We start from the raw sequence: 115,343 nt of genomic DNA on the forward strand, positions 1-115,343 counted from the left end.
CCCGATACCGGTCATTGTTGTTCAGCACATGCCGCCGGGCTTTACAAAACCTCTTGCGGATCGCTTCAACAACCTCTGCGAGTTGGATATTTCCGAAGCTCAGGACGGAGACATACTGAAAGCCGGTACAGCTTACGTGGCTCCGGCCGGATTCCAGACGATTCTGGAACGCAAAGCAGACGGAAGCATACAGCTGAGAATTCGCTCCGATCTGGCGCCGAATGCCTTGTACAAGCCTTCAATCGATGTGCTGCTGACTTCGGCCGCTCCATTATTCGGAGACAGGTTGATTACGGCCATTTTGACCGGAATGGGAGTGGACGGAACGGCAGGATGCCGCGACGTCAAAAATCTTAAAGGACGGGTGATCGCCGAAGCGGAAGAAAGCTGCGTCGTTTACGGTATGCCCAAATCGGTATTTGAAGCGGGTCTAACCGATCGGCAGGTGACTCTTTCGCAAATTTATGCCAATTTGGTCGATCTAGCTTTCGAATAACTGCTGCCTTCCCTATAATAGAGACAAGAGTCAAGATGAGGAGGCTGCGTCAGATGTTCCATAATCAGACCGAACAGTACGTCGTTTTTAGAATCGAAGGGGAAGAGTATGGGCTGCCGATCGAGAATGTGCTTCAGATCGTAACCGTACCGGAAGAAGTTCCGGTGTCGGACTATTATTCCGCCGTAAGGGGAATGATGAAGGTTCGCGGAAAAATCATGCCGATATTCGATGTCAGATTCGCTTTTGGTTTCGACGAAGCCGTTCCCGATCCGAAACAGAGAATATTGGTTACGGAATTGGGACGCCTGACAGTAGGATTGATCGTGGATGAAGTAACCGAAGTGCTTAAGGTCGGAACCGAAGCTCCTCTGATTGCGGATGGCCGGAGCCGGGGGAAGAAGAAAGGGAGCTTTTTTACCGGTATGTATAAGACAGAAGATCGAATTGTAATGCTATTTGATCTTCAGGAAATGTTGGAAGAGGAAGGTCTTGACGTTGGTTAAAGCACACAAATACCCCCGCATCCTTGAATTAACAAGACTGCGGGGGGTTATTCGTTATAATCAGTATTCAATTTTATTCGTTCCTCCTGGTGATGAATCCAATCCACATGCTTGACATGGCGAACAATTTTCTTGTGTTTCCAGTCTTGCCGATTGGCGTATGCTTCACAGCTTTCGTCAATCGTTTAGCGGTTTGTTTCCTTAATTTTTTCTTGCCCGGGTCCTGCATCCGTACTCCGTCTTATCGGAGCTAGCTGCATATTCGCAGCAGTGCCATGTCGTTTTGCATATGGGGGTGAGTTCCCGCATACATCGATCCCACGAAAAGTGTTTTCACGGACACCTTCCCTCAGTGTGAATCGTTACAGTATGCTTCGCTTTCGCTATTGCATTGGAATCCTGCTCCTTTCTACGCAAGGTCTAATCCTGCTCGAAACGGCTTCTTCCTCTGAACAATAGTTTCCCTTTGGTTTGACACCCTGAGTCTCCGCATGAGGCGTCTTCTGGATCTTCTTGTCCAGTGTGCGAAAACTACGGTCTGCCTGCCTAACCTATTGCATTGGAATCATGCTCCTCTCTTGCAAGGTTTGTTTCCCCGCTCGAATTCGCTTTTTCCTTCTACAATGGTCTTTTTCAATGTTTCACCTTCACTTTTTCAATTTTACCATGATACTTCTTTTCGATAATGCTTTTTTACCAAAATACTTTTTTCCATAATGCTTCTTTACCATAACGCCTTTAATACCTTTTAATGGGTGACTCTGAGTTTCCCACATACCTGATTCCACAGAAAGTGCTGTCACGAACGCTTTCTGAACGTGAAACCACTCAGTATGCTTCGCTGACCCGTTTCATCGGAATCTCCTCCTTGTTGCGGAACTCGTTCCGCTGTCGGCGTTTTCCGGTTATCCAAGGTTCAATCTTCTGAGTTCCCCGCGTATCCTCGATCTCACGAAAAACGTTGTCACATCCGTTTTTCATGCGTGAAAATCGGTCATTGATACGCTTCGCTTACCTGTTTCATCGGAATCCTGCTCCCTTCGAACAATGATAAGATACGAACATCTTCATTCATTTTCATTCGAGCGGTCTTCAATCTTCCGAGTTGACAGCTTACCTTTTTCTTTTCAATGGTCTACGGTGAGTAATTGAGTTCCCGCATACCTCGTACTCCGAAAGACGTTTTCACGTTCGTCTTTCATCAAATAAGAGCCCGGCCGATATGCTTCGCTTACCCTAGTCCATTGGACTTGTCCCTCCTTTACGGATGATGGAAAGTCTATAGAGTGGCACCTGCGGCTGCTTTTGTGTGAAGCTTTGAAGCATCGCTGGTGTTGTTAATATATTAACCTCAGCCTTAGAAAAGTAAAACGTCTGTAAAATCTTCTCGAAGTTTGTAAAACGAGCTGTGGTGAACTTAGCTCATTCGATCTTCATCAGACGTGGAATTACCCTTTATTTTTCGTTATTCCTCGATTTCGGGAGCAAGTGAGGTCTATATTCGCTGTGAAATTGGGTAATAAGCGACAAAGGAGGCGGAAAAGAAATGGCTATGTTAAAAACGATCAAAAACAGTATCAGCGACTCAAAGGAAGCGATGGACGGAATTAAACAATCCATGAACAGCGTCAAGGAAGAAGTAGATACGCTAAAGGGGAATTTGGCACAGGTTCAGGAACAGATGAAAGAAAAGCCAGCTAAATTTAAAGCTTCGCTTTCCTATCTGAAGCTTGGAATTGCAGATGCAAAATCGACCGTAGAAGAAACCAAACAAGGAGTATCGGAAGTGAAAGACGCAGGCAAGGATAGAGAGCCGGCTGGTTCCCTGATTGCAGGTGCAGAATTCATCCGCGAACCCCACGGTTTCAAATTGAAGCGCGCAGGTGAGAACATTGGCGAAATCACTTATGCCGAGGGACCGGACCCAGACATTTGGATGGCCAATCATACGTATGTGGAACCCGATTATCGGGGAGGCAGTGTAGCCAAACTTCTACTTGACCGCCTGGTTGAAGAAGCGCGCATGGAAGGCAAACAAATTTTCCCGGTCTGTTCGTATGTACGGGCCCAATTCAAAAGGGATCCTGACTATCGCGATGTATGGCACGAATATTGAACAGCGGCATACTGCGGACCGAAACGACAAAAAGTCGTCTTGGTCCGCACTTTTTTTTGTTAAGGAAATCAGTTATTCTTAGTATAGAAACATTTGTGAACAAGAAAATTTTTCGTAAGTCGTATTAGGCGCATCGTTTGATATTCAATAAAAGAGTTCGTGCGAAGCGCGGCGGCAGAATGTCCGCCGCGTCGTTTTTTAGGCACGTCCCAAGGAGAGAAGAAACCCGATGACCGCAACTATTTTAGAACGGCTGCGAAACGAAAGCGCACCTTATCACGATCGTGTGGAATCCAATCCTTACGCTTCAGCCATTATGGATGGAACAATCAGTCTGGAAGCCTACAGACGTTATCTGGAACTGTTCTATGGATTTATTATGCCGCTCGAAAGAAAAGCCGAAGCTTCACCGGCATTAGCCGCTTCCAGATATGATCTTGAAACCAGAAGGAAAACGCCTATGCTGGAAAAGGATTTGAGCGAATTAGGCATGTCTTCTGAAGAAATAAACGGGCTTCCGCTTTGCGAAGAACTGCCTGATCTGTCGAGTCCTGAAAAACTTCTCGGCTGCTTTTACGTCATTGAAGGATCAACAATGGGTGGTCAAATGATTACCAAAAAGCTGTCTCAAACTTTGCAGATGAATCCGGAAAGTGGCCTTGCCTACTTCAACGCATATGGTTCGGATACGCGTACCCGCTGGTCTTCTTTCCGAGAGCGGCTTATGGAAGCCGGTACAGGCGAAGCGCAGCAGGACGAAATGACCAAATCGGCCATTTCGACTTTTGAAATGCTGGAACGCTGGCTTGAATCGGAATCAATTCGTTAATTTCATACTTTAAAACTATAATATAGGAGGAATTCTACCCAGTTATGCCCAATACCAACTTGACTTCCGAAAATGAGGCCTTGAATCGTTCGCTGGTTACCAGCGGTGATTACGTTACGGACGAGCCGATCGACTTAACGAACTGCGAAAAAGAACCCATCCATATTCCCGGGATGATTCAACCTAACGGAGTGCTTCTGGCAGCGCGGAGAACCCCAACCGGAAAAATTGTTCAATGCAGTCGTAACACCGACAGCTTTCTTGGCCGCACGCCGGAAGAACTTCTCGGCACCCCACTTGCCGATCTGATCGGCAGCGAGGTGATGATGGATCTCGTCAAACGGGATCTGAATGCTGCTGCTTCCTCCGACCTTCAATATTTGAAAATTCAAATCGAAGTGGACGGGATGCCTGTACATTTCACAGCCGTTGCTCATGAAAGTGAAGGACTGCTTATTCTGGAGCTTGAATACGAATCTGAAGAAAAGGACAGTGAAGACGACTTTCGTTGGATTCGTACTTTCTTTGTGAAGCTTAAGCAAAGCGCCAATCGGTATACGGCCAGTCAAATGGCAGCCGAACAAGTCAAGGAAATTCTCGGGTATGACCGAGTAATGATCTATGAATTCGACAAAGAATGGAACGGCAAAGTGATTGCGGAAGCGAAAGAGGCGAATTTGGAAGCGTTTCTCGGTCACCATTATCCGGCATCCGATATTCCCAAGCAGGCACGCGAACTGTATCTGCGCAACTGGTTAAGAACAATTGTGGATGTCGATTATACGCCGGTCGAGATCATTCCGACGGTTCAGCCGCTGACCGGTAGACCTCTCAATCTCAGCTTGTCTGTGCTGCGCAGTGTCTCGCCTATGCATATTGAATATTTAAAAAATATGGGCGTTTGCGCAACCGTGACGATTTCACTGATTCATGACGGCAAGCTGTGGGGCATGATTACCTGCCACCATTACTCGCCGAAATACGTCTCGCACCGGATTCGCAATCTATGCAACTTCCTCGGCGCATTCTTCTCCAACGAGCTGTATCAGCGTCAGCAGCTTGACAATTATCAGTCCGAGCTGCGACTGCGGAGCGAAGCGTCGAAAATTGCCAAGATCTTTACAGGCAACTCCAGTCCGTTTCATGTGACGGAAGAGCTGTATGCGTCCGAAGAACGTCTGCTGCAGATGATGAGCGCGTCCGGAGCTGCTGTCAGCTATAACGATAAGCTGCTGCTTCTGGGAGATACTCCCACGCCTCAACAAGTACGTGAACTGGCCGGATGGATGAGCGGTAAGGTACACAATTATACGTATCAGACGTCGAGATTGAGTCTAGAATTCCCGGCTGCCGCAGCATATAAAGAGAAGGCTTCCGGCGCCCTGTACGTCGCCATGTCTCCGGGTCAACAAAACTATATGATCTGGTTCAGGCCGGAGATCCTGCAGTTCGTGGATTGGGCCGGCGATCCGGCCAAAGCGGTTATTCAGGAAGACGACGGTATTCGTTTGTCTCCGCGCAAATCGTTCGAGAAATGGCGTGAAGTCGTTCAGTCGACCGCGCTGGATTGGAAGCCGGAAGAGTTGAACGCCGTATTTGAACTTCGTGCGGTCGTTGATACTCAGACTAAAAATGAGCTGCAGCGGGCGGAAGAGCAGGCGCTGCAAAACTCGCGTATGCTGCGACAGAATGAACAGCGCTATTTGCAGCTTATGGAGTTTTCTCCGGTCGCTTTCTTGACCATTACGGATCGGCGTATTGTATACTGCAACGAACAAGCGGCGAAGCTGCTGGGAGAAACCGACAAGGAAGAGCTGCTTCATCGGGATGTCCTCCCGTTCATTTTGGAAGAATCGCGTGAGCCGATGCGCAAGCTCCTGCAGCAGTTGGAGAGCGACGCATCTGCATTCGTGTCCGGAAACCAGGCGTTCTTAAGCGTCAAATGCGAGCCGCTTCAGCTTGATGTTACTTTGGCCGCCGTATCGCACAGCGGTCGCCCTTCCGTTATGCTGATTGCACGGAAAATGGCCGAAACGGATGAGCAGCGGACGGAGTATACAAGTATTACCGATCAGCTCAGCAATTATATGGCGACCGATCCGCTTACCGATCTTCCAAACCGGAGAAGCTTTGAAGAGCTTCTTGAAGAGGACTGGATGAGGGCTGCAGACTCCGGCGGGGCACCAATTGCTCTACTCGAAATCGATATCGACGATTTCCGTGCCTACAACGCGGTACATGGCCTGCAGGGCGGAGATTTGTGCATCCAAAACGTTGCACAGGTATTAGATCTGTTCGGACGCCAGTATAAAGCGAAAGTATCCCGAATGGGCGGAGGTACGTTTATGCTGCGTATGGACGGCGAACATGCCGGCCGGGCCAAAGAGTTGGCTGAACAGCTTCGCCAAGGCATTCTTGGACTGCAGATGAGCCGCGACGAAGGAGTGGAAGGCGAAGATTACGTTACGGTTAGTATCGGCGGAGCCGTTATGCAGCCGGGCCCGGATTGCCGTTTTACCCACTTCATTGCCCAGGCTGACCGGGCGCTGATGAAAGCGAAACGCGAAGGGAAAAATCGCGTCGTCTTTATGGAATAAATTTTATATGAAATGAATAGCTGTAACATGGATCTTTAGGGTTACGGCAAGGATCTTGATTAAATAGCGAATACGGAGATTCTATTCAAAAAAGCCTTCTGGCATTTGCCGGAAGGCTTTTCGTTTTCAAAGCTATAATAATCTCGAGGTTACAGCGACAGCGGAATTTCCTTGACCCCGCGGACAATCATGCCGGGCCGCCATTCAAGTTTGCCGGCGTCTTCGCGCAGACGAATATTCGGGAAGCGGCGCAGCAGCGTGTTGACGGCAATTTCCCCTTCCAGCCGGGCGAGCGGAGCGCCGAGGCACATATGAATACCGTGGCCGAAGGCCAGATGTCGGCTGCGCTCGCGGGTAATATCAAACAGATCCGGGTCGTCAAACTGACTGCCATCCCGATCGGCGGAATCCAGCGCGACGACGACCAAGTCGCCGCGTTTCATGGAATGCCCCCTGAATTCCAGATCTTCGCCGGCCCATCTGGAGGTGCTGAACTCTACCGGTCCGTTGTAACGCAGCATTTCTTCGATCGCCCCTTTGATCAAGTCCGGATTATCGCGCAGCATGTGCAGCTGTTCAGGATGCTGCAGCAGCGAAATGATACCATTGCCAATCAGATTGACCGTTGTCTCGTGTCCGGCAATGATCAGCAGTGAAACGACTCCGTAAATTTCCTGTTCCGACAGCCGTTCGCCGGCTTCTTCAGCAGCGATCAGTTGGCTGATCAGGTCGTCACCGGGCTCGCGCCGAACTTTCTCGAACCAAGTACCAAGATAAGCCGTGAATTCCTGCATATGCTGATATACCTCGGAGCTGCCTTCAGAGTTTGAAGCTCCGATAATGGAGTTTGACCAAATGCGGAATTTGTCTTGATCCGAAGTAGGCACGCCGAGTATTTCACTGATCACAATAATCGGAAGGGGAAACGCATAGTCATCGATCAGTTCGATATGTTCGCGTCCTTCCACAGCATCCAGCAGTTTGTCGGCAATCTGCTGAATGTGTTCGCGCATACCTTCAATCAGCTTGGGCGTAAAGGCTTGTTGAACAAGCCCTCGCAGTCTGCGGTGATCCGGCGGATCAGAAAACAGCATGTTGCTCGTAAAAATGCTTTGCCCTGTGCTTCCGTAAATTTTGGTCATATCTTTGATAAATCGATTGTCTTTCAATACTTCGACAGCGTCCTCGTATCGGGTAATCATCCAGCCGAATTGACCATCGGGAAACATCAGTTTGGCAATCGGCTCTTCTTCTCTCAATCGGGCATAGACCGGATAAGGATTCTGACTGAATTCCCGTGTGAACAGGGCATTTTTTGGAGATTCGTTTGCGCTCAAGCGAAAAGCTCCTCTCAAATTCAAATAGAGACTCTATTTACCATTTATTCAACCAGAGGACAATTGAAACAGCCGCAGTGCGCGTTGCTCGTCCGAAAGAGGAAGTTGTATACTGAAGAAGTGAGTTTATCAAAAATAAATAGCATGACCGTAAGCCTCGTTAAAGGCTTCGCCATGCGGTATGGAGGGCAATCATGACGGAAGCTTTCGTATTTAAACTGATGGACAGAGCACAGGCCAGTATTCTGAAGTATTTGGAAGATGTACCGGAAGAAGCAAGAAAAACGATTCCGGAAGGATTCAACAACAATCTTCACTGGCAGTTAGGTCATATTCTGGCGATCAGCGACCGTGTCGTGAACACTTTCTCCGGACGAGAGTTGGTTTTCCCCGAGACCTATGCAGTCTATTTTGCAGCGAGAACCAAGCCGGCCGAATGGCAGGGCGAGCCGCCGGCGTGGGACGAACTGATCGGTGAACTGGAGCAGCTGCCGGCGCGGTTCCGTGAAGCTTATGCCGATAAGTTGGACGAGCCGCTCGCCAACCTAGACAATTTTGCTAAAGCGGAAACGCTCGGCGATCTGTTGACATTAAACGTGGCACATATGAATCAGCATATGGGAATCATCAATGCTTTGACGCGTATTACACGCCGTTAAGCTGCCTGCTGCTTCTGCAGGACCCCCGACCAAAAAGGAGAGATTTCGTATGAAAACATCCAAAGCCCTTCTGACAGCGCTCAGCGTGGCTGCTATTCCGGCTGCCGCTGTCGTCGCAGGAAGCTTTTATTTCTACAAATTGGCTGTGGCGCGTGCACCCAAAAATTTTCTGGATTCCGATCCCGGTCTGCAGCCGAACCCTGATGTGCAGACCGAAACGACTTCCAGCCGCGAATGGTGGGACACTCGGGACTTTGAAGATCGAACTCTGCTCTCGGGAGACGGCTTGAAGCTGCATGCCTATTATTTGCCGGCCAAGCGGCAGACGGCACAAACGGCTATTCTTGCCCACGGATATTCCGGGGATGCTTCGATCATGAGCGGAGTAGCCAAGTTCTATCACGAAGATCTCGGCATGAATATCCTGTTACCCGATGCGAGGGGACATGGACGCAGTGAAGGGACTTATATCGGCTATGGTTGGCCTGAGCGCATCGACTATCTGGGCTGGATTCGGCAGATCATTGCACAGGACGGAGCACAAGCCGAAATTGTGCTGCACGGCATTTCGATGGGAGGAGCGACCGTCATGATGACGAGCGGGGAAGATCTTCCTCCGCACGTCAAAGCAATCGTCGAAGACTGCGGTTACACGTCGGTCCGCGATGAATTAGCCTACCAGATGAAGCGGATGTACCGAATTCCTACTTTCCCAATGCTTCCGGCAACCGAGGCATTGACTCGAGTCAAAGCCGGATACTCGTTTACAGAAGCTTCTGCGCTTAATCAAGTGCGCCGCTGCCGGACACCTATGCTGTTTGTCCACGGATCGAACGACGAATTCGTGCCGACATCAATGGTGCACGAGCTGTATGCAGCCTGCCCTGCGGACAAAGAACTGCTGATTGTCGAAGGAGCAGGGCACGGCGATTCGTTTTTGGTCAACAAACCGCTGTATACGCGTAAAGTCAGCGAATTTTTGAGCAATCGTTTGACCTCTGCGGCTGCTGCCGATTGAGGGAATTTCCGTGATTTTGTACAAGCTGATCTTGTTCAGACGATTTTTTACAGGATCGGATCCATACAGTCAAGTTCGAATTCATACAGCCAAGTAAGAAAGCTTTTTTCCGTTCTCGAACGGGAAAAAGCTTTTTTTATGTAAATATTAAAATTTGGGACATATGTCCTTCACGGCTTGCGTCTCTCTGTACGTATAATAGAAAAAGAATTCGGCGAAGCTTTTTTGAAAAGAAATGCCGAAACAGGAAACGGAGGCAAAGACAGTGTTTAGAGGCATATTATTTGCTTTTATAGGCGGCGCTTGCATTACACTGCAAGGTGTTGCCAACTCCCGGATCAGTCACGATATTGGGACTTGGCAGGCGGCGACGGTTACGCAGTTTACGGGCTTCATTATGGCGCTGCTGATCTATTTATTCGTGCGGGACGGCGATCTTGGCGGATTTCGCAAAGTCAAACCGCTGTATTTGGCAGGCGGCGCATTCGGTGCGGTGATCATTTATACCGAGGTAACCGCCATTCAGACGATCGGTGTAACTTTTACCATCTCGGCGCTGCTGATTGCTCAGCTCTGCGTCACGTTCATGATTGATGCTTTCGGTTGGTTCGGCAGAACCAAGAGCAAAATGGGTGCTCCGCAGCTGATCGGGCTGGTAATGATGATCGGCGGCGTGCTGATTATGAAACTATAAACCGTATGAAAAGGCAGATGGAAGCTGGTTCTGCAGATTAGACGGACAAAACGATAGTTGAAGCGAAGGAGCCTTGCGGGATGAGAGAAATCAAGGAACACGATTTGCTGGAAGCCTACTTGTCGCAGCATGGGCTGGAGACCATATTTCATGAACCGCTGCGTCCGCATCTCTCCTTGTATGCCTTCGATCCGGGGGAAGAATTGTGCACGCAAGGCGCACAGGCGGACATGCTGTATGTACTTGTAAAAGGCAAAATCAAAATTTATACGACGTCGCCGGAAGGGCGTACGCTGGTCATTTCGTTCAAGAATCCGCCGGAAGTTGTTGGAGATATTGAGTACCTTCGGGATTTGAACATTATCAATACGGTAGAAGCGGTCTCACCCGTCACGGTAATCGGAATTTCCGGCAAAATGCTGAAGCGCTGGGGAGAAGATCATGCGCCGCTGCTTCGGTTTATGCTGGATATTATTACAAAAAAATTCTATATCAAATCGGACTTCCTCAGTTTTAATCTCATGTATCCGGTGGAAGTTCGGTTGGCGAGTTATCTGCTGTCCGTATGCTATGACGAGAGCGACGCAGGTTTTGAAGGGCGGCTATCCGTATCGGAGCTGACCGACACGGCGAATCTGATCGGTACAAGCTATCGACACCTGAACCGCGTGATCCGCAAGCTGTCGGAAGAAGGAATGGTCGAACGGAGCGGGGGCTATTTGCATGTACGGGATCGCACACATCTTGAGCAGCTGGCCGGCAGGAATTTGTATGAGCATTGAAAGAGATTCGAAAGATTTTAAAAATGAAAATCGAACAATGAGGAGGGAATAACATGGCGTTGGGATTGCTGCTGGCAGCTTTTGCGGGGGCGATGGTCGCTCTGCAAACGATATTCAACAACCGTACCGATGTGCATATGGGTTCCTGGGCGACAACAACTTGGGTGCTCGGAATGGGATTTCTGGCTTCGCTGGTCTGCAGTTTGATCTTTGAAGGAGGACGTACGTTTAACCTTCAACATATGCAGCCCTGGTACTGGTTCAGCGGATTGATCGGCGTAGGTGTCGTCATTTGTCTAGTGTTGGGCGTCAAAATTTTGGGTCCTACGTTTTCCGTTTCGATTACGCTGACCGCCCAATTGGGCTTTGCCCTGCTGTTCGATTCGATGGGCTGGCTGGGACTTGAGAAGGTGCCGATGAACTGGAAGCAGTTGGCCGGCGTTGCAGTCATCATCGGCGGTATCTACGTCTTCAAGTTTGGCGGGAAAAAGAAGCAGGAAGAAGTACAGCAGCCTTCTTCTGCACTGAAGAAATCACTGCAGCAATAAGGGCGGCGTGCATGTATGCAGGCGTGCATCAATTGAGGGGAGATACTACTATGAACAATGGAAAAAGTTTGGGAATTAACGAATCGCAGAATGGGCTGCAGCGAAAAACACAAAATCCGCCTTCGTTCCTGATCGACAAAGTGGCCTGGATTCTGGTCCGGGATGGCAAAGTGCTTAACGTGCGTTCCACAGGAAAAAGCACCTATTATTTCCCTGGAGGCAAGCGGGAGCCGGGAGAAAGCGATATTGAAACGCTGGCACGCGAGATCGAAGAAGAGCTAAGCGTTCGAATCAAGCGAGAGACGGCCAAGCCATTCGGCGTTTTTGAAGCCCAGGCCGATGGCAAAGAAGCCGGCGTGCGCGTCCGCATGGTCGGTTATACGGCCGAATACGAAGGAGAACTGCTGCCTGCGGCGGAGATCGAGGAGATCGCTTGGCTGGACAACAGCGATCGGGAACGCATTTCGGAAGCCAGTCGCTTGGTATTCGATGTGATCTACGGCAAAGAGCTTTCCGAAAATCGGTAATTTGGAGATTCGGTACGTCAATAATTAAGTGTTTCACTAATTAGATATTTTGGTGATTTTGTTCTCAGTTGGCATGGAAGAGCTGACGAAGAAGCAGATCAAGCGGCGGCCCCTGGGTCAGCCGCTTTTGGCATCTTTAGAGGCTCATAAACCGATGGGGTCTTGCCTTGTCCGGTCATTCCTGTGTATGCTCGATAGAGCGAAGCAAGCATAAAAGACATACAGAGATCGAGGAGGCGTCGAAGGAGTGGAAATTAGAGAGATACGTACTGAAGACAACGCAGCCATCGAGCGCGTCATCCGGGAATGCCTGATCGAGTTCGGAGGCAACCGTGAAGGATTGGCATGGGCAGATCCCGGCCTGAGCGATCTGTACCACGAATACAATGCTCGCGAGGGTGAAAAACCGTATCATAATCGGGCTTATTGGGTCGTACTGGACGGTGGGCGGATTATTGGCGGCTGCGGTATTGCCCCTTACGCGGGTTCGACCGAAGTATGCGAGCTGCAGAAAATGTACTTGTATGGAGAAGCCCGCGGAACGGGAATAGCCGGACGACTGCTTCGCATCGCGCTCGATTTTGCGAAGAAGCATTACCAGAGATGCTATCTGGAGACACTGAGCAGCATGCATGCGGCCAACCGATTTTATCGTAAAAACGGCTTTGTAGAGCTGGATGGGCCGTTGGAGGGATCCGAGCATTTTGCCTGTGATGCCTGGTATATCAAAGATCTGAATGACGATTCGCCCAAAAAGGAGAAACGTTCCTGGAGAGCCGAAAAGCTTGGTTCCATGGGCTCGTCCATCTTCTCCGAAGCAGCGGGATGGAGAGAAGAAGCGGAAAGATCCGGCAAGGACATTATCAATCTCGGAATCGGCGCGCCCGACGAAGCCCCTTCGGCAGCAATTCGAGGAAAGCTGAGCGAAGCGGTCCTGCGCGAGAGTGCCTATAAATATCCCGGTACCCGGGGAACGGCAGAGTTCCGTGGACGCTGTTCCGATTGGATGAGACATCGCTTCGGCGCTGAGATTGACCCGAATACGGAAATCCTGCCGCTGCTCGGTTCGCAGGACGGCTTGGCGCATCTGGCACAGGCGATCTGCAATCCCGGAGACTTGGCTATTCTGCCGAATCCCGGCTATCCAATCTATGCTGGATCGTTGGCTATTGCCGGTGTAACGCCCTGGCTGCTGCCGCTGCGGGAAGAAAATGATTTTCTCCCCGACCTGGATGCCGTTCCGGACGAAGTATGGGAGCAGGCGGTATTTATTCTGCTGAATTTCCCTGGTAATCCGATCGCGGCGCTGACCGATTATCCTTTTCTCGAGAAACTGGTGACATTGGCGAAGAAATGGAACGTGCTGATTGTCCATGACCTCGCTTATTCAGAAATGGGCTTCGACGGTTATCGCCCGCTCAGCATATTTGAAATACCGGGTGCCCTCGATACAGCGGTCGAACTGCATTCATTTTCCAAGAGCTTCAACATGGCAGGCTGCCGTATCGGATTTATGGCCGGAAACGCCGAAGCGGTCGGCGCGCTGCGCGAACTGAAGGGACATATCGACTTTGGGGCGTTCGAGCCGATACAAGAGACCGCTGTATTCGCTCTGGAACAGGCAATGGCGGCTCCTGATGGCGACCGAGGAGTTGCACCGATCTACGAGCGAAGACGTGACGTTTTTGTCGAAGCGCTGGCCGAAGAAGGCTGGCAGGTGCGCAAGCCGGGCGCGACCATGTTTGTCTGGGCACGTCTGCCTGAGAAGCTGCTGATGGACGACTCATGGTCGTCGAAGGCGTTCTCGAGAGAACTTATGCTGAGCGAAGGTATTGGCTCTATTCCAGGCTGCGCTTTCGGAAGCGAGGGGGAAGGCTACGTCCGCTTTTCGCTCGTCCGGGATGAAGCAGCGCTGCGCGAAGCCGCTCGGCGAATTGGAAGATTTGTTCGAGGGATGGTCTCAATCAATACTTCCGGATCTGTTGGTCAGTCCGGCTAACTCATTTTGTTTTCAACGAAAAAAGAAGAGAAAAAGAGAAAATGAAAAAAAGCTCGATGCCTAAGTACGCGCGGCATTGAGCTTTTTTTGCTTGAATTAAGGTGCGTACATAAACGACGAAACGGCTTTGTCTTCGCTAATCTTCCTCCGCACTTCCTTCGCTATGCCCTTTCACAGCTTTGCTCAGTGCTGCTCCTTTCCGCTGCGAAATTCGCTCGGAGTCATACCGCATTTTTCGCGAAACAGCCGGTAAAAGTATTTCATATCCTCGATTCCCACTTCACGAGCGACTTCTTGAATGCTCCAATTGGTACTTTGCAGCAGCTCACAGCTCTGGCGAATACGAATTTCCTGCAGCATGCGTATAAAGGTAAGACCCGTTTCCGCTTTGAACTTCCGTTGGAGATGACGTGGGCTGATCAAAGCCTGGGCAGCCAGTTCTTCGAACGACAGCGGAGACTTGTAGCAGGCTGTCAGATGATCGATTGTCCAGCGTACAGGATCGGCTGCAGGACTGCCGGAATATGCAGGCTGAAGGGGATCGTCCGAAAGATGGGCTGCACGCCGAATTCGCTCCAGCAGATCGATAAGTATAATAAACAATTTGTAGCGGTAGCCGGTCGGCTTATGCCGAAGATTAAGTTCCAATGCATGAAGAACCCGGCCCAGTTCATACGATTGATCCCGAACGGAGAGACATCGGTCGAGACCAAGAAACAGGCGGCTCAGTTCCTCAAGTTCTCCGAAGAGCGGATGATCGCTGCCCGTAGACTTCAACAGATTTTGTTCAAAAATGCAGTTGATCAACCGCAGATTGGAATCGTGGGTATCCGCAGCCTGGAAGCAGTGCTCTTCACCCGCAGGAATGAAGAAGAGATCTCCTCCGCATACCGGCAAAGTACCTTCGTTAAGGATCAGCTCTCCATTCCCATGCAGCACATAAATGATCTCACAAAAAGAATGGGCATGTTTCGGATATTTTTCTAGCACATCAACAGACTCCAGGTGCATGGACAGTCCGTTTTCAAATGCATAATCAATATAAAACGGTTTTTTTTCGTGATTCAAAATGTTCCTCCTTTTTAATGTGTGGGTCGCAATTGCCCAAGGAAAGGCGGGTTTTCCCGTATTTTTAAGAAGATATATTCGTTAAAATTTGAAAGAAATCAGCCAGAGGAGGCACAATTATGACTCAATTTCAAACAACACTGCCAAAAGAATGTAAGGCTTATCTGCTGCGCAGAGGAGACGGTGAACGCTATGTCTTCGGACGCCAAGTCGCTACCATTATTGCCGATGCCGTAAGCAGCGGCGGGGTCTTCGAACTCGCAACGATTGCCGGGGGCAAAGGCGAACAGTTCCCTGTTCACCTGCATGAGAACACATACGAATCGATCCTTGTACTCGAGGGTCGCGTGGAACTGATGCTCGACGGAGATTACTACTTGCTGACAGCCGGCGACTATGCACATATTCCGCCGGGCACGAAGCATGCTTACCGTCTGATGGGACATCGTAACGCCTTCGCTTCCTATACGGTTCCGGGCGGGGTCTCGAACATGTACCGCACGATCGGCGATGCCTACAGTTTTGTAGAACCGCCGGCAGAAGCTCATCCGAATTTCGATGACGGACATCTGGAGCGGGCAGCCCGTACGGCCGACGTTCGATTCACCGGCGAGCAAGTAGAATGGGGAACTGCAATCGCTGCTGATCATGCGAATAACCCGGGCACGGCAGCTCCTTACGTAATTGAAAACGGAGAAGGCGAACGTCTGCTGACAGGCGATCAGCTTCACCGCCTTGTCGCTTCACAGAAAAACACGAACGGCGATTACATCTTTATTCTGTCGGACGGACCGAAAGGTGACCCGATCGTCGAGCATTATCACGAGCATCACACAGAGACATTCTTCTGTCTGCAGGGGCAGATGACGATGTGGGCGAACGGCGAAGAGATCGTTCTGTTCCCAGGCGACTTCCTTCACGTACCGCCAGGAACGGTTCACGCTTACCGGCTGGACACCCATTATACCAAAGTCGCCGGCCTGCTGGCATCCGGGTTGTTCGAGCCGTTCTTCCGTACGCTCGGCGAGCCTTACGAACATTACACCTTCCCTGCAGTTCCGGGACCGCTTCGCATGGATCGCGTTATGGCGAATATGGCAAATCTCGATCTTAACGTGGTAGCCAAATCTCCTCTTGACCGGAAGTAGGGAAGCTGCATGAACACCGCAACAGCCAAAAACAACTCGGGATCGTTCGCCCTGATCGGGGTGCTCGCTTTCGCTATGGTCATTTCCGTCATGAACTCGACCATGTTCAACGTCGCCCTGCCGGTGCTGCGCCAGGAATTTGAACTTTCCTCATCGCAGGTCAGCTGGGTCGTGACGGCTTATATTATCGTCTATGCAATCGGATCGGTTACTTACGGCAAGCTTGCCGATAAATTTGGTCTTAAAAATCTGATTACGTTCGGATTGATTTGTTTTGCCGTCGGATCGCTTGTTGGTATGTTCGCAACCGGATTCGGGATGATTATTGCGGGACGTGTTTTTCAATCGATTGGCGCATCGGTCATCCCGGCTTCTTCGATGCTGATCCCAATTCGCTACGTTTCTACCGAACAGCGGGGCAGAGCACTGGGCATCACTTCGGCGGGTATGGCGCTCGGCACTGCGATCGGCCCGATTGTTGCCGGATTTCTGCTCGGTTTTGCCAGCTGGCGCTTTCTGTTCGCGATCTCGCTGCTTGTGCTGATCGCTCTTCCGTTCTTCCGCAGGTATCTGAAGACGGAACCTTCCATTCCTGGTAAAGCGGATCTTCCCGGCGGCGTTCTGCTGGCCGCAACGATCGCTCTGCTGCTGCTGTCTATCACGGGACGCAGCTGGGGATATGCCGCAGCGACACTGGCTGCGTTCCTGCTGTTCGTCTGGCGCATTCGCCGAGCCAATCAGCCATTCGTTGATCCCGGCATTTTCCGGATCGGTAAATACACGATGGGTCTGATCATTGGCTGTATGGTACTGACACTGAATCTGTGCGTGCCTTACTTGATTCCTCAACTGCTCAGCTCGGTGAACGGACTCAATTCGCTCCAAACGGGCATGGTGATGTTCCCGGGAGCGGTCGTTGCCGCTCTGCTCGGACTTGTAGGCGGACGGATTGCCGATGCGAAGGGCAACATCTTTTTGTTCGCCTGGGCTTTTGCTTTGCAGCTGGCTGGCTATATCGTCCTGTTCTCTTATATTGGTATGGGATCATGGCCGATTGCCCTGCTGCTGATCGTTGTCAATACGGGATTAACGTTCGCCCAGATTACGCTGGCCAATACGGTATCGCGTACGCTCAGTGGACCGCAGACCGGAGTCGGCATGGGCATCTACATGATGTCCAGCTTTATTGCCGGAGCTGTCGGCACATCCGTACTTGGTCTGGTATTGGACGGACGAAGTGGAGATGGAGGAACGTTCGGCAGCATTTTCGGATTTTTTGCAATCTGGATCGCTGCTGCTGCCGTACTGTACTTCGTTACGTTTGGTCGGAAGGCTGCAACGAAAGTATGGGCTTAGCGGGAAAGAAATAGTTTCAAGCTTTTGAAGTTGATCTTGGTAAAAGCGGTTCTCCTATGGGAGAGCCGCTTTTTGATGTGTTTGGAACATTTACCATCGGATTTTCTTTATCGTTCTTCGATACGGAAAAAGGATATTGTTGCCGTCTGATAGAGGCGCGGATATACTATGGAACATGCATATACAGCCGGTACAGCCGCAGATCGTTGAAAAAGTGGCAGTTTTCAGAAAAAACACGATCTGCTCAAGCATCTTTCTTAACATGGAAGCGAAAGGATGGCAGCTATGGCAACCTGGTTTTTGATCGTTATTTATCTTGCTTTTATCAGCCTTGGACTGCCCGATTCTCTGTTGGGGGCGGCTTGGCCGGTTATGCGGCCGGATCTCGGCGCTCCGCTGGAAGCGGCGGGTATGCTGGCTATGATTGTTGCGGGAGGCACTATTGTCTCAAGTCTGGCAAGCGGACGCTTGATCGACAAACTCGGTACGGGTCCGATCACGCTGATCAGCTGTCTGATGACTGCGGCGGCGCTGCTGGGCTTTTCGTTCGCACCGTCGCTGCTGTGGTTTGCTCTGCTGGCGATTCCGCTCGGACTTGGGGCGGGAGCAGTCGATGCGGCGCTGAACCATTATGTTGCCACGCATTACGAAGCCCATCATATGAGCTGGCTGCACTGCTTCTGGGGGGTAGGCGCAACAGGAGGGCCGCTGCTGATTTCTTACTTTATCAAGGAGCACGATTCATGGAGAGCGGGTTATACGGCCGTCGCTATCATCCAGGTTGCTCTTGTTACCATTCTGCTTGCCACTCTGCCGCTCTGGAAGAAAGTCGCTGCACAGCGCAGCATGCTTCGTGCCTCTTCGAGACCTCATCATTCGGACGCCTCAGTCAAAGGTTCGAATAAATTCACGGCGAAGACTGATCGCGAAGAAGATATCCGTCCGTCCGCGCAGCCTATGCGGCTGCCCGGCGTCAAGATGTCGATGCTGGCCTTCCTTTTTTACTGCGGAGTTGAGACCCTGGTCGGACTTTGGGGAGCAAGCTTTCTCGTCGGTGCACGGGGAATTCCAGCAGAAACTGCGGCTTGGTGGATCTCGCTCTACTACGGTGGTATTACCATTGGCCGATTGATTACCGGCTTCATTACGTTGAAAGTCAGTAATCGTATTCTTATTCTGGTGGGTCCATTGATCTCGGCCTTAGGCGCTGTGCTGCTGCTGCTTCCGCTGCCAGGCGCAATTACACTGGCCGGATTCGTATTGATCGGCTTTGGCTTTGCTCCGGTCTATCCGGGTCTGATTCATGAGACACCAGTACGCTTCGGTCGGGCAAACTCGGCGAAGCTTATCGGCTATCAAATGGCTGTCGCTTATACCGGGACAACATTCCTTCCGCCGCTGTTCGGACTGCTTGCTTCCCAAGCGGGAATCGGTCTGTTTCCGGTCGTTTCGCTGCTGCTTATCGTCCTGATGCTGCTCTGCTCGGAATATGTGAACCGGGCGATTAAGAGGAAGTATTTGATCGCTTAAGCATGCCGACTCATTGTTTTGACAGTGAGAATGGATGGGTAAAGCCGGATGATAAGAACAGAACTCAGGATGGACTGCGAAAAAGATCGGTTTGCCGGCAGATGCTGGGCTCCGGTCTTTTTTCTCTATCTGACGATTGCCGCGCATTTACGAAAACGTTATAGTTGTACGAGAGACTAGAGTAGGAGTGATCAATGTTGTTGAGCAAAATGGATCTGTCCGGCATATGGAAACTGAGTATGGATGCAGACAAAAAAGGCCGACCGCAAACGTTCGACGATACGATAGAACTGCCTGGAACGACCTCGCATGCGCAAAAAGGGCGGCGAAATGAAGAAAAGCTGGCCGGTTCGTTAACGGACGCATACAAGTTTGAAGGTTATGCCTGGTTCGAAAAAGAAATCGAGATTTCTGCAGAACTGATAAACCGCACGGTTTTCCTGTATTTGGAGCGTACACGCGTCACGACGGTCTGGTTGAACGGCGAAGAGCTGGGCAGCCGAAACAGTCTGAATGCACCGCATATTTATGAACTGACAGGCAAACTGTCTGAGGGTTCCATGACTTTAACGATCCGCGTCGACAATACGGATTATCCGACCAAGGGCGGACACATGACTTCTCCGGATACACAGACGAACTGGAACGGCATTACCGGAGCTATAGAACTGCAGTTTTATGGAGAAGCACGTTTGGAACAGCTGAGGACGTATCCGAATGTGCTGGAGCGCAGCGTTCGAATCACAGCGAAGCTTATAGGTGAGACAGCGACACATCTGCGTATATCAGCAGAGAGCTTCAACGGACAACGTGTGCATAAGCCTGAGACGGCGGAATTTCAATTGAAGGGTTCCGCAGCTGAGACGGAATCAATCGATATCGTCTACCCGCTTGGTGCAGAAGCTCGTTTGTGGAGCGAATGGACGCCGGAATTGTACTGCCTCAAGTTGGAGTTGTTGGACGAAAGGGGTCAGGAGATTGATGTGACCGAAAGCGTATTCGGGCTGCGCGAGTTCAAGCCGGCCGGAGACAAATTCGAAATTAACGGTCATCGGACTTTCCTGCGCGGCAAGCACGATGGCTTGATCTTTCCGCTGACTGGCTATGCGCCGACATCGGTCGAAGAATGGGTACGCGTGTTGAACATTTCCAAATCGTACGGTATGAACCATTATCGATTCCATACAGCCTGCCCGCCGGAAGCCGCGTTTGTCGCCGCCGACCTGCTGGGCATTTACATGGAGCCGGAGCTTCCGTTCTGGGGCACAGTTACGGAGCCGGGAGAAGAGAATCACGACCAGGAGGAACAGGATTATCTGATTCAAGAAGGTTACGAGATTCTCAAAGCTTTCGGTAATCATCCGTCATTTGTTATGTTCTCACTCGGCAATGAACTGTGGGGCAGTCGTCCGAAGATCAACTCCATTTTGAAAGAATACAAGGAATTTGACGGACGTCCTCTGTATACTCAGGGTTCGAACAATCATCAATGGGTGCCAGAACTGCTGGAGCACGACGATTTCTTCTGCGGTGTGCGGTTCTCGCGCGAGCGGCGGTTCCGCGGTTCGTATGCCATGTGCGATGCACCGCAGGGCCATGTACAGGTTGATCCTCCGGGCACGCTGACAGACTACGACGAGGCGATTTCGCCTTCGCGTCTTCAAGTCGCAGACGGGGGAGAGGGCGGAACGAAGTCGATCCAGATTCAGTACGGCACGGAAATGAAAACGGTCGAAGCGGAAGGCGAGGGCGGAGATTGGGTGTCGCCGCTTCCGGTTGTCTCGCATGAGATCGGACAGTACGCGACGTATCCGAATTTTGACGAGATTGACAAATACACCGGACCGCTGAAGGCAGAAAACTTTAAGATCTTCCGAGAGCGACTGGAGAAAAAAGGGCTGGGACATCTGGCGAGCGCCTACTTCGAAAACTCCGGCAGGCTGGCGATGGAATGTTACAAGGAAGAGCTGGAAGCGGCGCTGCGTTCGCGCAAACTCGCAGGATTCCAGCTGCTTGATCTGCAGGATTTCAGCGGTCAGGGTACGGCATTGGTCGGCGCGCTCGACGCATTTATGGACTCCAAGGGGCTGATTACGGAACAAGATTGGCGTTCGTTCTGCGATGAAGCGGTACTGCTGGCGAGATTTCCATCCTATAACCTAGCAGGAGGAGATACGTTCCGTGCGGCGATCGAACTGAGCTGGTTCCGACCGGAAGCACCGGGAATGGTAGAAGTGGATTGGACATTGTCTTCGGGCGAAAAGACGATCGGCGAAGGGAATATTGCGGCTGAGATCACGGCAAGCGGGGATCTGTTCGAGCTTGGCGGGATCGAGTTGAAGATGCCGAACATTTCTTCGATGCAGAAGATGGACTTGAAGCTGCGTTTGAGCGGAACGGACGTATATAAAAATTACGAGCTGTGGATCTATCCGGCAGATGTACAGGTCGATTTCAGCGGTGTACACTTGTTCGAGACATTGACGGACGAAGCGAAGACTATACTTGCGCAAGGCGGCAGAGTCGTGCTGATGCCAAATCTGTCTGCTCTGCAAAATTCGATCGAAGGAACTTATGCCGCCGATTTCTGGTGCTTCCCGATGTTCCGTTCGATCTCGGAAAGTATGGAACGGAAAATCCCGGTCGGTACGCACGGGCTTCTGATTCGTAATGAACATCCGGCTCTTCGCGAATTCCCAAGCGAAACGCATTCGACGTATGCTTGGTGGAACGTCGTCATGAATTCGCGGTCGGTCATTCTTGACGGTACGCCGTCCGAGTGGGAGCCGATTGTGCAGACGATCGACAATTTCGAGCGGAATCATAAGCTTGGGCTGCTGTTTGAATGCCGGTCAGGCGGCGGCAGTCTGCTCGTCTGCACGGTAGACGCAGCCAAAGCCGCCGAATCGCCGGATGGTCGGCAGTTCCTGTACAGCGTGCTGAATTACGCGCAGTCCGAGGCGTTTAAGCCGTCGTTTGAGATTGGGCTGGACCAATTGGAGACAATGATTCGTTGAAACATAAAAAACTTTCCTTCTCCTGACAGCAGGGGAAGGAAAGTTTTTTTGTTTATGCAGGCTGCGGCTGCGCCTATTCGGTAAGTTGATTCCTTTTGAATGACTGAACGACTGAGCAACTGAAAGATTGAAAGATTGAATGATTGAACGACTGAAAGGTTCAGCGGATAACTTGAGGGGCGTCCGGGTAATAACCATTTTTGAAAAGGTTGTACCATTCGTCTAGTTCGGCAGCATCCAACATACCCAGCTTAAGGAGGATCAATCGGGCGAATTCCAATGGAGCGGTTCCATTAGCGGTAATCAGCAGTTCATGGCTGACGGACTGCGCTACGATATAGCGGGATTCACCCTGATACTCGGACGCTTTGCTTTTGAGGTATTCCAGAGAGTTTCCGGTATGGTCGTAGTGATCCAAGACGCCGATCCGTCCGAGAAAAGTTGTAGCGTCGCAGATGGCTGCAACGGGGATTCCGGATTTTAAGCAGCGCCGAACCAGGTCGGCAGCCTCATCATGATTGTGATCCAGCCAACTTGTCCCGCCAGGCAGGATAAGCATGGCCAAGTCTGAATTTTCGATATTCGCCGAATCTTCTTCCGCTGCGGAAAGATCGGGCAGCACCTGCATACCGCCCATTGATTTCTTGGGCAGGCTGTTCGCCGCAATTGTCCGCACAACGTATCCCGTCTCCGGTTTGTTCAATTCCGCGATTGCATAACTGGCTTCCCAATCCGCAAAGCCATCTGTGAGCCATACCCATACTTGCTTGTTTGTTGTCATTTGTGTTCTTCCTCCTCCATCGCTTGGCCGGTCATTGATGCCGTACAAGGTACAATTTCAGTATAAGAGGGCTTCACTGACAGATTCGGTCAGTCAAGATCAATCATTGTAAAATAGAAGGAGCTTGCTCAATATCTCTTGAAGTTCTTCTTTGAGAAATGAGGGTTCGACAGCCTTGATCGACGTTCCGTAAGGGAGCAAAAGGTACGGTACATATTTGCGAATGAAATCTTCGTCCATCCGAAAATAAGCCTGATTTTCCGAAAGTTCGACCAGGCAGGCGGACATCAGCCAATGGCGGCACAAGTCCTCCAGCGCGGAAAAACGGCCTTCGATAACGAGAACAAGGTCTGTCTGCTCGTTGACTGGCTCGGGCAGCAATTTTTCCAACAGAAACTGACGAGCGGAGAAGCCGGGAGGCCGTATAAAAAGATGCTCGGTGCGTCGAATGTCCGAAATTCGGTCCATTCTGAACAGCCGGATATCGCTGCGCCAATGGCAGTAAGCCACTACGTACCATCTGCGGTTCCAATACACCGATCCGTATGGATCGATCCTGCGTTCGGATGTCTGCAAAGCGTTAGGCTTGCGATATTGAATATCGAGCGAATATTGATCTGCCGATGAAGTTTCGAACTCCGCGAATGTCGCTTCCGCAACAGAAGGAGAATGTTCGGTAACCACTTGCGATCCTTGAAGCCGACGATTCAGCAGATCGGATTGTGCTTCATTGGTATATGTTTTAAGTTTGGACGCTGCTCTCTTCAGGGCCGATACGGCGGGATAACCGGCTTCATATGCCAAATCGGCAGCCTGCAGCAGCGACAACTTGTCTGCCGCGTCCAACAGAAGCGGGGGCTGGGCGAAGGTGGAGGGGTGCAGCAGCCGATATCCGCCGTGGTGTCCCGAATCCGCCACAATAGGTACTCCGCTGGCACAGAGCGCATCGATATAGCGGTAGACGCTCCTGATATTCACTTCAAGCCGCTCTGCAAGCATCTTGGCCGTGATAGGGGTCTCCGAACTCAGTGCCCATAGAATCGCCAACATGTTTTCATGTTTGGACATTAGGAGAACTCCTTCCGTTTTATTTCTCTTATTACTTATAGCTGTTTTCCGCGAAAAGGAAAAGCAGTGCAAAGACGCCGCGTCTTCCACTGGAAGAACACGGCGTCCGTAAATTCGGGTTTAAATTGATGGCTATTCGTCTTTTTCCTCGATCGGAGTCTTTTTGAAATCGGTCCGCTGCGGCATGTAGGGCTGCACCGGCACGTTCATCACGGAGATCGGCACTTCGAGCTGTTGGCCGATCTGAATGCCGTAAGGCGTTTCCATCTTGTTGACTTTCAGCAGGTCGTCGACACTCATGCTGTATTGTTCGGCGATGTAGCCGACCGTTTCGCCGCTGGCTACCAGATGCTGTTTGCGCAGCTTGTCGATTCGGCAGGCCGACTGCTTGAAGGTCGGCTGTTTGGAGAGCGGATCGACAAAGTCCGCCGTCAATTCATTGGCAGCCTGGTTGCTTTCCCAACTGCCGAAATGGAATGGCACGAAGATCAGTCCGCGCTGGACGGCATCGCCGATCTTCACCGGTACTTCGATCCAGCCGCGCGGAGACGTAATGCGAATCACTTCGCCCTCGACGATGCCGTGTTCGCGGGCGTCGTCTTCATGCAGCTCCGCGTAGCCGTGCGGAGCTGCCGCCTGCAGATAAGGCGAGCGTCCTGTCTTGGTCCGCGTATGCCAATGCCAGACGAGCCGCCCGGTCGTCAGCCACATCGGGAAGTCGCCGCCGGGCTGCTCGGACGGCGGATTGTAGCGGGTAGCATGCAGGATCGCCCTTCCGTCGGCTTTCTTGTCCGCATATTCGTCATGGGTAAGCGGACGGCCTGTAAATTGATCTTTTGAATAACTCTGCGCATAATCGGCCGTGGTATGGAATTTCAGATCTTCATACAGTCGGACCGTCCCTTCCGGACGATCATCCGTAACCGGCCAGCGCAGACCGTTATGATCTTCAAGCTTCTTGTACGTAATGCCGGTCATATCGCAGGGGCGTCCGCGCGATATTTCTTTCCATTCTTCAAAGGCCTCCTCGGGCGTAGAGTAGGAGATCAGCGGATTGCCGTCCTTATCTCTGAAGTCCATTCGCTTGGCGAAATCGAGGAGGATATCCAAGTCGGTGCGTACGCCTTCGGGCGGCTCGACGGCTTTGCGCAGCAGATTAATCGTCCGATCGGCATTCTCCATCGTACCGGTTTTCTCCCCCCACATAGCGGCGGGGAGAATAACGTCGGCGACTTTGGATGTTTCCGTCAGGAAATGGTCCTGCATAATGACAAATACTTTCCCCAGCGCTTTTTGCGCCCGCTTGCGATTAGGCAGGGACACAAGCGGATTAGTGCCGATGTTCCAGAAAATATCGATCTGATCCTGTTCGATCATCTCGAGCTGTTCTTCAATGCCTTTCTCGGGACCGGCCGGCAGTGTCGAGACATCAACGTTCCACAGCTCCGCCATTTCTTCAAGATGCTGCGGATTCATGGGATTGCGATGGGCCGGGTATGTACCGACGCCGCCCGCTGTCCGATTGGCCGAAGAACTCGGCTGACCGGCCATATGCAGGGGGCCGCAGCCCGGCTTGCCAATCAGTCCGCGCACTAAGTGCATATTGTTGATCGCGACACAGGCAGCCGTCGCGTCCGCACTTTGGAAAGCGCCCTGCAGCGTTGTCGAGACGAGCGAAGGTGTTTCGGACAGAACGCGACCCGCTTCCTTCAGCGTTTCGACTGGAATGCCTGTTACTTCAGACGTACGCTCCGGCGTCCATTCTTCCAGAACATCACGCATTTCTTCGAAGCCGATTGTATGCTTGGCGATAAAGTCTTGATCGGCTGCGCCGTTCTGCAGCACCATGTTCAGCAGCCCGTTCAAGAGAGGGACGTTAGTGCCCGGACGCAGCTGCAGATGCAGATCGGCGCCGCGCACGGTCAGCGTTTTCCGCGGATCGACAGCAATAATGTAAGGCTTGCCAGTACGCGATTTACGATCCATGATGCGCTCATGCAGCACCGTCCCTGTTTCCGCAACATTGTGTCCGAACAGCATCAGTGTCTCGGTTTCGTCAACATCATCGTATGAAGCCGGTGTACCATCCGCTCCGAAAGACTGCAGCAGACAGAATTCGGTTGTAGCGGTGCACAGTCTGGTATTCGCGTCGAGCAGATGCGTGCCGAGTCCGGCCCGGCCGACTTTGGCGATTGTGTAATAATCTTCGAGGAAGCCCTGACCGGTCGAGTAGATGGAGATGCTGTTCGGTCCTTTGTTTGCCAAAGCTTCTTTCATTTTCGAGACGATAAGCTCCATTGCTTCGTCCCATGAAGCAGGTACCAATTCACCGTGTTCGCTGCGGATCAGCGGAGAGAGAAGGCGGTCCGGGCTGTTGTTGGCCTGCCATTGATTTTCACCCTTCGGGCCGAGTCGACCGCGGTTGATCGGGTGATTGCCGTTGCCCCGTATGCCGACGATCTTCTCGTCTTTGACGGCAATCTCGCAGCCGCATCCGATCGAGCAGAGGTTGCATGTGCTGTACACCCATCGGTCGATCTCGCCCTGACTGTAGACATTCATATCGATTCGTTGATTTTGCCAGCTCATCGTACGCCTCCTGTCTGCGGGCGGTAGAGCGCAGGCACTACATATTTGCTGGACTCGTCGCCATACGTTTTCTCAATTTCGGCTGCTGCTTTTTTCAAAGTATCCTTGATGCCCGGGAAACGATTCTCAAGCTTCGCCGCTTCTTCCGAATCTTCGTGATCCATCCAGTCAACTGCACGCAGCCAAGCCCGAAACGTCGACTCGACAATTTCGTCGTTCAAGTAGACGATCGAGCAGTCTTTTTTGAATTCGGGTAGCTCGGGCTTGTCTCCTTTCAAGATCGGGAGCAGCCGTTCCAACGCTTCCTTTTCCTCCTGCAGCGACGTACGAAACAGAACGACAAGGGGATGACTCATATCCTCGGTCTCATCCAATGTCATGTCGACTTCATGGAGCACTTTGGCAAACAAGTCGTGAAGCTTGCTCATAAGATCCCTCCTCTTAAAATTCCTTTTAATAACCTGCTCTTACAACTCTGCAATTATGCACAAGATTACATACCCGTTAGCGCCTTTTCATTAACAAATGAAGGAATGAAGGGTAGAGAATCATATATTGCTTGCATTTTGGTATACGTATGCGATATATTGCGTGTAGAGAATTTGTTTATCGGTTAAATAAGGAGGTGAGTCCTTGCCGATTCCAAAAAATTTCGAAAAACCTGTAAGAATTACGGCTAAAGAAAGAGCATATGCTCAAATTCAGCGCTGGATTATTGAAGGAACGCTTCAGCCAGGCGAAAAATTGCTTGAAGCGGAATTGAGCGAATCGCTGGGTGTCAGTCGCACTCCTATTCGGGAAGCTTTGCAGTTGTTGGAAATGAGAGGCCTTGTCGCAACCTATCCTGGTCGGGAAACAAGAGTAACGATGATTGGGAAGGAAGACATTTTCAGAATGTATTCGACATTGGCTGCTCTGCATGCGCTCGCTGCGGAAGTTGCGGCTGAAGTCATTCTTCCGGAGCAAATCGAATGCTTGAAGAATCTGAATTTGGAATTTGAACAAGCCATCGGCAGCGGTCAGCCTTATCTGGCCATGGAGGTGGACGAGCGGTTCCACAATTATATTGTGGAATTGTCGGATAACCCGTACACGGCAAGCTTCAGCGATTCACTGCAGGTTCATATTCGGCGCTACAAGTACGTGTTTTTGCAGCAGCCGATCGCTTTGACACAGGTTTCGGCAGAGGAACATCTTCAAGTGATTGACGCTTTTCAAAACAGGAATGCCGCACAGGCACACGAAGCGATGAAGAGAAATTTGATTCGTCCGATGCGTGAGCTGGAAAGTCTGCTTTAATACTCCCAAAAGATAGGAGCAAACAACAATGGATCAGACTAACGGAAACCAAAAAGACTTGAGAATTCGCAGTAAAGTAATCAGCGAGGGAGCTAATCGTGTACCGAACCGGGCAATGCTGCGTGCAGTTGGCTTTACCGACGAAGATTTCAAAAAGCCGATGATCGGTGTGGCAAGCACATGGAGCGAAGTTACGCCTTGCAATATGCATATTAACGACCTGGCTTTCCGTGCCAAAAAGGGAGTCAAAGACAGCGGCGGTGCCCCGCTCGTGTTCAATACGATCACCGTATCGGACGGCATATCGATGGGGCATGAAGGGATGCTGTTCTCCCTGCCGAGCCGTGAAGCGATTGCCGATTCCATTGAAATTGTTACGGGAGCGGAGCGTTTTGACGCTTTGGTTGCGGTTGGCGGATGCGATAAGAACACGCCTGCCTGCCTGATGGCGATGGGAAGACTGAATGTGCCTTCCGTTTATGTCTACGGGGGAACCATCCAGCCGGGCCATCTGGATGGCAAAAAACTTGATATCGTCTCTGCATTTGAAGCTGTCGGTCAGTATCAGGACGGACGAATGAGCGCGGAAGAGCTGCACAAAGTCGAATGCAATGCTTGTCCGGGTCCTGGTGCATGCGGAGGGATGTACACGGCCAATACAATGGCTGCTTCCGCAGAAGCTATGGGCATGAGCCTGCCGGGTTCGTCATCGACACCTGCGATTTCTCCAGATAAAGCGGAAGAGTGCGAGAGAGCCGGCGCAGCGGTCATCAACCTGCTGGAAAAAGGAATCTATCCGCGCGACATCATGACCAAGGAAGCGTTTGAGAACGCCATTACGGTCGTTATGGCTCTCGGCGGTTCGACGAATGCATTCCTGCACTTGCTCGCTATGGCACATTCGGTCGACGTTGATCTGACGCTGGACGACTTCGAGCGTATCCGGTTGAAAGTTCCGCATTTGGCCGATCTGAAGCCAAGCGGTGCACACGTTATGCAGGATCTGAATGATATTGGCGGCGTACCGGGTGTGATGAAGCTTCTGCTGGAGCAGGGACTGCTGCACGGCGACTGCATGACCGTAACTGGACGTACCTTGGCAGAGAACCTGGCCGAAATGCCATCTTTGCAGGAGGGCCAGGAAGTGATTCGTCCATTCGATAACCCATTGAAGGCTAACGGCCCGCTGGTCGTTCTTAAAGGCAATTTGGCTCCGGACGGAGCGGTAGCCAAAATGTCGGGGATGAAAAAAACGCGCTTTACCGGTCCGGCCAAAGTGTTTAACAGCGAAGATGAGGCTACCGCAGCGATCGAGCGGGACGAAATTCAAAAAGGTGACGTATTGGTTATCCGCTACTGCGGACCAAAAGGCGGGCCAGGTATGCCGGAAATGCTGTCGGTTACTGCCATGATCGTCGGCAGAGGACTGGGCGGCGAAGTGGCGCTGATGACGGACGGACGCTTCTCCGGCGGCTCGCACGGCTTTGTCGTAGGGCACGTTTCCCCAGAAGCCCAAGTGGGTGGTCCGATTGCGCTGCTGCAGACAGGCGACCTCGTAACCTTCGACAGTGAAAAACGAGAGGTTACTATGGAAGTGAGCGAAGAAGAGCTGGCATCCCGTGCACAGGCTTGGGTACAGCCGCCGCTCAAAGTCTCTTCGGGTGTACTCGCCAAGTATGCGCATCTGGTGTCCTCCGCTTCAAAAGGCGCTGTAACAGACTTGTTCGAATAACGATTAGGTTTCAAGCGTCCGCTTCGGCGGGCGCTTTTTTTAAGTCGTTTTTAGGCAAAGGAGAGGTAGAACGATGAACTAACAGGAATTAATCGATTATTGTTTGACTTATCCAAGTGTCTACGAAGATCATCCTTTTGATGAAGGCTGGACCGTAATGCGGCACCAAGCCAACAAAAAAATATTTGCGATGATCTATGAACGGGGTGGACATCCCAGTGTCAACTTAAAATGCGATCCGATGAGAGCCGCAGTGCTGCGGGACCTGCATGAGGATATCAGTCCGGGTTACCATATGAACAAGGAACACTGGAATACGGTCATTTTGGATGGAGTTTTGAACGCTGAAGATATTTTTGATCTGGTACGCCACAGCTTTGAGTTGACCCGGCCCAAAATTCCGAAGAAGAAGCAGGAAGCCGACTTTTGAAGAGACAGCGATTCAATTCTCTGCAAAATCGGTTCATGGGAAGTAGGATTGCCTTTAGGTAGGATTATCATTAGACAGAGACAAAATAAGATGTAGAGAGCACAACCAATATGGAGGGAGGGTAAAATCAAGATGAAAAAAATGTGGAGTTTGCTGCTGGCATCCATGCTTCTGCTTGCTGTAACCGGATGCGGTGGAGCGGAAGAAAATGGAGATGACGGGGCCGAAAATCAAGAGCAGCATCAAAATCACGAAGAGGATGGAGACGATTAATACCTCCAATAGTGCCTCGAATTTCGTCACAACAAAAGAGAGCAGCCGTCAATCGGCTGCTCTCTTTTTTGATTAACGGTTATTAACTGTTCACCGGCTTGGACGCACCGCTGTTTACGACGATGCTTTCTTCGCTATCGCCACGTTTTACTTTTTTAATGAAAAATGACAGCAGCAGTCCGATTATGCCGATGCCGACAATGACCAAGTAAGCGTCATTAATGCCGCTGATCATCGCCTGCGTGGCTAATCCTTGTTGACCAAGGTTCTGAACGGCACCGCTCTCAACCAATTCCTGAGCATGTACAGCAGAGCGATTCGTCATGATCGTGACAAGCAGTGAAGTACCGATAGCGCCGGCTACTTGACGGATCGTGTTGGTGACCGCAGTACCGTGTGTATTGAGGCGCTGCGGCAGCTGATTGAGACCTGCGGTCTGAATCGGCATCAGCAGAAGGGCCATCCCGATCCGGCGACCGGTCGACATCAGCACCAGATACGTGTAGTCAGTCGTATCCGTCAAATTGATAAAGCCCAGTGTCGTAATGATCGTAATGATCATACCCAGTATAGCGAGCCATTTGGCACCGAAACGGTCAAACAGCTTGCCGGTAACCGGCATCAACAGCCCCATGATCAAGGCTCCCGGCAGCAGCAGCAGACCCGATTCGATCGCGCTGTAGTTCCGGGCATTTTGCAGATACAGCGGCAGCAGCATCATATCGGCATACATAATCATCGTGACCGCGATGCTGATTACTGTCGTCAGGGAGAACATACTAAACTTGAATACACGCAGGTCGAGCAGAGGTTCCTTAGATGCCAGCTGTTTCCAGCTGAACAGAATCAGAGAAATAAGGCCGACTGTAATTGTAAGAAGTACCTCGGCACTCGACCAGCCCAAGCTGCCGGCGCGGCTGAAGCCGTACAGCAGCGCACCGAAACCAATCGTGGATAAGATTACGCTGAGAACATCGACTTTGACCATGACCCGATCGCCGACATTTCGCAGAAAAATGAAGCCCAGTACAATAACGAGAAGAGCCAGCGGAATCATCACATAGAACATGGTTTCCCAGCTGTAGTTTTCAAGGGTATATCCGGTCAGTGTGGGTCCAATTGCCGGAGCAAAATAATGGCGAGTCCGACAAGTCCCATTGCACCGCCTCTTTTTTCAGGAGGAAACAGTGACAGAATGACATTCATCAGAAGCGGCATAATAATGCCTGCGCCGGCTGCCTGAATCAGACGCCCGGTGAGAAGCATCGGGAAATCCCCGGCCAGGGCCGAGACAATCGTACCGCCGAGAAATACGATCATGGCGGTCTGGAACAATTCTCGGGTTGTAAAACGCTGCATCAGATAAGCGGTGATCGGAATAAGTACGCCGTTAACGAGCAGATATCCCGTTGTGAGCCATTGGGCGGTAGCGGCGGTAATATCGAAATCTTTCATCAATTCCGGTGTAGCGACACTCATAATCGTTTGGTTCAGTGTGGCCAAGAAAGCTCCGATAATCATAATAAACATAATGGGGCCTTTTTTGATCGATCCGGCCTGCGCCGGTATACTGCTGCTCAAAATGTTTCATCCTTTCCCATTTCAACTGGACTTAATTTACATAGTGTTGGATAATCAACAAGACATAAATAAGATTATAAGTAAAAATAGACAAGGAACAAGCGACAATAATCGGAAAAACGTCAATTAGTTTGCAGTCGGTTAGAAAAGTGTTGTTTAAAATTTGAATAATATACACATAAACAAAAACTGTTGAGTATCGAAGAAAGAAAGGAAGCGTTATTATGGCGGAAAACGAAAAAAAGCGGATTGATCCGAGGGTGCTGCGTACACGTCAAATGCTCAAGGAGGCTTTGATTGAACTGCTTGAAGAGATGGATGTGGAGAAAATTACGGTTAATCGAATTGCCGAACGCGCGACGATCAACCGTGTAACCTTTTACCTGCACTACAAGGATATTCAGGATATGCTGGAGAAAATGGCGGATGAGATGGCGGAAAACGTCAATCGTGTCATGATGCGTACCATTGAACAGCATAAGTCCGGCGATCGGGAAACGCTGCTGCTCGGGCTGCTTGAACATATCGCTGCCAACGCCAAGTTTTACAAAGTGGTACTCGGTTCAAGACGTATTCCGGTATTCCACGAGCGGCTGCGCAGTGTCTTCGTCGATAAAATCAAATTGGGCATCGAAGAGATCGAAGAGCATAATCCGGATATCCAAAGCGATGTTGCCGTATGGTTCGGGTCTGCTGCGCTGATCGGAACCATATCGGCTTGGCTGCGCAATGATATGCCGTATACAGCGCCGTTTATGGCCAGACAGTTCGCTCTACTGTTTAAGCAGCGGTGAGCAACTCCCTCACAGCTGGCTGGAGCCATTCCGATGTACAGAAGCATGCTGCCAGGCAGAACCGTTTCACGAAATATAGTCGTTCTGGAGAACATTCCCGCCGTCCTGAATAGTTTTTTCCGAATTCCCGCGATATTTTTTGCGATATTCTTCGGGAGTCATTCCTTTTACTTTTTTGAACAGTCTGAAAAAATATTTGGGATTTGGGAATCCTGTTGACTTTGCGATTTTGTAGATTTTGTCGTCACTCTGGACGAGCAGGCGCCCTGCGGCTTCAAGGCGGATACCGTTTAAGTAGTCGATCAGATTCACACCGGTCTTTTCTTTGAACAGATGGCTCAAGTAACTGGGATTGATAAAAAATAGTTCGGAAATCCGCTCCAGCGTTATGGCGGAACGGTAGTTTTTGCTTAAATACGTTTTAACATTTTCAATCACATTGTTCGAAGAGTAATCCGTATTTTCGCGCATGAGATCCGAAGAGGAAGACAGTACGGTAAGAAAGTATTCTTGAATCTCCTCGTCGGAAAAAGAGGTGCGGAGCACGTTTTCCAGACTGGACGAAGAATCGCGGCTGTCCTCAAACGGATAATATATGCCGATCAACCGCTTAACTTCCCCGATAACATGCCGGCACTGGGCTTTGAATCCTGCCATACTGATTGAGGGCAGACTGCGAAGGTGCACAAAGAAAGCGAGTGTCAGCTCGATCGTTCTGGCAGTGTTGCCGGATTCGATAAAGAACAGCAGATCCGGAAGCTTGTCCCACATGGGGATGGAATCAGGCTGCCAAATGTTTCTGAAGCAGTGCAGAGCTTCATCATCCTGTAATTGTCGGCAGTCCAGCGCTCGGGAAGCTTCCGTTCCGGCTTCGCCAAGCAGGTTCAAATCGGTTTTTCTTGAACTCATACCCATATAAATCTGAACACCGCCGCTGCGCCGAAGCATCCGCATATAATCCGCTGCAAAGCTTTCTGCCGATATCAAATCGTTTTCTTCGCCGAGAGGAAGCAGGATATACGCCAACGAGTGACTTTGCGGATGAAGCAGGCAGATAGAAGCGTCGTCTGACGGAAGTTCTGGTGGAGCCGGCAGGCCGGCAGAGCCGTAAAGCAGAAGAACGGCATACCCTGAAGACAGTATGCGAAAATCAGGAGAACGGAATGCCGAAGCCAAAGAAGAACTTTCGATGCCCAATAAGATGTTCAAAGCAGACTGCTGATCGTTTTGCAGGCTAATTCGCTGTTTCTCCAGACGATCCGCCAGCGCATTATGTTTGGCCGATTGTTCCAGATCGATAGCCAGAATGGCTTTCTCGGCAGCGACTCGGATTTCTTCGCGGCTGAATGGCTTTAGCAGATAGTGAACGACCTTTGCGGAAATCGCTTCCTGCATATACTCAAAATCCGAATACCCGCTGACGACGATAATCTTTTTTTCCGGATAGTCGCGGTGCAGAATCCTGAGAAGTGACTTGCCGTCCATGACCGGCATGCGCATATCCGTGAAAATCAACTGCGGATGGAGGCGTTCAATCAACTCCAGTGCGTCTTCGCCGTTATCCGCTTCGCCGGCAAAGACAAGTTCCGTCGCGGTGCTCTCTATTTTCTTGCGCAGACCTTGTCGGATCAAGGCTTCGTCGTCAACAATTATGTAACTATACATGTTCGTTTCCTCCATTCTCGATCGGAAGTGTCAAACGTATGGATGTTCCTTCATTTTCCATACTGGATAAGGTTAGACCGAATGCTTCTCCATAGTACAAGGCGATTCGGGAGTGAACGTTCTTGATTCCGATGCTCTGGCTCGTTCGCTGACCGATTCCCAAGAATTCCGGCGGCTGCTCCAACAGAGTCCGAATCTCCTGAAGCCGGGCTTCCGACATTCCTTTGCCGTTATCGCAGACTTCGAAATACAGAAGGTGCGTACTCCGGTCGATATATCCTCTGATTGTCACGCTCCCGCCGCCTTTTTTGCCTTCAAGGCCATGATATATGGCATTTTCGATCAACGGCTGCAGAATGAGCTTTAGAATCTTCATATCCATAACCTCCGGATCGATCTCCGTATGAAATCCAATCTTATCCCCGTAACGAATCTGCTGAATCGCCATATAATCGGAAACATGCTTCAGTTCTTCTCGGGTGTATACCCGTTCGCTGTCGGTACGGATGCTGTATCTGAACATGTCGCCGAGCGCTTTGGTCATGACAGCAATACTTTCCACTTCTTCGATTTCCGCAATGCTGTTGATTGACTCCAGCGTGTTGAACAGGAAGTGAGAATTGATCTGCGCTTCAAGCGCCTTCATCTGGGCATCAAGCGTCAGAATGCGGTTCTGATAACGCTCTTTGACGAAGAGATCAATGTCTTTGAGCATCTTATCGTATTCCGCATACAGCACCCCGATCTCGTCGCGTCTGCCGCTTGATATGCCAGTTGTGCCCAGTCGGCTTGGACTACTGCGCATGATGGTTACAAGGCGGCTGATCGGATTGGTAATCCAAGTCGAGAAAGCAATAGAGAGTAGAAGAAATATAAGAGCGCAGGTAAGTGAAATGTACCCGATCAACTTTTGCGAAATGCCATATTGATCATACAAGCCCGACAAGGAGATAGAGGCTACAATTCGCCAATTATAGGAAGGAAGAGTCTGGGCGACGATAAGACTCTCGTCTATGACGTTCATCGTCTCTGTCCGAAAATCCGAAGTCTCGCTGTCGGGAAGTTGTGCCAAAGTCGAAGCCAGAGTAGAGGGCAGATACTCGCCTTCCGTGTCTTCGGTATTGTCGTAAATAATTGCGTTCGTCTCATCGATCAGATACAGCCGGGTCATGGCCGGAATAATTTCCGGTTTCAGCTCGTTGAAAATCTCCGTACTGCAGTCGATCATGAATACACCGAGAAATTGCTGGGTGTTGAGATCGTAAAGTGCTCGGGAAAATGAAATCGAAGGCTTGGCATTAATAATAAACGGTTTGACGCCAGGGCTTCCAACGACCATTTGACCTCGGTTTTCCAGCGTCTTCTTATACCAGTCGTCATGAATGGGTACATAGCCGTATTTGAGATCCGACGTGCCTCCGTAACTGATCGAATTGCCATCGGGAGCAAAAATGTAAATGCCGTTTACGTAATCGTAACTGAGCAAAATGTTTTCAAAAATCAATTTGAGCTTGCTGCGGATCAGGAAACGTTCGTAGGGATCGTCTGTCGATGATAATCGCTTCAGTTCGTCGCTCACTGTACTGTAAGCGGTAGCACTGGATGACTGCTGCTGGATTGTAAGGGAGATTCGATCAATATTCGCAAGAACTTCATCGATGCGTTCGGCCGCGTTGCCGATCGTTGTTGAAGCGACGAGTGAAGTTTGTCGGTTGACGAGCTGCGTATAACTTCGATAGGAATAGAAGGTAACGATGATAATAGGGACAATAGAGAGTGTTACCATTACCAGGAATAATTTATTTCGAAGTCTGAAAAACCCCATACCACCCCTCCTTGTAAGCGCATTCTAAAAATAGTATACCGAAAATACCAAACTTATTATACCTTCGAGTTCATTAAGATAGAAGCAGGAACAAACAAGAAATATGTGGGGTTCAAAGAAAAAAGAACGGGAGGCTTAATCAAATGAGAAAAGGAACCAAAAGACTGACAGGTCTCATGATGGCGGGAATGATGCTTCTGCTGAGCGCTTGCGGCGGAGGCGGAGGAGAGTCGGCAACTTCTGCTGCAGGCGGAGAAGGAGGCGGCGCGTCTGCTGAGCCGATAACGCTGACCATGATGGTATCCGGAACGAAAGCGCCGGACGGTCAAGACTTTGTAATCGATATCCTGCCCAAGCTGGTCAAAGAAAAATTCCCGAACGTAACACTTGAGACGTCCAAGCTTCCGGATGAGCAGTACATGACATCGATTCGAACCAAGTTGGCTTCAGGACAAGGGCCGGACTTCTTCTGGGTATTCCCGAGAAACGCCTCGCTCGGTGTGCTGGATATGGCCAAAGCCGGTTATGCGGCGGACCTGTCCGATCTGGAATTTTGGGACAAAATCAGCGAAGGCGCCAAAGAAGACATGTCGTACGAGGGCAAACCTTACGGGGTAGCGGGCGGACTTGATTATCTGGGCGTCTACTACAACAAAGCGTTATTTGAACAAGCAGGGATTACGGAACTGCCGAAGGACTGGCCGGCTTTCCTTGAAGCTTCCCAAAAGCTGAAAGACGCCGGCATTACACCCATTACGTTGGCCGACAAAGATCCTTGGTTTATCCAGTTCGGCATGTATCAGGTCGCAGCAAATATGGTCTATCCGGATGAAATGGACTTTGATACCAAGCTGCAGGCCGGAGAAAAATCGCTGAGCGATCCGAAATGGATAGCGACAATTGAGCGTTTTAAGGAACTGTATGATAACGGCTATGTCGTGAAAAACTCGTTAGGTCTGGGCAGTGCGCAGGCGGCTCAAATGTTCGTTGACGGTCAGGCAGCCATGATCTTCGACGGTACATGGGATTACGCGACGCTGACCGGCAAAGGTGCTTCCGAATTTGAACGCGGATTCTTCGCCCTGCCGGCTAACGATCCGGGTAAGCCGACGTATATCTCTGCGGCAACGGCTGCCGGATTTGCCTTAAATGCCAAATCGGAAAATCTGGATACGGCTAAAGAAGTAATGAATTATATGTTTGATGGAGAATCCGAGTTGTTCAAAGCCTGGGTCGACTCCAACAATTCGATCAGTGTGTACGAAGGCGTTCCGCTTAATAACGAGCTGTTCAAAGAAGTAAACGATTCATACCTGAAAGACAAAAATTCGGTCTACTTCCCGAACCAAATGTGGCCAACAGGTGTAGCCGAAGAGATGGAAGCGAAATTTGCCGGCATTATTGGCGGACAGGGTATAACGCCTGAACAGGTTGCCGAAGCTATGGACAAAAAATTCAAAGAACTGTGGAAACCGTAACAAAAAAAGAGAACACCTAATGAAAGCGGCCGGCCCCAAGGGTCGGTCGGTTCATTGGATGGAGATGGAGGTTGAGCCATGAATTCGACTGTAATGAAAAAAACGATGTATTTCTTCGCACTTCCTGCGCTGCTATTTTACTGCGTATTCTGGATTTTCCCAATCTTCAAGCTGTTTCAATACAGCATTACCGATTATAACGGCTATGCCCAAAGCTTCAATTACGTCGGACTGTCCAATTACAAAGAACTGTTCTCCGGCAGTACGCTGGGCAATTCGATCGGCAACACTTTGATGTATACGCTGGTCAGTGTAGTCGTAGGCAATCTGATCGGACTCGGGCTTGCGCTGCTGCTTAATCAGAATATTCGCGGTAAAGGATTTTACCGTTCGATCTCTTATATCCCAACACTGTTCAGTGCAATCGTAGTCGGCTTTATCTGGAGTTACGTCTATATGCCGGACAGCGGCATGATCGCATCGCTGCTGCGTATGGTAGGCATTCCGATCGACAATTTAAACTTCTTGGGCAGCTACTCGAGCGCTCTGTACTCTATCATTTTCGTCGAAATTTGGAAAAACATCGGCATTACGATGATCATTTTCCTTGCCGGTCTTCAGACTATACCGAACGATCTGCTGGAAGCGGGAAGAATCGACGGTGCCGGCAAATGGAAGTTGTTCCGTAACGTTACGCTTCCTCTGCTCGCGACTTCGGTTACGATCAATATTACGCTCAGCATTATCAACGGTTTGAAGGCTTTCGACTTCCCGTTCATCATGACTAACGGAGGACCGGGCGATTCGACCAATACACTCGTATATTCGATTTATAAAATGGCCTTTACGGAGCAGTTGTTTGGCAAGGCATCTGCCCTCGGTGTCATCTCGTTCTTCATCATCATTGTTATCACAATTATCGCTGTACTGACCATGAACAAAAAGGAGGTATCGGCATGAGCAAACAGGCGGCTTTTTCCAAATCGGCAGCTCCAACTCCTGCAGGACGAGCGGAAACCCGGACAGGCGGTCTTAAGCTGCTGCGCAAAGCGCTGATGCAGCTGTTGGTTGCCGGCGTCATGATCCTGAATCTGATTCCGCTTGTGATCGTATTGTCGGCCTCGCTTCGTTCACCGGCCAACAACGGCAATCCGCTGAATCTGTTCAGTGAAATCTCGCTCGCCAGCTATCAATCCGCTTTCGAACGGATGCACTTTGGTTCGGCATTATGGAACAGCATTGTTCTAACTGGAGTCTCTGTCGTTGTCGTCGTTATTATTGCTGCAATGGCTTCCTATCCGATCGCGAGAATCCAAAGCCGCTGGAGTTCGTTTCTGTATTTATTCTTCCTGGCAGGGCTGGTTATCCCCGGTCAGATGGTGTTGATTCCGATCGTGCAGATGATTAACGGTCTGAATATTCCGAATACGCAGTACACGCCGATTCTGATGTTCATTACCTGCAGTCTGCCGTTCTCGACATTCCTGTATACCGGTTTTATCCGCAGCGGCGTACCGATCGAAGTGGAGGAGGCGGCGCATATCGACGGGGCAAGTCTGATGCGCCGGTTCTGGAGCGTCGTATTCCCGCTCATTCTGCCGGTAACCGTATCGGTTATTATTACGCAGGGCGTCTGGATCTGGAACGATTATTTCTTCAACATGACGTTCATCTCGCGTGCTTCCCAGTCACCTCTACCGCTCGCCATGCTCGGCTTTATGGGGGATCAGCAGAACCCGACCCAATGGAACGTGCTGTTCGCGGCCTGCGTGCTCTGTGCGCTTCCGCTGCTGGTGGCGTTCTCGTTCCTGCAGAAATACTTTATGGGCGGGATGACAGTGGGTGCTGTGAAAGGCTGATGAGGAATAATATCCACACATGCGTGCTAAGCGTATGGACGAAAAGGGGTAGGAAGCTTGAATATTCAGCGTAGTGAAGAACAAGTGATCCAAGTGAACGAATCGTTTGCCCGTAAAGCAGAGACGTTGATGCCGGAACTGTTTTACCAGGATATTGAGCCGTATCGAATCGTGGAAGCGGTCGAAGATCCGTCTGCTATTCATGGATGGAGCATGAAAGACGCCGGTTCTGCGGAAGAATTAAGCGGAATCGTACTCGGTAAAGGAGACAGCGTTATTCTGGATTTCGGCGATCACCGGGTCGGTACAATTCGATTCGACGTGTCGCCTGTAGGCAGTCCGCCCGATGCTCCTCTGTATATGAAAGTGATTTTTGCGGAGATGCCGGTAGAAACCGCTGTTCCGTTCTCGGAATACGAAGGATGGATCAGCCGGTCCTGGCTTCAAGAGGAGCATCTGCATGTCGACATCCTTCCAGCATCAGTGGAGATGGAACGCCGCTACAGCTTCCGTTATGTAAAACTGGAAGTACTCGACACGTCGGTCAAATACAAGGTCAGCTTCACCAAAGCGATAGTGCGAACCGTGACGTCTGCCGATACTTCGGCGGCCAAGCCGCTGCAGCACTCCGATCCCGAACTCGTGGCACTTGACCGGGTAGCGATGAAGACACTGGAAGACTGTATGCAGGAAGTATTCGAAGACGGACCCAAACGGGATCGTCGGCTTTGGCTGGGCGATCTACGTCTGCAGGCACTGACTAACTATTACAGCTTCGGCAGCAACGATTTGGTCAAGCGATGTCTATATTTGTTCGCAGCCTATCCGAATGACAAGGGAATGGTAAGCGCCAACCTGTTCATCAAGCCAAAAGTAATTCCTGATGATACGTATTTGTTCGATTACTCGCTCTTTTTCCTGTCAACGCTGCACGATTACTATGAAGCGACCGGAGACCGGAATACGCTGAAAGAGCTGTGGCCGACGGCTTACCGCCAAGTTGAACTTGCGCTGGAGTCGGTGGACGAACGAGGAGTCGTGCAGGATCTTAATTCGTGGTGGTCTTTCATTGATTGGCATTCCGAATTGAACAAGCAGGCACCGAGCCAAGGCATTCTGATTTATGCGTTGAAGCAGGCGGAACGATTGGCATCTGAACTTGAAACGGGGCAGAGCCAGGAGCTGGCAGAACGCATTCACCAATTGGAAGAAGCGGCGATTGAGCAGTTATGGGATGAGAAGCAGCAATATTTCGTCAGCGGGGAGCAGCGGCAAGTCTCGTGGGCGTCACAAGTATGGATGGTGCTTGCCGGAGTGCTTGAACCAGAGCGGAGCAGCGAGCTGCTAAACCGGATGCTGGATGAAAAGCCAGGTATTCTGCCAAATACGCCGTACATGATGCATCATCTAATTGAAGCACTGATTTTGGCGGGAAATACAGAGCGGGCAGTTCTGGAAATGAAACGGTACTGGGGCGGCATGTTAGGGCATGGGGCAGATACGTTCTGGGAGCTGTATAATCCCGAGGATTTGTCATTTTCCCCATACGGAAGCCATCTGATCAACAGTTACTGCCATGCTTGGAGCTGTACACCTACTTATTTGATTCGGAAGTACGGATTGTAGAACCTTTCGAGCAATTCGAATAGAGGTAGGAGCCTAAGCAAAGGAAGCAGCATACCAAAAAGGCACGGCGAAATCATTCGCCATGCCTTTTTACATTTACTTGCTGGCGTTCAGATCGATTTTGATCTCCAGATCGTCCAAATACTGTTTTTGATCTTCAGACAAACCGTTCTCCCGAATATAAGGCTTTATCACGATACCCGACTGCACTGCCGAATTAACAAGAGTACCTTGATGGCGTTCGCCTGCCGTACGCAGTCCCGCATCGCCCTCGATTTTGCTGAACAGACTGCCGATCACCGGGATTTCGCGGATGGTATCGGCCATCGCAGGCGGGACGAATCCCGAAGCAAACAGGCTGGTGGAAAAAACGACAGCGGAAGCGGCGGCGATAGCGGTGCGGCGCAGAAGAGGGAGGTGTCGACGTTCTTTTGATATTCCTTTGGTTTGCTCTTGGTGAACTGCTTGCCCAGGCGAATCCGGCAGAGAAGCGTAAACCGCATCCAGATGGGTCTTCACTGCACTCTCCGTCTCTTGCCCGCAGGGCCAGCTCTTCATGTTCCAAAACGCATCGTTCCTTTCTTTTTATAAGATGAACATTAGACAGGCTTGTGCACCGTTCGGTTACATCGAATACGAAATGGACGTGGAAAAAGTACAAAACCCGGCGAAGGGAAGGATTAAATAAATTCATTATATGAAAAATTCATAATAGAAAACAAAAAAAAGCAGAAAAACAGAAACAAAAAAATAGAGACGAGAAAGAGAAGATATCATTCCAAAATCCATTAAATGAAAGCTAGTAAGCCAATGAGCTAATAAAAGTATGCTAAAAGTAAATAGGTAGAGTTTAATGAAGTGAGGTACATAAGGAATCAGAGGTGAAGGCCAGAGAACAAAGATAAAAATAAAAGACAAATTTTCAATTGCAGTAGGCCAAAATCAAAAAAATTAATGTAATGAAAAATTCATAATAATAAAACAAAAAATCAAAATCAGAAAAAATTAAAAGAAAAACTGCTGAAAAGCTTTATTATACAGCCTTAATCCAAAAATTCTTTGATCAAACCCCAAAAGTTATCAACGAGCACCTACACAATAATCAGACAACCAATCGGCACTTCGAGTTCTAGTATCCGTACAACAATTGCTTTTTGTCGATTAAACTCGATCAAATGCGGTTGATTAACATCACATGGTTTCATTGTAAAACGTTCTAGTTTGATTCTTCGATTGGCGTTCAATAAAGAAAACAACTTTTCGAACGTCAAGCAAGAGTCTCACTCTGACAGTTCTTGCAGTCATCTTTGAAAAAACAACAAAGGAGAGAACCATGATGAGCGAACAAAACGCATTGTCTAAAAACAAGGGGCCCGATTATGCGGACATCCCGTACCATTTTGAATCCGAAGCGCAGAAGCTGGATATTTACCTTCCCGATCAAGATAACACTGAAGCACCTTACCCAGTCATTGTGTCGATCCATGGAGGTGCATTCAAAGAAGGAGACAAAGCCGATCTTCAGGTGCGCCCTATGCTCGAGGGTCTGAAGCGCGGGTATGCAGTCATCTCGATCAATTATAGATTGAGCGGGGAAGCAATCTTCCCGGCTCAGATTCATGATGTAAAAACCGCTATTCGCTGGATCAAAGCAAACGCGGACAAATACCGACTCGACAGAAAGAGAATCGCTCTATGGGGAGGATCTGCAGGCGGACATTTGTCCGCACTCGCTGGGACATCGGCTCGGAATCGGGTATTGGAGGATATTTCGACAGGAGCAGAAGATTATATGCCTGATGTACAAGCCGTCATAGATTGGTTCGGACCGACCAATTTCTTGATTATGGACCAGTTATTCCGCGAAAGCGAAATGCAGCCTCAACTTATTCATCTGGATCCGGACTCTCCCGAATCGCTGCTGCTTGGCCGTCCAATTTCCGAAGCGACGCAGCTTGCGGCTGCAGCCAACCCGGAATCCCATATTACGAGCGATGCGCCGCCATTTTACATCCAACATGGGACGCACGATCCACTGATCCCGTTCAAACAATCGATGATGCTGGCCGAACAGCTTAGGATTGCAATTGGAGAAAGTAAAGTGAGGTTGGAGATTCTAGAAGGAGCGGGACATGGCGGGTCAGAATTCGAATGTCCGGAAAATGTAGACAAGATATTGGATTTTCTCGATGAGGTGCTGAAGCGTGAATAATCTAAGTGAATTTGAATACCAGAACTGGAATAGTTGAATTTGAACAAATATGAAGTGGAAAAGGAGGAGCCCATGCCCCTGTACAGAGAACTATTAGCGCTTGATACGGTATTGGATCAGCTGCAGGAGCGGTCGATCAAGCTGCATACCGATTATAGAAAAGAACCCTATGATGAGTTTAAACAGTGGGCAGGACAACAATTTCGACGAGGACAGTTAATGCTCATTCTGTCCTGTATGCAGCTTGGTACGACAGGACGACGCAATCAATGGACGTATGTCCCTCCCGACGAGAGTAAACGTCTTATGTTCCCCATGCCGATCCTTCAATCGTCGGAAGAAATGCTTCAGCTTCATTTTCGATATATGAAATACTGGGATCGAGAACTTATGCTCGATTGGCTTGCTCGAAACAATGACTTGTCAATTGAGCTGCGATCTGGCCTTGATCTGCTTTCAGAAAATGTTGAAAAAGATCTAGATATTTATTATCCCTCCTATAAGTCCTCTACATGGATATCTGAAGATCTGCCTCTTTGTCCTCAAGATCTAACGATTCTTGTTGTGCGGATAAGTGGAAACCACGATCATTATGATTTTGCTCTTCGGGAAGATGCAGCGCTTCAGATCGAACGTTTACAGGAGCAGTTTTACACTTGGATCTACAGCCAAGAAGGCGTTCATCCGTTTCGCCGTTTTGATGAGCATATGACGGAAGGGCGCATAACCTTTTCCGATTGGGTATACACCTATAATCCGCACAGCTTTATGGATTGGCTCAATATTGATGTTTACGAGAGCCTGGTCGGCTGGGTGATCGAGGAATCCGGGGATAGACCTTACATCAAAAAAATCTATTTTTAATTCATACCATTTATCATGCAATAAACAAAAAAAGAAAGTAAAAAAAAATCCTGACTCCACATCCAGCAGAGTCAGGATTACTTTTTTTAAAATCCGAATATCAGTATATTTCTATCCCACTTGAAGGCGGCTGTGACGGCGATACCAGAACGCACTCAGAATCGCAACCATTGCTGATATCGAAAGCCCCCAGTAAATGTTCGAGTACGCCGTCGCCAGCGGCAGCGTATGCTGCCATTCCAGTGCTGTCGAAGACAGAGCAACACTAAATGCACCACTGAAGAACTGCAGCAGCTGGAATAAGCCCATGCCTGAACCGACGAATGATTCCGGCAGAATACGGGACATTTCGTTCGACAGACTGCTGGACAGCGCCGTGAACGACATACTGAGAATCATATAGATTAGCATAGCTGCTACCCATGAGTGAGCAATCATCAGTGCAAACAGCAGAGTCGATACCAGCAGCAGCGGAGGACCAAAACGCAAAATGCCCTGATTGCCGTGACGGTCGATCACTTTGCCGATTTTGCGGGATGCGATAATCGCCAGCAGCGAACCCGGGAAAATAACCAATCCGGCAAACCCGGCGCCGAAACTGTAATGGCGGGTCAGAATTTGCGGCAGAAGAAACAGCGTCGAGAAGTTACAGATATAAGCGGTCATGCCGGCCATAGCGAGCAGTAGATAACGACGATTCGTAAAGAGCGAAGGCATCACGAATGGATCGGGCGTCACCCGGATACGCAGAACGAACAAGACCAGAGAAAGCACGCCAACCACAAGCAGAACCCAGAGCTGATTCGTCAGGAACAGCAGCAGGCTCGTAATACCGATCGCAAGGAGTACCCCACCCAGCGCATCAAACGAGCCGCGTTTCGGCATTTCTTTTGGCAGCAGCCAGGCAAACAGCGGAAGAAGCAGCAGCACAGCCGCAGTAATAGCAAACAGCCAATGCCAGTTCAAGTTCTCAACGATCATGCCGCCGACAACAGGTCCAAGTCCAAGACCGAGCGATACGGCAGACATAATCGTCGCCATCGCGGAGCCCCGGCGTTCTAAAGGTATGTATCGGGTAAAGAGGACCATAGCCAACGATACGACGCCGCCCGCTCCAGCTGCCTGAAGAATTCGGCAGATCAGCAGAACGAGGAAGCTTTGACTGAAAAATCCGATCACGCCGGCACCGCCCAGTGCAAGCAGTCCAATGATCAGCAGCCGCTTAAGCGGAACGAAATCGGACAGGCGGCTGAACGTAATGGAAGAGATTGCGAACATAATGGAGTATCCCGTTACGATCCAAGCGGATGTAGCGGCGGAAATGCCGAAGTCCAGTGTGACGTCCGGAAGCGCCATATTGAACATGGCCGTATTCATTACTACAAGAACGACGGCTATACTGAATACAAGAATAGTTAATCCTTCACGTCTCAGAGCGGGCTCTGATGACGTCTGCGGCATATCTGCCGAATGTGATGAAGCTGATGATTTCATACAAATTCTCCTTTTTCTATAGTTCGGTAATTAACGAACAATTGAATTATAGCAGGAGAATACGGTAACATACAATTAGAACTTTCATTTACACAAAAGTCCCAGCAAAAGGTCCGGTCGACTATAAACATAATTTGAAATAAAAGATGCAGTAATCAAGGCTTGAAATGCAGCATAGAAATCAAATAGAAATCGAATGTCGGGGGGGATACGGATGAAACTTCTTCATCATCCGGAACGCAAGGACATCTTATTGTCATCGGTATTGTACGCACTGAGCGATCCGGTTCGTCTGCAGATTGTGGCACAGATTCACAGAGGCGGCGAACAGGCATGCAAAAGTTTTGAAGTGCCGATTGCCAAGTCAACTTTGTCGCAGCATGTCCGGACACTGCGCGAGGCCGGAATTACACATACCCGTATATACGGTACGCAGCGGCTTCTGTCACTGCGCAGCGAAGATCTGAACGAACGGTTTCCGGGACTGCTGGATGCCGTGCTCCGCAGTTATGGAGAGTCCCGGGAAGAAATAGAGCTTCGTCAGGAATACGAGAAGCAGGGGAGCTAACCCCATGTCGATACATCGGCAGGACGAATACCCCTCCAATAACGAAGACCCTCTATCGGCTTTCGCCATTAGAGGGTCTTTTTATGATCCGATTCAAATTCGATTCAGATAAACGTCTTCTACCCCGCCATCTTATCCTGCTTACTCGTTACTCTCGGAATAGACTGCGGAGTGTTCGGCCGGAGATTGACAAGATCGATCGCTTTCGTTGCGACAACGAGCATAATCAAGGTGTACATCAACCGTTCAAGCCCAATGATAAAATAGGAAGACGCGGCAACAAGCGCATCGCACAGCAGGAGCGCATAACTGATCTTCCATCCCCAGAACTTGTTCATCAGTTTGGCGACAATAACCGTTCCTGCGGTCGTACCGCCAACCCTAATGATCAAGCCGATACCTGCTCCGATCAACGCTCCGCCAAAAATAACATTGAGCATCAGATCACTGGAAGCGGAATACCAGCCTTCCGTCACATGAAGAAACAGCGAGTGCAGAGCAACAGCTGCAACCGTATAAGAAGTCGCTTTTTTATCAAGAAGTTTGTACCCGATCGCAAGCAGTGCCATATTGAGAATCAGGCTCGTCCAACCCGGCGACCATTGCAGTACATAATACAAAATAATCGTAACGCCCACTACGCCGCCCTCGCCCAGATCATGGGGAATAACAAACGCATTAATGCCCAACGCAAACGCAAAGGCGCCGAGCGCAATCATCAACAAATCCATTCCTGTTCTTTTCACCCGGATAACCTTCTTTCCTGCCGGCTCACGGTCCGCAATATGTATCCATTTAATCATGAGACTTCGAATCTTCTCAAGAACTTGGACTACCATGACAGCAGTCTAACAAGATACCATACTAACCCATTAGCAGACTAAAGGACGTTACGGGCTTGGTCATTTGAGTCACTTTCTGTCTTACGGGTAAGGAAAATACACGGGCAATCCGGCAAACAGAAAGCGAGGACAAACCTATGAGCGGCAAAATCGATATCTGGAGCAGCAGCATCCCCTACAATACCGGAGCAAGCAAATTTGATGAATTGGAACTGAAAAACAAAAATCCTTCCGAAGTACTGGCGGTGCTGAAGCTGCTTCCTGTACTGAAAGAAAGCAAGTACAGTCAAAAGCGGCGTCACCGGGTTCATGAATTAACATACGCACATGAAATTAAACACGGAAGCAATGGCGAAACCTACAGCGATGTGCCGAGGCTGATTCCTTATCTGGTACCTGGCAGCGACCGCTGCATCCTTGTCGTTCCGGGAGGCGGTTATATGCTCAAGTCGGATCAATTGGAAGGTGAGGGCATTGCGCGTTCATTGAACGAAGAAGGAATTTCCGCTTTCGTGCTGGAATATCGGCTGAATCCGTATAAGGCACCGGTTCCATTTCTGGATCTGCAGCGTGCTATTCGGTATGTCCGATTCCATGCGCATAAATACGGTATTCATCCCGATAAGATCGGAGCGATCGGTTTCTCGGCCGGCGGTCATATGATAGCTGCGGTCATGACGATGCTGCGCAATGCTCCTGTCTTGTATGAAGGGTACGAAGAAGACGATATCGACCGGACAGATGATCGTCTTGCACTCGCCGGGCTGATCTATCCGCTGCTGAACTGCACCAATTTCCCGTTGATCGCCATTTCGCTGTTTCACAGGGAAGATGCGGAGAATGAGGAGAAGCGTGCCGAGCTGTTGGAGCATTATTCCGTAGCTCAATACGTTAAGGCTGACGATCCGCCGCATTTTCTCTGCTATGGCGACAATGATATGCTGCTTAAGCCGGAAGGCATTTTGGAATACAGACAGAAGCTGGACGAACATGGAGTGCCGAATAAGCTGCTGAGGCTGGAAGGCGCCAATCACGGTTTTGGAGACTGCGAGGGTGACAATTTGTTTGAAAAGCTGGCGAGCCCAGGGCGATATGCGTTTTGGAAAAAGGAATTTGCGGACTGGGCGAACGGTGTGTTTGACGGCTCTGAAGAAACAACGGTATAGAAAGTTAACTGCCCTTTGAAAATAGAAATGCACATAAAAAGACTCTTTTCCTTATAAGGAAAAGAGTCTTTTTGTAATCAATACGAAAAAAATTCATCAATATCACCGGCGCTTTTCCTCATCAAAAAAGTCGTATTTGATTACATAATCGAAAAGAAAAGTGATGATAATCGCTCCAATCGGAATAAGAGCATACACCCAAAATGGATTGTTCGGCGGATTTGGAGCGGCCGATTCAATGATGATGGCGTAGAAGGCGATGCAGTAGAGAGAAGCCACTACGATACCGGTAATGTTTCTTTTTCTTTTTTCCTTTTTAGGCATGAATCTTTCCACCTCCCTTAAGCATAGACATGCCATGACTTGTATAGGGGCTATTCTATTTTATAAACGAGATGAACATGAAGGACGTTACGGTCTCTACCAAATAAAAGCGGTCCCTGCGCTGAACACATGCATCGACATAAGGACCGCTCATATGAAAAATTCTAAACTTACAGTCTCATTCGATACCGATGCTGCATCATGCCTGCCTCGTCTGTCAGTTGGTCTGTTGAACGGCCAATCGCCTCATGATACGATCAAACCACATACGATCACAAATCATGCGGACACGGCGAACCGTGGAATACAAGTAGATACAAGCAAGTACACAAGTAAATCCAACAGTTACAAAGCTGCAGGCTCCTCAAGTCAGGTCAGCAAAGGAGAGGTGCATCTTGAATGAAGCTGTAAACAGTAGTAAAGCCAAAGACAGATTGAACCAGATGCTAAGCAGCGGCGCGTCTCAAGATGAAGCTTTTGCACTGTTTGATACGTTGGAAGCGGCAGTTGTGCACGAGATGTGGGATTTGTGGAAAGGCGAAGAGATCGTCACCGGCCATCCGCTGGAAGGACTGCTGACGTCATCGGGCTGGTACGGCAAAATGTTCGAGAGCCCGGAGCATGTCCACCCTCTTGTATTCCAGAAAAAGAATGGCGAGCTGTACGCGGTGAATCCGCTGTGGATTCCGCTTAAGCTCCCCTTCGACAAAATTCCGCGAAGTCCGATCGGTCCGGCCATGACGCTGATGCGTCCTATTTTAAGAACACGCAAAAGTGCAGCCAGATTGCGCCAGATCGAATACCGGGGAAAGTCTGGGGCGGCAATGGTCTACGATCGTAAGGATATAATTGATGTGTTCCGTAAGGTAGATGACAATACGCTCATGGCGATCATGGATGTCAAAAGTCTGCCCAGCGACAAGACTTACTTTTTCGTACTGCATCGGGTAAAAGGAAAAGAGTTTACGCCGTGAAATGACCGGATATACGAAGGAGGCCAAGAGATGTTAGAAGAACAGCTTACCGGAGACCATACCTTTACGGCTAGAGGACACAGAAAGAGAAGCCAATGAAAATTGCGAAAAGGATAGCCCTTGCCGTATTGTCGCTCCTGATTGCAATTCCGCTTCTTTTCTTTGGCATTGGTGCTTTTTCGCCTAATCCTGCCGCGTATCTGACTCGATTGGCGTTTGGCGGGATTGGAGAAAGTGTACAGGATACGTATCCAAAGACAGCTGACTTTTCACGTATGAGCGCGCAGGTCATTTCCTTAAAAGACGAAGTGTACGATTCCGGATCCTCTTTTGGAAAAATGGATATTTATAAACCAAAGGGAACGGGGAGCCCCAAAAACCCGACGCTTTTTTGGGTGCATGGCGGTGCTTTTGTGGGCGGAGACAAAAACGGGATATCCAACTACATGATCATGTTAGCCAGCCAAGGATATGTTGTCGTAAACCTGAATTATGATCTCGCTCCCGAATCCAAGTACCCATCGCCTTTGAACCAAATTGGAAAAGCCTACCGTTATGTGGAGGAGAATGCTTCGGACTACGGAGCCGACCTGACTCGAATTGTCTTCGGCGGCGATTCAGCTGGGGGGCAGCTTGTCGGACAGTTTGTGAATATGCAGGTCGATAAGCGGTATGCAGAGGAAGTCGGAATACCGGCTGTAGTAAATCCCGATTATATTAAAGCTGTCGTCTTTTTCTCCGCACTGTTGGATGTTGAAAAGTTCGATGAGACGGACTCTAGCGTTTCAAATTATCTTTTCGACAAATCAGCTTGGGCTTATTTCGGGAAAAAGGACTGGAAAGATTCAAAAGAAGTGCAGCAGGCTAATGTAACGGGAAATGTGAATGCGAAGTATCCGCCGACTTACCTGACGGACGGAAATACCGGTTCGTTCCAGACTCATGGGGAAGAACTGAGTCGTCAATTGAAAGAAGTGAACGTTCCGGTTGAGACCCGTTTTTATTCGGCCTCTCTTGGTCATGAATATCAATTCGATATGAGCAGAGAAGAGTCGCAGGATAATTATCGGGCAGTCTCTGACTTTTTAGCGAAGCATTTGGAATGAATGCAGCTGCGGATGTGCAGATGAAGCGACAGAACTGTGAATGTTAAAACGTGAATAAGCCTAGAAAGGTCAATCTGAAATATCCGCGAAAAAGTAGTGAAACTTGCTGACTTACTGCTGTGTTCTGACTAGTATGGATTAATGGATATAGTTGACTGCTTGGTCAAAAAGGTGATATGATCCCCCCATGAGCAGACCAAGAGAATTCGATGCCGACAAGGCACTTCATCAATGTATGGATGTTTTTTGGACAAAAGGGTTTCAGGCCACGTCGTATGAAGAATTGACCCGCGTTACGCAGGTGAAAAAGCAGAGTCTTTACGGTGTATTTAAAAACAAGCGGGAATTATTCCTGAAATCGTTGGCGCTGTACCGGGAACAAAATATTGAATTGCTAGAAGAACGGCTAAACCGGGAGGAGTCGCCTTTGCGGAAGCTGCAGGCGATTTGCGACGCAGCGCTATTTCCCAATGAAGAAACGGTGCGTCGAGGGTGTCTGATGATCAATTCAACGCTTGAATTCGGAGGCGACGAGGAGGTTGCAAGCGAGATGTCGCTGATGTTCAGCCGGGTCGAAGACCTGATCGATCGAGTAATTCGAAGTGGTCAGGAGCAGGGAATTTTCACGACACGGCTGAGCAGCCGAGAGTTGGCCGCGCATCTGAACAATGCGATCAGCGGAGCGAAGATGCTGGAGAAGTCCGGTGTTTCCCGCGAAAAAATTGAGAACGTCCTGGATACGGCAATCTTGTTGATTCGGGTATAGAAACGGTGATATAAACAATGAAGCAGGACCTGGGCGGATAGGACGGAGATTCCGACTTTTTCGCCCGACCGTTCTGGTAGATTGTGTTGGCTTCAACTCAACGTTGTTCCACCGCTCGATCGTCAAGCCCTATACATATCGTGTAGAGCAATCGGATAAGTACATTTTTAGAGAGTCTGTCGTATCTCGCAGACTCTGTCGTTCTTCGTCTTTTTCTTGACTTCTCATTCAAAAATAACTTATCCAGCAATTATCAGGTATTTCATTTGTTTTAAAAAACCTATAGGAGGTCAATCCCAATGACCCAATCAAATTCCGTTCAAGCTTTGTTCCAACCTTTTACTCTGCATAACTTAACGCTGAACAATCGTATTGTCATGGCCCCGATGACCCGCCAATTTTCGCCTGAAGGCGTACCGGGCTCCGACGTAGCCGCCTATTACCGCCGCCGGGCGGAAAACAACGTCGGTTTGATCGTCACGGAAGGCACTATCATCGATCATCCGGACGCGTCCAACCAGCAAAACGTTCCGCATATTTACGGTGAAGCCGCGCTGAAAGGATGGGAGAAAGTCGTTTCCGACGTACATGCAGCCGGCGGGAAAATTATTCCGCAGATCTGGCATATGGGCGCTCGTGGTCAGGTCGGCGATTATACCGAGCAGGAAGTTCAAGAGATTGTGCAGCAGTTTGCGAAGTCGGCGGCGTCTGCCAAAGAGATCGGCTTCGACGGTATTGAGCTGCACGGTGCACACGAATATCTGATCGACCAATTTTTCTGGAACAAAACGAATCCTCGGACCGATCGCTATGGCGGCGACATGGTGCAGCGCACGCGCTTTGCGGTCGAAGTGATTGAAGCCTGCCGGGAAGCGGTTGGCCCGGACTTCCCGATCGTGTTCCGCTTCTCGCAGTGGAAAGGCAGCGACTATTCGGCCAAACTGGCGGAAACGCCGGAAGAACTGGAACGCTTCCTGCAGCCGCTCAGCGACGCGGGCGTCGATGTGTTCCACTGCTCCACACGCCGCTTCTGGCAGCCGGAGTTCGAAGGCTCCGACTTGAACCTGGCTGGCTGGACAAAGAAGCTGACCGGCAAACCGACGATCACCGTCGGATCGGTCGGCCTCGACGGCGAGTTCATGAGCCTGTTCAAAGAAGGCAAAGGCGCCGAAGTAAGCGGAATTGACGATCTGCTTCATCGGTTGGAACAGGGCGAGTTCGACTTCGTTGCGATCGGACGCGCTCTGCTAGCCGATCCGGCTTGGGCGAGCAAGATTCAAGAAGGCCGGCTGGACGAACTAGTAGCCTTCTCTCCGGCTGCGCTTCAGACATTGAACTGAGGAATCGGCGGATAGGGCTGCGTTTGTCTCTGGATTTGAATTAAAGCTTTCTATCAAAAAACGGTTCTCCGATTACTCGGAGAACCGTTTTTTTGATAAAGATTTTTATTCGTGAAGTTCGTTATTTTTTAAAATATCATCTATTTCGCTTTGAAGAGTTTTAACTCGAAAGTAGAAGTTCCGGAATCATTTTCGACAATCCATTCGGACTGTGTATCCAGACTAACTTTTCCTTGTGTTAATCCAGCGACGTAATAGTCGAAGTTAGCATGATCCGGGATGTCTCCTTTATCGGAACCCAAGAATACCAGCACTTCTTCTCCGATCGCGAATCGAAGGTCAGCCATGCCGTCGACCGTATAGAAGGTATTGGACGTCTCACCACCGGGCACCCGTACTTCCAATATATCTGGCGGCTCTCCTTTGTATACGGTATTGACCTTAATGAAGGTGTCTGTAGCAGGAAGTCGGGTAAACAAACTTGTTATGAAGCCGCAACTTATCCAATCGTAAACGTGAAAAACATGTGGCTTCTTTTTTAATTTAATAAAAAACCCGTATACCTATTGCTTTTAAGCGAAAGATCGGTCATACTAAGAAATAACGAATGAAACGCAGCTGAAACTCACCTATTTCAGAGGGTTATCGTTTACAGAACAATAATCTTGTGAAATATGTGATTTTTTACTTTATCGGGTTTTTTCTGAATAAACAAAGTCATATAAATTTAATATTTGGAGGTACCTCACATGCAAACAGGTACAGTTAAATGGTTCAACGCGGATAAAGGATTTGGCTTCATCGAAATCGAAGGCGGCAACGACGTATTCGTTCACTTCTCCGCGATCCAAGACGAAGGTTTCAAAACTTTGGACGAAGGTCAACGCGTAGAGTTCAACGTTGTTCAAGGCAACCGTGGACCACAAGCGGAAAACGTTGTAAAACTGTAATTCCGTTTACGAAAACACCTTTAGCTTCGGCTAAAGGTGTTTTTTTGTTTTTTTATACAAAACGTGTAGGCCGATCGAAGATGGCTTCCGATCAGCTCATCAAATTCATTCCTATTTCGTTCCAATCCTTTACTATTCCCGCTACCTGACCGATATACAACCTGTAAGTACATTCATCCTATGATTCGGCAGGGGGACCACATATTGAATAAGTTCAACAGCATGAAAGTGAACACCAAATTCATCATACTGGCCTCATTAATCATGATCGTCGCTTTTTCGATCTTGATTGCCTGGAATTTACACAGTCTGAAACGACAGAGTGAAATAGCGGGCACCCTGAAAACCGAGCAGGCGGGAAATATTTATGTCAAAGAGAATACGAAGCTTTTGCAGACCGTCGTGACGTCATTCGGCAACCTCGCCTCCGATTCGGCAAGCGATCTGGTTGCGGGAGACGTAGAACGAGATCGTATACTCCGGTCTCTGACCAATATGATGAACAATAATCCTTCGTTGTCTGTCGCTTTTACCGCGTGGGAACCGGATGCTTATGACGAAGACGCCGCCTATGCCGTAGATCCGATCTATGGAGCTGCCGGTGGACGCTTCGCGCTTCTCTCCGTCCGATACGAGGACGGCAAGATGGAGACCATTCCTTTTATAGGGTTCGAGCAGGACGCCGCTTATTCGCAGGCTAAGGCAACCCGTCAAACGGTCGTTACCGATCCGTATGACGTTTCACAGGATCCCGAGGTGCCTTTCCTGATCTCGACGATTGCGATTCCGGTTCTGAACGATCAGGGAGAATTCCTTGGAGTTGTCGGTGCTTCGTTTGTGCTTAATGAGCTGCAAAAAGGAGCTGAAGCGTATCAGCCTCTCGGAGGATATGTGACGCTGCTGACCGGAAGCGGGACTTACATCGCCAATCCGAAGCAGCCGGAACTTGTCGGCCAGCCGGCCGCTTTTGCGAAAGAATATCCGGAGATCTTCGCAGATGTGCAGCAGGGCAAGTTCATTCAAGAAGTCAATGGTGAGGTGCGCGTATTCGTTCCACTGCAAATTACGGAAGACAGCTCCTGGTATGCGCAGACCATTATACCGAAAGCAACGATTATGAAAAGTTACACGGACAGCCGCAACATGTCGATCATTGTCAGTATCGCTTCGCTGATCCTGTTGGGGGCGGCCATCTGGTTCCTGACCAGTCTAATTATTACCAGACCGATTAACCGGATGGTAACGGCGATTAAAGCTCTGGCAAACGGAGACTTTACGCAGACCGTACCAGTCACCTCAAAAGATGAGTTCGGATTGATGGCCGCCGATCTCAATGAAGCTTCCGCCACGCTTCGGGGCATGCTGAAGCAGACCGCCGAGATCGGACAGACCGTCAAGCTGACTTCCGAGGACCTGAAGGAGAGCGCCGAACAGACGTCGCTGGCTGCCCAGCTGATCTCGGAGTCAATCGAACATGTGGCGACAAGCATGAACGGTCAGAGCGACGAAGCGGTAAAAGCCGCGAACATGATGGAAGAGATGACGACGGGCGTTCGCCAAATCGCAGCATCCTCGAGCGCCATGTCAAAATCGGCCGAGAACGTAATCAAGCAGACTGAGCAGGGCGATCAGCTGGTACAAAGTACCGCAGGCCAGATGAATGCGGTCTACGGATCGATGCAGCAGTCCGGCGATGCCATGAAGCGTCTCGGTGAGCGTTCGCGCGAGATCGAAGGCTTTATCGGCCTGATCGCAAGCATTTCCAGTCAGACGAACATTTTGGCGCTTAACGCCTCAATCGAAGCGGCCCGTGCAGGCGAGCAGGGCAAAGGCTTTGCCGTAGTCGCGACGGAGATCCGCAATCTGGCTGAGCAGACGCGCAAAGCGACGGAGCAGGTCCAGGCCGGTATCGAAGAGATCGCTTTGGAAACACGCCATGCTGTTCAGCTGATGGATACAACAGCAAGCGAAGTCGAGAAAGGTGTCGGCAGCGTTGCCCAGAGCGGCGCGCTGTTCGAGACGATCATGCAGGAAATGCGCGAGGTAGGCGCACAGGCACACAATGTATCGACTGCTGTCGAGCAGATGGCCGTAGGTGCCGAACAGGTGGCCGATACGGTAGCACTCGTATCGGATGTTGCCCGCAAGTCGACTGAGGAGACCGTGCATGTGGCGGCGGCTTCTGAAGAGCAGCAGGCAACGATGCAGGAAATTTCCGCTTCCGCTACGCATTTGAGTTCCCAGATCCAAGATCTGATGGACCGCGTAGTCAAATTCAAGCTGTAACCGAAGAGCCTAAGAGACGCAGAATCTTGCGACTTTTAGGTTCTTTTTCTTTTTAGGTAGGCTCTTTATTCTTTTTGGGGTTGTATTTGTTTTGAATGATTTCAAATAATCTTATTCGTAATAAATAGCGTCATAAGGAAATTCCAGCTTATTTAAGCGATATTCCGTAGGCGACATGGACATGTACTGCCGGAACACTTTACCGAAGTAGCTGGGACTCTCGAAGCCGCATTTTCGGCCAATCTGAAAAACGGGCAGTTCGGTCGTTCGCAGCATGGTCAGCGCGGCTTCGATCCTTCTGTCTTTCAAATAAGCGAGCGGAGAAGTCTGTTCGGATCGTTGAAAGAGGCGGCACAGATAATGTTTGTTGATCTCACAGTGTTCGGCCAACAAATCCAACGTGATCGGCGAATCGTAATTCTCCCGGATGAATTGTTTGCATTTCTCGATCGTGGTGACGGATAAAGCGCCGATGTCTTTTTCCCTATCCCGACTGCTCCGTACCAGAATAAGCAGCCACTGATACACCTGAACAGACAGCTGGTATCGATCCGTTACTTTCTCTTGATTGATCAAACGGATAATGTTCCATAATTGTTGGATCAGGGGCGAGTCTGGACTTCGTTTGATCACATGACCTTCCTTCTCGATAATCAAGTTCCAAATTCGATTGGCTTCTTCTCCCCGAATATTGATCCACACAAATTCCCACGGTTCCGTACTGTCTTCTTTATAGTAATAACAGTGTTCTTCGGATACCTTCACAATCAGGGCATGTCCCTTCGGCAGCGGAAAGGTCTGTCCGTCTATATCCAGATATCCTTGTCCGCTGAGCGTATATTGAAAAACAACATGCCCATAGTCCGGTCTGGCGTCGCTTGAACAGCGGTATTTGGCGTGAGACACGTTCTGCCATCCTACAGAATCGATTGTCATGATCGAGGCATCTTCGTTGCGAAAAGCAAAAGAAACCGTATGATACATCGTTTTACCTCCCGAAAAAAGTCAATTTTGTTATAGGATAAGTCACATTTTTTAGATTGTATGCCTTTTTCTTCGCTTGTAAAATAATTGTAAACGCTACCAAGAAAGGGGGATACTTGACCGAATCACAGAATTGATTGCCCGAAATCCAAATAGGCTTTTACAAACAGGAGGGATTTATTCGATGAACCGCAAAACGGTTTCTGTTCAAAAGTCTTTATTCGCCTCGTTTTTAGCCTTCCTTATGATCATTTCATTAGTCATTCCCCCCGCGCCGACACATGCGGAAACCACAGATAGACTGCCGGCCCGCCAAGCTGAGTACTTGGATCGCGGACTGGTCGCTGTACTTGCGGAAGGCGGCGTTTTTTTAAGCTGGAGGTATTTAAATACGGATCCGAATGATATCGCTTTCAATATATATAAAAACGGAATCAAAGTAAACGCATCGCCGATCAGCGACAGCACGAACTATGTGGACAAAACAGGTTTTGACAGTTCACAGTATCAGATTTCGACTGTCATAGCGGGTAAAGAACAAATGCAGTCGGAAGTCGTATCGGTCTGGCATAACAATGATCTGCCGATTCCGCTGGATAAGCCGGCCGACGGCCGGACTAAAGACGGCGGGACGTATACGTACTATGCGGGCGATGCCTCTGCTGCGGATTTAGACGGCGACGGCGAATACGAACTCGTCTTCCTGTGGAGCCCGAGCAATTCCAGAGACAACTCCCAGGCAGGTTATACCGGCAACGTCTATATCGACGCCATCAAGCTGGACGGCACGAAGCTGTGGCGGATCGATTTGGGCGTCAATATCCGTGCCGGTGCTCATTATACCCAATTGATGGTGTACGATCTGGACGGAAACGGCAAAGCTGAAGTCGTGGTGAAAACTGCGGACGGTACAATGGATGGTCAAGGGAAGGTCATTGGTGAAGCAGGGAAAGATTACCGTAATGAGGGCGGGTACATTCTGTCGGGGCCGGAATATCTTACACTGTTCGACGGCGAGACCGGAGGAGCTGTATCGACAGTGAATTACGATCCGCCAAGAGGTACCGTCAGCAGTTGGGGCGACAGCTACGGCAATCGGGTAGATCGTTTCCTCGGCGGTATCGCTTATTTGGACGGCTCCAAGCCAAGCGTCATTATGAGCCGAGGCTACTATACGCGCACAGCCATCGCTGCTTATGACTATATCGGCGGGCAGCTCGTGAAGCGATGGGTATTCGATACAAATGAAGCCGGCAAGGAGTATGAGTCGCAGGGCAATCATAACTTAAGCGTGCTGGATGTTGATGGAGACGGCAGGGACGAGATCATGTTCGGCGCACTTGCGATCGACGATGATGGCACGCTGCTCTACAGCACCGGTCTCGGACACGGGGATGCTATTCACGCGGGCAAGCTTGACCCCAACCGGGAAGGTTATCAGGTGGTAAGCGTGCACGAACACAGTACGGCTGCATACGGGCTGGAGATGCGTGACGCAAACACAGGTGAGATCCTCTGGGGAGAACACACGGGCCGAGATACCGGACGCGGCATGTCGGGAGACATCGATCCCAACTACCCGGGCTATGAATCGTGGGCCACAACGATCACGGATGGGCAAAGCATACCAGCTACAAATACTTATTCGGCGGATGGAAAAGTCGTCTACACGGCAGAACAATCGCCAAAAAGCGCAAACTTCGCGATCTGGTGGGACGGCGACCTGCAGCGTGAACTGTTCGACCATGCGTGGGACGCGAGTACATCGAAAGGCACTCCGATCGTCTATAAATGGGATTATGAGAATAAAAAGCTGAATGAAATCTTCCGGGCGACCGGCGCTCTGACCAATAACCATACGAAAGGAACTCCGGCGCTTCAGGCAGACATCCTAGGCGATTGGCGCGAAGAGATTCTGGTGCGGAACGAAGACAGTTCAGAGTATCGTCTGTACACGACAACCATTCCAACGCAGTATCGGATTCCGACACTGATGCAGGATCCGGTTTACCGATTGGGCATCGCGTGGCAAAACGTTTCGTATAATCAGCCTCCGCATACGGGATTTTATATTGGCGCAGAAGCCTCTGAATTCCCGAAAGCAGATCTCTCGTTGACCGGTGAAACGGAGCAGACGGAACCGATCTATCACTTCGACTTCGGAACGGACACGTCGGCGGGAAGTACAGGTGTGCAGGATACGCTCTACACCGAGCAGACAGGCTATGGATTCACTGATAACAGCAGTGTAAATGTCGGAAGTAATGGGGTATCTGCCGCTTCAGGCACAACATTCGCGGTAGATCTGCCGAATGCCAATTACCAAGTTACGCTTCGGCTGGGCAGCGATAATCGCGACTCCAATGTCGGCGTCAAGTCGGAATTTGTCCAGAAGCTTGCAGTCGGCTCGGTAACCGCAGGAGCCCCGCTGGAATATACGTATAATGTAGCGTTGGTAGACGGACAGCTTGATTTCCTCTTCACCGGCACAGCGATCGATATTCAAGAGGTGATCATCGGGAAATATCCGGAAAAAGAAGCCGGATCTGCCGCAACGATCTACATGGCGGGAGATTCGACCATGCAGTCCTACAGTGAGTCGCAAGCGCCGCAGCAGGGCTGGGGGCAGCAGTTCGGGCGTTACTTCTCGAATGGGGCTGTGGTCGTGAACAATGCGATCGGGGGACGCAGCAGCAAATCGTTTATGGTAGACGGCCGTTTGGATACCATTTTGCAGCGGATCAAGCCTGGCGATTTCTTCTTCATTTCTTTTGGGCACAACGATGCCAGCGCAGGAATCCCAGATCGATACGCTTCCCCGGCGGATTACAAGACCTATTTGGCACGTTACGTAAACGGGGCCAAGCAGCGCGGCGCAACGCCGGTACTGCTTACGCCGGTCGGACGCCGGGACTTCAATACGACGACTCAGCAGTTTAACGTAAGCTTTCCGGAATACGTGCAGGCAGCCAAAGAAGTCGCGGCAGAGCTTGACGTACCGCTGATCGATCTCAGTCAATTAAGCGTAGCTTATTATGACTTGATCGGAAATGCGGCCGTAGAGAAATTGTTCCTGTACGCTAACCCGGGTGAATATCCGAAATATCCGAACGGTGTCAGCGACAATACTCATTTCAGCAGCTACGGAGCGCAGAAAATTGCAGGTCTGGTCGCAAACGCGGTCAAAGGCATGAATTTCAGCATCTCGCCGCTGGTCATCGATCCGGATATAGAGGAACCGGAGCCAGAACCGGAAATTCAGCTCTATGAAGAGGACTTTGAAGGCGCTCCGGCCGATGATCAGTATGCCCTGATCAATGCGACGGGAATCGGTGGAACGATGGCAGGAACTGTCGTCGAACAGAATGGAAATAAGGTACTGTCTTTAAGCGGCAGCGGTGCCGGTCATCGCGCGAAGACATTCCGTCTGTTTGATGCTGTGAATGGCGACAAAGTGAATGTGAACTTCGATTGGCATTCCGGTAACGTAGCAGCCTTTCCGTCGGAAGGTCATCTGACCGTTCAAGATGCCAATGAAAATGCGCTGTTTACGTTGGCTGCCAAAAACAGCGCCGACCCTATTCATTACTTCGTCGGTCCGTACACGCCAGATTATGGCACAGGTTCTACCGCACTCCCTGAAGGCGGCATCGCCACAACGATTCCTAAAAACCAGTGGATCAACGTCGATGCTACCATCAATTTTGCGAATAAGACGCTGGATCTGACGTTGAAAAATCTGAGTGATCCGTCGGTTACGCAGACTATTGAAGGCTTGAAGTTAAGTCCGGGCGCTTATACCGACAATGTAAGATCGATCCGCTTCCTCGGTACAAGAAAAGGCGGCGCGGGTACATTGAACTGGACGACGGCTATCAATAATGTACGGATCGAAGGCACCGATCTTCCGTCGGAAGCCGGCGACCAGAGTGCCTTGGTATCGCTGTATGAAGAGCTTCAAGACCTTGATCTGTCTTCCTATACGGAAGCTTCGCGTGATGTACTGAGCCGTGCCATGACCGCTGCCGAAGACATTATCGGCACGCCGGCGACTGCGGCTCAAGTGGAACACGCACTGAACATGTTGAAGGTCGCTAAATCTTCGTTAACGAGCGAAGCCGCCGAACCGGTTAGCAGCTACAGCTTTGACTTCGGTTCCGAACAGGCAGCCGAAGGGTATACCGCAGTGACAGGCGATCATGCTTATATCGAAGGCAACGGCTACGGATTTGTCGATACGGCGCTGACCGAAGACGAAAACCGGGAGACTGGTGAGACGCGGACGGAAGATTTTGTCCGGGTGAATGCGACTTCTTTCTTGGTAGAGATGGAGCCGGCCAACTATCGGGTGACCATGACTGTTGGCGACGCCGAGGAATCGACGAACACCAGTGTGATCACCGAGCAGGTGACCAAGCTGCCGCTGTCGACGATCGCCAAGGGTGAGTTCAAGGAAGTGACGTATGATATTGCCTTGATCGACGGTGTATTCAACTTCGACTTCTCCGGCAATTCGCCGAAGATCAATGCTTTGACAATCGAACGTCTGCCTGACAACGGTACGGCAGATCAACCAACGATTTATCTGGCGAGCGATTCGACGGTAGCCAACTATGCAGAAAGCTACCGGCCGCAAGCGGGCTGGGGAGAAACGCTGGGCCAATATTTCGATCTTGATGAGATCAGTATCGACAACCGGGCAGTCGGAGGTCTCAGCAGCAAGACGTTCCTTGTCGGCGGATATTTAAACGACCTGCTGCTTGATGTACATGAAGGCGACTATTTGTTTATGCAGTGGTCGCATAACGACTCTACGCCTTCCCGTCCGGAACGCTATCTGACACCGGAGCAGTTCAAAGTGTACCTGAAGACGTATATCGACGGTGCGCGGCAGCGCGGGGCAACTCCGGTTCTGGTAACGCCGGTGAATCGACGCGACTATACCGGAGACGTATTGAATAAGAGCTTCCCGGAATATGTGCAGGCGATGAAAGACGTCGCTGCAGAAACCGATACGCTCTTGGTCGATCTGAATCAGGCAAGCTGGGAATACTTCCGGGAGCTCGGCCCTGAAGGGACTAAATCCATCTTCATGTGGGTCGGCACCAAGGAAGACAACACACACTTGCAGATGAACGGCGCCGTTCAAGTATCCAAGCTTGTGGCAGAACTGGTTCAAGAACTAAATATCCCGCTGTCCGCCTTCGTAACATTGGATGGAGGTAATAATGGTCCGGATGAGACAGCTCCGCAAACGACGGCTACTCCGACTGGTGATCTGCACAACGGCTGGTATACATCGAACGTTGAAGTAAACTTTGCCGCAGTAGACGACAAATCGGAAGTGGCGGCCACTTACTATCAAATCAACGAAGGCGAAGATACCGAAGGGAATCAGGTTACGTTCAGTGAAGAAGGGCGATATCAGATCGCGTATTGGAGCGTCGATGCTGCCGGCAACAAAGAAGCGGAGCAGACCCTTGAAGTGTCGATCGATCTTGCGCCTCCGACTATTGAGATCCAAGGACAAGAATCGTACACAATCGATCAGCATGTCGATATTCGCTATACGGCTTCCGACAGTGCTTCGGGTGCAGCTGAGCCGAACGGCGTCCTGCAGAACGCTCCGGCTTATACGCTGGAACCGGGTGTGAATCAAGTGACGGCAGTGGTATACGACTTGGCGGGAAGAGAGCAGACAGCTTCCTTGAATTTCACGGTTACGGCGACATTCAGCAGCTTGTCCACCTTGACGCAGACTTTCGCATCTGAATCCCAAGATCGGGATTCTGACAAGGTGGCGAGAAAACTCGTAAAAGATTTGGAAAAGGCGGAGCAGGCGGCACTTTCGCATAAGGGCGACAAGGCCCGCCGACTGCTGGCGGCATACAGCGATGAAGTAAGCGCCCGTTCGGGTCAAGTATTTACGCCTGAGCAGGCTGCGGCTTTGATAAAATGGGCGAATTGGATCAGTGGGACGACTCCAGATGCAAACGGAGCTTCAGAGACGCCGGTACTGTCCGACAACAACGGTCATGATACCGATCCTGAAACACAATGATTACACCGTCATAAGGACATTCCTAATCCGTATGAATCATCATTGAACAAAAGAACCGGCTTCGGCGCGCATTGTGAAAAATGCGCGGAAGTCGGTTCTTTTTCATTTTAAAAATTAGAATGCTCGATAAGCTAGCTTTTCACTAATTCGTAACCAGCAAGGCAAAAAGCGTTCATAGATTGGGAATATATTCCGATTATACGCTTTTTCTCTATTTGAACATTCACTTCCTCGCCAAAAGGGAGTACTATTTAGAGAGTATATGTTCAGTTTGGCCTAAAGGAGGATACAGTATGGGGACCAGTAGCTACCGCAGTTCGTATCAGTCGTACTTAACCCGCCAGGGTGTAGAAGTAGACAAGATGAATGTAATCCTGATCGTCAATACGACGGAAGGGCTGCAGAAATATATGAAGCGTGCCAATATGCAGACAGTGTTTAACAAGCTATCTCCGCTGACGCTCGGGGGTCCGGTCAAAGTAGTAGCTCAGGTCAATGGTTCATTTTACCGATTGTCGCCGTTCGTCCCTGACAATACCCATACGTACATGAAAGACGAGATTTACGGAAAGGACCCCGGACGTGGAGAGAAAATTGATCTCTTTTCCAAGCTGTTCACGACGAGTGAATTAACTCATATTATCTGGTTCACGGACGAGGAAGTAACGCCTTACTTACTTCCGATCGCTTCGATGAATGCGCCCCATCTTTTTTGGAATTTTATTTCGATCAAAGGTTATCCGCTGCGCTGTACGGAGAAGGTGCCCAAGAACGTTACGCTGACTCATGCACCGAAAATTTCGAGCCTAGCGACGTCGGTCCTTTACCGTAAAATATTCAATAAGTTCACCCAATACATCAACAAAACGGACCTGCCGATGAGCGGCCGCGTACGGGCAATGCGTATCGAAGACCGTTCAGACTCACAGGAAGTGGTCAAAGGGTCCAAAACGCCAATCGAGCAGAGCAACTTGAGGATCGGAATCGGCTGGAAAACAGGGGAAGGCGAATGCCTGTCGGCAGCTATGCTGTTGAAAGAAGGCAGGTTGCCGGACTCAGAAAGCATCGCCTTTTTCGGAAACAAATCGACAATCGGCATGACACACGTAGACGGACGAGAGCTGCCGACAGAGGATATGGAGCAGTACACGGTCAATCTGTCGGCGATCAGGGAAGCAGAACTCGACAAAATTTTGTTCACCCTCGTTATGCCCGGCGGAGCGCCCGATGAGTTGTATATCCGTGTGATGACCTATGATAACCGGGAGATGCTGCGTTATGAAGTCGATATGGACGAATGTGTCGGTAATACGGCTTTGGAGCTCGGCATGTTGTATGCCTATAAGGAAGAATGGCGCTTCAATGCAATCGGCAACGGTTATAACGCGGGAATGGAGCAGATCGGAGCCAATTATGGTATTCCAGATCTGACAGCAACTTATTCATTTACCCCGGCTGTACTGGAAGAGATTGCGCTGGACGGTCGAACGTTCGAGTATCATATGCAGGATCTCTTTACAAAACTCGGTTACGAAGTTGAAGTACCAACGAGTGATCCCTATGCGCCAGATTACGGAGTGGATCTAATCGTGATTAAAGGCGGCATACGTAGAGCGGTGCAGCTCAAATGTTTCAGCAACGTCGTGCCGGTTAGGGCGATCCAGGAGGTGTATGCGGGCGCCCAAATGTACGACTGCCAAAGTTATATGGTGGTGGCGACCAGTTATTTCAGCCGCGCGGCACTTCAGATGGCGGAACAACTCGGTGTCGAAGTATGGGATAAGACTCAGCTCGACAAGACAGAAGAAAAATTGCGCTCGCGCGTCGGTGTTTCTCCGGAAAACGAATTGAAATTGAAATTGACTAAGCTCGATTCGGAGGATGAAGTGGACATCGACTTGTCGGCTTTTCTTGTAAATGAGCATGACGTCTGCGCGGGTGAAGAGGACTTTATTTTTTATAACCAACCGGAACATCCAAGCGGCTGTGTACGACTAATCAACGACAATGTCTGGGAAAAGCTCCTCATTCTCGATCTGGTGAAGCTGCCAGCACACTGTACGCGAATCGTAATAGTGGGCTCGCTGGATAGGTACAAGCAAAGGGTGGAACTGAAGATCGACAATGAATTGGATCTGTACCATACGTTCGAATATATGCCGAGTGCGGTGTGCGATACGCTCGTATTGGGCCAGTTTCGGAAGATTGACGGAGAGTGGGCTTTTACGACGTCGGAGACGTTTTTCGCAGGCGGGTTGGAAGAAGCATGTGAAGCTTATGGGTTGGAGGTAGGTTGAGGGCACATATGCTTATAAAGGGAAATGCATCATGAATATATTGGACATAATCATGTTTCAATAGATGAATAACCTGATAAAAAATGGCTAGGGACGGTTAGCGTAACAACGGATGTAGATGAGTTTCCACGGAAAAAAACGTTCATCTAATGAACTTAAGGTAGGCACAAAAGGATATAAGTGAGCCGCATACAATAAAAGCTGCCCAGCATGAGCTGAGCAGCTTTTATAATTCCCATACTATTACCGATTCCACCAAGCAACAGGGGACTGCGGCTGGATGTCATTCAACAGGAGCGTTTCTCCAATCTTAGGCGCGGTAAGATGTACACCTAGCTGTTCAGCTGCTAACACTGCCCGTTCTATTGGATCTTTCCAACTGTGAAAAGCTAAGGTAAAGGCACCCCAGTGAGTGAGCAGCATCGTTTTACCTTTTACATCGAGATGAGCCTGAACCGATTCTTCGGGTGTCATATGGGCCCATTTCCAGAGATCATCATATTGACCGCCTTCTAATAGGGAAATATCAAAAGGCCCGTATTTTTCTCCGATTTGTTTAAAATGATCACCGTATCCGCCATCTCCACTAATATAGAAACGGGTGCTTTTCCCGAGAATTACCCAGCCACCCCAGAGAGTAGAGTTCCCATTAAATGCGCCTCTTCCGGAAAAATGATGGGAAGGCGTTAAAGCGACGGTTAGACCTTTAAAATCTATCTCGTCCCACCAGTTCAGCTCTGTAATCTTTTCGCGTTCAATGCCCCAGCGGATCAGGTGAGCGCTCACTCCAAGAGGGACCAAGAAATGGCCGACTTTGTTTTTCAAACGGGAGATCGAGGCAAAGTCCAAGTGATCGTAATGATCATGGGTGAGAAAAACGGCATCAAGCGGCGGCAAATCTTGAATGATATCCAGCATATTTTTGTTGTAACGTGTACCTCCTGCAAAAGATACGGGAGAGGCTCGGTTACCCAGCATCGGATCGATCAAGATCTTTTTGTTATCCATACTTAATAAAAAGGCAGAATGTCCAAACCAGGTTAGGCTATCTCGTTCACTGGCGATCCGATCCCAGTCGATGTCAGCCAGCGGCGGTGCTTGAGCGGGCCTACGTTCCTCATTGCCGGAAAAGATTGATTTCTTGATCATAGATAATATATCTGAGAATCTCATGCTGCTGTCTATTGCTGCAAGATTCACAAACTTTCCATTTTGGTAGTTTTCCAGCTTTTCATATGCATGACGTTGCTGTTTACTTGGGTTTCCTCCGAAAGGCTTATGCAGCATTTTTTCACGACTCCTCTTGGCTTTTTCACAATGGGACAGGGGATATAATAGTGAATACAAAGCCAGATGGCGATTCAATTCGAAATTCATTTCAACAAATTCAGTTTAACAAATGGGAATGGGCTTGAACAATGCTAGATTAACCTTAAGCATTTTATCCTGATGAAGGGAGGTTGCACAATGAAAATACTATTGCGAGCAGTTGCGATTATGGGGTGCGTGCTTATTTTTTCCGGCTGCTCGGATCGGAAACCGGAAGGACTACCTTCAGGAGGCGCTGAGCAAAAGACGAATGTTGAACAGATTGTTGAAGAAATGCAAAAGTGGGAAATAACCGAGATTAATATTTTTAAGTCCGAGAGTCATGGCTCCATTGGCGGTACATTACTGAAAAAGCTGTCCAATGCCGAAGAATTTTCTGTTGTGCTGCAGTCGCTGTCTACAGCAAACCAGATGCTGGGAATAGCGGATACAGCCATTCCCGATTATGATTTCGTTATTGTATTGGATCAGAAGGATTCGTTTGCTTTTCATTACTGGCTTGATGCGGATGATAGACAGGGTATGCTTGCGGACGTCAATGACACAGGAATTCTGTACACGCTCTCGCAAAATTCGGTGCAGGATCTGCTTCAACTGATAGAATGAGATGCTTGAATGTCTCTATGTGTACATCAAAGTACATATTCGTTACAATATTTTATAAAAGAAATAGACAGCGCGCTTCACAATCCGACTAAGGACTATCGTGCAATGTTTCTAAAATGTTGATTATAGAGGAGGATTAAATATGGTTATTCCAAGTTTAGAACGAATTAATGAATTGTCAAAGAAAGAAAAAGAGCATGGTTTGACAGAGGCGGAGAAAGAAGAGCAAGCGCGTCTTCGTAAAGAGTATCTGCGAACTTTCCGCGGTTCGGTCAACGATCTCCTGCTGAACTCGACAATTGTCGACCCGCTGGGCGATGATGTAACTCCTGAGAAGTTGAGAGCGAAACAGAATGAGATCGCGAAAGAGAAAAACGAGTAACTTGTAATTTGTTTTATCCGGAAAAGTCTGTTTATCTTCATTAATAGGCACAGAAGGTCACTCGATTAAAGGGTGGCCTTTTGTGTAGTTTGGGAAAGAAAAGCATCAAGAGACGGTCTTAGGCGAAACCAATGGAACCGTGACAGATTCGGGTGTAAGGAGCGTGATCTGTTGAGTAGAGTTGATCTGTGCGCAGCATGTCAACTTTTCTTGTGCATATTTATCCATGTAGAATGGAGCTAAATCCGGGGTATATAAAATGATCAGGTCACATATGTTTATATTTAGCTTATATACATATGTACAAAATACGGATTTTGTGAATATGAATAGCGTAAAATAGATCTTGACTCTAATTCGTTATTGATTCTAGCTTCAGCTGCATCTTTTACTTAAATTACGCCTGGCTCCAATTTCGGATTTTTAATAATAGGTTTTTATTTTTTTATAAGTATTTGATGTCTCTATCAAGTATCAGTAACTCACGAATCTTGATGGTCCAAGCAGATCTGCTGGAAAGTTTCTGAATGCGCAGAATCGTCATGCATTTTGTCTTTACTAATTTTGTTTCTACTAACGGAGCAAATTTTGAACTTAATATATTCCTTTAGTAATTTTCAGTCTGGTATAATCTTATGTCATTCTACACATAATCGATCCATATCCAACTTTAGTTATCCACTATAAGTACCGATTGGAACCTAGTCGGTAAAATCGAATCCTGAACATACAACTAGTACCGAACCTTATCTTCAATAAAAGAAAAATCATTGCTCTCCCGCTCTTTACTAGCTCGGATCGTACGTGAACTAGCTGGTTGATATAGTGAAATCCATGTATAAGGCTGCTGAAATAAAACGCCTCCCCTTCACTCTCGGTTTAGGTCATATCCTATATTCCAACTTATACTCATATGGTCTTGACACACTGATTAAACAACCCCAAAAACCTGTGTTGACATAGAGCAAACTCTAGACGATAGAATCATGAATATAATACTATTAGGAGGAATTACACATGAAAACAATTTTTATTACCGGTGCATCAACAGGCTTAGGAAAAGCAGCGGCTAAAAATTTCGCTGAACAAGGTTGGAACGTCGTAGCAACGATGCGATCTCCGGAAAAAGAAACAGAACTTACAAATTACGAACATGTTTTTGTAACAGCTATGGACGTTCAACAGCCCAAAACTATTGAATACGCAATAAGTCAATCCATCGAGCGTTTCGGGCAAATTGACGTGCTAATAAATAATGCAGGATATGGAGCAGTCGGGATTTTTGAAGCAGCTACCGAAAAACAAATTCATAACCAATTTGATGTAAATGTTTTTGGTTTAATGCGTGTAACGCAAGCCCTATTACCCCATTTTAGATCCAATCAACAAGGCCTTATCGTAAATATCTCTTCTCAGGGAGGAAGAATCACATTCCCTTTGACCTCTTTATATCATGCAACGAAGTTTGCTGTGGAGGGCTTCTCCGAATCATTGTCTTATGAACTGGCTTCCCAGAATATTCAGATCAAATTAATTGAACCGGGAATTGTGAAAACTTCATGGTATAACTCCACGGACAAATTGCAAGATGCGTCTTTGTCAGACTATAACGAATTCTCTGAATCTTTCGATAAGGGATTTCAGGAATTTTCTCAAAAAAATGCTCATTTGCAGGCCACATCAGAAATAGTCGCTCAAACTATTTATAAAGCGGTAACGGACGAAAGTGATCAGTTTAGGTATCCCGTCGGTCAAGATGCTGAAGAACTTTTGGAACTACGTAAACAATTAAATGACGAGGAATTTAGAGCGTATATTCGCAAACAAGTTCTTGCTTAAAGGAGAGGTTTCTATTCAGTATTCAATTGGCAAGGTGGCAGAAGAAACAGGACTGTCTATTCATACTTTAAGATATTATGAAAAGGAGGGAATTCTTCCTCCTATTAAACGGAACGATTTGGGCATGAGAGTATTCGACAAGGATGACATGGAGTGGCTTGAATTCACCTGTTGCCTACGGAACACCGGTATGACCATTGAAGAAATGAAAACTTTTTCTCACCTAACCCTTCAAGGCGATGAAACGGTTCCTCAGCGTATTGCTCTTCTAAATCAGCAGCAGGAGCGCGTTATGAGCCAGGTTAGCCAATTGAACACATATCTATCGATGATTAAGTACAAGATTGAAAAGTATAGTCCAGAATAATAACTACATTAATTTTCAACATTACCTGTTAAACGCTTTCGGCCGCGATGACTTATCTAGGATACATGCAGCAAAAAAAGACAACCCTTCAGCTAAAAGGGATTGTCTTTTTAGGTTAACGTATGGTCTCGCCGAAACATTCATCTACAATTAAGCATTCGGGAAAATATGCTTAAGCGCTTCACGCTGCGCATCTTTGATCGAGATTACCGGACGAATTTCTTTGGCCAGACGCTCGCTTTCTTCCAAAGTGTCGGCTTTACCGAGCGCAAGCAGTGTTCCGATCGCAACGGCTCCTGTACGTCCTTTGCCACCGCCGCAGTGGAACCCGACCTTCTTGCCCTGTTTATAGCTATCGACTACCTGATCGATTGCCTGCTTGAACACTTCTTCTTGAGTTGTCCGGGCATGATCGTCCAGAGCGATTTGAATCCATTGAACCTGACGATCCGGACTTTGATAAGCAATCCCTGTCGCTTCTTCACGCAGATCGACAATGACTTCACAGTTTGCTTCGTTAATCATCTGCTCCACGTCGTCAGCGCCGCCCAGATAGATTTGCCCATCGACCAAGGCTTGATAAGTCTTTGTCATCTCAACCACTCCTACTCGCTTCATGATTCGGCCGCTTGACCTCTAACGCTTTTAGGCTATCTTATTTACCGGTTTCGGCAAAAGTGCGAATCCGCTCGCTGATCTGATCGCGTACCGTCTGGAAAACGACCCATTTCTCTTCATCTGTTCCCTGCGCTTTAGCCGGATCGTCGAATCCCCAATGCTCTCTGCGAATATGAGGCGGCGTAACCGGGCATTTGTCGGCAGCGTCTCCGCACAACGTCACGATAAAGTCCGCATTGTTCAAAATTTCCGGATCAATGATGTCGGAAGTCTGATCTGTAATATCGATGCCGACTTCGTTCATGGCTTTAACCGCGTTCGGATTCAGTCCGTGAGCTTCGATTCCTGCGCTGAGTACATTCCATTCATCGCCCAAATACTTTTTGCCCCAAGCTTCCGCCATCTGGCTTCTGCAGGAATTGCCGGTACAGAGAAAATAAAGTGTTTTTTTAGCCATAATTAAGTCTCTCCTTTGTCCGGTCACAGCCGGATTTGATAAGATTAATGACAGTGAACATGAATCAAATAAAACTTACTTAAACAACCTGCAGCCATAAATACAGTCCCAGCAGCGTAATGAACAATGTCGGAATCGTCAAGATGATACCGGTCTTGAAATATACGCCCCACGGGATCTTGATCCCTTTGGTGCTCAGTACATGCAGCCACAGCAGCGTAGCCAGGGAACCGATCGGCGTAATTTTAGGTCCCAGATCGGAGCCGATGACATTGGCATAGATCAGCGCTTCCCGAATGCTCTCGGACGTTGTGGTAGCGTTGATCGCCAGCGCATCAATCAGCACCGTCGGCATATTGTTCATAATGGATGAAAGGATCGCCGCCAGGAAGCCCATTCCGATTGTAGCGACGAACATGCCCTGATCCGCCATATACTGAATCGCTACCGCAAGCGTATCGGTCAGTCCCGCGTTGCGCAGACCATACACGACCACATACATACCGATCGAGAAAAAGACGATGGCCCACGGAGCGCCTTTCACAACTTCAGGAATAGGGACGACCGGACTCCGCAGCGCCAGAAGCAGGAAGAAGATTGCGATGACACCCGCCACAACAGAAACCGGAATCTCGAAGAACTCGCAAACGAAGTATCCGATCAGCAGCAGGGCCAGAACGAGCCAAGACCACTTGAACATTCTGTGATCGCGAATCGCTTGACTCGGACTTTTGAGCTGCATGGCATCGAATGTTTTGGGAATGCTTTTGCGGAAAAAGAGATACAGTACTCCGATACTTGCGACAAGCGCAAACAGATTCGGTACGATCATATGCTGCGCATACTCGATAAAGCCGATTCCGAAGTAGTCCGCAGACACGATATTGACCAGATTGCTGACGACCAGCGGCAGCGACGTCGTATCGGCGATAAATCCGCTGGCGATAATAAACGGAAATATCTTTTTCTCATCCAGATTAAGCGCCCGCACCATAGCCAATACGATTGGGGTTAAGATCAATGCCGCTCCATCGTTCGCAAAGAAAGCGGCGACAAGCGCACCCAGCACGCTGATGTAGATAAACATACGAAGACCGTTGCCACCCGCGGCCCTTGCCATATGCAGTGCAGCCCATTCGAAAAACCCGATGCGGTCCAAAATCAGAGAGATCAGGATAATCGCGATAAAGGCCAGTGTTGCGTTCCAGACAATCTGCGTAACGTCCCAGACATCCTGGAAATTAACGACGCCCAGCAGCAGCGCCAGCAGCGCTCCGCCGCAGGCCGACCATCCAATCGATAGTCCTTTCGGCTGCCAAATGACAAAAATCAAGGTGAGCAGAAAGATAAGAACTGCTGCAATAACTAAAAACAAATCGATTCCCCTCCATTACCCGCAAGAAATACGCAAGCCCTTTTTTTCCAACTCTTCGATCTGATACTTTTGTGAGGGGAGCAGTGAAATCAGGCCATGAATCAAGTCGCGCTGCGGATGGTCACGATTGACCGAATAGAAGATCCATTGTCCTTTTCGATTTTCTTTGACAAGCCCTGCATCTTTGAGCTTTCTCAAGTGCTGGCTGATCGACGGCTGACTGGTTTTGAAAATTTCGACCAATTCGCAGACGCAGCACTCCTGGTCTTCCAGCAGCTTTACCATCGTCAGGCGTGTTTTATCCCCCAGCAGCTTCAGTGTTAGAGCCACCTGATCCAAATTTTCCTCGGCAGTATCCATTTCTCCTGTTCCTCCTCCCATTCAACTACCCGCGCTTATTATATAAGCATATAATTATATGCGCAATAGCATATACTAAAAAAAGAACTTAGTCGTATCATCATTTATTGTATTCTGGACACCCGCTGATCCACGAACGATTATGAATCGGCTTCAGAATCTCCAATACTTCCTCCAGCAGCTCCTGATCCGGCTCTTCACCGACCCAAGAAGCATTTTTTTCGATCTCGTCCGGTGCCGCCGTACTGACCAGTGTAGTCGGGATCTTTTCATTTCCTGTCGAATACTGAATAGCCAGTTTGGCAATATCGCTTCCCTTTGCTGCGCAGTGCTCCGCCGCCTGTCTGCAGATATCTTGCAGCTGTTTATCGGCGGGATGCCAGTCTGCCGCCTGCCGGGTGCTGAGCAGTCCCATTGACAGCGGCGCAGCATTGACGACTCCGATCCCTTTCTCCTGCATCAGCGGCAGAATGTCCAGCAGCGAGCTATCGTTCAGCGAATAGTGGCAGTAGGATAAGATCGTATCGACTTCGATTTGCGGAATCAACGTCTCGAACAATTGGAGCGGCAGACCGCTGATTCCGGTAAAGCGAATTTTGCCCTGCTTTTTCAGAGCATGGATGGCCGGGATCGCTTCCTCCAAAATGATCGGTGACGGGACAAACTCGATATCGTGCAAAAAAAGAATATCGAGGTAATCCGTATGCAGGCGCTCCAGACTTTCTTCAACGCTGCTGAAAATACGTTTTGCCGTAAAGTCGAACTCGTTTTCGCCGTATCGCCCGGCTTTGGTAGACAGTAGAAACTTGTCTCTCGGGATTTCGCGGATTGCCTGCCCCAGTACATTTTCGGCCTTGGTCATTCCGTAGTAAGGCGAAACGTCGATATAATTAATACCGCAATCGATCGCACGGTGTACGGTTCGGATACTTTCCCGGTCATCTGTTTCACGAAATACCGATCCCAAGGACGAAGCACCGAAACTCAACACCGAAATATCAAGTCCAGTATGACCTAATTTACGAGTTTTCATCGCTTACCCCTCCATTTATGGCTGCAGCCGCTTCTATCAGTTATTCAATATTTAGATATATGTATTCCCCTGCGTTCTCATCCGACTTACCCTGAACGGCTGTGTGCCAAACCGACGAGTTCGACCTATTCTTTCGCTAACTCGGCAGCTTTTGTCGGAATAATTGTTTTTTAATCTTTGTTTCTTGCAATAATGATTTATAATGAACGGAATAACATAAAAATAAAGGAGCACATGCCTATGCTTACTGGATTATCCGCTTTTCCTCTTACTCCGTTCCAAAACGAAGGGATTGATGAACACGCATTTGTCCGTCTCGTACATAATCTTGCAGAAGCTGAAGTGGATTCGATCGGCGTGCTCGGCTCAACCGGCAGTTATATGTATCTGAACCGAGCAGAACGCCGCCGTGTTATTCAACTGGCTTTTGAGCATGCTGGAAATATTCCAATCATCGCGGGGATCGGCGCTTTGCGCACACGCGATGTGCTGCAGGCTGCCGAAGATGCCCAGACCGCAGGCGCTTCGGGTGTACTGCTTGCTCCGGTATCGTATCAGCCGCTGACGGAGGATGAGGTTTTCGATCTGTATAAACAGGTGTCCGGTGAACTGTCGATACCGCTCTGCGTATACGATAATCCGAGTACGACCAAGTTTACGTTTACGGATGAACTGCACGGCCGGATATCCTCCCTGCCCAATGTAAGTTCAATCAAGATCCCGGGGCTGCCCGGTAATGCTGCGGAAGCTCAAGATCGTGTGCAGAAGCTGCGTGCCTTAATCCCTGAAGATGTGACTATTGGGATCAGCGGAGATCGCTTTGCCGCATTGGGCCTGAATGCGGGATGCGACGGTTGGTACTCCGTTCTGGGCGGGCTGTTTCCGCGTACTGCAATGCATATCGTCCGCAGTGCGCAGGAAGGCCGCAGTCAAGAAGCCTCCCGGTTATCGGAAGAGTTGGAACCGATTTGGACATTGTTTGATCGCTTTGGAAGTCTGCGTCCTACCGCGACTATCGCTCTTCGCCGAGGCTGGATAAGCGGTGAAGGTCTTCCTCGGCCGCTAAAACCTCTTTCCCCTGCCGAGCTGGGCGATGCTGCGGCGCTGATCGATAGATTAGACTGAAGAGTAATTGAATAAGTGAAGCTTGCAGGGATTGCCGTCTGTCGAAGCGAATGATGCGCACGATGGATAAAGCATCCGGAAGAAACAAGAAATAGACCGCAATGCTTCCCTGGGGGTTCAAGAAGTTTGCGATTAAGGGAGGTCAACAAGTACGTGTGGTTTATATTTGCAGCCTGCGCCGCCGTATGTTTCGGCATACGCGGCATTTTGTACCAATGGACCTCTCAGCGCCCGGTAGATCGGAATCTGCTGTTCGTCGGCGTCTATCTGTCCGGCGCGATCGTCTCGGTTCTGTTTAATGTTCAGGCTGGTCAGCCTTGGAACGATGGAGTGATCTTCGGCGTTCTGATGGGCTTCTTTTCATTTGCCGCCAATGCCGCTTTGTACAAAGGATTTGAAGTCGGCCGCGCATCAGTTGTCGCCTTTTTCTCAGGGTTAACGCCAATTATTGTCATGCTGGCGGCTTATCTTCTCTGGAGAGAAACGTTGGGTCCTCTTCAGCTGTTCGGCTTCAGTATCGTCGTATTGGCACTGATTATTGTCCGCTACCGCAGCGATCTGAAAAGCGGTCAGCTGCTCGGCTGGCAGTGGGGATTACTCGCTATGCTGATGTACGGGTTTACAGATCTCAGTTCCAAACAATCCGTGCTTTCCGGAGGTTCCCTGTTCCCTGTTCTCACCATGATGTTTGCGACAGGGACACTTCTGTTCCTGCTGATGTATACCATGGAACGGTTCAAGACTCGTAAGCGGGAGACACAATCGGCGGAGAAGCCTGATTTCACAGAGACTGTACCCGTCGACACTACAAACGATGCGGAAAAGATGACAGAGGTCGCAGCTTCAGCGTCGGCTCCTGCTACCTGGAATGCCAAGCGTACACTGCTCTGGGGCATGACGGTTGGTCTGACTAATATTTTCGGCATGATACTGATGCTCAATGCTTATGAAGACGGCATTACCGGTATCGTCTCTGCAATCGCGGCACTGAACGTCGTGATCGTCATTCTTTATGCACGCTTCTATCTAAAAGACCTTATGAGCCGGCAGGAGACGCTGGGAATTGCCCTTGCTTTTGTAGGGATTATTGTGCTGAGGCTTGCTTCATAAGTTTGGTTGAAGAACTGGATGGTGGAAGAACTTGATAAACGATTTAACAGCAAAAACCCCGGTTCTCCAAAAGAACCGGGGTTTTTGCTGTGTTTTTCTAAAGGATATCCTAAGCAAACCCGTACAGCGCAGCGGCCAGCAGAGCCACAGTGCCTAACGCCAAATAGTCTATTCGGCCGAAGGCCAGCGGACGATATGTCGTTCTCCCCCGTCCATCTCCGTAGCCCCTAGCGTCAATTGCCAGGGTCAGCTGTTCGGCGCGCTGTACGGTCGTGACCAGAAGCGGAACGAGAATTGGAACAAAAGCAAACAAACGCTTGGCCGGAGGCATGGTGGATAGATCATGTCCTCTTGCTTTTTGAGCCAGCAGAATTCGATTCAGCTCGTCAAGAATTGTCGGAATAAAACGGATCGCGATAACGATCATCAGGGAAAACTGCTCGATCGGCACACCCAGTTTGGAGAGCGGCTTCAGCAGCGTCTCTAAACCTTGAGCCAGAGACAGCGGCCGGGTTGTTCCCGTCAGTACGGAAGCGAGCAGAATAAGCAGCAGAATCCGCCATACGATTCGAATGCCTTCAACCACTCCTTCAGCATGTATATGAAGCCAGGAATACGACCATAATACAGTCTCTCCACGGCCGAACATGATGTGATACAGCAGCGCAAAGCTCAGAATCGGCAGTACCGGCAGCAGTCCACGAAGGAACAAACCTATTGGAATCCGGGACAATGCTGCCGTCAGCAGAACAAAAGCCGTTGCTGCCGTATAACCGTCCCAGCTCTTGACTGTCAGAAATACCGCCATCATGATCAGCATGCCCAGCAGTTTGGTACGCGGATCAAGACGGTGAAGAACAGAATCTCTCTCCACAAAACGTCCGATCAGCAGACTATTCGGCATAAGAATTCCTCCTGTCCTGCCATACCGTTTCCACAGCTGCCAAAACATCCTCTTCGCGGCAGCTGTCAATCTGAATCGGCCGGCCGGACAATTGTTCCATCAATTTCAGCAGTTCGATATAATCGGGCAGCGGCAGACCGCTCCCTTCCAGCAGATCGCTGCGGTGTAAAAAGAGCTCGTTGGCGCTCAAATGTCCCACCAGCCGCCCTCCGTTCATGACAAGCACTTCATCGGAATACTGCGCGATATCCTCCATCGCATGCGAAATGGACAAAATGGAGCGTAATCCCTTGCCTTCAGCCTGCCAGTTCTTAAGCATGTCCAGCAGCAGACGGCGGCTCAGCGGATCAAGCGCGGCCGTCGGCTCGTCAAGAATCAGCAGCTGCGGATCACTGATCAGCACGGAGGCGATAGCAATTCGGCGCTTCTGACCGCCGCTCAGCTGCAGTGGAGACAGCGGCAGCATCTCCTCGGCAAGGCCGACCAGAGGAAGCACCCGGCTGATCGCCTTGTCGATTTCTTCCGTTCCCGCGCCTCGCATTCGCAGTGAGAAGGACAGTTCTCTGTATACCGTCGTCTCGAAGATCTGGTGTTCGGGATATTGGAAAACAAACCCGACCTGTGGCAGAACCTGCATTTGTCCTCTGCGGTTTCTTGAAGCGGGTTGTCCGTTAATCCAATATTCGCCTTTAAAATCGGGAACAAGTCCTTTGAGCAGCTTGGCCAGCGTCGATTTGCCTGCCCCGGTGCGGCCGATCAGCGAGATCCAGCGTCCGGATTCGAGCATGCAGTCGATTTCTGTCAGCACTTGGCGGTCCCCGATCGTAACCGAAGCCCCTTTTAATTGGAAGGCCATTGGGTCCGTACAGCCTCCTTCCAATCTCCGGTGACTGTGCCGGACAGCTGCAGTCTTTCGTGCAGACGTACGGCAAAAGGTTTTTCCAGCGTGTATGCTTCCAGAGAAACGGTTGAGAACATCTCGTTCGGTGCGCCATCGAATATAAGTTGGCCCCGGTCAAGCAGCAGAACACGTCCCGCCGCCAACACTTCATCCATATGATGCGTAATATGCACGATAGTCATGCCCTTTCTGTGCAGTTCGGTCATTAAATTCATAATCTGCGCTCTTCCCTGAGGATCCAGCATGGAAGTCGCTTCGTCGAAGATCATCAGCCGGGGACGCATCGCCAGAATGGCTGCAATCGCCGCACGCTGCTTCTGTCCGCCCGACAGCTCATGCGGCGCGGCATGTGCATATTCCGTCATGCTGACAGCCTGCAAAGCTTCTCCGATCCGGTCACCGATTTGCTCTCTCGGCACACGGATATTTTCGAGACCGAAGATGATTTCATCCGTTACGGAAGTCGTAATGAACTGATCGTCCGGATTCTGGAACACCAGTCCGACCTGCCTGCGAATCGGCGCGATGTCATCCGGGTTCGAGGTATCCCTCTCTTCCAGACGTACCTTTCCCAAACGCGGCAGCAGCAGACCGTTCATCAGCCGGGCAAGCGTTGACTTGCCGCTGCCGTTACCTCCTACAATCGACAGAAATTCGCCTGATTGCACCGAGAAGCTGATGTCTTTCAGAACGGGCCGTTCTCTACGGTAATGAAAATAAACGTGTTCAAATTTCAGCATACTTCCTCATCTTTTCTGTATAGGGTTATGAATATGCCGCAAAGCTTCTGTATAGATCTGCTCAGGATTCATTTCATCAAGCTTATCCATTTAAAGGTGTCTGTTCAAGTTTATCGGTTTAAACGCATTCGTTTAAATGTATTCGTTAAGTATATCCGTTTAAGCGCCGTGTACCTTTTCTTCAATCGGACTGATAGCTTTGATCTGCACGATAATGACCGCTGCGATAATCGCTTTGATCACATCGCCCGGCAGAAAGGCTGCCGAACCGATAAGTCCGGCCCATACCGGCGTCTGTGTAATCAGAGCCATAACCGGAGCGCCGATCAGACTTACGAGCAGCACGCCGAACACAATATTGATCAGGAACAGCTTCCATACCTTAAGTGAGAGCCAACCCTTTTCCGCCGCCCAGCCGATCAGGAATGCCGCAATCGGCCAGCTCCAGATATATCCGGCTGTCGGTCCAATCAGCGGTGCCAGACCGCCATTGCCGCCTGCCAAGACTGGCAAACCAAGTGCAACCAATACGATAAACAGAATCAAGCTGATCGCACCTGTCTTTTTGCCCAGAAAGCCTCCGGCCAGCATTACACCCAGTGTCTGCGCCGTAATGGGAACCGGAATAAATCCGAGCGGAATCGGCGGAATCATACCCAGGACTGCAATCAATGCGGCAAAAAGGGCAGCGTAAACCATTTCTTTCGTTTTCAACGACTTAAACCTCCAATATGTATGTGTACTACTCGACTGCTGCGTTCCGCAGCTGCACGATGTATGAGCATTATAGCTTGCCTGTTCTCTATTGTAAACCATGTAATTTTAAGTGGGTTGACGAATTGTCTGGTTCAATAAAAAGACGGCTCCTTTCCAAAGAAAGGAACCGTCTGCATGCTGAAGTTGAAAATGAAGTTGAACAATAAGTTCGATAATGAAGTTAAATAATAACGTTTAAGAATGAAGTTAAGAATTTTCTGCTTTATCTCAATTCCCGCTTCATCTCACCACCGCTGTTTGCAGGAAGCTCTGCGTCTGAGGCTGCTGCGGATTCGTAAAGAACTGCTCGGCAGGCGCTTTTTCGATAATATTACCGTCATGCAGGAAAACGACCGTATCGGCGACTTCCCGGGCAAAGTTCATTTCATGTGTAACGACAACCATCGTCATGCCCTCTTCCGCCAGTCCGCGCATCGTTCTCAGTACTTCCTCAACCAATTCGGGATCGAGTGCGGAAGTCGCTTCGTCGAACAGCATAATATCCGGCTTCATTGCCAGCGCCCGGGCAATGGCGACCCGCTGTTTCTGGCCGCCTGACAGTTTGCCAGGATAGACGTCCTCTTTTTCTTCCAGTCCCACTTTGAGCAGCAGTTCTTTCGCTTCGCGGATTGCCTGTTCCTTCGGCACTTTTTTGACCTGAACCGGAGCTTCGATGACGTTCTCCAGCACGGTCATATGCGGGAACAGATTGAAATGCTGGAAGACCATCCCGACTTTCTCCCGGATCTTGTTGAGATCGTCGTTCTTGGGGTCTACAGCCTTGCCTTCAATATAAATCTTGCCGCCGTTGTTTTCTTCCAAAAAATTCAGGCAGCGCAGCAGCGTACTTTTGCCGGACCCGCTGGCGCCGACCAGGCAGACGACTTCGCTTTCCTGCACAACCAGGTCAATGCCTTTAAGCACTTTCAGATCGCCGAACGATTTGACCAGTCCTTCCAGGCGAATCATTTCTTTCATCGGTTTATCCCCCGCTTTCGATTGATCAAATGGCATAACGATTGATGATTAACGCTCGCTGATCGCCATCCGGCGTTCTACGGCGCGTACAATGAGTGTAAGCACACCGACCAGGATGAGATAGTAGATCGCTACGATGAGCAGATACGTCATTTCATCGAAATTGTTGGAACCGAGCGTAGTGGCCACATTGAACAGCTCATTCATCGAAATGAAAGCAGCGAGCGAAGAATCCTTCAGTCCGATGATGAACTGGTTGCCAAGCGGCGGAAGAGCTCTGCGGAATGCCTGCGGGAGAATGATGCGCCGCATAGCCAACGAACGCTTCATACCGAGCGACGTTGCGCCTTCCATCTGTCCTTTGTCGATCGACTGGATGGAGCCGCGGAAGATTTCCGCAATGTAGGCACCGTTGTGGAAGGCGAGTGCCAACGAAGCCGCCCAGAAGTCAGGGATGAGGAACAGACCGCTGAGACCGAAATACAGGATAAAAATTTGTACGATCAGCGGCGTTCCGCGAATTAAGTAAATGTAAGCATCGGAGATCCAGGACAAGCCTTTGATCCGAGATAATTTGAGCAGTGCGAAGAACAGACCGATCACGATCCCGAGCAGGATCGATACGACGGTCAGTTCGAGCGTCAGCAGCATAGCACGGGTCAGCAGCCCGCTGCTGCTTGCAAACGTTTGAAAAAACTCGGCAATTCCGTTCATTCAGGCACGTCCCTTCTGTCAGGTATGAAATACTACTCTGTTTCAGCAGCCTCAGGCTTGGTTGTAATGTCTTCTCCGAAGTACTCTTCGCTGATTCGTTTCAACGTGCCATCTTCACGCAGGTTCTCGAGCGCTTCGTTGATCCGTTCCAGCAGTACCGGGTTGTCCATAGGCACTACAACAGCCTGTTCGCTTCGTTCGATCAGCTGACGTTCTGCGACTTCAATCCCTTCTTGGATGGACGTTCTTCCTGTGATGAAGTCTGTAATAACGGCATCGTGCCGACCATCGGCCAATGCTTGCAGAGCAGTAATGTCGCTGTCATACGTCTTCACGTTGCCCGTATAGCGCTTGGCAATGTCCAGGTAGCTTGTTCCTTTCGCAACGGCTATCTCCTTGCCTTGAAGATCGTCCGTCGTCTGGATCGGGCTGTCGGGACGGGTGAAGATCTGAGGTCCCGAATAATAATACGGCGTAGAGAACAGGACATGCTTTGACCGAAGATCATTAATCGTTAGGCTGGCGACTGCAGCATCCGCACGTCCATTTTTGACCCCTTCCACCAGTCCGACCATCTTCATCCGCTTCGGTACCGGCTTGACGCCGAGTTCTTTGGCAATCGCTTTGCCTACCTCGATATCGAAGCCTGACATGGTCAAATCGTTGTTCAAATAGCTGAACGGGCGAAACTCGCCGGACGCTGTGAACACGAACTGGTCATTGTTCAGCAGCCCCGTTCCTCCTGCGGTCCGTTCGCTTCTTCCGCAGCCTGATATCGTCAGGACAATCAGTGCTGCGACGAGCAGAAGAACGCTCATTCTTTTTCTCTTGGTGAGCATATATGCATCTCCTTTCCTTGCTGACTCAAGATTTACTTACCCAAACTGTTGGAAGGAACTCACTCCAATTTCCAGAGATTTCTCTGTACGACAAATCAAAAGCGCGAAAAAAACCGTTATCGCAAGCGATACGGTTTATTATTTTTTCTGTTATAGGCATCTGTGGATCAAAAAGTAAGGCGATCTTCTAATCGATCTGCGAGCGTAGAAGGTTCTTCCTGCTCCAGCCACTCTTCAATCGTGACCCGAAGAGCAGTCATATGCAAAGCAACGAGAAAACGGAGATCGTTATACAAGATTCCGAATTAAAGTTTGATTGTTTTTTCCGGAAACTCTGCGTAGTAATGCATCAGTTCGACAACGAGACTTCCGCTAAACGTATTGTCCACCGAACCGATCTCGCATATTCGACTCGTGAGTCCGTTATGTCCCACTTCACGGTCTGACTTAAAAAACATGACTGAATGCGAACTATTGGACGAATAAACCGGTTGGGCATCCAAATATTCTTTGGTATAAAAATTCAGCTGAACATTGCCTTCCGCTTCGTATTCGATCAGCGCCAGTTCTTTTCCTTTGGCACACACCGATTCAAGGTTTTCGATATACTGTTCTTTGAACTGCCTCCTCTCTTCATCCGTAAAATGCTGCAGATCGGGATTTTCCGGGATCTTCTCGGCTTCTTCCCAAATATCGTAGCGTGTCAATGCGTTGATATAGAAGAAACGATTTTTGTCATGAAGAGGATCGTAAAACGAATGCTTGATTTCTTTTTGCGAATCTCCGAATTGCAGCACGATCGGCTCGGTATGTATAGGGATCCTGCGAAAAGTACTGTTGAACTTCAACATGATATCCAGTTCTTTGTCCAAGTCCAGCTTAGGGAAAGGTTTGGAATTCTCCTGCTCGTAACAAGTTAGAAACAAACGTTCCAATTCAACTTCCGCAAAGCTCCCGAGTTCTAATCCCTTTTCGACGAAATGCTGCAGCCTCATATACATTTCATGGTCCTGTTCCCTAAAATATCTCGACTCTGAAGAATCGAAAGTCATAGTCTGGCCTTGAATGATCATTTTGGAAATATAATCTTGTTGACCATCGGAAATCATACTTTCTTGTAAATGATCGCGATTCGACAGGGGCTCTTCAGATCTGTGAACAATCATTTCTTCATCCGAGCCTTCTGGCAATTTGCGCAGCGTCCACAGTCTATGGGTCTGCTGCTCCGATGTAATTGAAATCAGCAGGACGTCGGTATCATTGATCTTGACCGAGCGGTTGATCAGGATTTCACGGTCGGGGAGCAGCATCGTCTCTTTCAAATCTTTTAGCCGCATAAGTGCCTCCTTTTTTTAAAAATATAAAGGAATAAACGATTCTTCATCTATTCCTTTGCTCTATGAATTGAACGTAAAATTCTACATTAAAGTTTGATACTTTTTTCCGGTAGTTCCACGTAATAAGACAGCAGTTCGACAATCAGATCCCCGTTAAACGTTTTGTCTATCCAATCGACTACGTCTTTTTGAATCCATAATCCGTTGGGACCACGGCGATCGGTTCTTAGAGACATAGACATAGCGAAGTTACCGGATAATGGCCGAGGCTTTGCGTCCAAATAACTTTTCGCATAAAAATTCAATCGGATATTGTCTTCTGCTTCGTATTCAACAAAAGCCAGATCCTCTTCTTTAGAACAAATTTCTTCATCGGCCTTAATATAGTGATCTTTGTAGTGCTGCCATTCTTCTTCGGTAACTCCCTGCGGCGTAGGCTTTTCTAATGCTTTTTGGATTTCTTCCTGAATATCATAGCGTTTCAATGCGTGGATATAGAAGAAACGATTTTTGTCATGAACGGAATCGTAGAACGAATACTTAATTGATTTTTGCGAATCTCCCAATTCCAGCAGGATCGGTCCAGCATGTGTAGGGGCCTTAACAAAAGTGCTGCGGAACCTCAAAGTAATATCCAGCTCTTTATCCAAATCGAGATGGGGGAAAGGTTCGGAAGGGTCCTGCTCATAAAAAGTCAAAAATAAATACTTCAATTCCACTTCTGCAAAGCTTCCAAGCTCCAGTCCCCTTTCGATAAAATGCTGCAGCTTCATATACGTTTCGTGGTTCTGTTCCATACAATACCTCGACTCCCCACCATTGAAAGTCATAAGCTGGTCTTGAATGATCATCTTGAAGATGGAATCTTCTTGATCATTGAAAATCCTAGTCACTTCCACCCTTTCGCGATTGGAATAGGACTCTTCGGATTCGTATTGCGGTTTCTTTTCAAAATACGATTCCGGCAATTTGCTCAGTGTCCATAGCCTATGGGTCTGCTGCTCCGATGTGATCGAAATCAGCAGGACATCGGTACCGTTGAGGTTGACCATACGGTTAATCAGAATTTCACGGTCGGGGAGCAGCATTGTTTCCTTCAGGTCTTTTAGACGCATAAGGACCTCCTTTGTCTTGTTTCATCTCTTTCCCTTCTTTTGATCACTTCTTCTTTTGTGATTGGCATTTCATTCATCTCCTTGTAATACCAGATTTCTCAAAAGGAATCGTTCAAATCAGCCCTAGTGCGTTACATACAGCTTTATAGCTGATACCCGAGTGGCTTTGGTATTCTCAAACTCAATGATCACAGCAGCGTTATAGATGATTTTTCCAATCTGAACTTCTCCATTGGCTGCCCCTATTTTCCCGTGACTGATTGCATGTAAAATTCGAATTTCATCCGGTTCCTTTTCGAAAACTTCTCCATACCAGTGCAGCGTCATCCCTTCTTGATCTTCCTGTCCCGAGGCAGCCAGTATACGGATCGTAAAGTCTTCGACAAAAGCATTTTTGGAAGAGTTTTTGCATGCGCCGCTTTTGATGATGTTCATAATTATCCCTCCTGGTAGAAAGTTTCTACTTTACTCAATATGACTGCAAATAAAGCTTATGGTCAAATAAATGAACAGCTTGGACGAGTTATATCCAAATAGAGGAAGAGAATCAAAGCAGTAATGAACAGCATTAAAGCAATAATGAAAAAGGCCGCGCAGAGCTATTGATAGCTCTGCGCGGCCTTTCATATGATATTGAACTGGGCTAAGGCTAGTGGGAATTTTCTATACAATCAATCAACCGCCGATATACGACATGTTGATTTTTTTGCGATTTTTCGCGGTCTGTTCCGTGCGTTCATCGGAATAACGGTCAGCCCGGCGTTCCCACACATCCACAATCGCGGACAAGATTTCTTCGTCATTCGCTCCGCCGCGCAGCATCGCTCTCAGATCGAATCCCGTCGAGGCAAACAGGCAGGTGTAGAAGATGCCGTTGGAGGACAGGCGCGCTCTTGTACAGGAGGAGCAGAACGATTCGGACACCGATGTAATAAAGCCGACCTCGCTATCGGTTCCCTTGTAGTGATAACGCGAAGCGACTTCGCCGAAATAATCCGGTTCGACCGGTTCCAGTTCATGAGCGGCCTGAAGCTTGTCGTAGATTTCTTTTTTGGTTACGACCCGCTTGAAGCTCCAGCCGTTGTCATTGCCGACATCCATAAACTCGATAAACCGCAAAGTGATGCCACGCTCTTTGAAGTAGGCAGCCATAGGCAGAATTTCGCCGTCGTTGACCCCCTTCTGCACCACCATATTCACTTTGACATCGAAACCTATATCCCGGGCATGATCGATCTGCTGCAAAATAGGAGCCGAATCGATCCCGCGGCCGTTCAGCCGACCGAACAGCTCGGGATCCAGCGCATCCAGACTGACATTCAAGCGCTGCAGACCCGCATCATGCAGAGGCTGCGCATGGGCACCGAGCAGCAGTCCGTTGGTTGTCAGTCCTACGTCTTCTATGCCGTCCACTTTTAGAATCCGAGATACGAGATCCGGCACCCCCCGGCGCAGCAGCGGTTCACCGCCCGTCAGTCTGATTTTTTTCACTCCGATATTAGCGAAAAGTCGGGTCAGACGCTCAATTTCTTCAAACGTCAGAAGTTCACTTTTCGGCATAAAAGCGTAATCGTCTCCGAAGATTTCTTTGGGCATACAGTAGGTACAGCGAAAATTGCAGCGGTCGGTAACCGAGATGCGCAGATCGCGGATCGGCCGGCGAAGCCGGTCAATCGGCGTAGAGTTGTTGGGATTCATGGCATTCGCTCCTCTCCTGTCGCCTTCGCTTCAATCCGCGTCCGGCGTGTTGAAATTATGAAAAATACGGGGATCGTCGTGAAGCATAGAGGCGTTCACCCAGACGGTATTCACTTCCGCCAGCAGCTTCATAACCGCCAGATTCCCGCTGCGCACACGTTCTTCCAGCCGTTCGGATAGATTGCTATGCCAGACGCTGAGCAGCGGAAGATGCGCATCTGCGGTACGGACTGCTGTAACATCGGCTTCCTCATGCATTTGTGCAATCTGAGCTAGACGACGACTCTGGTTAGGACCGATACGCGGCATGTCGCACGGAAGGACTACATATCTATCAGCAGGAACCTGCTGCATAACGGTGCAGATCCCCGCGAGAGGACCTTGGCCCATAATATCCGGAAGATCGGTACAGACATCGTATGTTTGTGGAAAACGGCCGGCCAGTTCCTGACTGGACGAGACGATGACCGTATCGCAGGTTCCTGCCAGCGCTTCGTAAGCATGAACATGGAATGGACGACCTTCGTATTCTGCAAAAGCTTTGGGTGAACCGTAGCGCCTTGACAGGCCGCCCGCCAGCAGAATGCCTACTGTCCGCTGTCCTGAATGAACAGCAGAGTCAGACTCTGTCTGCTGTCCTTGTCTTTCCTGCTTATTCACCCTCCGCTTACCGGCGGAATCAGCGCAGCAGTATCGCCATCCTGCAGCACATCTTCAGAGAGTGCGTATTCTTCGTTAATGGCTACGCGAACCGCATCCAGCGACAGATGTGGATATTTGCTGTTCACCCAGGCCGACAGCTCTTGGATCGTTTTGCCGGCCAGATCGGCTTCTTCCCGATCTGTTCCGGTCGCTTCACGAAGGCCTGCAAAATAAAAAATCGTAATCATGACATCCCTCCTGCAATTTATTCGGAATCCAGGCCTTTGTTTTCATTTGAAACGTCCGGCTTTTTCCGTTGGTCGCCGATCCATTCGGTTCCGTCTTCCCAAATTTCTTTTTTCCAAATGGGCACCGATTCCTTGATTCGTTCGATCGCGTACTCGTTCGCTTCGTAAGCATCTCTGCGGTGCGGAGACGATACGGCAATCACAACCGCAATCTCGCCAATCTGCAGCTCTCCGATTCGGTGTGCGATAGCCGTCTTCGTTCCGGGCCACTTTTCTTCTATCTTTGCCCCAATCTTCGTCAACATTTTCTCGGCCATTGGGATATACGCTTCATAGGCCAGATACAGCGTTCGAATTCCCCGTGTCCATTCACGTACGTGACCGGTAAAGAGTGTCACCGCGCCTGCTTCCGGACGCAGGACATAATCGGCGTAACGCTGCGGTTCAATCGGTTCCGTTACGATCTCATAAGCTTTCATCATTTCCTCCTTCCAGCCAGGTTGTAAACCAAGCGGTTATATCTTCGGTCTGTTCCCGTGACAGTATGGAAATTGCGGCATCAACAGGAGGCAAGTCTACGTTGGAAGCCGCGCCGTCAACAGGATGATTATGTCCGGGATGGCCGTGCACGGAGCGACCATATGCGGATTCTCCCATCAGCAGCTTGGCCAATGTATGGTCGGCCACAACAACCAGACCGATATGGTTTAGTCGATGCAGTTCTCTCCAGTCTTCTAGGGAACGGAGAAGCACAATTTTGGGGTACGGTTCTTCTTTGAATCCTTCAATCAGAATCAGATCGGGAGAAGCATAAGCTTTGGTCAGCCGGATCAACGGATCAAGACCTTCCGATTCTTCCGGCTGCTGTCTTCCCTGCAGCAGCATAACGCCTCCACCGCTGACGATCGAACTTGCTGCCCCTGTCTCGAACAGGCGGGAAGAATCTGTACCCGCAGGCGGCAGATCGGGAACGCCGCCATGGCCGTGGCGTTTGATCGCTGAAGTGATCCAGCCGAGTTCAATCGCTCTTCGCAGCAGCATTTCGGTCAGCGTCGTTTTCCCGCTGTTCTTGAATCCCACGATCTGAAGCAGTCTGGGCTTGTTCTTCAACGGGCTGCCGACGATATTCGACCGTTCGCTTGATCCTGTCTCTTCACTTCCGTTTAGAGGTCCCATACTGCGGAACCTTCTTCCATGCCGGGCAGCAGCACGTTTACGGAATCCCCGGTCTTGAAACCGCGTGTTCCGCCGGGGAGCACGAGCAGTGCGTTGCTGCGTCCGATCGACGAAACGGCATTGGATTTATTGAATCCGGCCGGCCGAACGGTCTGTCCGTCGTAAACGGCGCGAATAAAGCGGGTGAACGGATTGGCTTTGCCGAAATCTTCACCGAGAATTGCACGTGTTCGCAGCGGATAGATACGCTGTGCGCCCATCATGCGCAGCAGCGCCGGGCGAGCGAACAATTCAAATCCCGTGTAGCAGGCCGAAGGGTTGCCGGACAGACCGAACAGATAGCGACCGTCCAGTACGGCGACCGTCGTTACGCTTCCGGGACGCATGGCGACTTTATTGAATAATACATTCGCGCCGAGTTGTTCATACACCTGCGGCAGCAGGTCAAAATCTCCGACCGACACACCGCCGGTCGTGATCAGGCAGTCGCATTCCGCAAGCGCCTGCTTTACCGTGTCCAGCATATCGTCGAGACGGTCCGCCGCCGCCGCATACACGCGATGCGGGACACCCATTCGGCGCAGCTGCGCGGCAATCATGGGACCATTGCTGTTGCGGATCTTGCCTGCTTCGAGTGGTGCGCCGGGCTCCAGCAGTTCTGTACCGGTCGCGAGGATGCCGACCAGCGGAAGCTTGGATACTTCAACCTGCTGATGACCGAATGTCGCCAGGAGCGCGATCGTTCCGGGCAGAATCAGACTGCCTGCCGGCAGAATTTCTTCTCCCTCTCGCATATCCTCTCCCCGAAACGAGATATTTTCTCCGGAGACGAACGCTTTACGGATCGTAAAAGATGCCGGAACGGCGGGGGTGCTTCCTATTTGCGTCAGCCCCCCTTGCGACGAACCCTCCTGCTGCGAATCTCCCATCAAGGAAAAGGGAGATTCGCCATCAGCAGGCACATCAACAGGTACACCTGCCGGAGCTGCCGCTTCCTGCGTTTGTTCCAACATTACGACGGCATCCGCTCCTTCCGGCAGCTGTGCGCCCGTCATGATCCGGATCGCTTCACCGCGTCCGAGCTTCCTGCCCGATACGGCTCCGGCACCGATATGATCGACGACTTGGAAGGAGACTCGGTTGTCGCCCGAAGCACCGGCAGAATCTTTGGCCCGGATGGCGTAGCCGTCGTAAGGAGAACGGTCGAAAGACGGTACGTCGTGAGCCGCAGTCAGCGGATGTGCGAGAATGCGGCCGTACGCCTCGTCCAGCGATACGATTTCGCTGCCGAGCCGGCACGCTTCCGCCTGTACGAGAGCAATCGCCTCGCTTACGGAAATCGGATTTCTGAATTCGACCATGATGGAAGGCTCCTTTTCTCATGCTATACTGGGTTCATCTTCAACAAATGAAAGGATGGATTGCATTGTCCGAATTGACTCACTTTAACGAACAGGGCCGCGCGCGTATGGTCGACATTTCGGAGAAAAATGAAACGGTACGAACCGCCCGCGCGACGACTTCCGTACGCGTGAACGAACTGATCTACCGCCAAATCCGTGAAGGAGGCAATAAGAAAGGCGATGTGCTTGCCGTTGCCCAAGTCGCAGGGATTATGGCTGCCAAGAACACGTCGCAGATCATTCCGATGTGCCATCCGTTGATGCTCAGCGGCGTCGATATCGAGTTCGAATGGGCTGTCGACGAAGCGGCAGATTCCTATGAAGTGTTTCTCTATGCAACCGTGCGGACCAAAGGGTCCACGGGGGTCGAGATGGAAGCTTTGACCGCAGCCAGTGCCGCGGCGCTTACGATCTACGACATGTGCAAAGCCGCAGGCAAAGATATGGTGATCGGCCCAACGATGCTGCTGGAAAAAACCGGCGGCAAATCCGGTGATTATTCCAGGAATGAAGCTTAATACCCGTTCCTTTTACTCCAGGTGATGCTTTGTCAGCTCGTGCAGAATATGCGCAATTTCCGGCAAAATGATCCGGCGCATCGCCAGCGTCACGGCACCGGTCGAGCCGGGCAGGACAAATACAGCCTTCTCTCCGGCTGTGCCGGCTGTTGCCCGGCTGAGCACCGCCTTGGTGCCGATGTCTTCGGCAAAGCTCAAATACCGAAATAACTCGCCGAAGCCGTCAAGCTCCTTGTGAAACAGAGGCCGGACGGCTTCGAGCGTTACATCTCGAAGCGAGATCCCCGTTCCGCCGGTCGTGATGACCGCGTCGATTTCGGGATCGAGCAGCCAGCCTGCGACGATTGAATGAATCGCTTCCGCATCGTCTGTGCACAGTATGTATTTTGCAATTTCCATGCCGAATTCTTCAGCAAGTTGAATAATTCGCTGTCCGCTTTTATCGGTTTCCTTTGTACGCGTGTCACTAACCGTCAATACAGCCAGACGAATGCCTAATCCTTCTGTTTCGCCTGCTTCCGAACGACCAACTGCACTTTCTCCTGCCCCATGTGCCGCGTGAGTAAAGTCCTTCATCCTTTCGCCCCCTTTTCATTTAGACTTATATATTTCATTTTTTCTATTGTACATGCCTTCTATTCTACCCGAAAACTTTTCGGTGCAGCTTCCGGCCTTCTTCAACGCTGGCTGTTCCATGGATCAACAGTCTACCGTTGCTGAACAGAATAAAGCGCGCTCCTAATGCATGGAACTGTACAAAATGCGGTGTGCGACGGATATCCTGTCCTAACCGAAGACCGATTCGTTCCGCATCATCCAGCGTAAGCCTCCGTGCCGGGTCCGGCAGCACCTGCACAGTGTCGCGTCCGCATAGGGCGGCATAAGCGGGCCGAGCACTCCGAACCAATGCGGGGAATACAGGGTTTGAGCCGCAGGACGGACAATCGTCACGGCGAATTCGGGAAATGCCGATGTCCATTTGGGTTCCGGTCCACAGATCGAAATGATGAACTTTAGTCCGCAGCGATTCTGTACTGCCGCTGAGCCACTTCATCGCTTCCGCGCATTGGATGGCGGCAGTTACCTGCACGGCTGGCGCAATAATGCCGGCGTTGTCGCACGTATCGTTAGCGGATGGCAGTGTCGGCAGCAGACAGCGGAAGCAGGCCGAGTGGCCGGGAACGAAAGGAAACACGGTGCCTGAGCTTCCTACACAGGCGCCATAGATCCAGGGAATACCTGCTTCCAGTGCCGCGTCTCCGATCAGTAATCGGGTCTCGAAGTTGTCAGTGGCATCCATAATAAGCGAGCACCCTGCTGCCAAGCGGCGAATCAGTACAATGTCGAGATCGTCGAAATAGGTGTGCAGCTTGAGATCTGACCGAATCTCCAGAAGTCTCTGCTTTGCCGCCTCCACTTTGGGAGTCATCTGCCGCGCGTCGTTCTCCGTAAACAGCTGCTGACGCTGAAGATTGGACCACTCGACATAATCGCGGTCGACCAGATGCAGCTCACCGATCCCTGCGCGTGTCAGCGTCTCGGCTATTGCGGAACCGAGCGCGCCGCAGCCGATTATGACTGCAGAAGCACGTTCGATTCCGCCTTGTCCGTTTTTTCCAATAGGAGCGAATAATTCTTGTCGGGAGTAGCGGTCGCTGTACGATGTATTCATTCTTTAGGCCCCCTGCATATCAAGCCGCCCGGGCTGCCCGGACGGCTGTTTATTCGTTAAAGCGGCGTCTTTCTCCACCCTTATTTTCAGTTATTGACGGGCTGATCATCGGTGCAGTTATGAATTAATCTATGCTGATATCATACACGGGAAGCAGCATAAGCACAAAGACGAGAATCAAAACCGGCTGACCCGCCGTCCCGTCAGCAGGAGCAGCAGAAACGAAATCGCTACAATGGCGATCGTCCAAGCCCAGGCCGACGACAGATGACCGGAATCCACGGCAACATAGATTGCCGTCGGAACGGTCTGCGTCCGGCCGGGTATGTTCCCCGCGATCATCAGCGTAGCTCCGAATTCGCCAAGGCTTCGGGCAAAGCCAAGAACATAGGCAGTCTTGAGCGAAGGCATGATCAGCGGCAGGGTAATATGCCGGAACACCTGCCATTCGTTGGCGCCGATCGAACGTCCGGCGTCTTCCAAATCGCGCTCTACCGCTTCGAAACCGACGACCGCTGTACGGTACACGAGCGGAAACGCGACCACAACGGCTGCAATGACCGCCGCCCACCATGAAAAGATGATCGGCGAGTGAAAGACGGATTCGATCATCTGTCCCAGCCAGCTTCTCCTTCCGAGCATCATCAGCAGCAGAAAGCCGACGACGGTAGGCGGAAGCACAAGCGGCAGCATGAAGACTGTCTCCAGCAGAGTTTTGCCTCGAAAACGATCACGTCTCGACATACACCAGGCAGCGGCGGTTCCGAGAATAATGGCAATGACGCTCGCCAGCAGCGCGACCTGAAGCGATAAGCGTATAGGCGACCAATAATCGCTCCAATCGAGATTCGTCGACAGCATCATTTCGCTGCGGAGAAGCCGTATTCCGTCAGAATATCCAACGCTTCCGGCGTTTGCAGATAATCATAGAAGTTATGTGCGGCTTCTTGGTTCTTGGTCGCCTTGACGATTCCAATCGGATAATGAATGGGCGAGTAACTGTCCGGATCGACATCAAAAGCGATTTGGACGTTGTCGGAAGTGAGCGCGTCGGTCTTATAGACAAATCCTGCATCCGCGTTGCCGGTTTCCACATACTGCAGTACTTGTCTTACATCCTTGCCCTGTACCAGCTTATGCTGAAGGGAATCCCATAAATTAGCTTGCGTCAGCGCTTCCTGTGCATATCTGCCGGCAGGCACACTATCCGGAATGCCGATCGCCACATGCCGCGCGGTCTCCCCAACCAAATCTTCGATCTTTGCGGCGGAAAAGCTCCCACCGACGGGAACGACGACGACCAATGTATTGGCCAACCAGTCTTTTTCTTGTTCCGCTTCGATTAGTCCAGCGTTCAGCAGTGCCTGCATATTGTGGTTTGACGCGGATAGAAAGAGATCTGCCGGGGCACCCTGCTCAATCTGCTGCTGAAGCGCTCCTGAAGCGCCAAAATTGAATTCAAGTTTGATATTCGGTTGAGCGGCTTCGTACCGGTTTTGAATGTCTGTCAGAGCATCGGTCAGGCTGGCCGCCGCCGAGACAGTCAGCGTTACAGATTTCTCTGCGGCGCCTCCACTGCCCGCCTGCCCGCCTGCCGCCTGGCTTGCTGCAGAATCGGTCGGTTTGGCTCCGCAGGCCGACAGGAGCAGCGGCGTGAGTATGAGCAGCAGCATGAAAGTGCCGAACCCTGCCCGGCGACTGCCGATTAACGTTACGTTTGCGCGAGTTTCTGTTGATTTGTTCATCATTCGTCTCCTTTGCCTTCACTCCGCCGTTCCGGCATGTGAATTTCGAAACGGCAGAAACGAACTTATCCGAATTTACCATACACGATCTGCACTGCCTAGTCTACGCCTGGAAGCCGCGAGCCGTACATGAACGATACCAACAACAGCACGCGGATGATACCAACAGCAGCACTTTGGATTTGGACACCGCTTTTCTCGAATATTGTTGTGTTTCCATTCCTCTTATTGATATACTGATATTGAGAATCATTATCTATTAGAGTTTGAAAATAAAGGGAGGGCCTGAAGGATGGTCGATCAAGAAATATGGGATGTTACGATTATCGGCGGTGGACCTGCAGGATTGTTTTCCGCCTTCTATAGCGGTTTGCGCGAAATGAAAACGAAAATTATCGAGTTTCAGCCTATGCTGGGAGGGAAAGTTCATGTGTACCCGGAGAAAATGATCTGGGACATAGGCGGCTTGACTCCGGTTCCGGGCGCCAAGCTGATTGAGCAGATGGTGGCTCAGGGGCAGACGTTCAAACCCGACGTTGTGCTGAATGAGAAAGTCACTTCTATCTGCCGCTCGGAAGACGACGACCACTTCATTTTACATACCCTGTCGGGACAACCCCATCTCTCAAAGACGATCATTCTTGCGGTAGGCGGAGGCATTCTCAAGCCGATCAAGCTGGAAATTGAAGGCGCGGAACGCTTTGAAGTAACGAACCTCCATTATACCGTCAAGTCTATCTCCCGTTTCAAGGACAAGACGGTGCTGATCTCCGGCGGCGGACATTCCGCTGTCGATTGGGCCAACGAACTTGTACCTTTCGCGAAAAAAGTATATCTGACCTACCGCAAAGAAGAGCTGAAAGGCCATGAAGCAGACGTGACAAAAATGTGCGCGGCCGGCGTAGAACTGCTGCTGAACGCTTCGATCAAAACTCTTGTGGCCGGCGACGATCACTCACAGATCGAAACGGTGCTGATGGAGAAAAACGACAGCAAGGAAGAATTCGAGCTGGCCGTGGACGATGTCATTATCAGCCATGGGTACGAACGCGATACAGAGCTGCTTAAGAAGAGCGAGATCCAGATCGAAATGAACGAATATCAGATTCTCGGCTCTTCGGCCAGCGAAACGTCGATTCCGGGCATTTTTGCAGCGGGAGATATTCTGCACCATGAAGGCAAGCTCCATTTGATCGCCGGAGCATTTCAGGACGCGGCCAACGCAGTGAACAAAGCCAAGCAGTTCCTTAAGCCTGATGCGCCGGGATACGGCATGGTCTCCTCTCATAACGAACTCTTCAAGGAAAAAAATCGCCAAATCATCAAAGAGCTGTATAACCCGTAAACGGATTGCGACAGATTTTGTTCGTCATTCTGCTAAAAATCCCCAAAGGCCTGCAGAGCGCCGCGGGGATTTTTTTGTTATTTTCAGATGGTTTTTTACACGGTATGGTTTCATTAATTGTGATTGGCAGCAGTCAATCGGCGCCTGTACGTCCGCTTTTATTGGCGCTTCCTTTGCCGCTCGGCGGTTTTCGTTTGTCGGAGACTGAACCTTCATTCCCCCGGTCGATCTGCATAGACGGCTTGAACAGATCCAGACTGCCTCGCAGCGCTTCCATTAGATCTTCAGGTTGTCGAAGCTGCGGTTCCGCCGCCGGAACTTCCGGTTTTCCCCCGTCAATCTTGCTTTGAATAGCGTCAATCAGTCGGTTGTAAGATTGATCTTCAAACTGTCCCGGATTAAAGTCAGCCGTCAGCTGTCCGATCAGCAGCTTGGCGGTTTCGACTTCCGCCCGGCTCGCTTCCGGAATATTCTCCAAGCCCGGAATATCCGCTGGTGACACTATTTCTTCTTCAAAATTCATCGTTGTCAGTGAGAGCCGTCCGTTCAGCGATCTGATCAATGCCGGCCGGGTTTTGGTGCGAATGGTTACGACAGCCAATCCGGCTTTGTCCGTTTCTTCAAGTGCACGTGCAAGCAGGGTATAGGCTCTTTCCCCTCCTTCTTCCGGCGACAGGTAATACGTTTTCCGCAAATAAATGGGATCGATCTCTTCCATACGAACAAATTCCCTAATACGAAAATCGCGCGTCAGATCGGCAGTAAGGCTTTCTAATTCTTCCTTTTCAAAAGTCACGTATTGATCCTTCTCATACTCGTAACCCCGTACAATCTCATCCCAGCTCAGTTCATCCGGACAACCTTCACAAGTCCGAATATAGCGGACAGGTTGAAGCGTATCGCGGTGCAGCAGTCTCAGCGGAACTTCGTGTGCGTGCGAGGCACTGTACATTTTGACCGGAACGCTGACCAAACCAAAGCCGACGACCCCTTTCCATACCGCGTTCATAACGTCTGCCTCCTCTTTATGCATCCGGAATTTGTAACCTTCACATTATCGATTTAACGCTTATTTAACCGAAAGAGCATTTATTAATCGAAATCAGCCGTTTCCGCCTGTTTTCCCCCTATTCCCGCCTTCTAATTAACCAATGTTAGATTTTCTTTCTTTACATGATCTTGTACAATAACAAACATAGCGTTTATTTTAATAAAGCAAGTATCGAAACGGAGGCTTATCATGTCGGATTTTCAAACAAACCTTAACAAATATGCCGAACTCGCAGTCAAAGTCGGTGTAAACGTACAGCCTGGACAAACTCTGATGATCGATGCCAATACGGATTCTCTCGAATACGTACGGCTCGTTGTTAAGCATGCTTATGCTGCAGGAGCTAAATTGGTCAAGGTTAACTTGGCAGACGAAGCGATTACCCGTATGCGTTATGACCTTGCACCGGACGACTCGTTCGAGATCGCGCCGAAATGGATGGCCGCTGAGCGTGAAGAACTTGCGGAGAACGGCGGCGCGATGCTGGCGATCGTATCGAGCAATCCGGACCTGCTGAACGGCGTTGATCCTTCCCGCATTTCCACGCTGCAGAAGGTTTCGGGCGAAGCGCTCAGCAAGTACCGTCAATACGTACAATCCGATAAGCTGGCTTGGTCGATTGTAGCCGTTCCTTCGCCTGCTTGGGCAGCCAAAGTATTCCCTAACCTGCCGGAAAACGAGCAAATTCCAGCAATGTGGGATGCAATCTTCAAAGCGGTTCGCGTCGATCAACCGGATCCGGTTGCCGCTTGGCAGCAGCATATCGAAACGCTGACAGCCAAGGCGACTTATTTGAACGATAAAAAATACACAGCTCTTCATTACACGGCACCGGGTACCGATCTAACCATCGAGCTGCCTAAGAGTCATCTGTGGGTAGCAGCGGACAGCGAAAGCGAGCGCGGATCGGCATTTGTTGCCAACATGCCAACGGAAGAAGTGTTTACAGCTGCACTGAAAACAGGCGTAAGCGGCACCGTAGCGAGCACCAAGCCTCTGAGTTACGGCGGCAACATCATCGATAACTTCACACTGACGTTTGAAAACGGACGTATTGTGGACGTGAAGGCGCAGCAGGGCGAGGAAACGCTTAAACGTCTGGTCGAGATGGACGAAGGTTCCCACTATATTGGCGAGGTGGCGCTTGTACCGCATAAATCGCCGATTTCCGATTCGGGTATTCTTTATTACAATACGTTGTTCGACGAGAACGCCTCGAACCATTTGGCGATTGGCAGCGCCTACGCGTTCAACATTGAAGGCGGCAAGACAATGTCCCGCGAAGAGTTGGCCGCAGCCGGAATCAATCAAAGTATCGCGCATGTCGACTTTATGATCGGTTCCGCCGAGATGAACATTGACGGTATTACGGCGGACGGTACGGCCGAGCCGGTGTTCCGTAATGGCAGCTGGGCGTTCTAAATAACGGCGCTGGATTGCGTTACGCATCGTTTTACGCATGATTCACAAATGATCAAACATAAAAAAGGACCTCCCTTCTCTCGAAGGCGAGGTCCTTTCTTCATTTACAGTAGTCCTTCCAGCATTCTTTTGCAGCAGTCTTAGCTTTTGAGAATTTACTGCCTTAGCTTTAAGCTGTGAATTAAGGCTTCAAGATAACCTTAATGCAGTCTTCCTTCTTGCTGTCGAAAATATCGTACGCATGCTCGGCTTCATCCAGCGGCAGCGTATGCGTGATAAGATCTGTCGCGTCCAGTTGGCCGGTCTTGATCTGATTGAACAATTCCGGCATATAGTGAATAATCGGCGCCTGTCCTGTTTTGATCGTAATATTGCGTTCAAACAGATGACCGAACGGGAAGTTGTTATAACGCAGTCCATATACGCCTGTTACCTGGATCGTACCGAATTTGCGTACAACGTTGGAAGCCATATGCATAGCGCCAAGTCCGCCGCCTTGGAGTTTAAGCTTTGTTTGCACTTTCTCCATCATCGTTTTCTCCGAATCAAGACCTACGCAGTCAATGACGACATCCGCTCCGCCTCCCGTAATTTCCAGCAGGTGATTATCGAGATCGTCATTTTCCATAAAGTTGAACGTCTCTACTTTGTTGGTACGTTGTGCATGTTCCAGACGGTATTCGACATGGTCCACGGCAATAACACGCGAAGCACCCTTCTGCCAGGCGAATTTCTGCACCATAAGGCCAATCGGTCCGCAGCCGAGCACGATAACCGTATCGCCTTTTTTCACACCCGCATTGTCTACGCTCCAGTAAGCCGTCGGAATAACATCGGACAGCATCAGCACCTGCTCATCCGTTACTTCAGCGTCATTGGGAATAACGAGCGGTCCAAAGTTACCGTAAGGCACACGAAGCAGCTCCGCTTGTCCGCCTGCAAATCCACCGTACGTGTGGGAATAGCCCAGCATGGCACCTGAGTCCTTGAGAGGGTTATCGTTGGCGTTGTCACATTGGCTTTCCATTTGATTTTGACAGAAGAAACATTGGCCGCACGAGACGTTAAACGGAATAATGACCCGGTCGCCTTTTTTGACATGAGTAACATCGGGACCGATTTCTTCGACAATGCCCATAGGTTCGTGGCCAATGATATAATCGTCGGTCATTCCCGGTATTTCTCCATTAAACAAATGCAGATCGGAACCGCAAATTGAAGTGGAAGTCACGCGAATCAGAATATCGTCGCGCTTTTCCAACTTAGCTGTTTCTACTTCCTTGACCTTAACCTTGCGCTTGCCCTGATAAGTGAGTGCTTTCATATCGAGAATCGCTCCTTTATAGGTGGAATGGTTGCAGGTCTTTCGCTCGGCTTTCCTTTCTTCATTAACCCCGTTTGCTATTCATGCTAACAATTTTATGGTTACTTGTTTACCGGAGCCTCTGTTTCCCTCCCTCCGATTGGTTCGCCTGCTGTTCGGGTATAAGAAGGAAAGAAGCGCGGCGGCCGGCCGATCCGGATAAGCCCGCATCAACCTGAAAATCCGAATGGAGGCATTTGTCATGAAACACTTAAGCGATTCCCAAATAGATACACTGAAAAATCTGCTGCTGGAACGAAAAAGTGAATTAGAACAACATTTCGACAATTCGGAAGATACGACAGAAGGTTTCGAGACTTCAATTCGCGTTTCCACCGGCGAATTGACGGCTGTCGACAATCATCCCGCCGACCTCGGAACTGAAGAGTTTGAGCGTGCCCGGGACATGGCGATCGACTCGGATCTTTCCGATCGGCTGGACGAAGTGAATTCGGCGCTGAAGCGGATTGAAGACGGTACTTACGGGGTCGATATCGAAACCGGCAAAGAAATCCCGTTCGAGCGTCTGGAAGCTGTTCCCTATACAGCTCATAACGTTGACACGACACCGGAAAACGACCCTCTATTGGACTATCGTCCGGTGGAAGAAGATGTGATGACCACCCCTCCATCAGGAGCCGGCGAGAATCGTCAAGAGTATGCCGGGAAATTCGACGATGCGAGCGCTTGGCAGGCTGTAGAAAGCTACGGAAATGCCGATTCGCCGGCTATGTCAACAAAACGGGATGTGGAAAGCTACAACGAACTCTCCAGTGAGAACGATCTTAATGAAGGAACGGTCGAAGGCTATGAAAAATTTACGGGCAACGACATGACTGGCGGCAATCGCAGCGTTGAAATGACGCGTGAAGAACGCAAATACGTCGAGGCCGGTGAAGGTGACCCTGTTGCCGAGATCGATGAAGCGGCAGACGACGAAGCTGAACTGGCACGTGCTGCCGAGCAGGACGGAGTTCAGTCCGGCAAAAGAAGCAGCGACGAATCTTAAAGAAAAACAAAAAGATCCCTACCGTATTTCTTATACGGTAGGGATCTTTTTGTTTAGGGCGTGTATGCAAACTCATTGACTTTTCGATATGAAGTCGATTCGTAATTTGCATACACGCCCTAATGCATGAAAAAATTTACAATTTGGTAACCTGCTAACCATTTATAAGGAGATATCTAATAAAAAAAGCCCACCTTCTTCCTTATTTCGTGTAGAATATGGAGAATGACAATTAATTTCTTCTTTTAGGAAGACACGGAGAATAAAACCGAAGCGGAACGCGCGGACATGAACAGAACCGAGGAAGGAGCGCATATGGCTCAGCATCTACAGATGCTCCTCACCCATGACTTCGATGAGTTGGATGAAGACATGCAGGAGCTGATTTATAATGAATATTACGACTTGGCGTATGGAGCCATTTTCTACATTGTACGTGATCACTCAGCTGCCGAAGACGTGATTCAAGAAGCTTTTCTCAAACTGATCGGCAGAAGACCGGAATTTGAGAGCGAATCAAAGTTTTTCGCCTGGCTGAAAGTGGTCACACGCAACAGCGCCATAAATGATTTGAGAAAAAATAAAAGACACCGTAACCATGTGGAAGCGGACAGCGTTCTTAATCATATAGAGGCCAAACAGGATATCGGATCTTCTACGGAGAAGACAGTCGAGGTACGAATGATGGAAGAAGCGATCCTGCGGCATCTTGAAGGCATGAAGCCCGAATATCGGGCCATTATTATTTACCGCTGGAAATATGGTATGTCGTATAAGGAAATCGCCGATTCGCTGGGCACGAGCGAAGACATTATCAGGCAGAGACTGTTTAGAGCGAGGGAAAATATGCGCCAAGTGCTGCGCAAGGAATGGGAGGGCAGCGATGAAAGACGAAAAATTTGACGAGCTTTTTGACGAAGCATTCGAGCGGGCGGTAAACTCCGCCTCCCCGGTCGATCCACAATCACGCCGTGCCGCTTGGCATCGTGTACAAAAACATCGTCAGCAATGTTCCGTAAGAAGACGACGCAAGCGGACCATTCGTCTAACCGGCGCGGCAGCAGGATTGATCCTTTTCGGTTCGGTTGCATTTTCGGAACCGATCAGAACCGGCGCATTGAACCCGTTTTATCAAAAATTGTATACCTGGAGCAGCGGCGACAATCTGCTCACCACAGGTGAGGATAAACCATTGGAAACGGACGGTGCATTAACTCCCCCGCCTCCGGAAAGATTCGAGAAGCCGACATCTACTGTCACCGAATTCCCCGAAGATCTGGAAGAGCCTGTCGTCATTCGATACGATAACGTCTTGTCCACGATGGAAGAAGCGAAAGAACGACTGGAATTTCCAATGCCAGAATTTCCTAGAATTCCGCCCCGGTTCAAGTTGAAAGACGTCTATTTGAGCCTACCGGATGACGACTCGGCTCCCAATGGTTTCACTCTGGATTATCGTTCGGACGAAGGCCGTATTCTGCATATTATCGTTATTCATATTCCTTATGGTCCGGGAACCCATGCATTTGGCGGTCCCGTAACAAAAATGAAGCTTGATAACGGACTCACCGGTTACTTTATCGATATGGAAGGTGACGACGACTACTTTAAAGTTTTCCGCGGAGATCTGGATATTTCGATTTCCGGGCCGCTTACGCAAAGTGAAATGGCGGAAGTTGCCGGGCATATTGTGGACGGCAAACCACGGGAATCGAAATAAGATCTGCCTTATACTCGAATGTTTCCAAGTAGACAAAGACTTAATTGGCCAGTGTCGTATCGCTGAATAATGTTCTGCTTTCCCGATTTTCTGCTCCGCTTGCCCAATGTTCCGTTTTCACCCGGTAATAATAGCCTTTCGTAATGGCCTTGCTAAAGCTCACACTGCTTGTGGTCGAGACAGAGCCGTTCGTCGTCCTGGAGCTCAGATCAACCCAGCTGCTGCCTGTCCAGCGCTGTATAGTTACGGTCACGCCCATCTGACCAGCTTCAGGAGAGCCAGACGAATAAGCGGTAATGTAAATCGAAGAATTGCCCAGAGCTGCGATATTGCTGGAAATGTCTTTTAAGTATTTGTTATTGGCCAGGTCCCGAGCATAATACTGGGCAGGCGGTATAGGCGGAGGCGAAGTCAACGCTCCTGAAGCCATCGGTATTCCAACAAAAGGCGGGTCGGTAATCTGCAGAGACGGAAGTTGAGTGACTCCGTTCGCTTCGGAAGCCAGAGTACTCTTTCCGGGCGAGAATATGGAAGCTATAATAATTGTCGCTGCGGGAATTGCGAACCATTTAAAAAACAAATTATTTTCACTCATGCTCATTCCCCTTTGATTATGTATATGAATCGCACAGCTATATAACGAAACAGGAACCAAAAAGGTTCCTGTTTTCTCCATTTTTTATGAACTTATTTTAATTTTGCAGTATCTTCATCTTTTCTTTCACGGCGATACCACTCATAAATTCGTTCAACATCGCTTTTTTGCAGTCGAGATATGCGAATCAAAGAACCACCGGATCCACCCATCAAGTGAGCTCTGAGATTCAGCATTTCGCCCTCTCGCTGCCATCGGCTTCCCCCTGCTTGTAGAGCCACAATATGCCGCTTTAATGTGCAGTGCGTTTGCTTGGCGATTCCGCGGTTAACAATCGTAAGCCGATCGTTCTCCAAGGCCGCTCCGCTCGTTCGAAAACTCCAGTAATCCAGTCCAACAGTAATCGGAATAAGAAGCAATGACCACAAACCCGTCTGCGGAAAGAAATAGATCAGTACCGCTGCCAAGATGATCGTCAGAATCAGGCTGACTCTAACATATGCAAACAGCGCGCGTCGAGGAGGTCGGAATTCCACACCGGTAAAAACGAACTGAGGTATTGTGTGTTCCAACAGGTTGGGAATCTCGGAACGCGGAATAAAAGGATGCAGCGCCGGTGTTTCTTTTTCCGACGACGACGAAACAACGTTAACTTCAACATGCGCGTAACCCAGCGCCTGCCGAAGCCAGCCTTCCCGAATCGTAACTGCCTGTACACGTGCCGGATTGAACAGGAACTGCTTCCGTTCGAGCAGTCCATAACGGATCGAAAGCCTCTCCCCTTCACGATACAGTGAGAAGCCGGCAAATTTGATGATAAACAGCACAAGCGACAACAGCCATGCGGCCAGCAGGGCGACTGCCCCAATCAGCAGAAGCGCTTTGATGCCCGTTAAATAAACCTGAGCGTTCGTTACGAGACGATTCATCCACGCATCGGGAAGCAGATCGTCTGCAAAAGAGAAGATCCCTGCAACAAAAGCCGCGGCAAGACCGAAATTCAATTCGGTCAATGCTGCCAGCAGCAGACGACCAGGTCCGAGCCGATAGAGAAGCTCTGGCTCCCTTATTGGCGGCCGCTCGGCTGCAGCTGAAGCTTGCGCTGCGGTTCCGCCCTCCGCAGGAAGTGCCTGCTTCGCTGAAGCATGCGGTTCAGCGGGGCCAACCGACTCGCCAGATTGCAGCTTTTCTCCGGCAGAATATTCCGAAGGCACTGTGGACAGCTGCTGTGCAGCGCCCGTCTCTCCTACTTCTGGTCCCCGCGCCGAACGCTCGTTCAACAGACGCTGCAGGCGCTCTGCTTCGCGGCTTGCCAGTACAGGAAGGACAGCGTCTCCTTCACCTGAGCCGCCCGGCGTCTCGATCTTGATCTGTACGACGCCAAGCAGGCGCTGAATCAGCGGCTGTTCTTGACTGACAGAATGGATACGAGAATAATAGATGATCTTTTCCTTACGCTGGATCAGTCCGCGGCGAATCGTAATTCTGTCACTTTCTTCTTCATAAGTGAAGCGCCGCCAACCCACAATTTCCGCTGCGCCCGACAGCAGAATCAGAAACAAAGCTCCTCCCAGTATCCAATAAATTGTGGGAGGAAATTCTCCTTTGGCAATGATCTGTACGCCGAATAGAATAATAAGCGGAATGAAGGTTCGTACCATCTTGAGCATCGAAAAAACGATATACAGCGGTGACATTCTCTTAGGTCCGTTCATTCTTCCGTCCTCCGTGCCAGTTCTCCGATTGTTTGCTTAAGACTTTCCGCTTCTTCTGTTTTAAGTCCAGCAATTCTGTGAGTGGTCGCAGCTGTTACGATCTTTAGTTCGGCCAGCTTGTATTTTCGCAGAATAGGTCCGCTTTCCAGTTCTACATGCTGAACCTTGGTCATTGGGATCAAGGTTTCCGTAATGAAGAACAATCCTTTGCGAATCTCCACTTCCTCTTCAAAGACAGCAAAGCCAAAGCGATTATACAGGATAACCGGAATGCGAAATACAGCAAATACGAACAACAATGCAAAACCGATCGTAACAAGGGATCCCGCCCACAACGGAAGCCAATTCCAATCTCGCATGGCGGCAAATACGGTCAGCGCAGCCGATATTAGCAGTGGAATTGCGTAGAAATAGGCGCTCCCGAGACGAGATGCTGCGATCCAGTCAGGATGCAGCCGTCTGAATCGGTCTTCCTTCCTTGATTCGTTCGTTTCGGTAAATTCCATATTTTCCCCTCCATGATTTCAAGCGTATCGATATTTGGATTCGAAGTCAATGAGCAGGCTGTCTTCGAAAATCCGCCTTGTTTGTTCTGTTCAATACGCAGATGGGATCGATCGGTTCCTCTGTAGGACGAATAAAAGACCGCCGGAATCTATCCGGCGGTCTCAGGCTGTCGAGAAAGTCCTATTCGTTCGAAAAGCTCCAAAGCTACGGGAGAAATTCGTTCCGGTCGCGTGTTGAAATCGAGAAAAGAGATCAAATTTTATGGGATTTTCTCGATTTCAAAGGCGAACACTATCGTTCCTTCTCTGAATTCCTCCCTCCGCTCCTTCGCTTTTCTTTGAGGCGGACTTTCTCGACACGAAGAGGCCGCCGGAATCTATCCGGCGGCCTCTTCGTTCAATGGACTGAAGGAGAAGAATACTCCGCCTACTGCCCGTTATTTATTCGGTTCAAGCTGCGCTGCTGAAATTCTCCGGCTTATGCGCCCTCTTTGGTACGTTCACCGGAAATGGCGATACTGGGTTCCGATTCGAATTGTTCCATCTGCGTCTGGGCTTTAGAATCGGCAGCTGCCGGATACATGTCCTGCAGCTGCTCCCCTTCGGGAAGAGGCTTCAGAATACGAACGCGTGAGATTCGCTTCTGCTCCGTCTCATCGACAATAAATGTGCAGCCCTCGTAATCCGCCGACTGTCCTTTTTGAGGAGGAAGATTATCGATTCGGGTGTACAGCCATCCGCCGATCGTATCGTAATCGTCGGAATCTAATTGGAAACCGAATTGATCGTTGACGTCTTCGATCAGCATCATACCATCGATCGAATAACTGAACTCTCCGGCTTGTTCCAATTCCGGTCGTTCTTCTTCGTCGAACTCGTCCTGGATCTCTCCGACAATCTCTTCCATAATATCTTCCAGTGTCACTAAGCCCGCAGTACCGCCGTATTCGTCGACAAGCATGGCAATCTGCGTCCGACTTCGCTGCATCAACTTCATCAGCTCACTGATGCGAATCGATTCCGGTACCGCGATAATTGGACGGATCAGACTGTCATAATCGGCGTCCGGCGAGCGCATCAGATCTTTGATATGAATAAATCCGATAATATGGTCCTTGTCCTGTTCGCAGACCGGATAACGCGTCCGCATGCCTTCATAGGCAACTTCCAGATTCTCTTCACGTGACAGGTTCGTGTACAAACAGATCATTTCTGTCCGCGGAATCATTACTTCTCGCGCCGTCGTGTCGGCAAATTCGAAAATATTGTCGACCAGCGCCATCTCTGTGTTATCAATAAGCCCGTTCTTATTGCTTTCCTTCACCAGTATTCGGATTTCTTCTTCGGTATGCGCCGCATCAAGCTCGGACGCCGGTTCAATCTTCAGCATACGGAGCAGCCCGTTCGCCATTCCATTCAATGCCCAGATAAACGGATACATCATTTTGTAGAAGAAGACCATAGGTGCGGCCGCTACCATAACAACTGATTCCGGTTTGCGAATAGCCATCGATTTCGGAGCAAGTTCCCCGATGACGATATGCAGCACTGTGATCAGTAGGAACGCGATCGCTACGGCTGTACCGTGAATCGCAACCTCGTTGGTCCAGCCCATACTGTGGAACAGAGGACGCAGGAACGACGCAACTGCCGGTTCCCCGATCCAACCGAGTCCAAGTGAAGCCAGCGTAATACCAAGCTGACACGCGGAAAGATAGGCATCCAAATTGTTCACCATGCTTCTGGCAAATCCGGCACGTTTACTTCCCGCGTCCGCCATTGTTGCGATCCGGCTCTCCCGAATCCGCACCATCGCAAACTCTGCCGCTACAAAAAATCCGTTTAAACCGACAAGCAGCACAACCAAAAAAATACTCAACAAACCGGGCAAGGGGTCACTAGTCAATATAAATCCCGTCTTCCGTGACGCTTAAGTCAAGCGATGCACTACCGGAAAACGGGTCCACCTCCTTCGTTTCGATAGATAATGTTGGACAACCGACATACAGCCTTCTTTCTTAACCAGTCTTATAACTGGAGCTAGCAACTTCCCAATTTCATTCACTCCGTTTCTGTTTAAGCTACAATTCTTATTATAATTCTTACTTATGCGCAGCAAAATAGGAAAGAGACACCAAAAAAGCCCTAAAATCGCCTCTTAGGCGGTTTAGGGGAGGTTTTTGGATCAGTTCGTCCAGCTGACGATTCCGCACGGCTTCCTGCAGGGTTTTACGCCTTTTCTCCTAATTTTTTTGTGAAATCAAGGTGAAAGTTTTGGGAATTCCCCGATCGAAGCTGTCGCCGGACAGGTTTGGTTCCTCTGTCAAACTGCAAATCGTCAGCCCTGATTGTGCAGCTGCCGTCACAATCTCTCCGATATTCCATTTACGCAGCAGCACCTTCGGCGGCTCGCCTTCCGCATATTTGGCGAAGGAAGCTTCCTGTTCCTCCAGCGAAGTATCGAAGTAGTCGCCGTCGACTTTGTGTTTGCGAATTTTGGCTGTTGTCCCCCGGGAAGAGATCAACTTGGTCGACACCGGATGAAAATCTCGCAGTACGAATCGGCCGTTCGGTGCAAGCAGCGTTCGGGCCAACTGCATAAATGGCGCAAGATCGACAAAATAATGCAAAATGCCCATCTCGGCGAACACGACATCAAATTGTCCGGCCAACGATTCCGTCTCAAGTTTCAGCACGTCGGAAACAATATAGTCGAGCGGTACACCTGCGGCTTCCGCCAACTCCAGCGCATATCTGCGGTTTCCCGGAGAGAAATCCACTACAGTGACGGACGCACCAAGCAGCGCAAGCGCGACCGCTTTGCTGCCGTTTGAGCCCATCAAATTCATGATTCGTTTGCCTTCCGGGCTGCCAATTGCTTCACCCAGCACAGACAGTGACTTAAGCGGCTGTTTACCAATTCTCGCCGCCGCTTCCGCCGGATTTCCGAACCGCTGTATCCAAGCGTCGTAAGTTTCCCGATTCCAAGCTTCCTCATTGAAGGGATGGGATACTTCCGCTGCTGCAGTTTCTACGATGCCGGGTTCGGCTCCCGCTTCGTTTTCTTTGTTCATCAGATACGTCCTTTCCGCGGCTTTGATCCCACTTGACGACCATAGCCTTAATCTTGAACCAAAATAATGTCCCTTTCAAGCGCAGGCGAAAGGTCAGCTTTGAGCAGCTTAACGATCTGAAGGACCCGTAGGTTCGGCAGATGACGCAGATCTTCCAGCGTATGCACATCGAAGCAGCTGCCCTCTCCGTTCCAGAATGGGACAATCTGAAGCTGCGCCTGCTGACCGCTGCCGATAACAAGCTTGGTTACATGAGCCAGATCCTGCTCGGTCAGTACGAGCCGTTCAAAATACTCTCGCACTTCGGGAATCGGACGATCCCCTTCTTCGGCAATTGAGATCTCGCGAAGTGCATATTCCTGCGCAAAGGCGACTACGTCAAATCGGGGCTTCAGCACATTCTGCTTGTACATAAGTTCCTCGATAACAGCCAGCTTGAAGTTGAAGTCCGCGAACTTCACGCCGCCTTCTCCCTGCGGCATACTGTCGGCTTCGATCTGCGCAACGATAACCAGAGCCTTGTTCAGATGATCCGATACTTTGGTCGACTGTTCTGTCTTCCTGTTCTGCGCAATAATTAACTCTAACACCAGCTGCCGGTCTTTGGAACGGGCAATTTGAAATAAAGGCTGACGCAGCAGAGGACAGAAAACGAACGTATCAATAAATTCATCGAACTGCTCATCGGACCAAGTCTCTATTCGCGGCGCAAGTTCATCGAGCACCGGCTCTATACCGCGTTCCAATACAGGCGAATTTTCTCCCATAAAAGAGGAAGCCAAACTATAGTACGCTTTGCCCTTCTCTTCCACCGGTTGATCCAGTCTGATATAGAAATCGATCATTCTGGCAATCTCGGCGTCATAATTGTTATGGTAGCCAAGCATATAGATATGAATATGGTTGCATGCCGGATAAAAAGTTCGAATCAGTTGGGGCAGCAGCAGTGCCGCTTCGGACCGAAGGTCATCGTCATCCATGTAATGAGGATGATTGAAATAAATACCGAATAGTGAAGCGGCAGCATGCGAAAGTCCGGCAAAAGCCGGATTTTGCCGCTGCATCTCCGTCCCCTTCGCAATCCATTCCGTCAGCAAATTCAATATTCTCGAATGGCTGACCCGAAGTTCTTCACGAAGGGCATAAGAGCTCTCCAGCGATGCCTTACGCATTGCGAACAGCTCTGTCAATTTGGCGGTTTTCCGTGCTGATTCTCCATAAGAAAAAGATTCTTTTTCCAGGGCATTCAGTATCGCATCGTAAAACCAGGCGCGTCCCTCGACGGTTAGCAGAACGAATACCGACCAAGCCTCGTTGATCTGTTCGTCCACGCGCCTCTGAAGCTCTTCTTCAAGCTCGAAATCGCTCACCCAATCGAAAGAAGCTTCGATCAGCGCACGCCCTTCTGGATCGGGAACAAAGCCCTGCAGCCGGGTCAACAATTTGTGTGCGATTTCCGAAGGCTCTTCGTTGGGGTTAGCCCGAAGTAGGGCTTGGAGCTTGGTCATCGTATTTCCTCCCTGCACATATGTCCATTTCTCAACAACTCATTTCCTACTATAGTATCATTTCATTCCCTCCATATACCAGTCCATTTTTGAATTTCCTGAATTTTTAATAGATAAATACGTAAAATATGGCGATTTCAAGCGCTATTACAGCATTTTTCTTCGTTTTAGCGATAATCAGCCCAATCCCTCTTAGGGTCTTTTGGCCTATAAGAGAAAAAAATAGTGAAATATGTATAGTGGATAAAGATAAGGCTAAAGATCTGCTGCTTACTATACGAATTTAGCTCTACTCTCTGGCTTGGTCCGTTTCTACCCCTTTGTATAAACGCGCAGATTGGTCGGTTGGTTGCGCAAATTCATAAACTTAAAATAATAGAAAACCAAAAGACCCTTCTACCATCCAGCGGCTGAAGGGTCTTTCACTTCCAAGTATTCATGATTGCTTAGAGTCTCCTTTGTTAAAAAGGGGCAATGGGCCAACGCAGAGGCTGCCAATTGATTCAAATGCCAGAATAACGATTACTGTCCTGCGAAGAACGCTTCATTGCCCGAATAATAATATCCTGTTGTGTCGTTAAACACCACGTAATCGATACAATTCAGCGGAATAACCGTATGCTGTCCAAAACCGCATCCAAGAACAACATGGTCTCTTCCCGCAGCTTCCAGACATCCTTCGATCGAAATTGAATTTACTCCCAAGGCTATATTCATCCCAGGAACAATATAGAAAATACCGGTGCGTCCCAAATTGTTTTGTAAGGTGGAAATCACGTTCGGCTGCTCGTAATTGGTTTGAGGAATGGATGCATCAATCATAGGCGATCCCGATCTTGCAATCTGATTCCGAAATCCTGCACCACTTCTGCCTGTCAGTCCGTTCAAGCCGCTGCTGATCCGATAAGTTACTGGGGAATATAAGTATTCCATATTAATCCCTCCTCGTAATTTGCGCGGATGTCCGCGAATGCATCATACCGAGTTCACGTCCGGCCGTCCGTATATGCAACTTGGAGAAGGTAGAATAGCGAATTTGTCGGATTCAGTGCTTTATATCCTTTTTATTACCCGTAACAACATGTTCCAAACCTTATTTTTATATGATACATGACAAAAAATAAATAAATTAGATTTAAGCACAGAAAAAAGTCGATGTTTGATACATCGACCGTTGATTTCCTGTTGTACTGTATTCCGCTATTCCGCATAAATCATTTTTCGTGTCATTCCGCCATCGAGTACCAGTTCTGAACCTGTTAGGAAAGTGTTGTCGGGATGAGTCATATACAGGCAGGCTCGAGCTACGTCTTCAGGGGTTCCCACTCTTCTACTTGGATGCTGCTTATGATCTTCTTCCCGCAGCTGATCATACTTACTTGTCTCAATCCAGCCAGGACTAATGCAGTTCACGCGGATTCCGTCTCCGCCGAGTGAAATAGCGAGCGAATGCGTTAGTGCAAGAATAGCTCCCTTGGATGCCGCGTAAGCTTCGAAGTTCGGTTCAGACATGTGGGCGCGCGTGGAGCAGAGATTGACAATCGAACCTTTGCCGTGTTTGCGCATATGAAGAGCAGCCTCTCTTGTTGCAAGAAAAGTGCCGCGAACATTCGTATTCAGCACGTCGTCCCATTCCTTGACGCTCAGCTCATAAGGGGATTTCCAAATACCGAATCCGGCGTTATTGATCAGAATGTCGATTTGTCCGAATTCTTCGATAGTCTCACGCATCAATTGTGTAATGTCGGCTTCCTTCGAAACGTCACACGGAACGAAGATTGCTTCACCTCCGGAATTGCGGATTTCGGCTGCGGTCGCAGCACCTTCTGTTTCCTGCTTATCTGCAATCACTACACGTGCTCCTTGTTCGGCATAGCTTTTGGCTACGGAACGTCCGATTCCTTGGGCAGCACCAGTGACAATCACGCTCAACGATTCATAGTCCATGTTTTTTGGCTCCCTTCCCTTTTCATCATTGTATTAACCAAAGGCCCTGCCGAAGAAAACGCGGTATTGATCCTCTATTCCTTACAAAGCAAAAAGTCCTTCGCGGAAATAAGGGCGAAAGACGTTAACTAATAGTCATTTATCGAATCATCTATTGTGAATTAATTCACTTTATCTGATATGCTCAATGCTAAGGTTTGAAACAGCTATCGACCAGTCAGGCATAGTAAAGGTTCAGCAGTTTGCTTGTTTCCGCTTCTGCTGGAGCTGCTTCATCCAACAAGCCCTGTTCACTCCAGCAGGCCAGACATTGTTCTTCTGTTTCACATAAGTAAGCATCCTGGCAGTTATAGCAGAGGTTCAGATAGTTGCGAGTCATTTGATCAGCTGCAGTTGTCATATGGATCACTCCTCTATGGGGGTAAATGCTAATTCTTTTTTATATTTAAAAAATAACAGATTCTCCTAACTGTGTATGTGACATTTTTTATATTAATTAAAAAGAAATCAAAAAAGCGCTCTTTTTCAAGAGCGCTTGATCTGAAAAGAACCTAACCTTAGATGACATGCCAGGTTACACCGCCGTCGAGTGTTTGAAGCAGCAGTGAACGCCTAAGCTCCGTTTTACCGATTAGAATCCACCCTACTTGCTCCGAAATGAATTCTACTTGGAAAATTTCCGGATACTTCTCCATGTTCTCCCGAAGTTTTTTGCTTTCCGGCAGCGGATCCCAAGTCTTCCCGCCGTCTGATGTGCGGTAGAAGCGTGAACTTCTAGGCATCCATCCGTTCATCCGATCAAGAAATGTAGGGGCGATCTGCAGGTTGAGCGCTTCCTGGGAAGGCAGTGCAAACGGAACGTATTTCCATCCAGCTCCGCCGTTATTCGTGAAGTAACCGCTATACTTCACGGTATCACGCTGCTTGCAGCCGACCGATACCCAGGAGCCCGATCCGTTCTTGTGAGTCTGAGGTTTTCCGCTTACGTAAGAGTCACACATTCCAATCGGATTGTCGCCCGCAAAGAAAGAAGAAGACTTGCTCCAATTGCGTCCGCCATCCGTAGTTCGGTACAGTGCGGGACGTCCAAGCTCCAACATGGTCACATACCCGCTGCTGGAAGAATCGAACTTCATCCCTGACAGGTAGCCGATCTCCGGCAGCGGATTTGACGAGCCGTTCGGCTGCGCAGCGTTCGAAGTACGCATGATCGTAGTCCAGCTCTCTCCGCCGTCGGCGGTTCGGTACAGCGTCTTGTCCTCGCGTCCCGCGGATTCCGATGTTCTTGTCGTCATCAGCCACCCTCTCTGATTATCGACAAAATAAATGGATGCAGGCACCTCTTCTGTCCGCCCCAGTGTGGCAAGCGCCCAATTGCTTCCTCCATCAGTCGTTCGCAGAACCAGCGTTTCTTCCGAGCTTCCGGAACTGCGGACGACCCAGCCGTGAGAAGGATCGGTAAAGAAAATATCTTTTGAATACTCTGGGACTGTCGAAAAAGCGACCTGTTCCGAAGGAGACAGCGGTGTCCAGTTCTTGCCATTGTTCTCTGTCAGATACATTCGCAGCGCGCTGCGGGTTAATCCCCAAGCCATTCCTGTCAAATTGTCAAACAAATGGATCTGAGTCAACCGTGTTTGTACCACATATTCTTCATGTTCATTTGTAGTGCTGCCCTGCTCGGGCTCGACGAGCGTAATGGTCTGGCCTCCGTCGTCTGTTTCCGTACTGCTTGGCACTACCGATTCGGAAACTTGCTCCTCCACGGAAGAATCGCCATTGCATCCGGCCAGCACGATCAGCATGGCAAGCAGGGGCAGCAGCACTCTCCGCCCGATCCGCACTGCAGCAGCCCCCTTTGTTCCGATATCATTTTGCTTAAGGCGTGTATTCATATAGAAAGGTTATCCGATAAGCGGATGCCATTCTGAATTTGTTGATGCCGCCTTGGAGCGCAAATTTCTTCGTTATTATAGCATAAATGGCCTGTATCGTCTCAAGCGCCTCTCAGCTCTGTCCCAGCCAAAAATAAATAGGGATAAACAGCATCGAAGTGACGATACCGGATAATCCCATAGCCAGTGCGCTAAAACTGCCCGCGATCTGCGACTCCTGCAGACTGCGCGCTGTACCGAAGCCGTGAGCGGCACTGCCCATTGCTAATCCGAATGAGACAGGATCCTTAAGTCCGGTCTTGTGGAGCAAGATCGGACCAAGTACGCCTCCAAATACGCCGGTTACTACGCTGAACATGACCGACAGTTCCGGAGTTCCGCCCAGTGAACGCGAGATTTCGATTCCGATTGGCGAACTGACCGACTGGGCAAAATGCTAAGAAGCACCTCGTGAGAACCTCGCATGAGATAGACAAGCGCTCCAGCACTGAAAATACCGGTCACCGCCCCCGCCAGCACCGAAGTGAAGATTGAAAGCATACGCTTTCGAATCAGCCCGCGATGTTTGTAAATGGGTACTCCGAGCGCGACTGTAGCCGGTGCAAGCAGCGTGGTCAGCAGACTAACTTCTCCTTGGAAATCTGCAACAGGGAACTGAAGCAGGGCCAGTACAATAAGGATAATAGCACTGCTGCTCAGAATCGGATGCAGCCAACGAACACGGGTATGAATACCTCTGGCGATCGCATACGCTCCGACCGTTAGAGTAAGCCCGAACAAAGGGTCAGGCAGAAAGGCGTTCATCCGTCTGCTCTCCTCCTTCCTTAGGAGCCGTCATTTTCGCTACCGTCCCTGTTACCCACAATACGGCAAGCGTACTGCCAATCACACTGACTGCGATCGCCGTAGCATTGTTACCAAGATGCGGAATCAGGGCAGCCGCTCCGATTACATACGGGATAAAAAAGAGCAGCAGATGACTTGTAAGCAGATTCGCGGATTGCTCCACCCACTCCAACTTCACAATCTTGCTGAACAACGCAAACAAAAACAGCAGAAGGCCTATAACGTTGCCCGGCAGTGGAAGATGGAACGCGTCGTGAATCAGCACGCCGGCCAAGCTAAATCCCAGCAGGATCGCAAATCCACGCATAATCATTCAACCCCATTTCTATATCAAGATTAGCACTGCACTTTATTCACACATTTTTTTATTATAACAAAACCCGACATTATCCGCGTAAAGGTTTCAAGGGCTTTTTTGTGACAGTCTGCTTTCTTATGTGTAGACTGGTTAAAAGTTAAGAGGATCTATTTTCCGCCCTATCCCACAAGACCAAGAAATGGAGTGAATTGGATATGACTACTTCTTCTACGCGTTCCCGCCGTGTCGTTGTCATTGGCACGGGTGACGTAGGAGCAACAACTGCTTATACTCTGCTGCTTAGGCAGCGTATGACCGAACTCGTATTGATCGATGTCAACAAAGAACTCGCACTTGGACAGGCACTGGATATGAACCACGGACTTCCGTTCGTAGGCGGAGTCAAAGTATGGGCCGGCGATTATGAGGATTGCAAAGATGCGGCGGTTATCATTATTGCAGCCGGAGCTGCACAGCGCCCGGGGGAAACACGTATCGATCTGCTCAATCGGAACGCAGGTATTTTCGACCAGATTATCGGCAACATTGTAAAATATAACGACAACGGTATTATTTTGGTCGCAACCAATCCGGTCGATATCCTCTCTTATGTTTCGTACAAAAAAAGCGGTTGGCCGGCTCATCGGGTTATCGGATCCGGTACCCTGCTCGACAGCGCCCGCTTCCGCTATCTGATCGGCAAGCATAAAAATTTGGATCCGCGCAGTATTCATGCCCATATTATTGGCGAACACGGCGATTCCGAACTGCCGGTATGGAGTATGGCAAATGTAGCCGGAGCGGCTCTGGATCTGCCGGAAAGCGATCAGGAAGAGATCTTCGACAACACGAAGAATGCGGCTTATGCGATTATCAACGCCAAGGGCTCGACATATTACGCCATCGCATTGGCGCTGGATCGAATCGTAACTGCGATTCTTCAGAACGAAAGCTCCGTACTGAACGTGTCCACACTGTTGGACAACTACCACGGCATCTCCGACGTCTACCTCGGTCTGCCGTGTGTCGTCGACAGCACCGGCGTACGCGAGCATCTCGAAATTCCAATGAACGACAAAGAGCTGGAGCTGCTGAACGCTTCGGCCAACAAACTCAAATCGGAAATCTCAAAAGTAAATTTGTAGACCTCAGTAAAGTAGTAGACCTCTTACAAATAGATTCGCGAATCTATACCTCATACGGAAAAACCCCCGAACTCTCACAAAGAGTTCGGGGGTTTTTGAAATCCTGCTTATCAGCCGCTTCGACCTGCACGATCTTGAATCCACACCATTTTGACTGTCATTTTACAGCCTCACAATCTCCGCCTGTACCAAACTACCCGAAGAAGAGTCGCAGACAAATCCGCTTTCTTCAATCCAGACGAGCGAAACCTGTCCAATCCCCTCCGAGTCGCTGTCGTTTAACAGATGGAAAGGAAGTACTTTGATCTTGCTATGCAGCTTTTCCCAGGCTTCCGTTTGAGACAGCTTTGGAGGCAGTAGAGCCTGTGCAAAATGATTGGGGTTCATTCGGCGAAAATGCAGTTCATCGGAAACAGCTGCCAACCGGCCGCTTTGACGTTCGACATACAGATCGAG

Annotated in this window: 105 protein-coding genes and 2 pseudogenes (2 of these 107 cut by a window edge); 51 read left to right on the plus strand and 56 right to left on the minus strand. The window is 49.6% G+C overall.

Features of this window, described 5'->3' with window-relative positions; genetic code table 11:
* From F456_RS0106645 to F456_RS0106675, 5 genes are all read left to right on the plus strand, one after another.
* On the plus strand, nt 1-496 hold the final stretch of the coding sequence (locus F456_RS0106645; RefSeq protein WP_018976225.1) for a protein-glutamate methylesterase/protein-glutamine glutaminase. Its footprint begins 557 nt before the window's first position; 496 of the gene's 1,053 nt are visible here — the last part of the coding sequence; its start codon lies off the left edge, out of view; its stop codon occupies nt 494-496.
* A 53-nt stretch (nt 497-549) separates the two neighbouring features.
* Complete coding sequence (locus tag F456_RS0106650) at nt 550-1,002, plus strand: chemotaxis protein CheW (RefSeq protein ID WP_018976226.1); 453 nt, start codon at nt 550-552, stop codon at nt 1,000-1,002.
* A 1,546-nt stretch (nt 1,003-2,548) separates the two neighbouring features.
* Nucleotides 2,549-3,118, plus strand: coding sequence for a GNAT family N-acetyltransferase (locus F456_RS23950; RefSeq protein ID WP_018976229.1), 570 nt, complete (start codon nt 2,549-2,551; stop codon nt 3,116-3,118).
* A 229-nt stretch (nt 3,119-3,347) separates the two neighbouring features.
* Nucleotides 3,348-3,947, plus strand: coding sequence for a biliverdin-producing heme oxygenase (locus F456_RS0106670; RefSeq protein WP_018976230.1), 600 nt, complete (start codon nt 3,348-3,350; stop codon nt 3,945-3,947).
* A gap of 44 nt (nt 3,948-3,991) precedes the next feature.
* Complete coding sequence (locus F456_RS0106675; RefSeq protein ID WP_018976231.1) at nt 3,992-6,544, plus strand: diguanylate cyclase domain-containing protein; 2,553 nt, start codon at nt 3,992-3,994, stop codon at nt 6,542-6,544.
* Between the two features lie 149 nt (nt 6,545-6,693).
* Here the strand turns inward: F456_RS0106675 and F456_RS0106680 are convergent, their stop codons facing one another.
* Nucleotides 6,694-7,881, minus strand: coding sequence for a cytochrome P450 family protein (locus F456_RS0106680; protein WP_018976232.1), 1,188 nt, complete (start codon nt 7,879-7,881; stop codon nt 6,694-6,696).
* Nucleotides 7,882-8,075: 194 nt separating this feature from the next.
* Here F456_RS0106680 and F456_RS0106685 point away from each other — a divergent pair, with 194 nt between their 5' ends.
* The 7 genes from F456_RS0106685 to F456_RS21960 all read left to right on the plus strand — a co-directional run bounded on the left by F456_RS0106685 (nt 8,076) and on the right by F456_RS21960 (nt 14,108).
* Nucleotides 8,076-8,540 (plus strand): DinB family protein, encoded by a 465-nt coding sequence (locus F456_RS0106685; RefSeq protein ID WP_018976233.1) that lies wholly within the window; start codon nt 8,076-8,078, stop codon nt 8,538-8,540.
* Nucleotides 8,541-8,589: 49 nt separating this feature from the next.
* Nucleotides 8,590-9,558, plus strand: a complete 969-nt coding sequence (locus tag F456_RS0106690; RefSeq protein ID WP_018976234.1) for an alpha/beta hydrolase — start codon at nt 8,590-8,592, stop codon at nt 9,556-9,558.
* 235 nt (nt 9,559-9,793) lie between these two features.
* Nucleotides 9,794-10,252 (plus strand): DMT family transporter, encoded by a 459-nt coding sequence (locus F456_RS0106695; protein WP_051086705.1) that lies wholly within the window; start codon nt 9,794-9,796, stop codon nt 10,250-10,252.
* An 80-nt stretch (nt 10,253-10,332) separates the two neighbouring features.
* Nucleotides 10,333-11,034: a Crp/Fnr family transcriptional regulator gene (locus F456_RS0106700; protein WP_018976236.1), complete on the plus strand. Its 702-nt coding sequence runs from the start codon at nt 10,333-10,335 to the stop codon at nt 11,032-11,034.
* Nucleotides 11,035-11,087: 53 nt separating this feature from the next.
* Nucleotides 11,088-11,582 (plus strand): DMT family transporter, encoded by a 495-nt coding sequence (locus tag F456_RS0106705; RefSeq protein ID WP_018976237.1) that lies wholly within the window; start codon nt 11,088-11,090, stop codon nt 11,580-11,582.
* A gap of 50 nt (nt 11,583-11,632) precedes the next feature.
* On the plus strand, nt 11,633-12,109 hold the full coding sequence (locus F456_RS0106710) for an NUDIX hydrolase (protein WP_018976238.1): 477 nt from the start codon (nt 11,633-11,635) through the stop codon (nt 12,107-12,109).
* Nucleotides 12,110-12,356: 247 nt separating this feature from the next.
* Nucleotides 12,357-14,108 carry an aminotransferase class I/II-fold pyridoxal phosphate-dependent enzyme gene (locus tag F456_RS21960; protein WP_018976239.1) on the plus strand — a complete coding sequence of 584 codons (1,752 nt, stop codon included), beginning with the start codon at nt 12,357-12,359 and terminating at the stop codon, nt 14,106-14,108.
* A 183-nt stretch (nt 14,109-14,291) separates the two neighbouring features.
* On the opposite strand, the gene F456_RS0106720 is transcribed toward F456_RS21960, so the two are convergent.
* Nucleotides 14,292-15,176, minus strand: a complete 885-nt coding sequence (locus tag F456_RS0106720) for an AraC family transcriptional regulator (protein WP_018976240.1) — start codon at nt 15,174-15,176, stop codon at nt 14,292-14,294.
* A 116-nt stretch (nt 15,177-15,292) separates the two neighbouring features.
* Here F456_RS0106720 and F456_RS0106725 point away from each other — a divergent pair, with 116 nt between their 5' ends.
* From F456_RS0106725 to F456_RS0106740, 4 genes are all read left to right on the plus strand, one after another.
* Nucleotides 15,293-16,324 (plus strand): quercetin 2,3-dioxygenase, encoded by a 1,032-nt coding sequence (locus tag F456_RS0106725; RefSeq protein ID WP_026293700.1) that lies wholly within the window; start codon nt 15,293-15,295, stop codon nt 16,322-16,324.
* Between the two features lie 9 nt (nt 16,325-16,333).
* Nucleotides 16,334-17,680 (plus strand): MFS transporter, encoded by a 1,347-nt coding sequence (locus F456_RS0106730; protein WP_018976242.1) that lies wholly within the window; start codon nt 16,334-16,336, stop codon nt 17,678-17,680.
* Nucleotides 17,681-17,965: 285 nt separating this feature from the next.
* A complete protein-coding gene (locus F456_RS0106735) occupies nt 17,966-19,210 on the plus strand; it encodes an MFS transporter (protein ID WP_026293701.1) in 1,245 nt (414 codons plus the stop codon).
* Nucleotides 19,211-19,404: 194 nt separating this feature from the next.
* Nucleotides 19,405-22,227, plus strand: a complete 2,823-nt coding sequence (locus F456_RS0106740; protein ID WP_018976244.1) for a glycoside hydrolase family 2 TIM barrel-domain containing protein — start codon at nt 19,405-19,407, stop codon at nt 22,225-22,227.
* A gap of 160 nt (nt 22,228-22,387) precedes the next feature.
* Here F456_RS0106740 and F456_RS0106745 read toward each other — a convergent pair whose 3' ends face one another.
* The 4 genes from F456_RS0106745 to F456_RS0106760 all read right to left on the minus strand — a co-directional run bounded on the left by F456_RS0106745 (nt 22,388) and on the right by F456_RS0106760 (nt 27,093).
* Nucleotides 22,388-23,008, minus strand: coding sequence for a type 1 glutamine amidotransferase family protein (locus F456_RS0106745; protein ID WP_018976245.1), 621 nt, complete (start codon nt 23,006-23,008; stop codon nt 22,388-22,390).
* A 99-nt stretch (nt 23,009-23,107) separates the two neighbouring features.
* The gene (locus F456_RS0106750) at nt 23,108-24,076 is read right to left on the minus strand and encodes a helix-turn-helix transcriptional regulator (protein WP_018976246.1); all 969 of its coding nucleotides are present in this window, start codon (nt 24,074-24,076) and stop codon (nt 23,108-23,110) included.
* Nucleotides 24,077-24,208: 132 nt separating this feature from the next.
* Nucleotides 24,209-26,665, minus strand: coding sequence for a molybdopterin-dependent oxidoreductase (locus F456_RS0106755; RefSeq protein ID WP_018976247.1), 2,457 nt, complete (start codon nt 26,663-26,665; stop codon nt 24,209-24,211).
* On the minus strand, nt 26,662-27,093 hold the full coding sequence (locus F456_RS0106760; protein ID WP_018976248.1) for a hypothetical protein: 432 nt from the start codon (nt 27,091-27,093) through the stop codon (nt 26,662-26,664). Before F456_RS0106760 ends, F456_RS0106755 begins: the two co-directional genes overlap by 4 nt.
* A 205-nt stretch (nt 27,094-27,298) precedes the next feature.
* Between F456_RS0106760 and F456_RS0106765 the strand changes: the two genes are divergently transcribed.
* From F456_RS0106765 to F456_RS24260, 4 genes are all read left to right on the plus strand, one after another.
* The gene (locus tag F456_RS0106765) at nt 27,299-27,964 is read left to right on the plus strand and encodes a GntR family transcriptional regulator (RefSeq protein WP_018976249.1); all 666 of its coding nucleotides are present in this window, start codon (nt 27,299-27,301) and stop codon (nt 27,962-27,964) included.
* Nucleotides 27,965-27,992: 28 nt separating this feature from the next.
* Nucleotides 27,993-29,696, plus strand: a complete 1,704-nt coding sequence (ilvD, locus tag F456_RS0106770; RefSeq protein ID WP_018976250.1) for a dihydroxy-acid dehydratase — start codon at nt 27,993-27,995, stop codon at nt 29,694-29,696.
* A 103-nt stretch (nt 29,697-29,799) separates the two neighbouring features.
* Nucleotides 29,800-30,126: an MmcQ/YjbR family DNA-binding protein gene (locus F456_RS0106775; protein ID WP_018976251.1), complete on the plus strand. Its 327-nt coding sequence runs from the start codon at nt 29,800-29,802 to the stop codon at nt 30,124-30,126.
* Nucleotides 30,127-30,258: 132 nt separating this feature from the next.
* Nucleotides 30,259-30,399, plus strand: a complete 141-nt coding sequence (locus F456_RS24260; RefSeq protein ID WP_018976252.1) for a hypothetical protein — start codon at nt 30,259-30,261, stop codon at nt 30,397-30,399.
* An 82-nt stretch (nt 30,400-30,481) separates the two neighbouring features.
* Here F456_RS24260 and F456_RS21965 read toward each other — a convergent pair.
* Nucleotides 30,482-31,929: pseudogene (locus F456_RS21965) on the minus strand (DHA2 family efflux MFS transporter permease subunit).
* Between the two features lie 275 nt (nt 31,930-32,204).
* On the opposite strand from F456_RS21965, the gene F456_RS0106790 reads away from it, so the two are divergent.
* The gene (locus tag F456_RS0106790) at nt 32,205-32,774 is read left to right on the plus strand and encodes a TetR/AcrR family transcriptional regulator (RefSeq protein WP_018976253.1); all 570 of its coding nucleotides are present in this window, start codon (nt 32,205-32,207) and stop codon (nt 32,772-32,774) included.
* A gap of 66 nt (nt 32,775-32,840) precedes the next feature.
* Here F456_RS0106790 and F456_RS0106795 read toward each other — a convergent pair whose 3' ends face one another.
* Nucleotides 32,841-34,439: a response regulator transcription factor gene (locus tag F456_RS0106795; protein ID WP_018976254.1), complete on the minus strand. Its 1,599-nt coding sequence runs from the start codon at nt 34,437-34,439 to the stop codon at nt 32,841-32,843.
* A complete protein-coding gene (locus F456_RS0106800) occupies nt 34,432-36,264 on the minus strand; it encodes a sensor histidine kinase (RefSeq protein WP_018976255.1) in 1,833 nt (610 codons plus the stop codon). The genes F456_RS0106795 and F456_RS0106800 overlap by 8 nt, the downstream gene beginning before the upstream one ends.
* A gap of 143 nt (nt 36,265-36,407) precedes the next feature.
* Between F456_RS0106800 and F456_RS0106805 the strand changes: the two genes are divergently transcribed.
* The 4 genes from F456_RS0106805 (at nt 36,408) to F456_RS0106820 (ending at nt 41,227) form a co-directional block, all read left to right on the plus strand.
* Nucleotides 36,408-37,742, plus strand: a complete 1,335-nt coding sequence (locus tag F456_RS0106805; RefSeq protein WP_018976256.1) for an ABC transporter substrate-binding protein — start codon at nt 36,408-36,410, stop codon at nt 37,740-37,742.
* Between the two features lie 78 nt (nt 37,743-37,820).
* On the plus strand, nt 37,821-38,702 hold the full coding sequence (locus tag F456_RS0106810) for a carbohydrate ABC transporter permease (RefSeq protein ID WP_018976257.1): 882 nt from the start codon (nt 37,821-37,823) through the stop codon (nt 38,700-38,702).
* Nucleotides 38,699-39,601, plus strand: coding sequence for a carbohydrate ABC transporter permease (locus tag F456_RS0106815; RefSeq protein ID WP_018976258.1), 903 nt, complete (start codon nt 38,699-38,701; stop codon nt 39,599-39,601). The genes F456_RS0106810 and F456_RS0106815 overlap by 4 nt, the downstream gene beginning before the upstream one ends.
* A 57-nt stretch (nt 39,602-39,658) precedes the next feature.
* Nucleotides 39,659-41,227: an alpha-L-rhamnosidase-related protein gene (locus F456_RS0106820; protein WP_018976259.1), complete on the plus strand. Its 1,569-nt coding sequence runs from the start codon at nt 39,659-39,661 to the stop codon at nt 41,225-41,227.
* A gap of 96 nt (nt 41,228-41,323) precedes the next feature.
* Here the strand turns inward: F456_RS0106820 and F456_RS0106825 are convergent, their stop codons facing one another.
* Nucleotides 41,324-41,785, minus strand: a complete 462-nt coding sequence (locus F456_RS0106825) for a DUF4179 domain-containing protein (protein ID WP_157060014.1) — start codon at nt 41,783-41,785, stop codon at nt 41,324-41,326.
* A gap of 775 nt (nt 41,786-42,560) precedes the next feature.
* Here F456_RS0106825 and F456_RS0106830 point away from each other — a divergent pair.
* A complete protein-coding gene (locus tag F456_RS0106830; RefSeq protein ID WP_026293705.1) occupies nt 42,561-43,439 on the plus strand; it encodes an alpha/beta hydrolase in 879 nt (292 codons plus the stop codon).
* 72 nt (nt 43,440-43,511) lie between these two features.
* Nucleotides 43,512-44,303: a hypothetical protein gene (locus F456_RS0106835; RefSeq protein ID WP_018976262.1), complete on the plus strand. Its 792-nt coding sequence runs from the start codon at nt 43,512-43,514 to the stop codon at nt 44,301-44,303.
* A 111-nt stretch (nt 44,304-44,414) separates the two neighbouring features.
* Here F456_RS0106835 and F456_RS0106840 read toward each other — a convergent pair whose 3' ends face one another.
* Nucleotides 44,415-45,797, minus strand: coding sequence for an MFS transporter (locus F456_RS0106840; RefSeq protein WP_018976263.1), 1,383 nt, complete (start codon nt 45,795-45,797; stop codon nt 44,415-44,417).
* 214 nt (nt 45,798-46,011) lie between these two features.
* On the opposite strand from F456_RS0106840, the gene F456_RS0106845 reads away from it, so the two are divergent.
* Nucleotides 46,012-46,365: an ArsR/SmtB family transcription factor gene (locus F456_RS0106845; RefSeq protein WP_018976264.1), complete on the plus strand. Its 354-nt coding sequence runs from the start codon at nt 46,012-46,014 to the stop codon at nt 46,363-46,365.
* A 119-nt stretch (nt 46,366-46,484) separates the two neighbouring features.
* Here the strand turns inward: F456_RS0106845 and F456_RS21970 are convergent, their stop codons facing one another.
* Entirely contained in the window at nt 46,485-47,168 is a 684-nt protein-coding gene (locus tag F456_RS21970) for a YitT family protein (RefSeq protein ID WP_018976265.1), read from the minus strand.
* A 176-nt stretch (nt 47,169-47,344) separates the two neighbouring features.
* Here F456_RS21970 and F456_RS21975 point away from each other — a divergent pair, with 176 nt between their 5' ends.
* Nucleotides 47,345-48,373, plus strand: a complete 1,029-nt coding sequence (locus tag F456_RS21975) for an alpha/beta hydrolase (RefSeq protein WP_018976266.1) — start codon at nt 47,345-47,347, stop codon at nt 48,371-48,373.
* A 102-nt stretch (nt 48,374-48,475) separates the two neighbouring features.
* Here the strand turns inward: F456_RS21975 and F456_RS0106860 are convergent, their stop codons facing one another.
* The gene (locus tag F456_RS0106860) at nt 48,476-48,697 is read right to left on the minus strand and encodes a hypothetical protein (RefSeq protein ID WP_018976267.1); all 222 of its coding nucleotides are present in this window, start codon (nt 48,695-48,697) and stop codon (nt 48,476-48,478) included.
* A gap of 154 nt (nt 48,698-48,851) precedes the next feature.
* Between F456_RS0106860 and F456_RS24265 the strand changes: the two genes are divergently transcribed.
* From F456_RS24265 to F456_RS0106880, 5 genes are all read left to right on the plus strand, one after another.
* Nucleotides 48,852-49,100 carry a hypothetical protein gene (locus F456_RS24265; protein ID WP_157060015.1) on the plus strand — a complete coding sequence of 83 codons (249 nt, stop codon included), beginning with the start codon at nt 48,852-48,854 and terminating at the stop codon, nt 49,098-49,100.
* A complete protein-coding gene (locus F456_RS0106865) occupies nt 49,093-49,671 on the plus strand; it encodes a DUF4334 domain-containing protein (protein WP_018976268.1) in 579 nt (192 codons plus the stop codon). The genes F456_RS24265 and F456_RS0106865 overlap by 8 nt, the downstream gene beginning before the upstream one ends.
* Nucleotides 49,672-49,766: 95 nt before the next feature.
* Complete coding sequence (locus tag F456_RS0106870; RefSeq protein WP_018976269.1) at nt 49,767-50,777, plus strand: alpha/beta hydrolase; 1,011 nt, start codon at nt 49,767-49,769, stop codon at nt 50,775-50,777.
* A gap of 187 nt (nt 50,778-50,964) precedes the next feature.
* Nucleotides 50,965-51,543 (plus strand): TetR/AcrR family transcriptional regulator, encoded by a 579-nt coding sequence (locus F456_RS0106875; RefSeq protein WP_018976270.1) that lies wholly within the window; start codon nt 50,965-50,967, stop codon nt 51,541-51,543.
* A 299-nt stretch (nt 51,544-51,842) separates the two neighbouring features.
* On the plus strand, nt 51,843-52,883 hold the full coding sequence (locus F456_RS0106880; RefSeq protein WP_018976271.1) for an NADH:flavin oxidoreductase: 1,041 nt from the start codon (nt 51,843-51,845) through the stop codon (nt 52,881-52,883).
* Between the two features lie 140 nt (nt 52,884-53,023).
* Here F456_RS0106880 and F456_RS0106885 read toward each other — a convergent pair whose 3' ends face one another.
* Nucleotides 53,024-53,287, minus strand: a complete 264-nt coding sequence (locus F456_RS0106885) for a hypothetical protein (protein WP_018976272.1) — start codon at nt 53,285-53,287, stop codon at nt 53,024-53,026.
* 345 nt (nt 53,288-53,632) lie between these two features.
* Here F456_RS0106885 and F456_RS0106890 point away from each other — a divergent pair, with 345 nt between their 5' ends.
* Complete coding sequence (locus tag F456_RS0106890) at nt 53,633-53,833, plus strand: cold-shock protein (protein ID WP_018976273.1); 201 nt, start codon at nt 53,633-53,635, stop codon at nt 53,831-53,833.
* A 204-nt stretch (nt 53,834-54,037) separates the two neighbouring features.
* Nucleotides 54,038-56,119, plus strand: a complete 2,082-nt coding sequence (locus tag F456_RS0106895) for a methyl-accepting chemotaxis protein (RefSeq protein ID WP_018976274.1) — start codon at nt 54,038-54,040, stop codon at nt 56,117-56,119.
* Nucleotides 56,120-56,230: 111 nt separating this feature from the next.
* On the opposite strand, the gene F456_RS0106900 is transcribed toward F456_RS0106895, so the two are convergent.
* Nucleotides 56,231-57,103 (minus strand): AraC family transcriptional regulator, encoded by an 873-nt coding sequence (locus F456_RS0106900; RefSeq protein WP_018976275.1) that lies wholly within the window; start codon nt 57,101-57,103, stop codon nt 56,231-56,233.
* A 184-nt stretch (nt 57,104-57,287) separates the two neighbouring features.
* Here F456_RS0106900 and F456_RS25075 point away from each other — a divergent pair, with 184 nt between their 5' ends.
* Nucleotides 57,288-63,164, plus strand: a complete 5,877-nt coding sequence (locus F456_RS25075; RefSeq protein ID WP_018976276.1) for a rhamnogalacturonan lyase family protein — start codon at nt 57,288-57,290, stop codon at nt 63,162-63,164.
* Between the two features lie 293 nt (nt 63,165-63,457).
* Nucleotides 63,458-65,461: a TerD family protein gene (locus tag F456_RS0106910; RefSeq protein WP_018976277.1), complete on the plus strand. Its 2,004-nt coding sequence runs from the start codon at nt 63,458-63,460 to the stop codon at nt 65,459-65,461.
* Nucleotides 65,462-65,704: 243 nt separating this feature from the next.
* Here F456_RS0106910 and F456_RS0106915 read toward each other — a convergent pair whose 3' ends face one another.
* Nucleotides 65,705-66,748, minus strand: coding sequence for an MBL fold metallo-hydrolase (locus F456_RS0106915; protein ID WP_018976278.1), 1,044 nt, complete (start codon nt 66,746-66,748; stop codon nt 65,705-65,707).
* A gap of 180 nt (nt 66,749-66,928) precedes the next feature.
* On the opposite strand from F456_RS0106915, the gene F456_RS0106920 reads away from it, so the two are divergent.
* From F456_RS0106920 to F456_RS24985, 4 genes are all read left to right on the plus strand, one after another.
* Nucleotides 66,929-67,396 (plus strand): YhfM domain-containing protein, encoded by a 468-nt coding sequence (locus F456_RS0106920; protein ID WP_018976279.1) that lies wholly within the window; start codon nt 66,929-66,931, stop codon nt 67,394-67,396.
* A gap of 142 nt (nt 67,397-67,538) precedes the next feature.
* Nucleotides 67,539-67,778 carry a DUF896 domain-containing protein gene (locus F456_RS0106925; protein ID WP_018976280.1) on the plus strand — a complete coding sequence of 80 codons (240 nt, stop codon included), beginning with the start codon at nt 67,539-67,541 and terminating at the stop codon, nt 67,776-67,778.
* Between the two features lie 1,017 nt (nt 67,779-68,795).
* Nucleotides 68,796-69,617 carry an SDR family oxidoreductase gene (locus F456_RS0106930; protein WP_018976281.1) on the plus strand — a complete coding sequence of 274 codons (822 nt, stop codon included), beginning with the start codon at nt 68,796-68,798 and terminating at the stop codon, nt 69,615-69,617.
* Nucleotides 69,571-69,984 (plus strand): MerR family transcriptional regulator, encoded by a 414-nt coding sequence (locus F456_RS24985; protein ID WP_083923548.1) that lies wholly within the window; start codon nt 69,571-69,573, stop codon nt 69,982-69,984. The genes F456_RS0106930 and F456_RS24985 overlap by 47 nt, the downstream gene beginning before the upstream one ends.
* Before the next feature lie 150 nt (nt 69,985-70,134).
* Here the strand turns inward: F456_RS24985 and F456_RS0106940 are convergent, their stop codons facing one another.
* The 5 genes from F456_RS0106940 to F456_RS0106960 form a co-directional block, all read right to left on the minus strand.
* A complete protein-coding gene (locus F456_RS0106940; protein WP_018976283.1) occupies nt 70,135-70,578 on the minus strand; it encodes a protein-tyrosine phosphatase family protein in 444 nt (147 codons plus the stop codon).
* 61 nt (nt 70,579-70,639) lie between these two features.
* Nucleotides 70,640-71,059: an arsenate reductase (thioredoxin) gene (gene arsC / locus F456_RS0106945; protein WP_018976284.1), complete on the minus strand. Its 420-nt coding sequence runs from the start codon at nt 71,057-71,059 to the stop codon at nt 70,640-70,642.
* Between the two features lie 79 nt (nt 71,060-71,138).
* On the minus strand, nt 71,139-72,434 hold the full coding sequence (locus F456_RS0106950; RefSeq protein ID WP_018976285.1) for an arsenic transporter: 1,296 nt from the start codon (nt 72,432-72,434) through the stop codon (nt 71,139-71,141).
* 15 nt (nt 72,435-72,449) lie between these two features.
* Entirely contained in the window at nt 72,450-72,794 is a 345-nt protein-coding gene (locus F456_RS0106955) for an ArsR/SmtB family transcription factor (RefSeq protein WP_018976286.1), read from the minus strand.
* Nucleotides 72,795-72,894: 100 nt separating this feature from the next.
* A complete protein-coding gene (locus F456_RS0106960; RefSeq protein WP_018976287.1) occupies nt 72,895-73,827 on the minus strand; it encodes an aldo/keto reductase in 933 nt (310 codons plus the stop codon).
* Nucleotides 73,828-74,067: 240 nt separating this feature from the next.
* Here F456_RS0106960 and F456_RS0106965 point away from each other — a divergent pair, with 240 nt between their 5' ends.
* The gene (locus tag F456_RS0106965; protein ID WP_018976288.1) at nt 74,068-74,952 is read left to right on the plus strand and encodes a dihydrodipicolinate synthase family protein; all 885 of its coding nucleotides are present in this window, start codon (nt 74,068-74,070) and stop codon (nt 74,950-74,952) included.
* Nucleotides 74,953-75,105: 153 nt separating this feature from the next.
* Nucleotides 75,106-76,062 carry a DMT family transporter gene (locus F456_RS0106970; protein WP_018976289.1) on the plus strand — a complete coding sequence of 319 codons (957 nt, stop codon included), beginning with the start codon at nt 75,106-75,108 and terminating at the stop codon, nt 76,060-76,062.
* A 109-nt stretch (nt 76,063-76,171) separates the two neighbouring features.
* On the opposite strand, the gene F456_RS0106975 is transcribed toward F456_RS0106970, so the two are convergent.
* The 16 genes from F456_RS0106975 to F456_RS0107050 form a co-directional block, all read right to left on the minus strand.
* Nucleotides 76,172-76,966 (minus strand): energy-coupling factor transporter transmembrane component T family protein, encoded by a 795-nt coding sequence (locus F456_RS0106975; RefSeq protein WP_018976290.1) that lies wholly within the window; start codon nt 76,964-76,966, stop codon nt 76,172-76,174.
* Nucleotides 76,956-77,822 carry an ATP-binding cassette domain-containing protein gene (locus F456_RS0106980; RefSeq protein WP_018976291.1) on the minus strand — a complete coding sequence of 289 codons (867 nt, stop codon included), beginning with the start codon at nt 77,820-77,822 and terminating at the stop codon, nt 76,956-76,958. The genes F456_RS0106975 and F456_RS0106980 overlap by 11 nt, the downstream gene beginning before the upstream one ends.
* On the minus strand, nt 77,807-78,607 hold the full coding sequence (locus F456_RS0106985) for an energy-coupling factor transporter ATPase (protein WP_018976292.1): 801 nt from the start codon (nt 78,605-78,607) through the stop codon (nt 77,807-77,809). Before F456_RS0106985 ends, F456_RS0106980 begins: the two co-directional genes overlap by 16 nt.
* Before the next feature lie 159 nt (nt 78,608-78,766).
* Nucleotides 78,767-79,321, minus strand: a complete 555-nt coding sequence (locus tag F456_RS0106990) for a biotin transporter BioY (protein ID WP_018976293.1) — start codon at nt 79,319-79,321, stop codon at nt 78,767-78,769.
* Between the two features lie 282 nt (nt 79,322-79,603).
* On the minus strand, nt 79,604-80,341 hold the full coding sequence (locus F456_RS0106995; protein ID WP_018976294.1) for an amino acid ABC transporter ATP-binding protein: 738 nt from the start codon (nt 80,339-80,341) through the stop codon (nt 79,604-79,606).
* 48 nt (nt 80,342-80,389) lie between these two features.
* The gene (locus F456_RS0107000; RefSeq protein ID WP_018976295.1) at nt 80,390-81,055 is read right to left on the minus strand and encodes an amino acid ABC transporter permease; all 666 of its coding nucleotides are present in this window, start codon (nt 81,053-81,055) and stop codon (nt 80,390-80,392) included.
* 32 nt (nt 81,056-81,087) lie between these two features.
* Complete coding sequence (locus F456_RS0107005; protein WP_018976296.1) at nt 81,088-81,894, minus strand: transporter substrate-binding domain-containing protein; 807 nt, start codon at nt 81,892-81,894, stop codon at nt 81,088-81,090.
* A gap of 305 nt (nt 81,895-82,199) precedes the next feature.
* Nucleotides 82,200-83,231 carry a hypothetical protein gene (locus tag F456_RS0107010; RefSeq protein ID WP_018976297.1) on the minus strand — a complete coding sequence of 344 codons (1,032 nt, stop codon included), beginning with the start codon at nt 83,229-83,231 and terminating at the stop codon, nt 82,200-82,202.
* Nucleotides 83,232-83,317: 86 nt separating this feature from the next.
* A complete protein-coding gene (locus tag F456_RS0107015) occupies nt 83,318-84,346 on the minus strand; it encodes a hypothetical protein (protein WP_018976298.1) in 1,029 nt (342 codons plus the stop codon).
* Between the two features lie 123 nt (nt 84,347-84,469).
* Nucleotides 84,470-84,781, minus strand: a complete 312-nt coding sequence (locus F456_RS0107020) for a hypothetical protein (RefSeq protein ID WP_018976299.1) — start codon at nt 84,779-84,781, stop codon at nt 84,470-84,472.
* A gap of 240 nt (nt 84,782-85,021) precedes the next feature.
* Nucleotides 85,022-86,044, minus strand: coding sequence for a GTP 3',8-cyclase MoaA (moaA, locus tag F456_RS0107025; RefSeq protein ID WP_018976300.1), 1,023 nt, complete (start codon nt 86,042-86,044; stop codon nt 85,022-85,024).
* 30 nt (nt 86,045-86,074) lie between these two features.
* Nucleotides 86,075-86,704, minus strand: a complete 630-nt coding sequence (locus F456_RS0107030) for a molybdenum cofactor guanylyltransferase (protein ID WP_018976301.1) — start codon at nt 86,702-86,704, stop codon at nt 86,075-86,077.
* Nucleotides 86,701-86,934 (minus strand): molybdopterin converting factor subunit 1, encoded by a 234-nt coding sequence (moaD, locus tag F456_RS0107035; protein WP_018976302.1) that lies wholly within the window; start codon nt 86,932-86,934, stop codon nt 86,701-86,703. The genes F456_RS0107030 and moaD overlap by 4 nt, the downstream gene beginning before the upstream one ends.
* A 17-nt stretch (nt 86,935-86,951) precedes the next feature.
* Nucleotides 86,952-87,413 carry a molybdenum cofactor biosynthesis protein MoaE gene (locus F456_RS0107040; protein WP_018976303.1) on the minus strand — a complete coding sequence of 154 codons (462 nt, stop codon included), beginning with the start codon at nt 87,411-87,413 and terminating at the stop codon, nt 86,952-86,954.
* Entirely contained in the window at nt 87,400-88,110 is a 711-nt protein-coding gene (gene mobB / locus F456_RS23500) for a molybdopterin-guanine dinucleotide biosynthesis protein B (RefSeq protein ID WP_018976304.1), read from the minus strand. Before mobB ends, F456_RS0107040 begins: the two co-directional genes overlap by 14 nt.
* Nucleotides 88,098-89,471, minus strand: coding sequence for a molybdopterin molybdotransferase MoeA (locus F456_RS0107050; protein WP_018976305.1), 1,374 nt, complete (start codon nt 89,469-89,471; stop codon nt 88,098-88,100). Before F456_RS0107050 ends, mobB begins: the two co-directional genes overlap by 13 nt.
* Before the next feature lie 65 nt (nt 89,472-89,536).
* On the opposite strand from F456_RS0107050, the gene moaC reads away from it, so the two are divergent.
* Nucleotides 89,537-90,031 carry a cyclic pyranopterin monophosphate synthase MoaC gene (gene moaC / locus F456_RS0107055; RefSeq protein WP_026293708.1) on the plus strand — a complete coding sequence of 165 codons (495 nt, stop codon included), beginning with the start codon at nt 89,537-89,539 and terminating at the stop codon, nt 90,029-90,031.
* Nucleotides 90,032-90,043: 12 nt separating this feature from the next.
* On the opposite strand, the gene F456_RS0107060 is transcribed toward moaC, so the two are convergent.
* The 4 genes from F456_RS0107060 to modA all read right to left on the minus strand — a co-directional run bounded on the left by F456_RS0107060 (nt 90,044) and on the right by modA (nt 93,376).
* Nucleotides 90,044-90,607, minus strand: coding sequence for a MogA/MoaB family molybdenum cofactor biosynthesis protein (locus F456_RS0107060; RefSeq protein ID WP_018976307.1), 564 nt, complete (start codon nt 90,605-90,607; stop codon nt 90,044-90,046).
* A gap of 64 nt (nt 90,608-90,671) precedes the next feature.
* The gene (locus F456_RS0107065; RefSeq protein WP_018976308.1) at nt 90,672-91,703 is read right to left on the minus strand and encodes a ThiF family adenylyltransferase; all 1,032 of its coding nucleotides are present in this window, start codon (nt 91,701-91,703) and stop codon (nt 90,672-90,674) included.
* A gap of 177 nt (nt 91,704-91,880) precedes the next feature.
* Nucleotides 91,881-92,567 (minus strand): molybdate ABC transporter permease subunit, encoded by a 687-nt coding sequence (gene modB, locus F456_RS0107070; RefSeq protein WP_018976309.1) that lies wholly within the window; start codon nt 92,565-92,567, stop codon nt 91,881-91,883.
* Complete coding sequence (modA, locus tag F456_RS0107075) at nt 92,564-93,376, minus strand: molybdate ABC transporter substrate-binding protein (RefSeq protein WP_026293711.1); 813 nt, start codon at nt 93,374-93,376, stop codon at nt 92,564-92,566. Before modA ends, modB begins: the two co-directional genes overlap by 4 nt.
* Before the next feature lie 364 nt (nt 93,377-93,740).
* Between modA and F456_RS0107080 the strand changes: the two genes are divergently transcribed.
* Nucleotides 93,741-94,793 (plus strand): NAD(P)/FAD-dependent oxidoreductase, encoded by a 1,053-nt coding sequence (locus tag F456_RS0107080; RefSeq protein WP_018976311.1) that lies wholly within the window; start codon nt 93,741-93,743, stop codon nt 94,791-94,793.
* A 133-nt stretch (nt 94,794-94,926) separates the two neighbouring features.
* Here F456_RS0107080 and ku read toward each other — a convergent pair whose 3' ends face one another.
* Nucleotides 94,927-95,802 carry a non-homologous end joining protein Ku gene (gene ku / locus F456_RS0107085; RefSeq protein ID WP_018976312.1) on the minus strand — a complete coding sequence of 292 codons (876 nt, stop codon included), beginning with the start codon at nt 95,800-95,802 and terminating at the stop codon, nt 94,927-94,929.
* Between the two features lie 231 nt (nt 95,803-96,033).
* Here ku and F456_RS0107090 point away from each other — a divergent pair, with 231 nt between their 5' ends.
* Complete coding sequence (locus F456_RS0107090; RefSeq protein ID WP_018976313.1) at nt 96,034-97,266, plus strand: aminopeptidase; 1,233 nt, start codon at nt 96,034-96,036, stop codon at nt 97,264-97,266.
* Between the two features lie 181 nt (nt 97,267-97,447).
* Here F456_RS0107090 and F456_RS0107095 read toward each other — a convergent pair whose 3' ends face one another.
* Nucleotides 97,448-98,590 carry a zinc-dependent alcohol dehydrogenase gene (locus tag F456_RS0107095; protein ID WP_018976314.1) on the minus strand — a complete coding sequence of 381 codons (1,143 nt, stop codon included), beginning with the start codon at nt 98,588-98,590 and terminating at the stop codon, nt 97,448-97,450.
* Between the two features lie 241 nt (nt 98,591-98,831).
* Here F456_RS0107095 and F456_RS0107100 point away from each other — a divergent pair, with 241 nt between their 5' ends.
* The 3 genes from F456_RS0107100 (at nt 98,832) to F456_RS0107110 (ending at nt 101,358) form a co-directional block, all read left to right on the plus strand.
* Entirely contained in the window at nt 98,832-99,638 is an 807-nt protein-coding gene (locus F456_RS0107100) for a TraR/DksA C4-type zinc finger protein (RefSeq protein WP_018976315.1), read from the plus strand.
* A 315-nt stretch (nt 99,639-99,953) separates the two neighbouring features.
* Entirely contained in the window at nt 99,954-100,541 is a 588-nt protein-coding gene (locus F456_RS0107105) for an RNA polymerase sigma factor (protein ID WP_018976316.1), read from the plus strand.
* Entirely contained in the window at nt 100,522-101,358 is an 837-nt protein-coding gene (locus F456_RS0107110) for a hypothetical protein (protein ID WP_018976317.1), read from the plus strand. The genes F456_RS0107105 and F456_RS0107110 overlap by 20 nt, the downstream gene beginning before the upstream one ends.
* A 40-nt stretch (nt 101,359-101,398) precedes the next feature.
* Here F456_RS0107110 and F456_RS0107115 read toward each other — a convergent pair whose 3' ends face one another.
* The 12 genes and pseudogenes from F456_RS0107115 to F456_RS0107170 all read right to left on the minus strand — a co-directional run bounded on the left by F456_RS0107115 (nt 101,399) and on the right by F456_RS0107170 (nt 113,751).
* Nucleotides 101,399-101,953 carry a hypothetical protein gene (locus F456_RS0107115; protein ID WP_018976318.1) on the minus strand — a complete coding sequence of 185 codons (555 nt, stop codon included), beginning with the start codon at nt 101,951-101,953 and terminating at the stop codon, nt 101,399-101,401.
* Nucleotides 101,954-102,045: 92 nt separating this feature from the next.
* The gene (locus F456_RS0107120) at nt 102,046-103,668 is read right to left on the minus strand and encodes a PH domain-containing protein (RefSeq protein ID WP_018976319.1); all 1,623 of its coding nucleotides are present in this window, start codon (nt 103,666-103,668) and stop codon (nt 102,046-102,048) included.
* A complete protein-coding gene (locus F456_RS0107125; RefSeq protein ID WP_018976320.1) occupies nt 103,665-104,174 on the minus strand; it encodes a PH domain-containing protein in 510 nt (169 codons plus the stop codon). The genes F456_RS0107120 and F456_RS0107125 overlap by 4 nt, the downstream gene beginning before the upstream one ends.
* Before the next feature lie 478 nt (nt 104,175-104,652).
* Nucleotides 104,653-106,080 carry a hemolysin family protein gene (locus tag F456_RS0107130; protein ID WP_169577834.1) on the minus strand — a complete coding sequence of 476 codons (1,428 nt, stop codon included), beginning with the start codon at nt 106,078-106,080 and terminating at the stop codon, nt 104,653-104,655.
* Between the two features lie 337 nt (nt 106,081-106,417).
* On the minus strand, nt 106,418-107,248 hold the full coding sequence (locus tag F456_RS0107135) for a class I SAM-dependent methyltransferase (protein ID WP_018976322.1): 831 nt from the start codon (nt 107,246-107,248) through the stop codon (nt 106,418-106,420).
* A 47-nt stretch (nt 107,249-107,295) separates the two neighbouring features.
* Complete coding sequence (locus tag F456_RS23505) at nt 107,296-108,756, minus strand: DUF6892 domain-containing protein (protein ID WP_018976323.1); 1,461 nt, start codon at nt 108,754-108,756, stop codon at nt 107,296-107,298.
* Nucleotides 108,757-109,278: 522 nt separating this feature from the next.
* Nucleotides 109,279-109,689, minus strand: a complete 411-nt coding sequence (locus tag F456_RS0107145) for a spore coat protein GerQ (protein WP_018976324.1) — start codon at nt 109,687-109,689, stop codon at nt 109,279-109,281.
* 267 nt (nt 109,690-109,956) lie between these two features.
* Nucleotides 109,957-110,703 carry an SDR family NAD(P)-dependent oxidoreductase gene (locus F456_RS0107150; RefSeq protein ID WP_018976325.1) on the minus strand — a complete coding sequence of 249 codons (747 nt, stop codon included), beginning with the start codon at nt 110,701-110,703 and terminating at the stop codon, nt 109,957-109,959.
* 217 nt (nt 110,704-110,920) lie between these two features.
* On the minus strand, nt 110,921-111,103 hold the full coding sequence (locus tag F456_RS0107155; protein ID WP_018976326.1) for a hypothetical protein: 183 nt from the start codon (nt 111,101-111,103) through the stop codon (nt 110,921-110,923).
* Between the two features lie 157 nt (nt 111,104-111,260).
* A complete protein-coding gene (locus F456_RS22000; RefSeq protein ID WP_018976327.1) occupies nt 111,261-112,547 on the minus strand; it encodes a WD40/YVTN/BNR-like repeat-containing protein in 1,287 nt (428 codons plus the stop codon).
* A gap of 163 nt (nt 112,548-112,710) precedes the next feature.
* Nucleotides 112,711-113,402 (minus strand): annotated as a pseudogene (locus tag F456_RS22005) (LrgB family protein).
* A complete protein-coding gene (locus tag F456_RS0107170) occupies nt 113,383-113,751 on the minus strand; it encodes a CidA/LrgA family protein (protein WP_051086713.1) in 369 nt (122 codons plus the stop codon). The pseudogene F456_RS22005 and the gene F456_RS0107170 overlap by 20 nt, the downstream one beginning before the upstream one ends.
* A gap of 206 nt (nt 113,752-113,957) precedes the next feature.
* On the opposite strand from F456_RS0107170, the gene F456_RS0107175 reads away from it, so the two are divergent.
* Nucleotides 113,958-114,887, plus strand: coding sequence for an L-lactate dehydrogenase (locus F456_RS0107175; RefSeq protein WP_018976329.1), 930 nt, complete (start codon nt 113,958-113,960; stop codon nt 114,885-114,887).
* Nucleotides 114,888-115,049: 162 nt separating this feature from the next.
* Here the strand turns inward: F456_RS0107175 and F456_RS0107180 are convergent, their stop codons facing one another.
* Nucleotides 115,050-115,343: the end of a hypothetical protein gene (locus F456_RS0107180; protein WP_018976330.1), read on the minus strand. The gene runs 798 nt beyond the window's last position; the window shows 294 of its 1,092 coding nt (coding positions 799-1,092); its start codon lies off the right edge, out of view; the stop codon is at nt 115,050-115,052.

It is taken from the genome of Saccharibacillus kuerlensis DSM 22868 (assembly GCF_000378145.1).
In the GTDB taxonomy this organism is placed as follows: Bacteria; Bacillota; Bacilli; order Paenibacillales; family Paenibacillaceae; genus Saccharibacillus; species Saccharibacillus kuerlensis.

Coding starts and splice junctions, on each gene's coding strand:
- F456_RS21975 (WP_018976266.1), top strand. CDS start 47,345: ATGAGCGGCAAAATCGATATCTGGAGCAGCAGCATCCCCTACAATACC.
- F456_RS0107145 (WP_018976324.1), bottom strand. CDS start 109,689: ATGGAATACTTATATTCCCCAGTAACTTATCGGATCAGCAGCGGCTTG.
- F456_RS0106730 (WP_018976242.1), top strand. CDS start 16,334: ATGAACACCGCAACAGCCAAAAACAACTCGGGATCGTTCGCCCTGATC.
- modB (WP_018976309.1), bottom strand. CDS start 92,567: ATGATGCTGTCGACGAATCTCGATTGGAGCGATTATTGGTCGCCTATA.
- F456_RS0107040 (WP_018976303.1), bottom strand. CDS start 87,413: ATGAAAGCTTATGAGATCGTAACGGAACCGATTGAACCGCAGCGTTAC.
- F456_RS21970 (WP_018976265.1), bottom strand. CDS start 47,168: ATGATTAAATGGATACATATTGCGGACCGTGAGCCGGCAGGAAAGAAG.
- F456_RS23950 (WP_018976229.1), top strand. CDS start 2,549: ATGGCTATGTTAAAAACGATCAAAAACAGTATCAGCGACTCAAAGGAA.
- F456_RS0107080 (WP_018976311.1), top strand. CDS start 93,741: ATGGTCGATCAAGAAATATGGGATGTTACGATTATCGGCGGTGGACCT.
- modA (WP_026293711.1), bottom strand. CDS start 93,376: ATGCTGCTGCTCATACTCACGCCGCTGCTCCTGTCGGCCTGCGGAGCC.
- F456_RS0106890 (WP_018976273.1), top strand. CDS start 53,633: ATGCAAACAGGTACAGTTAAATGGTTCAACGCGGATAAAGGATTTGGC.
- F456_RS0106930 (WP_018976281.1), top strand. CDS start 68,796: ATGAAAACAATTTTTATTACCGGTGCATCAACAGGCTTAGGAAAAGCA.
- F456_RS0106675 (WP_018976231.1), top strand. CDS start 3,992: ATGCCCAATACCAACTTGACTTCCGAAAATGAGGCCTTGAATCGTTCG.
- F456_RS0106965 (WP_018976288.1), top strand. CDS start 74,068: ATGCTTACTGGATTATCCGCTTTTCCTCTTACTCCGTTCCAAAACGAA.
- F456_RS24985 (WP_083923548.1), top strand. CDS start 69,571: ATGACGAGGAATTTAGAGCGTATATTCGCAAACAAGTTCTTGCTTAAA.
- F456_RS0106735 (WP_026293701.1), top strand. CDS start 17,966: ATGGCAACCTGGTTTTTGATCGTTATTTATCTTGCTTTTATCAGCCTT.
- F456_RS23505 (WP_018976323.1), bottom strand. CDS start 108,756: ATGACCAAGCTCCAAGCCCTACTTCGGGCTAACCCCAACGAAGAGCCT.
- moaA (WP_018976300.1), bottom strand. CDS start 86,044: ATGAATCCCAACAACTCTACGCCGATTGACCGGCTTCGCCGGCCGATC.
- F456_RS0106940 (WP_018976283.1), bottom strand. CDS start 70,578: ATGACAAAGACTTATCAAGCCTTGGTCGATGGGCAAATCTATCTGGGC.
- F456_RS0106750 (WP_018976246.1), bottom strand. CDS start 24,076: ATGTCCAAACATGAAAACATGTTGGCGATTCTATGGGCACTGAGTTCG.
- F456_RS25075 (WP_018976276.1), top strand. CDS start 57,288: ATGAACCGCAAAACGGTTTCTGTTCAAAAGTCTTTATTCGCCTCGTTT.
- F456_RS0107115 (WP_018976318.1), bottom strand. CDS start 101,953: ATGAGTGAAAATAATTTGTTTTTTAAATGGTTCGCAATTCCCGCAGCG.
- F456_RS0106870 (WP_018976269.1), top strand. CDS start 49,767: ATGAAAATTGCGAAAAGGATAGCCCTTGCCGTATTGTCGCTCCTGATT.
- F456_RS0106980 (WP_018976291.1), bottom strand. CDS start 77,822: ATGGCCTTCCAATTAAAAGGGGCTTCGGTTACGATCGGGGACCGCCAA.
- F456_RS0106880 (WP_018976271.1), top strand. CDS start 51,843: ATGACCCAATCAAATTCCGTTCAAGCTTTGTTCCAACCTTTTACTCTG.
- F456_RS0106705 (WP_018976237.1), top strand. CDS start 11,088: ATGGCGTTGGGATTGCTGCTGGCAGCTTTTGCGGGGGCGATGGTCGCT.
- F456_RS0107100 (WP_018976315.1), top strand. CDS start 98,832: ATGAAACACTTAAGCGATTCCCAAATAGATACACTGAAAAATCTGCTG.
- F456_RS0107120 (WP_018976319.1), bottom strand. CDS start 103,668: ATGAACGGACCTAAGAGAATGTCACCGCTGTATATCGTTTTTTCGATG.
- F456_RS0106995 (WP_018976294.1), bottom strand. CDS start 80,341: ATGAAAGAAATGATTCGCCTGGAAGGACTGGTCAAATCGTTCGGCGAT.
- F456_RS0106745 (WP_018976245.1), bottom strand. CDS start 23,008: ATGACAACAAACAAGCAAGTATGGGTATGGCTCACAGATGGCTTTGCG.
- mobB (WP_018976304.1), bottom strand. CDS start 88,110: ATGGGACCTCTAAACGGAAGTGAAGAGACAGGATCAAGCGAACGGTCG.
- F456_RS0107060 (WP_018976307.1), bottom strand. CDS start 90,607: ATGAAGGACTTTACTCACGCGGCACATGGGGCAGGAGAAAGTGCAGTT.
- ku (WP_018976312.1), bottom strand. CDS start 95,802: ATGAACGCGGTATGGAAAGGGGTCGTCGGCTTTGGTTTGGTCAGCGTT.
- F456_RS0106875 (WP_018976270.1), top strand. CDS start 50,965: ATGAGCAGACCAAGAGAATTCGATGCCGACAAGGCACTTCATCAATGT.
- F456_RS0106840 (WP_018976263.1), bottom strand. CDS start 45,797: ATGAAATCATCAGCTTCATCACATTCGGCAGATATGCCGCAGACGTCA.
- F456_RS0107000 (WP_018976295.1), bottom strand. CDS start 81,055: ATGAACGGAATTGCCGAGTTTTTTCAAACGTTTGCAAGCAGCAGCGGG.
- F456_RS0107155 (WP_018976326.1), bottom strand. CDS start 111,103: ATGACAACTGCAGCTGATCAAATGACTCGCAACTATCTGAACCTCTGC.
- F456_RS0106805 (WP_018976256.1), top strand. CDS start 36,408: ATGAGAAAAGGAACCAAAAGACTGACAGGTCTCATGATGGCGGGAATG.
- F456_RS24265 (WP_157060015.1), top strand. CDS start 48,852: ATGAAAAATTCTAAACTTACAGTCTCATTCGATACCGATGCTGCATCA.
- F456_RS0106710 (WP_018976238.1), top strand. CDS start 11,633: ATGAACAATGGAAAAAGTTTGGGAATTAACGAATCGCAGAATGGGCTG.
- F456_RS0106845 (WP_018976264.1), top strand. CDS start 46,012: ATGAAACTTCTTCATCATCCGGAACGCAAGGACATCTTATTGTCATCG.
- F456_RS0107065 (WP_018976308.1), bottom strand. CDS start 91,703: ATGAATACATCGTACAGCGACCGCTACTCCCGACAAGAATTATTCGCT.
- F456_RS0106830 (WP_026293705.1), top strand. CDS start 42,561: ATGATGAGCGAACAAAACGCATTGTCTAAAAACAAGGGGCCCGATTAT.
- F456_RS0107050 (WP_018976305.1), bottom strand. CDS start 89,471: ATGGTCGAATTCAGAAATCCGATTTCCGTAAGCGAGGCGATTGCTCTC.
- F456_RS0106975 (WP_018976290.1), bottom strand. CDS start 76,966: ATGCCGAATAGTCTGCTGATCGGACGTTTTGTGGAGAGAGATTCTGTT.
- F456_RS0106800 (WP_018976255.1), bottom strand. CDS start 36,264: ATGGGGTTTTTCAGACTTCGAAATAAATTATTCCTGGTAATGGTAACA.
- F456_RS0106670 (WP_018976230.1), top strand. CDS start 3,348: ATGACCGCAACTATTTTAGAACGGCTGCGAAACGAAAGCGCACCTTAT.
- F456_RS0106755 (WP_018976247.1), bottom strand. CDS start 26,665: ATGAGCTGGCAAAATCAACGAATCGATATGAATGTCTACAGTCAGGGC.
- F456_RS0107105 (WP_018976316.1), top strand. CDS start 99,954: ATGGCTCAGCATCTACAGATGCTCCTCACCCATGACTTCGATGAGTTG.
- F456_RS0107015 (WP_018976298.1), bottom strand. CDS start 84,346: ATGCGTCTAAAAGACCTGAAGGAAACAATGCTGCTCCCCGACCGTGAA.
- F456_RS0106690 (WP_018976234.1), top strand. CDS start 8,590: ATGAAAACATCCAAAGCCCTTCTGACAGCGCTCAGCGTGGCTGCTATT.
- F456_RS0106960 (WP_018976287.1), bottom strand. CDS start 73,827: ATGAAAACTCGTAAATTAGGTCATACTGGACTTGATATTTCGGTGTTG.
- F456_RS0107110 (WP_018976317.1), top strand. CDS start 100,522: ATGAAAGACGAAAAATTTGACGAGCTTTTTGACGAAGCATTCGAGCGG.
- F456_RS0106860 (WP_018976267.1), bottom strand. CDS start 48,697: ATGCCTAAAAAGGAAAAAAGAAAAAGAAACATTACCGGTATCGTAGTG.
- F456_RS0106810 (WP_018976257.1), top strand. CDS start 37,821: ATGAATTCGACTGTAATGAAAAAAACGATGTATTTCTTCGCACTTCCT.
- F456_RS0107005 (WP_018976296.1), bottom strand. CDS start 81,894: ATGCTCACCAAGAGAAAAAGAATGAGCGTTCTTCTGCTCGTCGCAGCA.
- F456_RS0107125 (WP_018976320.1), bottom strand. CDS start 104,174: ATGGAATTTACCGAAACGAACGAATCAAGGAAGGAAGACCGATTCAGA.
- moaD (WP_018976302.1), bottom strand. CDS start 86,934: ATGATTACGATTTTTTATTTTGCAGGCCTTCGTGAAGCGACCGGAACA.
- F456_RS0106740 (WP_018976244.1), top strand. CDS start 19,405: ATGTTGTTGAGCAAAATGGATCTGTCCGGCATATGGAAACTGAGTATG.
- F456_RS0106695 (WP_051086705.1), top strand. CDS start 9,794: ATGCCGAAACAGGAAACGGAGGCAAAGACAGTGTTTAGAGGCATATTA.
- F456_RS0106835 (WP_018976262.1), top strand. CDS start 43,512: ATGCCCCTGTACAGAGAACTATTAGCGCTTGATACGGTATTGGATCAG.
- F456_RS0106685 (WP_018976233.1), top strand. CDS start 8,076: ATGACGGAAGCTTTCGTATTTAAACTGATGGACAGAGCACAGGCCAGT.
- F456_RS0107095 (WP_018976314.1), bottom strand. CDS start 98,590: ATGAAAGCACTCACTTATCAGGGCAAGCGCAAGGTTAAGGTCAAGGAA.
- arsC (WP_018976284.1), bottom strand. CDS start 71,059: ATGGCTAAAAAAACACTTTATTTTCTCTGTACCGGCAATTCCTGCAGA.
- F456_RS0106920 (WP_018976279.1), top strand. CDS start 66,929: ATGAAAATACTATTGCGAGCAGTTGCGATTATGGGGTGCGTGCTTATT.
- F456_RS0106915 (WP_018976278.1), bottom strand. CDS start 66,748: ATGCTGCATAAGCCTTTCGGAGGAAACCCAAGTAAACAGCAACGTCAT.
- F456_RS0107175 (WP_018976329.1), top strand. CDS start 113,958: ATGACTACTTCTTCTACGCGTTCCCGCCGTGTCGTTGTCATTGGCACG.
- F456_RS0106900 (WP_018976275.1), bottom strand. CDS start 57,103: ATGTATCATACGGTTTCTTTTGCTTTTCGCAACGAAGATGCCTCGATC.
- F456_RS0107020 (WP_018976299.1), bottom strand. CDS start 84,781: ATGAACATCATCAAAAGCGGCGCATGCAAAAACTCTTCCAAAAATGCT.
- F456_RS0106910 (WP_018976277.1), top strand. CDS start 63,458: ATGGGGACCAGTAGCTACCGCAGTTCGTATCAGTCGTACTTAACCCGC.
- F456_RS0106790 (WP_018976253.1), top strand. CDS start 32,205: ATGGCGGAAAACGAAAAAAAGCGGATTGATCCGAGGGTGCTGCGTACA.
- F456_RS0106955 (WP_018976286.1), bottom strand. CDS start 72,794: ATGGATACTGCCGAGGAAAATTTGGATCAGGTGGCTCTAACACTGAAG.
- F456_RS0106760 (WP_018976248.1), bottom strand. CDS start 27,093: ATGAGCAAGCTTCACGACTTGTTTGCCAAAGTGCTCCATGAAGTCGAC.
- F456_RS0106825 (WP_157060014.1), bottom strand. CDS start 41,785: ATGAAGAGCTGGCCCTGCGGGCAAGAGACGGAGAGTGCAGTGAAGACC.
- F456_RS0106650 (WP_018976226.1), top strand. CDS start 550: ATGTTCCATAATCAGACCGAACAGTACGTCGTTTTTAGAATCGAAGGG.
- F456_RS24260 (WP_018976252.1), top strand. CDS start 30,259: ATGAAAAAAATGTGGAGTTTGCTGCTGGCATCCATGCTTCTGCTTGCT.
- F456_RS0106700 (WP_018976236.1), top strand. CDS start 10,333: ATGAGAGAAATCAAGGAACACGATTTGCTGGAAGCCTACTTGTCGCAG.
- F456_RS0107150 (WP_018976325.1), bottom strand. CDS start 110,703: ATGGACTATGAATCGTTGAGCGTGATTGTCACTGGTGCTGCCCAAGGA.
- F456_RS0107010 (WP_018976297.1), bottom strand. CDS start 83,231: ATGCGGCTAAAAGATTTGAAAGAGACGATGCTGCTCCCCGACCGTGAA.
- F456_RS0107090 (WP_018976313.1), top strand. CDS start 96,034: ATGTCGGATTTTCAAACAAACCTTAACAAATATGCCGAACTCGCAGTC.
- F456_RS0107135 (WP_018976322.1), bottom strand. CDS start 107,248: ATGAACAAAGAAAACGAAGCGGGAGCCGAACCCGGCATCGTAGAAACT.
- F456_RS0106925 (WP_018976280.1), top strand. CDS start 67,539: ATGGTTATTCCAAGTTTAGAACGAATTAATGAATTGTCAAAGAAAGAA.
- F456_RS0107170 (WP_051086713.1), bottom strand. CDS start 113,751: ATGCGTGGATTTGCGATCCTGCTGGGATTTAGCTTGGCCGGCGTGCTG.
- F456_RS0106815 (WP_018976258.1), top strand. CDS start 38,699: ATGAGCAAACAGGCGGCTTTTTCCAAATCGGCAGCTCCAACTCCTGCA.
- ilvD (WP_018976250.1), top strand. CDS start 27,993: ATGGATCAGACTAACGGAAACCAAAAAGACTTGAGAATTCGCAGTAAA.
- F456_RS0106795 (WP_018976254.1), bottom strand. CDS start 34,439: ATGTATAGTTACATAATTGTTGACGACGAAGCCTTGATCCGACAAGGT.
- F456_RS0106985 (WP_018976292.1), bottom strand. CDS start 78,607: ATGCTGAAATTTGAACACGTTTATTTTCATTACCGTAGAGAACGGCCC.